Source organism: Prauserella endophytica (assembly GCF_005146945.1).
GTDB classification, from domain to species: Bacteria; Actinomycetota; Actinomycetes; order Mycobacteriales; family Pseudonocardiaceae; genus Prauserella_A; species Prauserella_A endophytica.
Map to the genome: position 1 here is coordinate 1 of NZ_SWMS01000023.1, position 105665 is coordinate 105665.

The following is a 105665-nucleotide window of genomic DNA, read 5'->3' on the forward strand; positions in this document are numbered from 1 at the left end:
GCCACATCCCATCCGGAGGTTCTCGCCCGTTCAACCAGGCTCGCCGCTACCAACGTCCTGGCCGGGTACACCTAGGCGCGGTCAGCCGCTACCGAGGGACCCATTCCGAACCTCGGCAATTGACCTTTCGGCCCCCCCGGCGTAGCGCCGAGGCATCCCTGTAGGGCCGGCAGCGATGGGTCCCCCGACTCGCTGACGTGTGCGATGGAACGCCAGCGGAGCCAACTCGTCCTCAACGGGACCGGGGTGGCGGCGAGTCGTCGCCTGTTGAGGTCGCTCCGATTTTGTCGAGTAGACGCATGAGGAGATCGGCGAGTAGCAGGATCTCCGCGGCCTCCGTGGAGTCGGTGTAGTCGACCCGGCGGTGGCTTGCCGGGTTTTTGAACAATCCGATGGCTCCCTTGAAGAGATCCATGAGCGCGACCGACTCGCCGGGGTCGATGTCGGGTCGCCAGAGCGGTCCCGCCTCTGAAGCTCGGTCGACATCGTCCTTGGGCGGCAGCCGGAAAGCGGCCTGCATGAGTTTCGTGCCGACGAGACTATCGGAGAGTTCGCTCAAGGCCCGTACTCGGATCTCGACCTCCTTCATGGCCATGAATGCCGCGGCTTCGAAATCGCCTCGAAGAAACTGCGGTCGGGCTTTGGCTTCGAGTTCCGGGACAAGTTGAAGGTCGAGGCGCTGAACTGCGCGGAGCCAAGGAAGGCCGCGCTCGAGAGCCTCATGTCCTTGACGGCTGATGACGAAAGCAGCGGGCGAAGACTGTTCAGGATCCCAGATCACGAGTCCGCGGTTGAGTAGCCAGGCCCAAGCTTCCGACAGGGCCCGGAGCGCTGATCTGTTCCCGGGGTAGGCGTGTTGGCGTGCCGAGTTGAGCCAGTTCTGCCAGTTCCACTCCTTGCTGTTGTGGGCATCCTTCAGGACGCGCAGAGCGAGGTCGTCGAGCGGCAATGACATGACGACGTCGGCGTGAAGGTCCCAGGGCGTGGGCTGCATAGTGCCTCCGTAGATCAAGCTGTCGTGCTTGATCATCAAGTCGTGGAGGACGACGTCGGTGTTTCGCTGGAGCCGCGTTCGGAAGCCGTGTCTTCGAGTCGTGCGCTTCGGGCGCCCTCGTACTGCGGCGTCGGAGCAGGGAGGGTCGGTTAAGCGGCCTAGCGGCAGCTGACAAGTGTGATGAGCAGGAGCAGGACAGCTCCGGCGAGGAAGGGGAGGGCGGCTGCCGTTACGCCCGTGATCCCGCACGAGATTGCCCTGCGCAGTCCGCCCGGCGGAACCGATCCGTGGCGCAGGCGCGCGAGCCGCAGGTCCACGGCTTCCTGCGCCATGGCCAGTGACGCGCTCGGAGCACCGTGGCTGGATACCTTCTGCAGCGCGGTCCGGACCGCGGCCGGTCCACAGTGGCGCACGGCGGCGGTATCGGCTGCCAACTCGGCCAGCTCGCGGATTGCGCGCGGAGCCTGGGTGAACAACGGCACGAACGGCAAGGCCGCGCGCAAGGCATCCGCGGTGGCGACCAGCAGATGGTGCCGGCCGGCGAGGTGTGCCTGCTCGTGCGTGAGGACGGCCGCGACCGCGTGATCATCTAGATGGCGGGTGAGGCCTTCAGTCGCCACGACGACGCCGGGGCGACCGGCCATGCTGAACGCCAATGGACGGTCATGTGCGAGCCACAGGGTGTCAGGTGGTCCGGTCTCTTTCCGGGCGGCCAGTCGTAGCAGTGAGAGGTTCTCCTGACGTTTACGGGCTCTGCGCCGGGCACCGCGGATGGAGACGACAACGAGTCGGACGGCGAAGGCGCCCAGTAGAGCGAGGCCCAACAGGCCCGCGAACTCCTCAACTCGGGGTGGTGAGCCGTGCTGGACGGCGGACCAGCACCGGTCGATCAACACCAACAGGGGGGCGCCCGCACCGTGGCCCGGCGTGAGTAACAGCAGGACCCCGGCGGCGGCGGCGAGCACGACACCTGCCATCGAGATCAGCCATGCCACGATCAGGAGCAGGGGGTCGCGGCGCCGCAGGTCCGCCCGCCGCAGGACACCGGGGACAAGCCATCCTACGGCGAGTGCGCCGGCGAGCAACGCCACGGCGATCGTCATCGGCGCCGGACTCGCTTCTTCCGCAGCGCGCTGCGGAGCAGGTCGGTTTCCTTATCGGATCCCGAGGCGATGAAGTGCATCAGAACCGCTTCGGGATCGCCGGAGGCCTCGAGCACGTCGCGCAACGACTGTGCGGCGGCTTCCTCCCGACTGAACGACGCTTCGTAGTAGTAGGCCTTGCCGTGGAGCTCCCGCTCTACCCACTCTTTGCGGTGCAGGTTGTCCAGCACGGTCATGACCGTGGTGTAGGCCAGTTGCTTGCCAGTGTCGAGCTGCTCCAGCACGTCGCGGACCTTCATCGGCTCGTCCGTCCGCCAGAGCACATCCATCACCGCAGCCTCGAGCTCGCCCAGACCGTGCATGGCACCTCCTTACGAAGCAACATCGTACGCGAGGAGCCCCCGTGCGGGGAGTAGCCATAGGCCGCTCCCCGCACAGAGCTCATGGTTCAGCTCATTGCTGGTCAAGCATCGCCTGCATCTCAGTGATCTCCGCTTCCTGGGCGTTGATGATCTGCTGTGCCAGCGCCTTGGCCTCGGCGTTGCTGCCGTTCTTCAGTTCGTCCTTGGCCATGTCGACGGCACCCTGATGATGTTTGATCATCATCTCCATCCACAGTCGATCGAAGTCGGCCCCCGATGCCTGCTCGAGTTGCCGCATCTCCTGATCGCTCATGCCGCCTTCCATGCCCTCCATGCCGGGCATGTCCATCCCGGGCATGCTCGACATGGTGGGCGTTGCCGGTGCGCCCCAGGTCTTCAGCATGTTGGTCATCTGCTGAATCTCCGGATCCTGTGCGCCCTGGATCCGTGAGGCGAGGTTCTTCACCTTGGGGTCGGTGGCGCGTTCGACGGCCATCTTGGCCATGTCCACCGCCTGCTGGTGGTGCGGGATCATCATCTGTGCGAACGCGACGTCATCGTCGTTGTGCCCGGCCTGCGTCGCGCTCGTGGCAGGGGCGGAGCTTCCGCTCTGGCCCATATCCATGCCCGACATGTCATCATCGTTGCCACCGCAGCCGGCGGCGAGTGCGAGGAGCGCTGCGGCGCCCGCGCCGATCAATGTCTTTTTCATGAGAGTTCAACCTTCTGTCTTCTTGACTCGTGAACATCCAGAACTTCCCTGCGTATCTACTTGAAGACGCTGGGTGACCATCTAGATGCGGAGAAGGCAGATGGAGGTGAGTAGCGATCGTCCAGTTCTAGGTGGTGACCTGCTTCCTGGGCATGGGAACGAGCGCGTCCGGGCATGGTGTATAAGCGTTCGAGCGTCGATCGTGACCGTCAGCCATGTGGCGAGCAGCATGAGGCCGGTGGCCGCGAGCAGCACGGCGAGGCAGAGATGGACCAGGTCGTGGTGGTCGACTCCTGGGTCTGGAGTGCCGGCAGAGGGGGTCTCCGGCAGCGCGGCAGGGCTGACCGGGGAATGTGGCATCTCGGTGCTTGCTGCCGGCTCGCCGTCTATCGTCGAGTGCGCTTTGAGAGAGGGCACGTGGTGCATGCTGAGCACGGCCAGAGCGAGGGTGCACAGTAGGAGCACGTGCTGTGCTCGGCGCGTGTTCGCTCGCATAGGTATCACGATAGCGACTGACCAGTGGGCGTCGACCGACGGGAACTAATGCCTCTGCTGCTCGGTAGTTCAACGCGAGGGTCGTGTTGTCAGCTGGGCCAGGACGAGGGTACGGGCATTGCTTATCGCCGGTCTTGTCTGGTGGGTGCAAGCTGGGCCGTGCGGTCCTGACCTGCGGCGATGCAACACTCGCGTGACCTTCCTCACTGAACTACTATCTAGCATAGTGGAACGTGGCTACTGTCGTGTGAAGTGGAGTCCGGCCATGGCAGTCCAATCCGGCCGTATTGCCGCACGGCGTGCTTCTGTCCGTCCGCCACCTAAGGGCTCGCGGCTGCTGTCGCTGCTGCGGACTACCGATCACAAGCAGATCGGCGTTCTCTACCTCACGACGTCGTTAGCGTTCTTCATGATCGGTGGAGCGCTGGCGTTACTGATGAGGGGTGAGCTCGCCAGGCCGGGTCTGCAGTTCCTGTCGCAGGAGCAGTATAATCAGCTGTTCACGATGCACGGCACGATCATGCTGCTGCTCTACGCGACACCGGTCGTATTTGCCTTTGCCAATCTCGTACTGCCATTGCAGATCGGGTCTCCAGACATGGCGTTTCCCCGGCTGAACGCGCTGTCGTACTGGTTGTTTCTTTTCGGTGGCACGATCGTGGTCGCGTCGTTCTTGACGCCCGGTGGCGGTGCTGATTTTGGCTGGACCGCTTATGCGCCGCTGTCGCGCGCCGAGTACTCGCCTGGCGTTGGCGGTGACCTGTGGATCTTCGGGCTCATTGTGTCTGGTCTCGGCACGATCCTCGGCGCCGTCAACATGATCACCACTGTCGCGTGCCTGCGCGGGCCGGGCATGACGATGTGGCGGATGCCGATCTTCACCTGGAACATCCTGTTCACCAGCGTGCTGATCCTCGCCGCGTTCCCCATCCTCACGGCTGCGCTGTTCGCGCTCGCCGCCGACCGGCATCTGGGCGCTCACGTGTTCGACCCCGCCAACGGCGGTGCGATCCTCTGGCAGCACCTGTTCTGGTTCTTCGGTCATCCCGAGGTCTACATCGTCGCGTTGCCGTTCTTCGGGATCATCACCGAGATCATCCCGGTGTTCAGCCGCAAACCGTTGTTCGGCTACCGGCTGATGGTGTTCGCGACGATGGGCATCACGGCGCTGTCGTTCGTCGTGTGGGCCCACCACATGTTCGCCACGGGCGCGGTGCTGCTGCCGTTCTTCTCGTTCCTGACGTTCATGATCGCCGTGCCCACCGGCATCAAGTTCTTCAACTGGATCGGCACGATGTGGAAGGGCCAGCTGACGTTCGAGACGCCGATGCTGTGGTCGGTGGGATTCTTGGTGACGTTCCTGCTCGGCGGGCTGACTGGAGTGTTACTGGCCGCTCCACCGTTGGACTTCCAGATCACGGACAGCTACTTCGTGGTGGCGCATTTCCACTACGTGCTGTTCGGCACCATCGTGTTCGCGACGTTCGCGGGCATCTACTTCTGGTTCCCGAAGATCACGGGACGGATGCTCAACGAGCCGCTGGGCAAGCTGCATTTCTGGCTGACGTTCGTGGGCTTCCACACCACGTTCCTCGTGCAGCACTGGCTCGGCGCCGAGGGCATGCCCCGCCGCTACGCCGACTACCTGCCCTCCGATGGGTTCACGCTGTTGAACACCGTCTCGACGATTGGCGCGTTCGTGCTGGGGCTGTCGATGCTGCCGTTCGTGTGGAACGTAGTGCGCAGCTATCGGTACGGCGATGCCGTCGACGTGGACGACCCCTGGGGCTACGGCAACTCACTGGAGTGGGCCACGTCTTGCCCGCCGCCTCGCCACAACTTCACCGAGCTGCCGAAGATCCGGTCGGAGCGGCCCGCGTTCGAGCTGCACTACCCGCACGTAGTCGAGCGGTTGCGCAGGGAAGGGCACATCACCTTCACCGGCAAGGTCAGACCGCACGGAACCGATCGGCAGCCCCTGTCGGTGCAGGCTTCGGAGGCGACGAAGGGTGATACCGGCTGACCGGCTCTAATACCACGAACAGGTCCGTGAGATACATGGCGAGCAGGCCACTAGCGAGCGATGCCGCCGGCTGTCGCGGGGGCTGCCGCTATCGTCTTAAAGCAACGATGCGATTGGGCGATGACCTGGGCGGTCACACCCACTCCGATCCCGAGCAGGAACGCGGAGAGCTCCGCGTTGTTCACCGCGGCATCGAGGCGAGCTCCCGCGATCGCGGGAGCCGCGGGTCAGGCGGCGGGCACCAGGGCCACACTGAGGGCTGACAACCAGATCAGCGCGGCCCGAGATGGGTTGTCCGGCGCCGTCGCCGGCCCGCAACGAGGGAATCGGCAGGGCATCGGCGAGCCCGGAAGTACCTGCGTTGACGAACCCGCCAGTCTGATGTTGATCGACCAGGACGCGGCCCTCACCGGAAACCCGCGGTCGACAACGAGCTGGGATGCGACATCGAACACCAGACTGGCGACCCAGCAGCCGATCGGGATGGCTGGCAGGAGGGGTGCAACCGACGCCGCGGCCGCGCTGTCATGGAGATCCTCTCATGACGCGATCGACTGCGGCCTGCACCTCGTCCGCATTGCGAAAGACGAGGGGGTCGGTGATGCGCTCGACTGAGCCGTCGGGCAGCACGAGGTAGTTGGCCGGCAGCACCGGAGGGACCCGCAGGGCTTTCAGCACGGCCTCGTTGCCATCGTAAAGAGAGGGGTAGGCCACGCCGAGATCCGCCATGAATTCCAGCCCGGCCGAGGCCTGCTCCTTCACGTTGACCCCAAGAACTGCGACCGAGCCAGGGCGCCCGGCGTAGCTGGCGAGTACGGGCATCTCCTCGCGGCAGGGCACGCACCATGAGGCCCAAAAGTTGAGGAGTGTCGACCTTCCGGCGAGGGTTGCACCGAGGTCGACCATGCCCGGCGTGCCGAGGCACGGGGCGCGGACATCGGCCAGTGGACCTCGTGGTGCTGGCGCGTCGGGGGAGCGGCTCGGACAGGGTTGCATGGCGGCGCGTTGCCGTAGTGGAGCGAGTGCGGCGTCGTCCTCCGGTGGTCCGGCTGCGGGCAGAGAGGAGATGGTGTTTAAGTCAACGGGCCCGCCGCCCTCGTCCTCGCCGCCTCTTGGCCAGAGCGCGACGATGCCCGCCACGGCCAGGACTACCACGACGATGGTCCATCGCCCCGCACTCGTCATCCGCCACCTCCATTGCTACTAACAATCATCGTAGATTTTAGATCGGTGGCCAGCCCAGACGGGCGTAGAGTGCGAGCATCCTGCCCATCAATGCGGTCCAGCCGCCGGTGAGTATGGCGACTCCCATCGCGATGAGCAGCACTCCACCGGCCACCTCGATCCGGCGCGCGTGACGGCGGAACCAGTCGGAGCCGGTCCTGCCGCGGGCGAGCCCAAGGGTCAGCAGCAGGAAGGGCAGCCCGAGTCCGAGCGAGTAGGCAAGCAGGAGCACTGCTCCGCGGCCGACGGTCGCGGTGCTCGCGGCGGTGGTCAGGATGGAGGCGAGTACCGGTCCCACGCACGGGGTCCAGCCGAACGCGAATGCCGCGCCCAGGGGAAGGGCGCCCCCCGGACCCCGGCCGAACCGCGTGAGGTCGAATCGAAGTTGGCGATGCAGCAGCGGGATCCTGATCAGGCCGGTCGTTACGAGGCCCATCACCACGATCAGTGCTCCGCCGACGATGTTGATCGTGCGCAGGTTGTTTGCGAGGAGGTAGCCCAGCGCTGACGAGGTTGCGCCGAGTGTCGTGAACACGGCGGAGAACCCCGCGATGAAAAGCAAAGCGCCGCTCAATGCCTTCCGGCGCTCTCGGGCAGGTAGCGGCTCGCCAGCGGCTACGGGTCCGGTGAGCCCGGAGACGTAGGACACGTAACCGGGCAGCAGTGGCAGTGTGCAGGGAGAAGTGAAGGAGACGAGTCCGGCTACCAGCGCCAGTGACGCCAGGGCGAAGAGCTCCATCCGTCTCACCTCCCTCTCAAGGCGCGTCGACCCGTTTGCGGAACAGCCGGGCTCAACCAGTAACCTACGACTTGAGATAGTAATCAGCGTGCGCGTCAGCGCTCATCCGGAGTCCGACTATGCCGAGCCCAGTGTCCGCTAGTGACAGCATCGTGACGTTGATGGACGTAGCGGTCGTCGTCGAACGCGTCCCAGTTTTGCGCGGCCTTACGCTTGGTGTCACGGCGGGAGAATCCGTCGGCGTGGTCGGTGCGAATGGGTCGGGCAAGAGCACCCTGCTGCGGGTGTTGGCGACGCTGCTGGCGCCGGTGCGCGGGCACGGCCGAGTGCTCGGCGCCGAGCTGGGCACGGACGAGAGTTTCGCGGTGCGTCCCGGCATTGCGTTGGTCGGGCACGTGCCTTCCCTATATCCGCGGCTGACGCTACGGGAGAACTTGCGCTTCCTGGCCAGGCTGACGGGACGTCGTGAGCAGGCTGCTGACGATGCGCTCGAATTAGTGGGGCTGGCGCCGGCGGGCGACCGGCGGGCGGAGGCGTGCTCGCAGGGAATGCTGCGGCGGGCGGAGCTGGCCCGTGTTCTGCTTGCGCAGCCCAGGTTGCTGCTGCTCGACGAGGCACACGCTGGGCTGGACGACGGGTCGATCGGTCTCGTGGAAGTCGTGATCCGGCGGGTCAGCGAACGTGGCGGCGCGAGTGTCATCGTTTCGCACGACCAGCCACGTCTTCGAGACCTCGCGGACCGCATGGTCGAAATAAGGAACGGGCAGGCTGTCCCTGCTGATGAGGAGGTGCCAGCATGAGGCAGGTGCCATCCGCAACACCTGGCCCGATCCGGCAGTGTGCCGAGTTGGCGCGCAAGGACCTGCGACTGGAGCTGCGCGCCGGCGAAGCGTTACTGGTCACAGCGCCGTTTGGGGCGGTGGCGCTGCTCCTTGTTCCGCTCGCGATCGGCAGCGACGCGCCGCTGCTGCGGCAGGTGGGCCCTGGCCTGTATTGGGTTGTAGTACTCCTGTTCGGGGTTTTAGTGACGCTGCGGCAGAGCGCTGTAGAGGGCCCGGCCCAACTCGCGATGCTCCGGCTGTGCGGCGTTCACCCCGCAGTCCGGCTGGCTGGTCGAACACTGGCAAACGCGGTGCTGCTCGTGGCGTTCGAGCTGCTGCTCACGCCGGTCGCGATCGCGCTCTACGACCCGGATCTTTCCGGCTGGCCGTGGCTACTCCCCCTGTTCCCGCTCATAGCGGTGGGCCTGGCAGTGCTCGGCACTCTGGCCAGCGCGCTGGCACACGGCCTGGCCGGACGGACCACGCTCGGGGCGTTACTCGTGGTGCCCTTGGCAGCGCCACTGGTGCTGGGCGCGACGCAGACCTTGGCGGCCGCACGGTACGCCCGCCAGCCGTGGGCATGGTTGTTCCTCGTGCTGGTGATCGACCTGCTGATCATCGTGGCTACGGCATTGGCCGCACGGCAACTGGAGGAGTCGGCATGACCAGGATTCTCTTCGGACGGCGACTGACAGTCGTGGGCGTGGTGGCGATGTCCGCGGGCCTGGTTGCGGCTATGGTCGCCCCTCCCGATCGCGTGCAGGGGGACGTCCAGCGCCTGATGTACATCCACGTACCGGCCGCCTGGCTCGCGTATCTGAGTTTCGCGGTCACGTTGGGCAGCAGCGTCGGCTGGCTGTGGCGGCGCACGGCGCGTTACGACCGCGTCGCCGCGGCCAGCGCCGAGGTAGGGGTGTTCTTCACCGGCCTTGCCATCGTGCTCGGGTCGATCTGGGGGAAGCCGACTTGGGGAGTGTGGTGGACGTGGGATCCACGGGTGGTCACCACCGCTGTGATGTTCTTCGTCTACCTCGGTTATCTCGCGTTGCGGCGCGCCACAGTTGACTCGGTGGCGCGGGCACGCCGCTCGGCGGTGTTCGGAGTAGTGGCGTTCGTCCAGGTGCCGATCGTGCACATGTCTGTGGTGTGGTGGCGGGCGCTGCACCAGCCTCCGACAGTGCTCAAGCCCGGCGATCCGAGCATCGACCACGTCATGCTCGCGACGTTGTTGCTCAACGTGCTGGCGTTCACGCTGCTGTACCTGCTGCTGCTTCGCGCTCGAATGAGGCTGGCGGTCGTTGAAGAGGAGTTGGAGAGGACGTCGCTGGGCGAGGGTCAGGAGCTCGCCGGCAACGCCGTGCTGGCTCCCCGTCTGGAGAGGTCGTAGGTACCGATGTCCCAATGGTCCTGGGTTTTGCTCGGGTACGGCGTTGCGCTCCTCGCGATCGCGGGGTACATGGTGACGCTCGTTCGCCGGTGGGTGGGAGCGAGGCGTCGGATGGGTGATCGGCGGTGAAGCGATACCGGCTGCTGGCGTTCTCCGGCGTCGGCGTGGTGGCGATCCTTGCCGGGGTGCTCTTGTTCGGGAACCTCAACGAGAACCTGGTGTATTACCTGACGCCGCAGGAGGCTCTGGCTCAGCGAGTCGAGTTCCCCGACGGGAGGCGTTTCCAGCTGGGGGGCTTCGTTGAGAAGGACACTGTGGTCCGCACTCAGGACGGGCTCCGGTTCGCGGTCGCGTCCGGCGTCGAGCCCGGCAGTCCCTCAATCACGGTGGAGCACCACGGCGCGCCGGCGCAACTGTTCCAGGCCGGGATCGGTGTGGTGCTCGAGGGTTCCTGGCAGGGCGACGAGTTCGTGTCCGACACGATGAAGGTCAAGCACGACGAGAACTATCAGCCTCCGGACACTGAAGGAGGCGCCCAGTGACCGTGTTGACACCCGCGATTGGCTGGGTGGGCACCCTACTCGGACTGGCCGGTTCGTTCGTGCTCAGCGTGTTCGGATTCCGCGCGCAGCGCCGGCCGAGCGCCGTACGCCGGAGTCAGCTGCGATTCGCCGTGTGGTGCATGGTGGGCGGTGCTGTGTTGGCCATGGCCGCCTTGGAAGTCGCGCTGCTTACCGACAACTTCGCGATGTCCTATGTTGCCGAGACGCATTCTCGTGCCACACCGTTGTTCTTCACGGTGACCAGCGCGTGGTCAGCGCTGGGCGGCAGCATCGTGCTGTGGGCGCTCGTTCTTGCCGGATATACCGCGGCGGTGATGCGGCAGGTGGGCAGCACCGACGACCGGTTGGGCACCGGTGCGCTCGCGGTCCTGGGCGTGGTGAGCGTCTTTTTCTTCGGGTTGGTGTCCACTGTGGCCAACCCGTTCAAGATCCTTCCGAACCCACCAGCCGACGGGCCTGGCCCGAACCCGATCTTGGCCGACCATGTCATGGTCGCCTTCCACCCGCCGCTGCTTTACCTCGGCTTCGTCGGGTTCACCGTGCCGTTCGCTTTCGCGATCTCCGCGCTGCTGCTGCGTAAGGGCGGGGTGGAGTGGCTGCGGCGGACCCGGCGCGCCAATCTGGTGGCGTGGAGTTTTCTCACCGCCGGCCTCGTGCTCGGCGCGTGGTGGTCGTATGAGGTACTCGGATGGGGTGGCTACTGGGCGTGGGATCCGGTGGAGAATGCCGCGCTGATCCCATGGCTGGTGGCGACCGCCTTTATCCACTCGGCCGTGGTTCAGGTCAAAAGAGGGATGCTGCAGGCGTGGAACTTCGTGCTGGTGATCGCCACGTTCGCGCTGACCATCTTGGGGACGTTCCTGACTCGCTCCGGTGTAGTTGCCTCGGTGCACTCCTTCACCGAATCCGGAGTGGGTCCGGCGTTCCTGGGATTCCTGATCCTCGTACTGGCTGGCGGGTTGACGCTGTTCGCGCTGCGCGGCGACCGCGTCGCCTCTCCAGCGCGTCCGGAGTCGCTCGCCAGTCGGGAGGGCGTGTTCCTGGTCAACAACCTGCTGTTGACGTTGTTCGCGTTCGTCGTACTCAGCGGCACCCTGTATCCGATCATCGTGGAGGCCCTCACCGGTAACCAGGTCTCCGTGGGACGGCCGTTCTTCGACCGGATGTCCGTGCCGCTGTCGTTTGCCCTGTTACTCGCGATGGGCGTAGGGCCGTTCACGCCCTACCGGCACGCCTCGGTGGCTGTCTTGTGGGCGCGGCTGAGGGTTCCCTCGCTCCTTGGGAGCGCTGCCGCGGCCGCGCTGGTGGTCCCGGGCGGTATCTCCTCGGCGGGGGTGGTCATTGTGGCCGGCATCGCCGTGGCCGTCGTCACGGCCAGCGTGCGGCAGCTCATCGTCACCGCGCCGAAGCCACGGCGCAAGGGTGTGCCGCGCGTGCTGCGCGGACAGAGGGCCTACTGGGGCGGGCAGCTTGCGCACATCGGCGTGGCCGTGGTGGCCGTGGTGATCGCGGTCTCCGGCGTGCTCGCCACGCGGGCCACGGTGACGGTCGACCGTGGAGAGTCTGTGGAGTTCGCCGGTTACACGTTGACGTTCGAGCATAGTGAGGAGCACACACAACCGGACCGGTCGACGCGCGATGCGCACATAGTCTTCCGCAGCGACGGTCAGGTGGCTTGGGTGGCCGAGCCACGGCTGAACAGCTTCAACAACCAGACCCAGGCGGTCGGTCAGCCGTCAGTGTGGAGCGGCCCGAGCCGAGACATCTACGTCGCGCTCGTGCAGCTCGGTGACGACCAGGTGTCGCTTAACCTGTACCGCTACCCGTTGATGGTTTGGATGTGGGTCGGCGGCGGCCTGATCGCGGCCGGAGGGTTCTGGGCCTTGAGCGGCCGGACTCGCCGCGCCACAGCCAACAACACCCCCGAGCCGGTGATGGCAGATGCGTAGCGGCAGGGTCTCCCAAGGTGGACTTGTGCTGGCCATCGTCGCTCTCGTAGGGCTCGCCGTCGGTGGCCTGCTCGCCGCGGGGCCGGGGACCCCGGACCGCGCGTACGAACTCGAGCAGCGGTTACGTTGCCCGGTGTGCAAGAGCGTGTCGATCGCGGAGTCGCCGGCCGAGACCGCCGAAGCGATGCGCGCCGTGGTGGCCGACCAGGTGGCCGCAGGGCGCGGCGATCAGGAGATCATCGACTACTTTCGCGCCCGCTACGGCGACTGGGTGCTGCTCGACCCGCCGGCGAGCGGATCAACCCTTGCGCTGTGGATGCTGCCGGTCGCTGCTGTCGTGGTCGGCGGTGTTGCGCTGGCCCTGCTGCGTAGACGGCCGGATGCAGTCGACGAGGTTACCAGCCAGGACCGCATCCGTGTGAGGCGGGCCGTTGACCAGGTGCGATCCAGAGGCGCTGATGGGGACATGCCATGAAGACTGATCGCGAACTGCTTGAACAGTGCCGTGACCAAGCACTCCGTGACATCGTCGATCTCGAACGTCAGGTAGCCGACAGGGAGATCCCGGAGGAAGCTGCCGAGAAGCTGCGCCGCCGCTACGAGGCGACCGCCGCACACGCGCTCGGTGCCTTGGCGTCGCTGCCATCCATCGAGCACCAGGAGGCTCCGAGACCCTCCCGCCGTTCCCGCGCCCGGATCGCCGCGTACGTCGCCGCAGCAGCTGTGGCGGTGTTCGCTGCCGTCCTCCTGCCCCAATACGTGGCAACCCGCCCCGACGGTGGGTTCGTCACGGGCAACGAGGTCGCCCAGACACAGGCTGGGCCGGCGCCCGCAAGCCGGGCACCGGCACCGCGCGATCTATCGACCGTCAGCGAGGCTGAGATGGAAGGCGTGGTGAAGGCCAACCCCACCGTTGTCGGGATGCGGCTCGCTCTGGCCGACCGCTACCTCGAAAAAGGCAACTACGACAAGGCCGCGGAGCATTACGGTGTGGCGCTGAAACAGGATCCACGCAACCCCGAGGTGCAGGCCGGCGCCGGGTGGCTGCTGTTCAAGATGGGTCAGACCGAGGCGGCGCTGCGCTTCGTCGACCAGGCACTGGCCATCGCTCCAACCATGCAGGATGCGCTGTGGTTCAAGGCGAATATCCTGCTCGGCGGTCGGAAGGACCCGACCGCTGCACTTGGCATCCTGCGCTCGCTCGCCCAGCGCGGCGATCTCGGCAGCGACCTCCGCGAGCAGGTGCGGCGGCTGATCACGGAAGCTGAACGGGCTGGTGGCCAATGACCATCCACGATGCTGCGACATCAGCGCGTGCGCGCTACTGGCGGCGTGTGCGGTGGATCGCCCTCGGGGTCGCGATCGTCGCGGTCGGTATCGGTGCGATCTTCGGCAGCCGACTCGGACAGGACCCCACTCTGGTCGACAGCCCTGTTATCGGAAAGCCCGCCCCGACCGCGACCCTGCCGAAGCTAGAGGGCGGCGGGGCCGTGTCACTTGCCGATATGCGGGGCCAGATCGTCGTCGTGAACTTCTGGGCCTCCTGGTGCGTGGCCTGCCGAGAAGAACATTCCGCGCTGGTGTCGGCGGCAAACAACTATCGCTCGGCGGGTGTCGTATTCGTGGGCGTCAACTACCAGGACCAGCGCGGTGCCGCAGTTGGCTTCCTCGATGAGCTGGGCCGCGGGGACCCGTCCGCGTACCGCTATGTCACAGACCCGGGTACGAAGCTGGCCTTGGAGTTCGGCGTATTCGGCGTGCCGGAGACCTTCTTCATCGACCGCGACGGGACCATCGTCGGCAAGATCGCCGGACCTTCGAATTACCAGTTGCTCTCCGCGGCGCTCGACCGGATCCTTGCCGGACGTGAACCACGATCCCGGACCGAAGGCTCGGTTCAGCCAGCGCCAGGTCAATGAGCTCGTGAGTACTGTGCCAGAGGGTTTCTGGGGTTTGCACACCTATCTACTAGCTAGAATAGTATGGGCTGGTTCCCGGGCTGGGGTGTGCCGTAGGTCTGTGCCAGTCGTCGTTGCCTGACGTCCGAACAACGAGGAGCGTTGTGCACAGGTACGAGCCGGCTGGTGAGCCCTCGCCGGTCACCCTGGCTGAATTCCCGCGTCACTCGGGCACACTCCCCATGACGGCGTCACGACCAGGCTCGGTGCGCAGAACGATTCGCGTCGTGGGTGAACTGTTGGTCACCATTGGCATCGTGGTCCTGCTATTCGTCGTGTACCAGGTTTACGTGACCGACTGGGTGTCGGCGGGCAAACAACGAGAGGCGAGCGCGGAACTGGACGATCGATGGTCGCGCGAGCGGGAGGTCCGCGCGACGCCGATCGATGGCAAGGCGTTCGCCCGGATATTCATCCCGTCCTTCGGCGCTGACTACGAGTTCACGATTCAGGAAGGAGTCGATCCTGCAACACTGGCTATCGGGCCTGGACACTACAAGGACACGGCGTTGCCCGGCGAACCGGGCAACTTCGCGGTCGCGGGCCACCGGGTTGGCAAGGGCGCCCCGTTCAACGACCTGGACCTGCTGAATTCCTGCGACGCGATTGTCATCGAGACCGCCGACCGGTACTTCGTCTACCGTGTGCTGCCGATGAAGGAGGAGATGGCGAGCTGGGAAGAACGTAAGCGGAGACGGCCTAAGTGCGCCAATGTGTCGACGCTTCGCGTCCCATCGGCGGCTGACGGAGGCCCGTATGGCGCGACATTCGGGCGCGTGATCGTCACACCGGACCGACGTGACGCAGTGGCTCCGGTGCCGTACCAGGCGCGAGCAGGGGTTCCCGTGACCTCGCGGGCACCCCTGCTCACGTTGACGACGTGTCACCCGAAGTTCTCCGCCCGCCTGCGGATGATCATCCATGCGGTCCTGACCGACGAGTTCCAGAAACGACCGAGCGCAGGTTACGCAGATCTGCTGGGCAGGATTGGCGAAGCCTGACCTGCTCGCGATGATGGCTCGTACCGGCTCGACGGTTGGTTCAGGCGGGAACGAGCCGTAAGAGGCCAGGTCAGCCGAGGGGGTATGGCCGCGTACGGGCCTGCGACCACCAGCGCCACGACGGCGGCCATCAGCAAGAGTCATCCGTCATTGCCGGGCGACGGGTGGTGTGGCAACCGGTCGACCGGTTGGCGCCCCGATCTCAGCCGATCAACGCTGACCGTGACGCGTCCTCGCTCGCCAGTCGGTACCGGCCCGGGGAGGTCGGTGCACCGCGACAACGAGAGCATCGTAAGCTACTACGTCAATTAGTAAGTCAAGGCGGACCGAACGACGTGGTGGAAATCAGGTGAGTGGTCTTACCGAATTTGTCATATCCGGACCGATCCTTCTCGCTGCCTTGATGGCGGTGGCCGCTGGGACGGTGTCGTTCGCCTCGCCGTGCTGCGTGCCGTTGGTCCCGGGATACCTGGCCTACCTAGCGGGTCTCGCGGGAGCCGGCGCGCCTTCCGTCCATGAGAGCGATGCCAGCCACCGCAGGGGCCGGTGGCGGGTCGCGGGTGCCGCGTTCATGTTCGTACTCGGCTTCACCGTGGTGTTCCTCGCCGCTGTGGTAGCGGTAGTGGGCGCGGCCGACTTCTTGCTGGACAACGAAGATCTGTTGCAGCGCATCGGCGGCGTCATCACGATCGGCATGGGCTTGGTGTTCCTCGGGTTGGTGCCGATGTTGCAACGCGACGTGCGCTTGCGCCGCTTGCCGCGTGGTGGCATCGCCGGCGCGCCCGTGATGGGCGCGGTTTACGGGCTTGGCTGGACACCCTGCCTGGGCCCGACCCTGACAGGTGTCATCGCACTGGCCAGCGGCACGCAGGTGGGCTCGACGACGGCCAGGGGCATTCTCTTGGTATTGGCCTACTGTCTGGGACTTGGGCTGCCGTTCATCCTTCTCGCCCTCGGCGCGCAGTGGGCGGTTCGTACGACGGGCTGGTTGCGGCTCCACAAACGCAAGGTCCAGCTCGTCGGCGGGGCAATGCTGGTGGTCGTGGGTCTGCTTCTGGTGACCGGGTTGTGGGGTGCATTAGTGGCCTGGCTGCGTGGCCCCATCGCGGGGTTCACCACGCCCATCTGAGTTCGTGAGATGAATCGAGATGCTGGAGTGTCCTCCACCCTGCCGAAGCCCGATCGTGGGCGCTGCCATTGTGACGCCCGGTGGAAGGCGGCACTGGCTCCGCGAGATGGATGTGCCCGACAACTGTCGACTACGAGCGTTGCCGGAACGCCTGTGGCATGCCGAGCAGGCAGGCTTGGGCTGAGACGGTCACACTCCCCGGTACCTGGAGGTGGACGATGATCGACATTCGGGGCTGGGGCGGAACCTTCGTCCGTGCCGGCGTTGCATCGATCATCATCTTGGCTACGCTGCTGGTCGGAGCGACCCGGGCCAGCGCGCATCCGACGCTGCTCTTCTCCGACCCGCCGGCGGGGACCGCGATACCTGACTCGCCAAGGGTCATCAACTTGATGTTCAACGAGCCTGTCACCGTGGGCAAGCGTGCCCTCGCTGTGACCGGTGAGGCTGGCGAGGTCGCGCTGTCCGCGGCGACCGTCACACAGGGCGGGCGGATGGTGACGGCTCGTGCCCAACAGCGGCTGGACCACGGCACCTACATCGTGCGATGGCGGGTAACCGGGGCGGACGGCGACCCGATGGAGGACGAGTACAGGTTCGCCGTCGGCACGGCGCTTTCTGGGGCGAGTGTGGCTCGTGGCGACGCCTCCGCGATTGCCTGGGCCGACGCGCTGCTGCGGTGGTTGCTGTTCGCCGGACTTGCCGTGGCGCTTGGGGGTATCGCGGCCGAGCGGTTCACGAACTCGGCGCGTGTTGAGAAACCCGCGCTGCGCGCGTTGAGGCCATGGACGATGCCGGGAATTCTCATCGGGCTGCTCGCCGCGGCGGGGCTGAGCGCCCGACTTGTCACCGACGCGGGCACGGCGAGCACGCTCTGGATCGATCGGATCGGCCAGCTTCTCGGGGTGGAGGCTGCGGCGTTCGCGTTGGCGCTCGTGCTTGTGGCTCTCGGGCGGCGGACGTGGACGGTTGCGCCCTTGCTCGTGGTGGCGGCCGCTGAGGGCCTGCGGTCGCACGCGAACGTCGCCGTCCCGGGATGGGGCGCACTGCTGACCGCCGTGCACGTGGCCGCCGTCGCGGTGTGGCTTGGGGCGCTGCTACACGTGAGCCGTGCCGCACATGCTTGGCGACGGGAGCGCGTCGCGATGCTCTGGGTCTTCCTCGGCTACATGCGGCTGGCGGCGTGGGTGTTCGTCCTGGTCGTCGGCACCGGCACCGTGTCGGCGCTCCTGCTGATCCCCCTCTCCTCTGTATTCAGTACCACCTACGGCCAGGTGTTGGTGGCCAAGCTCTGTCTCGTCGTCCTCGCGACCGGGGTAGCGCTCGCAGCCCGGGTGGCCGGGCGTCGCCCTGAGCGGTTGGCTCGTGCGGGCATGCTCGTGCGAGTGGAGAGCGCGGTACTCGTCGTGGTGATTGCGGTGAGTGCTGTGCTCGTGTCGGCTCCGCCGGTGGGCAATCGGATGGCGGCGGCGCCTCCGCCAGCTCGCGGCCTCGAGGTTCCGTTGGGGGCGTTGGCCGGTCAGGTAGGCGTAGTAGCCGCAGCGAGCGATGGCCAGCTGGTGGTGCGGTTGTCCACGCCCCGCGGCGGGGACTATTACGCGCCCGATGAGCAACAGCAATACAACCTGTCTGGTGCGGTCGCTGCCGGCGACGAGGACCGCGTACTGACGTTTCGCGCCTGCGGCGAAGGCTGTTTCACAACTCCAGTGGACTGGCGCGCCGGTGAAAACGTGGTGACGTTGCGGGCCGGAGCTGACGGTTGGCGTGGTGGTGTGGTGGCCCTGGTGGTGCCTTGGCCCGCGCAGCGCGCTGCCACGGAACTTGCGCGGGTCGTCAAGGTGATGCGGGCAATCGACGGCTTCACTGTTTACGAGGCTGTGACCAGCGACACCACGCAGCGACTACCAGCTCCGCAGCGCCTTGATCTCGCCGGAGAGTTCTTCATGGCTCAAGAGCCCTATGCCTCCGGCGTGGCGCCGCTCGCCGTCCGGATCGCTCGGGACGGCGAGCCCGTCCAGCTCGCGCTGGGGTTCCCCGCGGCATCCACCACCGTCCGGCTAACGCTCGACGATCAGGGACGGATCAGCGAGGAGACCCTCACCGACGGCAGCCACCTCATCCATCGCCGGTTCGTCTACCCGTAGCTGAGCGCGGAACAGTCACTAGCATGTACCAGCCATCATTTGGGTCATCACCGCGGCGCCGGAGGCCGCGAGCAACGCCGCGCCTAGTAGCGCGGCCAGGACGAGCCAGATCAGCATGGGCACGCGCCGAAGCGACATGGTTCTGGACGCCGGGGGATCCAGCGTGGGTAGGTCGCGCAGCAGCTCGTCGACCTCGCCGAGGGTGCGTGCGCGGTAGACGGACGCCGCCCGATCCGAGAACTCGTCCAGGGTCAGCCGTCCGTCCCCGACGTGCCGGCGCAGCGTTGTGACGACGCGGTCACGGTCGGCATCCGACGCTCGCATCCACGACTGCTCCATGAGAACCCCGCAAGCTCAGTCGTCGACCGGCGGCGTCCCGGGCCGGCCGCCGACCACCCGACCGCTGGCCAGGACGTCCTGCGCGCGCAGCACACGAACTTCTTCCCGTAGCTCAGCGATCTGCCGGTCAAGTTCGGGATCCTCGCGGGGAGTCGCGCAGTGGCCCTGGCCTCGTAATGTGGGTCGGATACAGAACATGTAGGCGAAAGTCATTGCGACGACCAGGACAATCGCGGTCAACCAGAGAGGCATCAGTACTCACTCCGTGCACGGTCGTTGGCGCGCTCAGCCTTGAGCTGGTCGATCTCCGCTCGCAATAGCGCGATCTGCTGCTCGTTGCCGGGCCTGGGGCCAAGGGTCTGACGGCGACCGCGCCCCATCAGCCACATCATGACGCCCATACCTACCGGGCAGGCCAAGACCGCGAGACCCAGCAGAAGCGATTCCATGATTCCTCCACCGACGACACCAATAATCTACTATCAACTTTAGTAGATGTTAGCACTGCTGGAACTCTGCTCGTCGCGGCGGATGCTGACGAGAAGAACTTTCCAGGAGGCTCGGCATGTCTACGAGACGTGTTCTTCAGTACTACGTCGTAGGAGCAGCGCTCGCAGTCGCCGGCCTGGTCGTGGTCGGCTGCGGAGGGCCCAATGGTGCGGACGGTGCCACGACGCCACCTGCCGGAGGTCAGGCGGAAGAAAAGCGCATTAGGGTTTCCCTGACGGACTTCCGCATCGGCATGTCGCAGCGGACCCTCGCCCCCGGGCGGTACACGTTCGTCGTGACCAACGATGGGCAGGCGCGGCATGCGCTGGACATCAAGGGCCCTGGTATCGAGGAGGAGCGTACTGAAACGCTTGACGCAGGCGAGTCGGCGAACCTCACCGTCACGCTGTCCGCCGATGTCTACGACGTCTACTGCCCTGTCGGCAATCATCGAGAACTAGGTATGGAGACCACCGTTGGCGGTCGAGCTGCCTCAACGACCGACGATGGAGCCGATGGCTATTAGCGGCGACGGCGCTGGCAGGCGCAGGGTGGGCTAAGCGAGCCCCATTCCGCAGTCGTACCCAACCTACTATGTTGAATAGTAGGATTGTTGGCATATGACTGGCGGAAGGATCGCGACCGTGGGGAAAAAGCCGCACAAGAAGGCGGCCGGCAACAGGTCGGCGCGCATGGGGACCAAGGTCACGACCGACCGCGCTGAACGGAAGCAGGGTGGTGCTGGCGTCCCGCCGGCGCTCGCGCGTAACGTCGCTTCCGTCGCGCCCGCGAGCGCGGTTCCGGCTCTTGCCGCCCTTCCGAAAAGCGCACCTGTACGGCGCGACGCGGCCAAGACTGTAGGTGGCGGTGCGGCGATCCTGCGTGTGGACGAGGAGCAGCCGGCCGCGAGGGGATGCCTGTCGGCTGCACTCGCGGGCGCCGAACCTCAGGGCCTGGCGGCGACGTACTCGTTCGAGGTACCCGAATCCGGCGGGCCGTACTCGGGGGCGATCCGGTTCGTCGGAACCCGCGTTCGGGTGCTGGGGAAGCCCGACCCTGGGGATCGGTTCGAGCGCATCGAGGGGTTCGACGGGCTCGAACCGGGTAGCGGTCGGGCGGCCATCACTACCCGCGCGCTGGGGATCAACCCCGGTGAGTGGAGAGTTACCGCTATGTCAGCTGAGAGGTCGGCGGCGCCAACGAGCATGCGCCTGCCCCGGCGTGTCATCTCAACGGCGACGACGTTCGGTCAGCTGGCGCAGGGACCTGCGGTGCGGCTGGCGTGGCCCACGCTGGTCGGAATGGGTGCGGTTGTCGCTGTCGTGTTCCAGGCGCTGCTGGCCGGCAGAGCGGGTATCGACGTCGCGGCCGTGCTCGTGATGTCGTTGATCGGCTGCATCCTGGGCTTCGTGGGCGGTAAGGCGTACTACCTCGTCTTGCATCACAAGCATCCGCGGCAGTTCCTCAGCGCCGGCGCCTGCATACAGGGTTTCCTCCTCGTCGCACTTGGGGTTATCGCGGTGGGGGCGGCGGCGCTAGGCATACCGATCGGCGTGCTGCTGGATACCACGGCGCCGGGGGTGTTCCTGGGCATGGCGGTGGGGCGCCCCGGATGCTGGCTCACCGGCTGCTGCGCGGGCCGCCCGACCAGTTCCCGCTGGGGTATGTGGTCCTCGGATCGTCGACTGGCTACTCGCCGATTTCCGGTGCAACTTCTCGAAGCTGCGGCGGCGTTGGTGATCGGCGCCGTCTCGCTGATCCTTGTGCTCACGACTCAGCCATCCATCGCCGGAGTGATCTTCGTCGGCGCGGTCGCGGCCTACACCTTCAGTAGGCAGTTACTTTTTCCCTTACGGACCGAGTCACGTACTCGGATCGGACGCTCGGTCACCATGGTCTTCTGTGGGGTCGTACTCGCTGCCACCGTGAGTCTTCCCATCCTCGCGTAAGTCCGGAAGGCATGACCGTCCCTGGTGGGGGTCTTGCTGAGTCTTGACGCGGCTGAGCAGTTGTACGACCGGCGCGAGTTCGAGGAGCTCACGACGGCAAAGGACGCATGTGTTGGCGTGCATGGCGAATGCGGCAGACTCCCACGAGCCGAGTGTTCCCAGTAGGAAACTGGCTGCGGAGATGGTGTATACACATCCGGAGGCTTCATGTCTGAGAATGGCCCCACTCCCTTGCGACCACGACAGCATAACCTACTATGCTTATACGTAGATTGGGAGGGCGGCGCTCAGATCGCGACGCCGTTGGCGCGAAGCCACACTAACGGATCGATCTTGTAGCCGTCCTTGTGCACCTCGAAGTGCAGGTGCGGGCCCGTGGACTGGCCGCGGTTGCCGACCGTGGCGATCTGCTCCCCGGCAGCGACGCGCTGGCCAACGTATACCAGTGTCTCGTTGATATGGCCATACACGGTGATGGTGCCGTTGTCATGACGGACGCGAACCCACAAACCGAAACCGCTCGCAGGGCCGGATGAGATGACCACTCCGTCCAGCACGGAGACAATCGGTGTGCCGATGCTATTGGCGATGTCCAGTCCGTAATGGATGCTTCCCCAGCGTGGCCCGTATGTGGAGGTGATTACGCCCGTAGTGGGTGCCACGACGCCGCTTTGGTTGGGGCGTGGGGGGTGACTGTGGGGCGCGGGTCGGGGTGCCGGCCGGCTCGACCTGGAGGGTGGATTCCGGGTGGATGCCGAAGCCTGCTCGGACGCCCGGTGGCGCTCCTGCCAGTCGCTGTACTCGTGCCGTTGGCCTTGAAGATCGGCGAAGGTGCGCTGCGCTTGCGTGAGCCGGGCCTGAAGGGCTTCCTTGCGCTCGAGGAGCTCGGTGCTGCGTCGCTGCGCGGCAGTCTCGCTTGCCACCGCGGTCTCATACGCTTGCGCCGCGGCGGTCTTGGCTTGTTCGGCCGCCTGTGCCTTGTCCTTGGCTTCCTGCGCGGCTGTCCGGGCAGCGGCATCGGCATTGGCCTTGGTGGACATGGCTTGCCGCACGACGTCGAGCGCGTTCAGTCGCGAGTCACCGACCGCGTTGAGCAGTGACGCACGGGCCAGTAGATCCTTTGGGCTGTCAGATCCCACATAGGCACTGAGCGATCCGATGGTGCTGCCTTGGCGAAAGCTGGCGGCGGCGAACTCGTCAAGCTGCTGTCTCGCCTGCTGGAGCTGGGTGATGGCCGCATTGACCTCGGTGCGAGCGTTGTCGGCGGCCACCTGGGCGGTGCGAGCCGCAGTACGGGTGGATTGCACTTCCTGTTGGGCAGCGGTGACCTCGTCGTAGCTTGCGGCGAGCTCGAGCTGCGCTGCGGTTAACGCCGTGCTAGCTTCGGCGACCTGGTTGGCCAGGCTGCCGACTTGCTCGGCGATTCCGCGCGCCTCCGCACTACTCGCCTGGAGTTCCTCATCGCTGGGGTTTGGCGGGGGCGGCATCGCGGCCGCTCCGGGAGGCGTCGCTAGGGCGAAGGCGGCGATCACACTGGCGAGGGCGCCACGGGCCGCGAACCTGCGTCCAGTCATGGCACCCTCCTCGGTAGAAACTATTTAACATAGTACTCACGGGTATACTGCGACAACATGGGTCTCTTTCGCAACACCAGTCACTCACGTAGGCAGTGACTGAGAGGTTGGCTATGGTCTGGAGGTGTCATTCCGCGGATTTCTTCTGCTCGCGATGGCGGCCGTAGCGCTGCTCGGCGTCGGCGGCTGTGCAGGGGGAGGCGAAACAGAGCCTTCCGTGGCGGCGCCTGTCTCGATCAGCCTGTTGGCTCCTGACGAGTTCGCCAAGGCGATCGCCGATCCCGCTCGCATCGTGATCAACGTCCACGTCCCCTTCGAGGGGGCACTGCCTGGCACGGACATGATGATTCCTTTCAACGAGATCGAGCGGCGACTTTCCGAGTTGCCGTCCGATCGGACGCTGCCCATCGCGGTCTATTGCATGAGCGGCCGGATGAGTGCCGACGCGGCGCGGGCCCTGAAGGGCCTCGGATTTGCGGACATCGTCGATCTCGACGGTGGTATGCGGGCATGGCAAGCCAGCGGCCGAACGCTTGCGCAGTCCGCGCCGGGCAGTTGACGGCTCCTGGTGAATTCGGCCTGGTGTCGCGCCGGCGGATCAGCTACTATCTGAGTTAGTAGCGGTTGGTGGCGTTCCCCCCTCGCGCCCCGCTGCTTGCGGGACCATGTTCCGGAGGTCGCCCTCCCAACATTGGCCCGCGTCTCGTTGCCGGGCGGAGCATGATCCCGAGAAATCCGTCCGGCAGCGAGGCACTATCTGGCACATCTCCGTGGTCCGCTGCCACGCACGTTGAGTGGGGAATTCACGTCGACGCGGGGCTTCCCAGGACCGCTCGTCGAAACCGGTGCATGCTGCTGACGGTCGGCTGTGCTCGGTCGCTCCGGGTGGTCGACCACACGTAGCCGTGCGGCGCTCTGAGTCCTGCAAGCCCAGCAGGGACGCCTGCTGTTTCTGGTTCCGGGCCCGCGGAGTGCCTGGGGGAGGCTTCGCAACCACGCCAGGTAAGGCCGGGCTCTAAGACAATCCTGAGGTCGCATCGTTGGCTGGGAGCGGACTCCTCTATGTCCGTGCTCACTGGTTGGCCCTTCAGCTGAATGACGAGCCTACCGAGCGGCCGCTCGGCCTCACCACATGCGGCAAGGGTGCGCCGGAAGCGCGCGGCACCCAACGTGACGTGCACTTCCGGCAACCGACCACAACCACTACTCACGTCGAGGTCTGAGTCACCAACGGCAGGCATCTCCGACCTCTATCAACACATGACGTTACTGATTCACCCAGTGCTGGAGCCGAGGATGCGATCAGCCAACCATGCGCCGGGCGCCGATCAGGTGTCCGTCGCCCTCCATCGATCGCACATCGACGAGTTGACCCTCGGTCGGCGCATCGACCATCTTGCCCTCACCGACGTACATGCCGACATGGTGGATGTTGCTAGGGTTGCCAGTGCCGTCATCGTAGAACAGCAGGTCGCCGGGAAGCAGTGCGTCGAGGGAGACCGGCTTGCCCGCCCCCCATTGCTGCCGGCTGGTGCGCGGGATGTTGATGCCCGCCTGCGCATACGACCACGAGGTGAGACCCGAGCAGTCGAACTCGTTCGGACCGGTAGCCCCCCACTCGTACTCGGAACCACGCCGGGACAACGCAGCCTGGAGTGCGTCGTTGGCCGCGCCCGGAGGGCCGAGGTAACTGCCGGAGTCCTGCACCGTTTGAAGCTCTGCCTGCTCGGCCGTGCTGAGGTCGTCGAGGGCGGCCTCAACCTGTTCGATCTGTTCGTCGAGTCTTGCCTTGCGCCCCTCGAGCGTGCTCACAGCACGCTCTGCTTCGACCGCGGCTTTGCCCGCCCGCTCCTGCGCTTCCGCAGCAGCGTTGCGGGCTGCATTGGCCTGATCCCTAATGCCGCTGAGCCGGTTCAAGACATCGGAGTTGTTGTTCGCGAGCACGCCCAGAGCCGACATCTGGTCCAGAAACTCCTGGCTGGAGTCGCTGGTAAGGATCGCCGACCACCGAGCGATACGGCCATTGCGGAAACTCGTGGACGCAAGGATGTCAACCTCGTCCCGGAATGACATCTCCGCACGCTGTGCCTGCTGCAGGGCTTGGTTCGCCCTGGCGAGTGCGCCGTTGGCATCGGCCAACTCCGCCTGCCGGCGCGTGAGCTGATCTTGGGCTTCGGACAGGTCTTCCTCGGCATCCGCCGCTTGTGCGCCCAGCTCTTGATAGCGCTCCATGGCGTCCGATGTGCCGTCCTGTGGCTGCGCGCTGGCAGGGAACGGAGTCAACGCGATCGTCAGCGCCACTGTGGCGACGGCGGTCTTGCTGATGGCGAAGCGGCGTGGGTACGCAGTCACGAGTGCTGGATCTCCTGGTGGTGTCGGCATTGCTCGCAGGACCGCCCCGCCGGTCCGAGGTCACAGTAGAGTAACGCCGCCGATCTTGTCCACTAGGAGACCTAGTACTAGGCGGGATCAGAGATTCAGCTCACCGTCACAGCGCGGGGTTCCAGCCGGTCGGAGCGATTGAGCACATGCACGCCGGCCGCGCACATCCCGCCGACTGCGACGAGTGCCGCCCAAGGTACCCATGGTATTCCGCTGCTTCGTGCGAGATCAAGGGCCGCACCGGTGGCGAGATTACCGACCGCAATGCCGATACCGCAGATCGTGTTGTAAAGCCCGTAGTGAGTCGCGACGAACCGATCACCTGCCAGCGTGACGATGGTATCCATCTCGAATGGGAACACCACCACCGTGCCCAGTGTGAGCAGTGCGACGGATAGGGCCAGCGGCAGGAACGTCCAGACTTGACCCGGCGGGCTCGCCGCCGTGAGCAGCGGGGCGGTAAAGGCCAGGCCCATCAGCGATAGCCCTACGGTGAGGCACCGGCCATGATCCCAACGTTGGCGGCACCACGCGGTGATTCGCAGCTGCCCCACGATGGCAAGTATTCCGGATATTCCGAAAAGGATTCCTACCTCGACGGTCCCCACGGTTTCCGAGCCGGCAAGCCTACGTGTCTCCAGCGGCAGCGCCAAGTACACCTGAAATGACAGCACGTAGGAACCGATCATGGCTGCCGAGAACGCCAGGAACCGGCGGTTGGCCAGCGCGACGCGCCAACCGGCAAGCAGTGAGTCATGCGCGTCGCGCGAGCGGCGTTCCGGCAATGATCGGATCTGCAGAACGGTCAGAACCAGGAACACGGCCGCGGCGACCAGACACGTGAGCTGGAACGCCACACCGGTCAAGGCGAGTCCGATCAAGGGGCCCAAGAGAATGCCCGACTGATAGAACACGTTGAACAATGCGAAGGCCTCGACGCGGCGATCTCCGGCATCTGCGGCGACATACGCCCGTACAGCGGGGTTGAACAGTGCCCCCGCGAACCCAGTAGCCACTGATGCCACTAGTAGAGCGGGGACAGAGTCGACCAGCCCGAGCATCGCGAAGCCCCCGGTCCGCAGGGCACAGCCGGCGACAATGAGCGGCTTGTAGCCGAAGCGGTCGGCCAGGCTGCCACCGAGCAGGAACATCCCCTGCTGGGAGAAGTTGCGGGCGCCGAGGATCAGACCCACCATCCAGCCAGCGAGCCCCAGGCCGAGCGACAGGTGTGCCGCCAGATACGGCATCAGCATGTAGAAGCCGATGTTGATCGTGAACTGGTTGAGCGCAAGGAGCTGGACCGGCCGGTCAAACGAGCGGAACTGGCGAAGAACGTCGGTCATCGATTGGCTCCAGGAGTGGCTGCGACTGGGTCGACCACGGTCGTGCAGCGAGTCCAACGCTGGACCTCGCGTTCGCGGGGATGCGCGATTGTGTCAGGCTCGGCTGGTGGCGGTGCGTCCAGCAATCGGTGTTCGGCGCAGAAGGTGTCGTTGTAGACGGTGTCGAAGTAGCGTTGTGGACCGTCGGGGAAGATCGCGGCGATCCGAACGTCTGGGGACTGGGTACGTGCGAGCCAGCCCGCCACGAGGGCGACAGCGCCGACGCTCCAGCCACCGGTCGCGTACTGGGCGGCCGCGAGCCTGCGACAGGTGATCACAGATTCGCCCGGACTTACCCAATGCACCTCGTTGAACGCCTCGTAATCGACGTTGCGTGGATAGATGCTTGACCCTAGACCCCGCATCAGACGGGCACGCGCGGGCTGGCCGAAGATTGTCGAGCCGACCGTGTCGACGCCGACGAGCTGCAGGTTCGGGTTGACGCGGCGCAACTCCCGCGCCACGCCGGCCGAGTGTCCACCAGTGCCCACCGAGCAGACCAGCACATCGATTCGATCGAGCTGCGCGGTGAGTTCGCTGGCAAGCGGCGCGTAGGCGTCCACGTTGTCCGGGTTGTTGTACTGGTCCGGGCAGAACGATCCGGGGTTCTCGGCCAGCAACTGCGAGACCCGATCGCGGCGCGCCTGTTGCCACCCCCCGGTGGGGTGGGGACGGTCCACGATGTCGACGCGTGCCCCATAGGCGAGCAGCAGGCGGTGCACGATCGGCTCCATGCCCGGATCAGCGACGAGCGCTACCGGATGTCCATACACGATCCCGGCGAGCGCCAATCCGAGGCCGAGCGTGCCGCTGGTCGACTCGACGATCAGTCCGTCGGGACGTAGCGCGCCACAAGCGCGGGCGCGAGCGACCATGTGCAGGGCGGGGCGGTCCTTCATCCCGCCAGGGTTCTGACCTTCGAGTTTGGCCCAGAAGCCCTTGCCGTCGTGATTGAACGGCTCGTCGATCCACACCACCGGCGTATTGCCTACCGTTTCCGCGCGGCGGGCGCGCGCCTGGGCAGGCCGGAGCAGGACAGGCGAAAGCATTGAGTTTCCGTTTCTGTGGAGTGCTGAGTTGAGCTGGACGAAGCAGGACGAAGCCTGCGATCAGCGCCTCAACACGCACAGCGCGTGCAACACACCGCGTCCCCAGCAACCCTCGGGCGCGCACGATCGTATTCCGCAGCGCGGTGTTCGCGAGATTCTGCCAGCGGTGCCGCTTCTGCTGAGCAGCACCAGCGGCAACGCGACCGACACGAGAAGCGAACCGTCATGTGAACGTGATGGAGCGAGATACTGCGGATGTGCTGAGTGTTCCGAGTGTTCCGGGTCGGTCTCGTGCTCGCAGTTGTTCGACGATTGCTGGTGACCGTGTGTTGTGACAGCAGCATGTGCTTGATCGGCATGCTCGTGACCATCGATACACGGTGAGGTATGAAGCGCCAGGCACGCGAAGAGCACACCGAGCGCCAACCCGAGATGGGCATACACGCGTGCACGCGTCGCGTTCTGCTGACGTCTCACAGTTTCCACAACCTACCGGTGAACGCGTCGGATCAAGGGAGCCGGACGCCCCGTTCACCCGGTCGTGGGTCGGACTCATGTCGTGTCACAGTGCAGGTTTTCCTTTGCTGGGTAACAGGTTTACCGCGAATGCATCGTCTACTAGGCGCGATCGTAAGATCATCCACATGGGGTGGGCGCCGACCATGCTAGGGACATGAGTCGGGCGCACGCGCAGGTATGTGGCGCAGCGCACCACGTAGTCAACGAGTGCCCGTCATGCCGGCCGGGTTGATCTTGACGGGCACACCTGATGGTGGCTGTGCAGAGTCGCCGTTCCCTCTGGAAGATGTAGCAGGCCAGTGCGCTGCGACCTGGCTCGCAGCTCTGGGGAGTGAGGTGCTTGGCGTTCACGATATGGATTGCCAGGCGGAGGAGTCGAGTCATGGCGCAACCGAGCCCCGGCTCGTCAGTCCCGGGCGGGGGAGTGGAAATCGGACGACGTGCCGTTGACGTGCTCGCCCCGTTACCCGGTCGAGGCCGTCCGGCTATGCCCTTCTGCGGAACAACAACCGGCAATTAAACATCTGGTGACACTTGCTCGCGAGGCGATCGAGTCGCCGTTTACTGACCCGCCGCGCCGAGCGGGCCCCAGCCCGGCGCGTCGTACGGCCAACAGGATCGCCCCGATGAACTCGGGCGCCTCGGAAGCCAGGGTCGCAACCTTCAACTTCGTGGCCGCGAACCGCAGGTGTGAGCGAACGTCCTCGTGACCTCATAGTGATCACGTCACAGGGGTTCTCTAGACCGCGGATGGTGGAGGCGGATGTTGACCAGCCGCTCCAACGGTCCCCGCCCTAACCGGCGATGCCACATCATCGAGACCGCGATCGTACCCGTCGACAGTGCGGCAAGCGGCCAGTTCGAGGTGGGAGACTGGACCGAATCGGGGCCCAGCAAGGCGATCACGACGATCTGGCCGCTGTAGGCGGTCAACGGCATAGTCCCCGCGGCCGCGAGCGGGTAGCTCGTGATCAGACCCCAATGCCAACGGGCCAGTAGCAGGCATAGACCCAGGATCGCGACGGCCACGCCGAGTGCACCACCCATGGCGAAGGGGGAAGTGGCGTGAGGCCGTATGGCCAGGAGCACGCCGGGCCATAGTCTGGTGTCCGCACCGGCTGAGGACGCGAGCGCCGCTCCGCTCCCGTAAGCCAACGCGGCCATACCGCAGCCGGCGAACACCAGTCCGGCTTGAACATCACGTCGCGGGAGGGGTAGTCGGCTCAGGGCAAGGCCGGCTAGAAGGTAGCCACAGTAAGCTACTGCGGGGTAGTAGCCGGTGACGAGCTCGCCCACCAGGTAAGTATCGATCGTGGGCCCCGTTTGGCTGGTGAGCACCTGTCTCAGAGACGCAACAACCAGCGTGCCGAAGAGTAGTGCTGCCGCAGTGCCTACCCAAAGCGTGCGGGTGCGTGACCACAACAACGGCAACGCGAGGACGAACAACATGCCATAGGTTGGCAAGATCACCGCGACCGGCGACCCGGCTGTCATTAACACCAGGCCTAGTGCGCAGACCAGAACGGCGCGCAACGCGATTTGGACCCGCAGTGTCCCGCGCGTGTGGTCGGGCGCATTGCCCGTCAGTAGGCCGAGACCGACCCCGGCCAGCACTGCGAACAGCACGGCAGATCTCCCGTCGAAAATCCACATCCAACGCGCGCTCGCGCTGGTGGTGTCCGTTTTGTCGGCACCGAGGTGCGCGACGAGCATGCCGATGACCGCAACCCCTCGGGCTACGTCGACGCCGACCAGCCGGGGGCGAGCGGCGGCTGGCGGCGCAGCCACGCCAGCGTGTTGGTCCATGCTCGCTCCTGTGGGAATTGACTTTGTGGCCGGTGGAGCGAGTTGCCGCACCCCAGGCAGTGAAACCCGTACGATTTACTATCGTAGATAGTAGCTATGCGGCTTCGGTCGATGTCCTGGGCCTGTGTGATCCGCTTGGGCTTCGTTCTCATCGCTAGCGGGCCGGAGTTTGCGCTCACCCTTCAGCCAGGTGCCGAGATATCCGGTCGTGATGCGCCATCTCCGAGCCCTGGTCCCAGGTCTGTGTGAGCCGGACAGCCAATGGCAGCTGGCCGAAGCAGGTGGCGAGGGCGTCGCTGACCGCAGCGGCCGCGTGGCGATCGGGCAGGCGGACGAGCCGGAGGTAGCGGCTGGTGCGACAGACCAGCGTGGCGATCGCTGAGCGGTTGCCACGGCCGACGATGAGGTCGCCTTCCCAATCTCCGATCCGGGTCCTGTCCGCGACGACGGCCGGGCGCCGGTCGATCGGTGTGCCCGGGATGGTGAACCGCGGTCGGCGTTGGTCAGGGCGTCGACGGCGTTTGCGCAGCGGCCGACCGGTGCGCAGCCGCTTGGTCAGCTCGCGGGTGAGCCCGCCACGCCCGCCGAGATAAAGCGCCTGGTAGATGGTCTCGTGGCAGATGTGCCAGGCTCTCCGGCCCGGAAACTCGGTGCGCAGTCAGGCCGCAATCTGTTCCGGGCTCCATTCAAGCTCCAGCTTGGCCTGCACGTGAGCCCGAAGGTCAGCGTTGGCCAGCAGCCGGCCGCGGCGTGGTCGGCGAGCTCGCTCGCGGGCGCGGGCATGGGCTATGTCGCCGTCGTAGGCGCGATCGTAGGAGGCGGTGTTGCGTCGCAGTTCCGGCTGATCGTGGACGGCGAACGGTCCAGCTGGGCTGCGATCGCGCACACACCGAGACCGTCACGGCGCAGCGCGGCGATCCGCTGCCGCTCCAGCAGGGATAGGTACCTGCCCGAGTGGGCTCGTTCGGGCAGCGTCAACGGGGGTAGTCCGCCGTTTTCCGCTCGCCATCGATAACCGGTCTTACGGCCAATGCCCAGCTGCCGACACGCCTCAACCGTGCCCACACCAGCGGCCAGCAGCTGCCAGTACTCCGACTCGATCTCCAGCCTGCGCTTGCGTCCACGCCTACCCATCAACACCCCGTATTTGATCATGGAGTGTTGCGACGAGATCTAGAACCCAAGAGACCACCCGGGTCAAGGTTCGCGAAGCGTTGACACGAGCTAGTCGAGTTGATGTTCAACCAGGCCGAGGTGCATGCCTTCTACGCGGCCATCCACGACCACGAGTTCGACGCCTCGGCCTACATCCACGCGTAACACACGGCACGACGACGCCCCCTCGACCGTCTTGGCGGAAGTCATGGGGCGTCGCTGCCTCTGAGGCCGGTATCGTCGCTCAAGCAGGCACGGTGTCTCGCCGAGTCGTCAGGTCTTCCCCGGCGTACGGTCGGCCTGGAGTCGCCGGTCCGTACCACATCCCTACCTTCTCTCGCGTGGATTTCCTCATGACCGCCGCTCGACGGCACATCCTTGATCGCGATGTAGTCGGCCTCCACCGAGGTCGAGAACAATTGTCCGGACACGCGTGAACTGTCATGCCAGGTACGTCCCGTTCGGATACCGGACGACCAGGGTGCCGCGCTCAACAAGAATGTTGACGGCTCTCGTCACCGTCTGGGTACTCACGCCGTACTCGCGGGCGAGTACTGTTCTGCTGGACAACTGATCTTGGAACTCGCCAGATCCAATACGCTCCGCCAGGTGGTCGAGAACCTGCTTGTAGTCGTAGTCGATTCTCGATGGGTCGAGTGGATAGGTCGGCTTGGGACGAATCGGCATGACGTTGCCGCTGCCGCTGCCGTCCTGTTCAGGGTTCACGGTCGCCTCGCTCGATCTCTTCTTCACGGTCATGGGCAACCATGAACATTTGGCCGGCGAGTGACACGAGCGAGCCCGCCACGCGCTCAAGCTCGCGGTACCCATATGGGCGTTCAGCGGCCTGCAGGCGCTCAAGGGTACTCACCATGAATTCGCACTGCCTCTGTATCCAGTCATCTTGGTACTTGTCGTGCGCCTCGAACATGGCCTGCAGGAGCTCTGGGTCGTGTCCTTCAGCAGGTACCGGCGGCATGGAGTCCAGCCAGTCAGTCTGAACGAGCGCCCCGAGATCACGTCGTGCTTTTGCGACCTTGGCTTCATCCTGACGGTTCTCCAGCGCTCGCCAAAGGATCCACCAGTCGTATGGGGTCATCGGGGCGAAGCTCCAACCGCCCGCTCCGTAGAAGGTGTTCGCGTGCATCGACATGAGCTACCTCCTCATCTATCTTTGCAGGTCAGGATAGCAGCTCATATGGGCGCATATGAGCCCATGTAGGCAAGTAGTCGCACATCTGGGCCCTAATGTGCGCCCTTGTGTGGGAAGACCGCAGCTCGCGTATCGACCATGAATCGCTGGAACAGCACCTGTGGGAGCAGGTAGCCGATGACTTACGCACCATGATCGGCTCCCGCAAACTGCCACCTGGCGCGAAGCTGCCGAACGAGCGCGAGCTGGCGGAGCTGTACGCGGTGAGCAGGCCGACTACTAGGCGGGCCGTCTTCGAGCTGCGGAAAGAGGGCTTGCTGATCGTGGTCACTGGCAAAGGGACGTTCGTGCGGCGCTGAACGCCCGTGAATCCTGACCAGGGCAAACGTGTGCCGACGATCTCCATTCGTGTGGATGGACGGCCATACAGGCGACTATCCGATGGGGCAATCCCGGTAGCGTCACGACCGACAAGACCTCGCGAAGCCGCGATGCGGGACGAGCTGGATCAGCGCGAGCCTCTAGTCCAGGCATCGCCGATGCACCGACCGGGCCTTCTGCTGGTAGGATTTAAGGCGGTCGTTCAGGCCGAGGGTGGTGCCGGTGAATGCCGTGACGGCGGACACTCTCCGGCCGAGCGGGGCTGTGTTAAACGCCTGTGCTTGGTCGCTAGGTCGCTCGACCCGACCGGCAAGGGCCAGGTCTTGGGGAGGTCAGCGATATCGCCGACCCTCGCCGTCGCGCACAATGGGCGCGATGAAGATCAACTGGGTATGCGTCGGCTGCGGGCCGCCGTGCGGGGACCGTTTTGCTAGCGGCCAGCGTCGGCGATAGTGATGGGCGCAATGCTAGACGCGCAATGTGTACCGGGTGCTCGTAGGTCCGCGAGGGGTATGCGGTGTCGAAGCCAATGCGCCGGACGAGGATCTTCGCCCGGTCGCGGCACGCCGAACTGGTGGTCGTGTCTTTCCGTCCGTTGGCGCGTGTACTCACGGTAGTCGGCTCGACTCGTCGCTTGACCACCTACGATACCGGCGCCAAGACCGTGGCCGATCTCGGCGCCCGCAACCAGCACGACTGACACCCCTGAAAGAGCCTAATCGAATCTGCCGCTGCACTCTACGCCCCTACGTGAGCGGATGATCTTGCTTCGGCACCATCTCGATCGCCGAACTCCGGCCAGTTTGTCAATTGGCCAAAATGGGGCCAGAACGCCTTCGCTCCATTGAGCGCCGGGAGCATCAACCGCCGCGCTGCGGCGAAACACACCAAAGGCCGATAATGGCCGGTGGATTTCCAGAACGGAAGGACAGATTCTGGAACGGGTGACGACCTGGCGGTAGATCTCCTCGAATCGGGAAAGCGTGCGGTTCTCATCGTGGGTGTCGGCGATCCCCCGGCTCGCGGCACCCATGCTGACACGCAGTTCGTCGGAGATCAGGATTCGGCGTAATGCGTCGGCGAGCCCGGCAATGTCGCCCGAGGTGAACAGGAACCCGTTCTCACCTGGTATGACCAGTTGCAGCAGTGCGACAGCGTTAGCTGCAACTACGGGCAGGCCTGATGCCATGGCCTCGAGCGTCGCGATGCTCTGCAGCTCCGCGACTCCTGGCATGGTGAACACGTCGGCGGCGGCGTAGACGGTCGGCAGCTGCTCGTCCGGCACGAAGCCGAGAAAGTGGACGTGCTCGCGCACCTGGAGTCGGGCCGCGAGGCGTTGGGCGCCCCATCTTCCTGAGTTGAATCAGCGCCCGGGCCGCACGGGCGGCGTTGACCTTGTCGCTGATTGCTGCGCCTCCTGGCCGGCGGGTCGCAGGAGAGCGCCGAACTCCGCGACCGCGCTAGCGAGCGCCTCGTCCTGATCGAGCACAACACCGGTGACGTCGTGGTTTCTCGCGGTCCAGTGGGCGGCGTCGGGCGTGGTGAAGAAGTTGATGTGGCCGCAGGTGCGGTCCACCGAGGGGCCGCAGGCATCACCGGTAGTGCCGGCGCAGACGACCGTGGTGTCGGGGTGCCAGCGTGCGGTGTCGTGGTCGACCTGAACGGTCACAGTGCGGTCGGTGCCGGGTTCCGTGCTGGTGACGGTAATCGGGATGCCAAGCATGGCGGAGATACCGAGGGCGTCGATGGCACACATCGCGTATACGGTGCTTTCTGCGCCGTCCCAGGTGACCCGGTGTCGGGTCGGGGCGTGCGAGAACGGGTAGGCGGCGCGGATTTCGCCCCGCTCGTCGACGGCGAGGACGCCACGGCCGGTCAGTACGATCAGTGCCTGGGTCGGTGAACTGCTCGGGGTCGCGGTTGGTTGCCGCCATACAGGTGATGATGTGCTGACCTTAGGGGGTGTGGTGGCCGCCGATGTCGAGGTCGGCGTGCGAATGCGCCGGGTCAGTTGTAACGGCACGTCGTCGCGGAGGGCCTCGTCGACCGTGTTCCCTGCGAGGGTGGGGTTGTCGCACAGCGCGGCCGACTGGTCCGGGTGGCGCGGCAGCGCGAGGGTGCTGTGGCCAAGGAGGTTGACGGCGGTTTCGTGGCCGGCGACGAAGCAGCCGCAAGTGTCGCGTTGATCCAGGTTTCGGTGAGCTGCTCGTCCAGTGTCTCTGCTGCGATGAGCGCGGAGATCAGGTCGTCGCCGGCTCGTGGCGACGACGGTCGATGAGCAGCTCGAAGAGCGTGGAGCGAGCCCAGTTGCCGCGAGCCCCCCGGCGATCAGTAACGACAGGCGGCAACACAGCGCGGGCGATAACCGAGTGCGCGGCCGGCCAGGGGCGTGCGCTTGCTCCCGTGATCGGGATCGGTGGACATCACGAAGCCGCATCCTTTCGCTCTGGCTCAGGCGCGGGGGTGATGCGCATGCAGGCGGCCAGGGCGGCGGCGTTGTCGGCGGCCAGCGAGCGGGCCAGCAGCACCAGTTCGGCCACCCGCAGGTCGGTCACTTTGTAGTGCGCGAACCGGCCCCGCCGGCGCACCTGCACATACCCGCAGTCCGACAAGCACCCCAGGTGGGTGGACACCCGTCCCTGCGACAGGCCAACCTGCGCCACGCACTCGGTGACCGTGTGCTCCTTGTGCAGCAGGAACTCCAGCAACCGCAGCCGCACCGGGTCGCCCAGGGCGCGGAAGAACTTGGCCACCATCTCCACCCCGTTCGGCTCGGTGGGCAGCAACGTGGCCGGGGGCTCCGGGACTGCAGCCATGGGTTTGCCGTCCTCACATCGGATATGCAACGTATGCGGATGAACGGATACCAGGCTAGCATCGTCGTATCCGCTAGGGCGAATACGTCCAGTGGTTGGCGATCGGACGACGAACGGAGAGGGGCACAGGGATGCCGTACGACCTGGCGGTGACCGGCTCGGGCGGGGGCGCGTTCGCAGCGGCGATCGCGGCCCGAAACAAGGGCCGCACGGTGGTGATGATCGAGCGCAACACCGTCGGCGGCACCTGCGTCAACACCGGATGCGTGCCGTCGAAGGCGCTGCTGGCCGCCGCCGAGGCCCGCCATATCAGCCTGGACGGCCGGTTCCCCGGCATCAGCGTCACCCCGTTCGGCGTCGACCTGCCCCGCCTGATCGACGCGAAGCGGGACTTGGTCGACTCGCTGCGGGCGGAGAAATACACCGACCTGGCCGCCGAGTACGGCTGGGACATCCTCGAGGGAACCGCCACCTTCGCCACCGACGAGCACGCCGACCCGGTGTTGCGGGTCGATCTCGCCGCCGGGGGCACGCAGGCCGTGGTGGCCGAGCACTACCTGATCGCCACCGGCTCGACCCCGTGGGCACCTCCGATCGACGGGCTCGCCGAAGCTGGCTATCTGACCTCCACCACCGCGATGGAAGTCGACACGCTACCCGCGTCGATGATCGTGATCGGGGGCAACGCGATCGGCCTGGAACAAGCCCAGCTGTGGAACCGGCTCGGCGTCCAGGTGATCGTCGTGGAGGCGTTGGATCGGCTGGCGCCGTTCGAGGAACCCGAGAACTCCGAGGTGATCGCCGAGGTGTTCGCCCGCGAAGGCATCGGCGTGGTCACCGGCGCTACCGTCACCCGCACCGACCGGGACGACACCGGCTACCGGGTGACGCTGACCGGCACCGACGGCCAGCCCACGCAGCTGCGGGCCGAGCAATTGCTGGTGGCCACAGGCCGCCGCCCGGCCACCGCCGGCCTCAACCTGGACGCGGTTGGGGTCAAGACCGGATCACGCGGTGAGGTTGTGGTCGACGAGCACCTGCGCACCGACAACCCCCGCATCTGGGCCGCCGGGGACGTCACCGGCCATCCGCAGTTCGTCTACGTCGCCGGAGCCCACGGCACCCTCGTGGCCGACAACGCCTTCGACCACGCCGGACGGACGCTGGACTACCACCACCTGCCGCGGGTCACGTTCACCAGCCCCGCGATCGCCTCGGCCGGGCTGACCGACGCCCAGGCAGTCGAGCAGGGCTACGCCTGCGAGTGCCGGGTCCTGCCGCTGGAGTACGTGCCGCGGGCACTGGTCAACCGCGACACCCACGGCCTGATCAAACTCGTCGCCGAACAAGGCACCGGCCGCCTGCTCGGCGCGCACGTGATCGCCGAAGGCGCCGGGGACGTGATCGCCACCGCCGTGTACGCCCTCGCCAATGACATGACCGTGCAGCAGATGGCCGACCTGTGGTGCCCGTACCTGACCATGGCCGAAGGCATCAAACTCGCCGCGCAAACCTTCACCCGCGATGTGTCAAAACTGTCCTGCTGCGCATCCTGACCGAACGATTCGCCCGCACCACGCCGGGTAGTCACTGCCTGAACGGACGCCACGCATCGGGGAGGAGTTCTCCTGACAAGCACAATCCGGGGCTTGGCCGACGATCTGGCCCTTGGGCCACTTCGGGGTATGCGGCGACGAAGGTGAAGGAACCAGTCAGCATGACGCTCTACCGGTGACGCCTTGTTTCTCGTATCCGGTGACCTGACCGGGTCGGACTTCTCGCGGACCGCGACCGCCGTGTGCTCGTCGGTGCATGGGCGGTCGCGCCACTGGCGGCCGAGTGGATCCACCAGGCCGCCCTGGCCGTCCGCGCCGCCGTTCCCGTCAGCGAGGGATGCTGCTCGTCGTAGCGCTGGACGGCGCGCCGCTGCAGCCACCGCAAGCACCGCAGGCAAACCCCGATCTCGCGATGCTGTCCCAGGCGAACCAGCTCCGCCTCGGGGTACTCGGTGCCGCAGCACCAGCACCCCGTCGCCGAAGCCCGTGCCTGTTCAGGCTGCGCCGACACCAGGATCACCTCCAGCCCCGCAATGATGTGCGCTGAGACCACCATCCCACTAGATGCGGCTATCCGGCTGCGGGTCTATGCTGTGCGAACGGACTGGCTCGGCGGTCGTGCCGCAGAGCTCCCGGACATCCTCTCTGCTTCGACGGCGAGCTCTGCGTGCCGCGCCTGCCGTCTACCAGTCGTCCGCCAGGAGACATCTGTTGACCAGCTACAGCGTTCTGCCCTCCGGTCCCCGCCCCACCGTCATCGCCACCTGGCCCGGCGAATGGTCCGACCACAGTGTCAAGGTCACCACCCTCGCCGACACTGACCAGGCCAGCGAACTCGCGCACGTCCTCACCCGCCTCTCGGAAGGGGCGTGGGACGCCGCCGCCTGGCTGGACACCTACTCCGCGATCGAGGCCGGCCTGACCACGCTCATCGACCAACTGCGCGCACCGGCGGACAAGATCAGTGAGATCCACCTGCCCGAAGGCGGTTACCGGCACACCGACCAGTGGAGCTTCACTGACGTCAAAGGACCTGCCAGCGGCCGAACCGCCCGCGTCCGTGAACGCGATGACCCGCGCCCAGCGGCTCACGATCGCCGACGAACTGTCCTCTGACGCCGCCAGCCGCACGCAGGCGTTGCGTCTCCTGCCGACCGGACAGGATCCCGCCGCGACCTCCCGTGCTTGGCAGATTTGCGAGGTCACCCGATCACTGCGCAACGGCCAAACCGGTCCGCTCCCCGAAGGTGCCGCCGCGTGGTTGGTCCGTGGCTGGGGACCGGATCGCTCACCGGCCGAGCGGTGGGCGGCCCGCGATCGGTTGGTGCGTATCGAGCAACTGGTCTCCGCGTGTCAGGCGCACGGCGGCCGGGCAGCGGCGGAAGACGACCCGATGCTCGCCCACCTTCGTGGTGCCCGTACGCCGTGGAAATGGTCGACGACGAGGTCTTCTATGTTTCCGTGCACGACGGACATCGCAACTCGTGGGATACCAGCCCATACGCACCGATGACCGTCACCCGTGCCGGTAATCGCAACCGTGAATCGGAGATCCTTCGGCGCGCTCGACCCGACCGACGACGACGGATTCGTCCGGACGCTCGGTGAGTGGACCCGGCTCGTGCCGTACCACCGCTGACCGGCCTGCCGCTTCAAACGATCAAGCCGCCAGCGTGCATGCGTCGGAGTCTCTCGGATTCGATCTCGTCCTCGGCCAACTCGACTGTCGCGTCCTCCCCAGCTTCAGAGCGCACAGACCCGCAAGCCGCCGTGCCCTCTCAGCGTCAATTCCAGTCACGTGCGCCGCGTGTCAGCGGAGATCGGCCTCGGGTCGATCGCCGGGTGCTCGGCCCGCCGCGCCTGTCCTACATACGCCGGTTGCCGGGGCTGTGGGAGGGACGTCATACTCGCGTTTGGACGAACTCGAATCCCCGGTGACGGACTTGCTGTGGTAAGCTGACCAGCCGTCAAGGTTGGTGCTGAGCCGGGAAAGCCAACCTCGCAATTGACATCGCCGGCAGCGGTGATGTGTCACTGACGCGGCCAGCTTGGATCCATCCCTCGATGGTCTCAATCCTGCTGGATGCCTGCGGCGATGGCATCTGCGTTGGCAAGCAGAGTCTTCACCGCGTTAGTTTGTGCTGCCTCGCGTCGGTAGGCAAGCTGTACGTCGAGCGACCACCGTGGCAACGTGAGCGACAACTCGACGATAGTTCCAGCCCGCAGTGAATCCACTGCCGCGAATTCAGGAATGATTGCCACATAATCCTGTTTGATCGCCAACTCGATCGCGACTGAGGGTAGTCCAAGAAGTTGGACCGGGCGTTCCGGCGGTCGTCGCGGATATTCGAAGATCTCGGCAAGTATATCCGCGTCTGGATTCCAGCGATAGACGGCAATCCGTGAGGTACTTAGCGCATCGATACTTACCGAAGGTTGCTCGGCCAACGGATGTCGGGGATGGCTCACGGTGAGCAGTCTGGAGCGGCACAAGTTGTGCGCCGTGATGCTTGCCGGAAAAGCCTGATTGATGACCAGTCCGATATCCGCTGTTCCATCCAGTAAAAGGTCGATTACTTCACGACTGTGGGCGACTCGGCAGTGCGCTTGTAACGACGAATCGCTCAAGATCTTGAGTACCGGTGGGAAGAGTTCCGTTCCCAGGCTGGCGGGCGCGGCAAGAATGAGCCGGCTGGATGCCTCGGTTCCCACTGCCTGGTGAGCCTCGCCGAGTAAGTCGAGACAGCGACGTGCGTAAGGCACCAGTCGTTCTCCGGCTGGGGTGAGCGTTGACCCGCGGGCTGTGCGTGCGAACAACTGCGTCGTCAGTTTGTGTTCCAGCGTGGCGATGCGTGCGCTCACGGAGGGCGTCGCGAGTCGCAGTTCCCTGGCCGCTGTGCCGAAGCTTCCGGCGCGGGCAACGGTGAGGAATACAACGAGATCGAATGTTTCCAGGCTCTCATGAGTAGCCATAGGCCCAGCCTAACACTGGCGACAGGGAGATGCCACCTACCGCGCTAGCGTACACGCTGCCATGCTGGCGAAACCCGCGCGAAGTCTATATAGGAGCACCTAACGGGCAGATCGGAGACTCCGATGGCAAAGCGTTCTCCTCGATTGAAAACACTGATGGCAGCGGCGCTATCGCTCGCGCTGGTCAGTACGTCCTGCGGGACCAATTCCGGGGCCGTTGGTTCGAACAATTCTGCGGGCCTGCCGACCACTTTGGTGGTCGCTACGGGTGACTACAAGGTTCCGACGAGCTTCTTGAACAAGAAGGGCGAGCTGGACGGGTTGAACGTGGACCTCACCAGGGCGTTGGGCCGTCGGCTCGGCGTCGAGATGAAGCTGGTGGCCGTTCCGTTCGACGCTGTGATTCCCGGTATACAATCCGGCCGGTTTGACACCGCTCTCTTCAATGTGAGCGATACGCCGGAGCGGCGCGCGGTCGTCGACCTTGTCGACTACGCGCCATCGGGCACTGTGATTGTGACACGAAAAAATGATCGTAAGGGGATCACGGCCAACCCACTTACCCTATGTGGCCGGACAGTCGCGGTGAAGGCGGGGCAGACCGAGTTTAATATCCTGAACAAGGACGTGTCGCCGAAATGCAAAGAGACGGGCGAACCTGCGATCAATTTCCAGACTTTCAAGGACGACAACGGCTTGGAATTCGCCGTGGAGACTGGGCGTGCCGACGCCTTCCTCGGGGGCACCACGGTGACGCCCTACTTCGTCAGCAGGAACTCTGACACGTTCGAGATCGTGGGCAAACTGCCGATTGCGCTGGATCCGCTGGGTATGCCCTTCGCGAAGGGGCGCGATGACCTGGTGGGTGCCGTGCTCGCTGCATGGAAGGAGATATGGCAGAGCGGTGAGTACGAGCGGATCGCGAAGAAGTGGTCACTGCAATCAATTGTTCCAAAGGATATCTCGTTGTTCACCGTGAACGGGGGCGACAAGTCATGACATCGCTTACCGAAAGCCGGGAGACGTCGCTCGACCGCGATCGGGCTACCGCCGAGGACTTCGAGGTCAAACCGGGCCTGCATATCGTGCGGTGGGTCGTGGCGGGCGTGGTTCTCCTCTTTGCTGCGCAACTGGTATACGGCGCGGCGACCAATCCTCGGCTGTCCTGGGACATCGTGGCCGACTACTTCTTTGACCCGCAGATACTTGATGGCCTGCTCGTCACCTTGGGATTGACGATGGTCTCACAGGTGCTTGCAACTGTCATCGGGCTCACCGTGGCGCTCATGGCGCTGTCACACAATCCGGTGCTCGTGGCGGTCGCTCGCATCTACGTCGCTGTGTTTCGGACAGTTCCCACGATGGTGCAGATGTTGTTCTGGTACTACCTTGCGGCCGTCGTACCAGTCTTGTCGATTGGCATCCCATTTGGTCCGGACCTTGTCACACTCGACACAAACTCGGTAATGACTCAGTTCGCAGCGGCATTGCTCGGTCTCGCACTTGGCGAGGCAGCGTTCTTGGCGGAGTACTTCCGTGGTGGAATCATCTCGGTACCGCGTGGGCAGATCGACGCAGCTGCGGCTTGTGGACTGACACCGGCGTGCACATTCCGCCGCATCGTGCTTCCGCAGGCGCTCAGGGTGATCCTGCCTGCCTATGGCAATGCCATGATTATTAACATCAAGAACACCTCGCTAGTCTTCGTAATCGGGGCCGGCGACTTGATGACGCGCGCCCAGCTCATCTACTCCCAGAACTTCCAGCAGATTCCGCTCTTGATTGTTGTCAGCGGCTGGTACATGGTGATCGTCTTGCTGCTCACCTGGCTGCAACGTCGTATCGAGGTTCGATATTCACGGGGTTATGGAGACCGACCGGCGCCCGGAAGAGTGTGGTCCTGGCTCCGTGAGAACCTGAGTACGCGGCCGAGGAGCGTGCGATGAGTGGAAGTATTGTGGTTCGGGCCGTTGGTGTTCATAAATGGTACGGCGATGTGCACGCGCTACGCGGCGTCGATCTCGATGTCCCCCGAGGAAGCGTGGTCTGCCTCCTCGGGCCCTCAGGCTCAGGTAAGAGCACCCTTTTGCGTTGTATCAATCGACTTGAAGTACCGACTTCCGGCGGTGTAGAAATCGAAGACGATTGTATCGGCTACAAGCGGGAGCCGGGACGTCTCCGTCCGTGCAGTTCACGGCGTCTTGCGGCGCAACGTCGCTGCACCGGGATGGTCTTCCAGCAGTTCAACCTGTTTGCGCATATGACGGTTCTGCAGAACGTGATGGAGGGCCAGACAAGCGGTCTGGGTACGCCGAAGGCGCAAGCCCGTGAGCGCGCGTTCGAACTGCTGGACGGCGTTGGTCTTGTGGACAAGGCCGACCATTACCCAGGGCATATCTCCGGAGGTCAGCAACAGAGAGTTGCGATCGCGCGTGCCCTCGCATCGAATCCCAAGGTGCTGCTGTTCGACGAGCCGACCTCGGCGCTTGATCCTGAACTCGTGGGCGAGGTCCTCGCAGTGATGCGATCGCTCGCGCAGGAGGACGTGACGATGATCGTGGTGACCCACGAGATCGAATTTGCGGCAGAGGTCGCGACGGAAGTGCATTTCATGTGCGATGGCTCAATTGTTGAGAGCGGAAACCCGCGCCAGGTGATCGACGCGCCACAGCAGGAGCGCACACAGTACTTCCTCGCTCATATGAGGAAACGTCGCAGTGCGGACACAAAAGCATAGAACTTATCGTGAGTAAATACCACGACAGAAGGGGCTGGAAGCAGTTGACCATTTCAGATCTGGCGAGTTGGAGTGTTGCGAATTCCAGAGCGCGACGTTGCAAACGGTGGTCGCTATATCCGGCAGAAATCATCGACCTGACCGTTGCCGAGATGGACCTGCCGGTGGCGGAACCGATCATGGCTGCCGTACGCGACGCGGTTGATCGCCAGGCCTTCGGGTATCCGCTTCCCGGGCACGACAGCGAGTTGCCGGCCGCCGCAGCGGAATGGCTAACCGCACAAGGTCTGGCGGTACAACCCGAACACGTCAACCTCATTTCGGATGTCATCAAAGGGATGGTGCTTGGCCTCAGACATTTCGCTCCTCCGCATACTCCTGTCGTGGTTATCACGCCTACGTACAGTCGTTTTCTGGACGCGGTCGAGGCCGCGCAACGACAGGTGATAGAGGTGCCGATGCTACTCGGTGAGAACGGCTACAGCCTGGATGTTCCGGAGATCGAAAAGGCTCTTCGGCAGGGCGCGCGGACCGTGCTGCTGTGCAATCCGAGTAATCCTGTGGGCCGGGTCTTCAACCATAGCGAGCTAGCTGAGCTCAGCGTGCTCGTAGAGCGGTTCGGCGCACGCGTCATCAGCGACGAGGTCCATTCGCCGCTTCGGTACGGGACGAAGTTCGTGCCTTACGCGAGCGTAAGTTCGGCGGCGGCGGAGCATTCGATAACACTGACAAGTGCTAGCAAGGCGTGGAACATCCCAGGACTACGCTGTGCGATCATGGTGCTAACGAATCCGGCGGATCAGCTCACCTGGGACGTACTGCCGCGCGCGTCAAAGGGGGGCATCTCGCCTCTCGGGATCGAGGCCTCTACCGCTGCCTTCAAACAAGGGCAGCCATGGTTGAACGAAGCGATCAAACTGCTTGACGTCAACCGGCTGGCAGTCGGCGACTATCTGAAAAGGGCCGGGTTGGGGGGGGTCATGTGTATGCCGGAGGCGACCTACCTCGCCTGGTTTGACCTACGCGAGTTCGGCCATCCGGACCCCCAGCGCTACCTGATGGAGAACGCCGGTGTGGCTACCACTAGCGGTGACGAGCACGGCGTCGGCGGCGCTGGATTCGTCAGGGTGAACTTCGCGACTCCCCAGAGCGTTCTGCTGGACGCCTTGGAACGGATGACAAGTGCGCTACGTAGGTCGCCGACCCGGAACTCGTCCTGATTGCCCGCAGATTGACGATTGACCTCATCCTGGGCCGAGTGTTGTCGGCCGTAGCAACGTCGCGTACCTGTCGGCCGGGCTTTGGTGAGTGGCTGGCCCCTGCGCCGGAGCGGTGATGAACAGAGATGAAGACTCCGATGGAAGGAAAAGTGTCGTTGTGGAATCAAATTTTGCCAAATCGGTAATCGGCGATGTGCGGGTGCATCTCGTGCGATTGCCGGGTATGACGAACGTCTTCCGAGAGGAAGCAGCGATTGTCGAAGTGCAGACAGAAGACGGCGTCAGCGGTTGGGCAGAGGCGAATGGCCTGCTGCTTGCGCTCAAGGCGCACGTAGAGGCGGACCGTCCGCATCCACGCGATCGCGGCCCGCGGGCCGCGCTGGTGGGCCAGCAGTTCGCTGATGTCCATGCTGCGGTGGAGGCGCTCCGCAGCAACACAACGTTGTCTGGACGTTCCGGGCTCGGTCGTGTAGCCAATGGTGCGATTGAGACGGCGCTGTTCGATCTCGCCGGTCGACTCGACGGCGTGCCCGCCTGGCACCTACTTCTAGGGTCGGCCGAAGGTCCCGAGCAGCACGTCATTACTCCCTACATCACGATCTTCAATCGTGGCAGCTACCCCGATGTGGTTGCCAAGGCGAAGGAAGATATCGACCGTGCCAGGAGCTTCGGGTACCGACATTTCAAGATCGAAGCAACCAGTTACAACACCGACGAACGTCAGGCGGTGACGATTGTCGATGAGGTGCGCTCTCACGTCGGTGACTCCGTGACGTTGTTCGTCGATAATGTTTACCGGTGGGCCGAGTATACCGCCGGCGCGGAGGCCGCGAAGGCGTACAAGTCATTGGGCGCCGAGTTTCTCGAGGACCCTTTTCTGCCGGAGCAGTGGGAATGGTGGCGGCGCCTTCGAGACGAGGTCGGTCTGCCGCTCGCGACGGGCGGCGGTATGGAAACGCTGGAACGTTTCTTAGCGCAGATGGAGTTCGCGAACACGGACATCTTGCAACCAGGCGCGCATGTGGCCGGCTTGCTGGGGGCGCACGAGGTAGCGCAGGCGGCTGCGAAGCGGGTCAGGAGTATCACGCCGTTTGGCGTATCGGCAACGACACTCGCAACAGGCGGTGCGCTCCACTTGGCCGCCGCAAATCCGAACGTGAAATACATTGAGTACGCTCCAGCGAATCTGTTTAGGGTATTGCGTCTGAGGTCGGACGTAACACCCGACGAGCCGGAATTGCGGCCCGACGGCACGTTCCTGGCGCCCACAACCCCGGGTATCGGAGTCGACTGCGACACGGACGCCATCGACAAGTACCGGGTGTCGGGGTAGCCAGCTGGCGGACGCTAGCTGGGTGACTAGCCGCAGGGTCGCCGGGTGTGTCGGCACCTGGCGGCCTTTGCGTGCGTACGCCGGGCTACCTGACCGGATCTGCGCCGGACATGGTGCCCGCGCGAATCTCAGGAGAGGTCGGGCGTCCGTCGTAGTCGCAGCAATGGCCCTCAGCCTCGACCCTGTGTGTCAACAAGGGGCGGAAAGGGGAGGACGGCCGTCCCATTCCTACATCCCGGCGACCACGTTGGCGGTGATCCCGGAGGCTGGTTCGTAGCGCCGGTTGGAGATGGTCCGCCGTTGACGTGTGCGGCCAGCCACCAGGGTCAGTGAACCCTTGAACGCGCAGTCCGCCCAGCGTGGCGCGGCACAATAGGCTCGAGTTCGTGGCAACGGCTGTCGGACAGCTCCGGGAGAGACCGAACGGCTACCCGCATGTCTGGGGTCTAGGGCGGTATCCCTCCCAGATGACGAGTTGACCGAGGGGCTCACGCTGCGGGCAGACCGCAATCCGCCTGCGGCCCGGCGTCGTCGCCGAGCTGCACTACGACAACAGTCTGGTACGTGCTTGGGCGTTGGATGAGCGAACCGGCTCCCCAACCGGGCGCCTTCACCGCCGATCTGGACGCGGCGACGAGATCGCCCTCGGCGCTGTCGCCACGTCGCTCGTTGCGGCTGAACTGCTCCACGGCAGGCCGTTGCGCTCGGTCGACTCGAACGTCACCGTGGTGGACTTGTGCGCGGCCCCATCCTTCGCCCGTGTCGCGGCTGTGAGTGCGGCGCGGGCTCCGGCTGCCGACTGCGACCGTCGAGATGAACCGGCCCCTGTCTAGCTCGCCGTTGACGCCCATCCTCGTAGCGTTGATCTGATACACCTCATCGGCCAGTACCCGGAAGGAGCGGGATGGTGGGGAAACCGTGCGAGTGAGTGGCGCGGGTAGCCTTGGATCTACGACCTGTGTACCAATCAACATTTCACACTCAAGCAGAACCCACTGCGCCGTCAACACCTGGACGATTTCGTCGAGCGCTACGCGTCCGAAACGCCACGCTCCGAGCGGATCGAGTCCGAACGATTCAGGCCGTTCATCTATGACGCCCTTCTCGCGCGCGACAAGGTCAACCTCGACATCACGTGGCTCCGTGATGAGTCACTCGAAGACACCGACAACCTTCCAGCCCCACACCTCATCGCCCGCGAGATCATCGAGGACCTCACCGCCGCACTGGTCGAACTCGAAGTCGTCGCTGCGGCGCTCGAACTGTCATCCGGCGGAATGTCCGACTGAAGAATGACTCGGACATCGAGAGTCCTCCGGTCAATGCTTGTCAGGGGGACTGTTTCACGGACGGTGTTTCCGACCGACACGCCGGGCGTGAGTTCGGCGGGACGGACACTGTGAGTGATGACATCTGATGCTGTGAGCGCATCGAGGAAGACCAACAAGCAGGAGCAACAGCTGTCGGCGGAGCAGGCGGGCCGCGGCCGAGCTGGTGGCGCAGGCGCGCGAGCGTGGGCTGGAGCTGACCGGGCCGGACGCGCTGTTGAAGATGTTCACCAAGAATGTGCTGGAAACGGCGCTGAACGAGGAAATGACTGAGCATCTCGGTCACGAGAAGAACCATGCCGAGTTTGGACGGGACTCGTCGAATGTGCGTAATGGTACGCGGTCGAAGACGGTGATCTCGGACGCCGTGGGCGAGGTGGAGGTCGAGGTTCCGCGTGGTCGGGAATCGACGTTCGAGCCGAAGATTGTGAAGAAGCGTCAGCGTCGATTGACCGATGTCGATGAGATCGTGTTGTCGCTGTATGCGAAAGGTCTCACCAGGGGGAGATTTCTGCGCATTTCGCTGAAATCTATGGCGCCTCGGTGTCGAAGGAAACCGTCTCACGGATCACCGACAAGGTGGTCGCCGAGATGCAGGAGCGGGCCAGCCGTCCGCTCGATTCCGTGTACGCCGCGGTGTTCATTGACGCGATCGTGGTCAAGGTGCGTGATGGGCAGGTGACCGACCGGCCGTTCTACGCCGCTGTCGGCGTCACCACGGACGGCTGCAAGGAGGTCCTGGGCCTGTGGGCCGGCAGCGGCGGCGAGGGCGCCAAATTCTGGATGAGTGTTCTCGTGGACCTGAAAACCGGGGTGTTAAAGACGTTTTCTTTCTCGTCTGCGACGGGCTGAAAGGACTGCCCGAGGTCGTGGAGAACGTCTGGCCGAGCACGATCGTCCAGAACTGCATCATCCACTTGATTCGCAACTCATTCCGGCTCACCTCGAAGAAGTACGTGAAAGATTCACATGCCGTTGACAACTCGGCCGAGTGAATCGTGCCGCTGCTGAAGTCGTGCTCAGGTGCAGTGCCGCCTCATGGATGCCTCGCGAGCGCCGTGTTGTCCGCTCTGGTTCAGATCTTGATGTCGCCGGTCTAATCGCCCGCACCAACCCGGCCGACTTCGGGCAACGGAGACGTCCCACCGGCCCGCGTCGACCAGGTGTACAGCAGGTCAGGCTCATGATGACGAGCCGGGCGGGGGAACGTCACGGTGATGGCGACGCAAAAGGGTGCGTGCGGCCTCAACACGCTAGTTGATCGTGACGCGCCATCGCTGTTCCGCATCTACGACTACCTACTCAGCGGCGGGCACAATTTGGCCGCCGACCGGCTCGTGGCCGACAAGATCGCAGCTCTGGTGCCCGAATGTGGCGTGCCATCGCTGGGCCCACCTCGCCGCGCATCCTCGGCGCGACCTCGCGCTTCTGATCACCGGCCTGCGCCACCATCCCGCCAAGGCTTCATCCGGCGCCTTGGATTCGCACGAGCTGCCTGTCGGAGGAGTGCTGCAGATGAGCGACGAGGACCTCGACGTCACCACCGCCCGGCTGTACCGCGGCCTGGTTGAGCAGCCCGGCGCCGAGTTCACCGCCAACCCGCTGGCCGCCGGCCTGGAAGTCCCGGTGACCGAGGTCGAGCGAGTACTCGGACGGTTGCTGGAGGCCAACCTCGTCACCGAGACCGGTGACGAGCGCTACCGGCTGTACGACCTGGTGCGCGACCACGTGACGCCCCTGACCGACCAGGACGACGAGGCCCGCGCGCCTCGCGGTACGTCGTCGGATGATCGAGTGGTACCTGCGGCGCACCGCGGCGGCCGACAAGGTCATCAACCCGTTCCCCCGTCGGTTCAGCCCCGTCTACTTTAGCCTCGACACCCGGGATGTTCCCCGACGCCAAGGCCGCCCTGGACTGGGTCGAGACCGAACGAGGCAACCTCCTGGCCGCACAACAGGTTGCCGCCGACAGCGGCTGGGACGAGCTGGTGTACCAGTTCGCCGACGCCCTGTGGAGCCCCCTGCGCCCCAACTACACCGCAAGCGAACTGGTGTGGTCCCAGTTCCTCGGAGCCAACGCAGCCGCCGACGCCGGACACATCCTGGAGATCGTCTGCCGTACCCGGCAGGGCTTCGGTGAAACCAACCTCGAACTCCACGAGGCCGCGATCGCCATCTGCGCCATCGCCGTACAGCGTGCCACCGAGGTGTGCGATCCGTGGCTGAAATCCGGCGCATTGGCCACTCTCCCGCGCGCACCTCAAGGCCGACGAATTCCCACGCCGCCCGCCCGGACCTGGAACGGGCGCTGGAGATCGCCGAGGACCCCAAGATCGCCGACGCCAAGCTCGCGGTACACCACCTACGGCTCGCGGCGAGCATGTTCGCTGGCATCAGCGACCACATCGGCCACGCCCGCACCGTCATGCACCTGGCGCGAGCCTCACCCTGAACGGGCAGGCCGCCGAGGCGCTGACCGAACTGACCGCGATCGAGCAAGCCGTGCACGACTACGGCTTGGTTGGCTACCTCGCCGACCTATACACCGTGCTGGGCGAAGTCCACGCCGCGCTAGGCAACACCGCCGAGGCCCGCCACCACTTCGGCAGGTCATCGACTGCTACACCGTAGCCGGCCCACTCCGGCTACGGCGACAAGCGGACTCTTGAGCCTGTTCTGAAGCTGATACGGAATGCCGCAGCGGTAACGGCGACGGATTGATGTGCGAGGTCAGGCAACGCCTGGCTCGCTATGTCCGGGCGACGAACGTTCCCCGGCCGAAGCGCGTGACGACTAAGCCGTCCTCCTTCAGCTTCAACAGCGCACGGCCGATCGTCCCGCGGGCTACGCCGTAAATCGAGGCCAGGGCCGACTCGCTCGGCAACCGCACACCTGGCGCCAACGCGCCGCTCTCGATGTCTGCGCGCAGGTCAGCAGCCACCTGTTCCCAGACGAAGTCCGGCCCGTCGTGATCAATGCGGTCTGCGCGATTGTCCCAGCTCACCTGCAGGAAAATACGCACTCCTATGCGCCTACCTTGCCATAGCGACGTCCATAGACGGACACGGACTCCTACAGACGTCCATAGGAGCCTATATTTTACCTGCAATAACGTGAGGAGGTAGAGTCATGAGAGAACCACAAGCGACGCCGCCACCCGCGCGTACCCACCGCGCGGCTCGGGAGGGGTTCACCGTGTCGCCCACCGATGAACAGTGCCTCCGGATCGCCGACGCACTGCTGGATGACAACGTGGCACAAGCTGAGGTATACCTCTGGGCTGCGTGGCACCCCACCGCCGAGTTTCCCGACGAGGATTACTCTTCCGAAGAAAGGGCCTGGGCCACCGCCATCCGTACCCTTCGCCAGCCTGCTGCGCAGGACCTGGAGAGCGCGCTGGTACGGCTGGACCAGGCGATCTGCGCCGAAACGACACACCTTCTGCAGCACGACGACAGCGCCGCGCGCGACACACTGCGTTCCGTCGGCACCCACCTTCTCGCGCGGGGCCACACGATCCTCACCGTCACGGAGTCCCAGCCATGATCGTGCGACGACTCCGCCGATACGCCAGCCTCACCCGACGGCAATGGGAGGACATGATCGACGTTCTCTGCGAGATCACCATTGCCAGTCACGGCGCGCTCGAACACCTGCAACACCGGGGGCGCGGCATCCTCGAAATCGCCCGCCGACGGCGGCGCCCCCTACCACGAGCGCATGCCCTCGGCGCCGCCGAAACACTCTTCCGCCGCGAAGTACACGAAGCGATCGGCCTGCTGGCCACCTACATCGAGGACAGTGAGATTGACGAACACTACCTCAACGAAGTCGGCGCCGAAGTTCGCATCATCGCCGAACGCATGGAATGCTTTCCCCGCGAACCACTCCCGCCGCCACCATCCAACGACATCAGCGTCCAACTCACGCGCATCAACCACGCCGTCGACGCCGAAGCAGCCATGATCTACCAACTCAAAGACACCGGCCAACCCTCCGCCACGACCTACCTCCGGCGCAGGGGCCTCCACCTCCTCGAGCTCGGCATGCTCGAAACCGAACAAGCCGGCATCGACATCACCGCCATCCGCTCAGCCATCTCCACCGCCTTCAACATCCCCAACCAAACAAATAGCGAAAGTCGCGGCCTGTGCAGATGACCTGGATTTCGCAGGAAGTCACGGGCTGCTTCTTCGGCTAGCAAAGCGCGAACTTGCCTTCCGCGCCCCCATCGGACGCGCATCACAAGTCTGCGTCGTCGAGTCGGATATCAGCTGCCCAGGCCCGGCGGATCGATAACGCACGAGCGCGGGATTGCGAACACAGTTCGGTCCAAGGGCACGGTGATCGTCTCGATTGGCAACTCAGGCACCTCCTGACCTCAGCAGTGGCGCGGTCAGCTCGTGCAGCGGTGTGATCAGCGCCGGGTGGTCGCCGAGTTTTGTGGCCCGGTGCAGCAGCCGTGCCGCCACCCACAACAGGGCCCGCTGGCCGTCGTCGGTGTCCAGCACCGTGCCGAAGGTCCGCCAGACGCGGCGCGCCACGTCGGGGACGAGCAGGCTGTAGCAGTACAGCGAGGCCGCGTCGGTGCCCGCTGGGCCGCGCCCCCAGAATTCCCAATCGAGGATGCCGAGTTCGGGTGCCAGCAGGTTGTTCCAGTGGAGATCGTTGTGGATGGTCTCCCAGCGGCGAATGTGCAGGTCAACGCCGAGCGTGTCACGCACTCGCCGTGTGTCGATGCCGCGCGTGGCGTAGCGAGATGTCGACACTTGGCGCAAACGGTCCAGGCTGTGCGCAGGGACTCCCACCAATCATCCGACAGATCCAGCGGAGCCTGGAGAACATCTGTGGGCGAGCACGGATGCCCGCCTAGGACGGTCATGACGTCGGCGCGGACGCGTCGGTGCTGGTCAGCCGCCTCCCACTGGGTGGTGTCGAGCACGCGCGGTTTCGGTACCCCACGGATGATGTTGGCGTCGAGGTTGCCAGTCCAGAAGTCGCTGCCGTGATCCAGCCATCGGGTTTGCTCAGAGCCCACCCGCAACCAGCAGAGGCCGCCGGCGCCACGGGCGACGGCGACGACGGACCGCAGCCGCCAGCCGAAGGTCGGTAGCTCGACGAGGGTCAGCCCGAAGTGGGCGGCGGCGTGGTCGAGGTTGTCGCGCATCCACGCGCGAAACGCCTCGTCGGAACGCTCAACCTCGGTCATGGAGTGATATGCCGCAGGTAGAACGCGGGCTCGGCGAGGAACCGCCGCCACTGCGCCGTGAGGTCCAGGCCGTCCCACTTCGCCCGGCGTGTCCCGTGGTCGCCGATCTCGATGATGTCGGCACCTGCGCGCCGGAGTGTCCGAGGTCGTGCATGAGCGCCACGAGCTGGAGACACGAGGTGAACGACAGCGCCGCCTCGGGCTCGTCCATGAGATAGAGCCCGCCACCTTGGAACATTTCGGCGAACACGGTCAAAAAGCCCTCGCCGTGACTCATCTCGCTCGTGTCAGCCTCCCAGTGCCCGCTCATCCCGGACACGGCATTCATCAGCCCGAACGCGGTCTCGGCGCGCAGGAAGAACCCCTTCCGTTTGGTGCGCGGGCCTGACCGCATCCGGGCACCTTCGGGTGTGGTTTCGAGTTGCACGACCTCGCCGAGGGGTGTGCGAGGGCGGTCGTTGCCGTACTTGCGGCCGGCGCGCCCGCCGTAGGCGTCGAGTTTGAACGCCTCGGCAATGGCTTCCACGACAGTGGATTTCCCGGAGCCGTTCTCGCCGACCAGCATTGTCACCGGAGCGGTGAATTCGAGCCCATTGTCGGCCAGTTCAGCCACGCACGGCACCGTGTAGGGCCACGAGGTCAGGGCAGCGGGTCGCAGCCCCTCGGGGATGAACGCGCGTCGGACAGCATCCGCCTCTCCCTAATCCCTGTTCGTCAGCCATAGTCCGGTGCGCAAGCCCCAACCGGTCGGCAGTTGCCTGCTGGTCGGCACGCCGGGCTGCACGAGGGTCCGCATTGAGGGTCGCACATGGTCGGCACGCACATCGTCGCCGGCCGATCGGCGAACGCGGTGCGGAGCTCGTTGCTGACGTGGGCGGCTTTTTCGCTGGTCAACGCGGCGGCGAGGCTGCTCTCGCGCACATTGCCGATCGGAAGCCAGCGTGAGAACACGCACGGCCACACGATGCCGTCCGCCGCGACAGCGGCCGAGCCGCGACCGCATTGTCCGCAGAGCTGACCGACCGTGCCCGGCTGCCCGCGGCCGCCGCGCCCGACGTGCCGGAGCCGATCGCGGCCGATCTCAGGTACGCCGAGGTTCACCAGCTCCGCTGCCGCTTCGTTCACTCGCTGATTGTCGGCGAGGTCGATCAGCCCGGCGCGCAGCGGAATTCCGCTGCGCAGCGCCTTGCTGATGTTGGCACGTGTGCGGGCGAGCGAGGGGCGGCCAGTGATGGCAGCGTGCCGGTCAGGGTCGTCGGAGTAGTAGGAGGTCGCGAGGCTGACGCCAGGGCGGGAGAACACATGCCACAGCTCGTCGCTGATATGCACGAGGTTGGTGAACACCTCCACTTGCACATCATGGGCGAGCGCATGGTGCACCAACTCTGGCAACGCCGGGTGCAATGTGGGCTCGCCGCCGATCAACTGCACGGTCGTGACGCCCAGCTCCGCAGCTTGGTCGAGCACACCACGCCAGCCATCGGGCGTCATCGTGCCGTGGGTGCCCATCGGCGAGCTGCCTGCGTAACAGTGAGTGCACTCAAGCTGACAGCGGCCCGTGATCTCCAGCCACAGGAACGTCAACAGGTGACGGTCGCAGGTGACAGCGGTCAGCGCGGCATGGGCGTCATCGGCGTCAAGCACGTTCCAGCTAGCGGCATGCCGCGGAGAGGGTTGCGAACCGCGGACGACCAGTCGCCAAAGAGGTGCCACCTCGCCGCGACCCCTGCCAACGCCGCTGTGGCTGATTCTGCTCCGCAGTCGTGTGTAGAGAGATCGAGCGACGCGGCGAGCGCGCACGTCGGAGAGGCGGTAACAGATTCGAGGTCGCGTGCGGTCTCCAAGCCACCCATGACGGAGACGGCCTTCAGGTCATCTGTCATTCCGCTGATGACCACGCAAAGTGATACGGCTACGACAATGTGGTGAACTCGCGGGACAATGTGGCCTCGTGGCGTGTGCTCCGGCTTATCGTGGACGATCTGGATGCGACGGTCAAAGCGGTACGCGCGGGCTACGCCAATGGGGAGGTGAGTAGGCCCGGTCGTGACGACGTCGTCGTCACTCGGGCGGCCCAGCCAGGCTCGTCGATGCGAGCGGCTCGTCCCCAGGGTCAGTGGCCGAGGACGAGCCAGGCGAGCTGGGTGAGTCGATGCCTTCACAGGTCCTTGTTGCGCATGGCGAGCCTCCTCCCACAGATGGCGGACGGCCGAGTCTGGTAGCCCGAGCCGTCGCGAGCGGGCGCGGAACGAAAGCGGGACCAGTATGACGGCACATGCAACGGGTCGGCACGAGCAGTCGGCTGGCGATCAGCGCGCGGCATCGCGTTTACTACCGCTGCGATTCACGCTGTACTTTGTCGCAACCGTGTTGGCAGCTGGCGCGATCTGGGCGGTGGCAGCGTTAACTGAAACAATCCACGGTGCAGATGGCACTACGTTCGGCGTGCTCGTGGTGTCCGGCCTGGTGGCGGGCGAGCTCGCTGGGCAGATCGAGCGTCGGCGTCGGCGCTTCTCCGACACGCCACACGTGAATTTCAGCTCGGTATGGACGCTGGCTGCCGCGTTGCTGCTGCCCCTGGACTTGGTCTCGCTGGTCGCCGTGGTGCTGTATGCGCATCTCTGGGTACGAAGCTGGCGTGGCGTGACGGGCGTGCGTGCCTACCGCGTCGTGTTCAGCGTGGCCAACGTGATCGTGTCCTGCCAGGTGGCCCAGTGGTTCGCACGAGAGTTGGGCCTGTTCCCGCTCGGGTCGGAGCTGGCACTGACCGGAGTGCTGGCTCTGGCGGTGGTGGTCCTGGCGTATTTCGCGACCAACTCGATCATCGTCGGGATCGCGATCGCGCTGCTGCATCCTGGGCGTTCGCTGGCTGGTTTGACCGGGCCTGCGAGTGAGAACGTGCTCGAGCTGGCTACCTTGTGCTTCGGGACGGTGGCGGCGGTGCTGGTGAGCACCGAGCCGTGGCTGGTGGGGTTGCTGGTGCTGCCGCTGTACGCGTTGCACCGCAGCGTGCTGGTCACCCAGTTGGAGCGCGCGGCGACGCGGGACGGCAAGACCGGTCTGCTGAACGCGGCGAGTTGGCGCGCCCAAGCGGATGCCGAACTCGATCGCGCCAGACGCCACGACAGGGCCGTGGGCCTGCTCATGATCGATATCGACCGCTTCCGCACGATCAACGAGCGCTACGACCGGGGTATCGGCGACGAGGTGCTGGGCGCGGTGGGCGCGACGTTGCGCAAGGGCACCCGGCAGGAGGATCTGTGCGGCCGGCTGGGTGGCGAGGAGTTCGTGATCATGTTGCCCGGGGTGGCCGGGCAGGACCTGGTGCGCGTCGCCGACCGCCTCCGGCGCCGCATTGCGGAGACCACGATTGCCACTGGCGCGCCCCTGCCGCTGCAGGTGAGCGTGTCCATGGGGGCGGCGAGCTATCCGCGGGCCGGCTCGTCGGTGGAGGAGTTGCTGCTGGCGGCGGACAACGGGCTGTTCGCGGCCAAGGACGGGGGACGCAACCGGGTTGTGCTGGCCGGCTGACCCCGGAGTACGTGGTTAGGGTGGCGGTGCTCGGTATTCGCGTGCCCAGTCGACCAGGGATCGCAGGGCGCGGAGCAGGCTGCGTCCAGCCGGGGTGAGCCGGTACCAGACGGCGCCGAATCGGTCTCCTTCCGCTCGACGCTCGACGAGTCCCTCATCGTGCAGTCGTTGCAGGGTGGTCGTCAGGACCTTTTCGCTGAGGGGACGCGTGTGGGAGGCCCAGCCGATGCGTTCCTCGACCTCGTTCACCTCGGCCCGAAGCTCGCCGAACCGTCGTTCTCCCGGCGCCAGGGCAGCCAGTACGGCGACGGTCCAGTCGCCGTTGAGCACGGCGAGGGTGTCGCGCACCTGCTGGCGGTATGGCATGTCCCAATCGGCCACCCCGGTTGCGTATCACGATCAACACCGCGGGTTGACGACCCCCGGCGACCCGATCGGGTGGTGTACCGCAAGACCGTTTTCGAGGGCTGACCTGGTGTAGGTCGAACGGGTGAAGATTGCCCGACTAACCCTGGGGTAAGTCGGTACTTACCTTGCACTCAGTCGAGGTCCGCGCGCTACACGTAGATCAATCCGCCGCCGCGGATGGCGACAGAGGCGCGCAGAGGGGGGACTTGGCCATGGTTCATCGTCGACCGTTGATGACCGCACCCGATCCCGCTGCCGGGGTAGCGAGATGCATCTTCTATGGGTGTGGCGATGCCGGACGAGATGCTGGCGTCTGGGGAGGCGCAGCGGGCTGTGCTCAAGCTCTGATAGGCGCGTTGCTGAGCATGCCTGGCCGCTCAGTGATTCAGGTCTTTGCGTTTGCCTGGCCGCTACGCCGTGGCCAGGTGGCTCCCGGCAGGGATGACGGCGATGAGTGCACCCGCGACGAGGACAGGGCTCAATGCGAGAGTGCTGCGCTGGCGTGGCTGCCGAGCGGCTCGCCAGGTCAGGGTGATGTCGGCTGTGGAGAGTCATGTCAGGGCCGAGGCCCCGTGGTCGCGGGTGGCGACGGGGGCACCGGTGAGTCGGGTGCCGGTGCGCCGGTCTGGTGGTCGCGGCGTTGGTCACCGGCGTGCCGCGCGGGGGGTGTGTGGGATGTCGACGATGTTGTGGCTTATTGGGGTCGGAGTGCTGCTTGGTCCCGGGCTGGTCGCCGTTGCCGAACGCAGCCTGGGCTCTCGTCAGGGACCATGCAGTTCATGTGTGGTGGTGCTGGTTGCGGCGTCGGTGGGGTGTGCGGTGTTGTTCGCCGTGGGGTGGGCGCGGTTTGGACCGGGCCCGGTGGCAGTGGCGTGGTGCTGGGCGTGTGCGATGAGCTGCGTGCTGACGATCACCGACGTACGGTCTGGGCGTTTGCCGTTTCCGATCGTGGCCGCGATGACAGCCGGAGGCTTGGCGTGCTTGACGATGGCTGCGGCCGCCGAGAATCGCTGGACGAACTTGGGCTTCGCCTGCGGGGCGGCGCTAGGGGTGTTGGCCATGGCGGCAGCGGTGCAGGCGGTGGCACCGGAGCACACCGGCGGCGGGGACACCGCTCTGTACGGGGCGGTCGCGCTGTATCTGGGCTGGTTCGGCTGGAATGTCCTGGCGACCGGACTGCTGCTGGCTGCCGGCCTAACCGCGGTAGTCGCCATCGCGGTCGCGGTGGTCACGCACCAAGCGCGCGCCCGTTTTCCCGCCGGTCCTTCCGTGCTGGCTGGCGCCCTGCTGGGGATGTTGTTCGCGTAGCGAACCGATCGACGCTGAGCGTCGGCTCGCGCGGAGCGGACGGCTCTGCGAGTTCGACAGCGTGGGGGAATGCGTGATGGCTTGCTCGATCTGGCGCTCGTCGGCCTGGGGTGTCATCGTGGCGGTGGCGCTCGGCGCTTCGTTGCTGGTGTCCGGGTGCAGCGGCGAGAGGCCGTCCGCGCCACCGCCACTGGATTCGTCTGCGCCATCCCAGGGATCGCTGGCTCCGTCGGCGTCGCTGGATGCGGCGGCCGCGGTAGAGGCCGCGTACACCCAGTTCTGGCCGCGTTCGGCTCAGACGCCGCACAAGCCCGAGGACACCTGGCGTGACGCGATCGCCGCGATCGCCATTGAGCCGCAGCTGAGCGTCACGTTAGAGGCAATGCGCCGCAACAAGGCGGCCGGGTTCACCACCTACGGTGAGGTTGTCGTGCGTATCACTTCGGTCGAGGTGAGCGGCGACACGGCCAAGGTGGTCGACTGTCAGGACGCCTCCCGTGCGGGCCAGGCCGACGCGCGCACCGGTGACCCGAAGACCGTTGGCGTGCCTCGAATGCCGGTCACGGCGACGATGAAGCGCGATCAAGCTTCCGGGCAGTGGAAGGTGGCTCGACTGCGCTTTCCTGGGGGTGCGTGCTGATGCATCGTGGACTGCTCGCCATCCCCGCGTGTCTGGCTGCGGCCACGGGTGTGCTGGCGGCCAGCCCGTCGGCGGCGGCTGACGAACCTCACGATGATGGCCAGGTCGTCGTGACGCCGGTGGACCCGTATGGTCAGTACACGCCACCGCGGGTGGATCTGCGGGCGTTGTACTCGCGCGGCGAGGCGCCGATCCGCCGCGGCGGACCGCAGGCGACGTCGTCGCCCGGGAGCCTAGCGGGCACCGACGGGACCGGGACGGCCGACGCGTCGAGTGGTCTGCCGCCGGGCTGCTTCCTGGGTGGGTTCCCCGTTGGTGACGGCCCGGGAGGTATCCGGTCGGGCGGCAATGCGGTGGGGCTGCGGTGTCTGCCGTCCGTGCCGGCGGATGCCCCGCCGGGGGCGCAGGCTCCCGGCCCACCACCCTTGCCGACTCCGGCAGAGCTGGCCGCGAGAGCGTTCGAGCAGCTTCGTCTTCCTTTGCCGGTGCCGCGGCATTCGCCGGATGTGCGGTTGCCGGATGGGCGGGACGCCACGATCGTTGGGGAGAACACCTGGGTGTGGACCGACCGGAGCGTGTGGCATCCGGCGGTGCAGCGGGTGCAGGTGGGTCCCGTCTGGGCGGAGGTGACCGCGACGCCTGTGGCGATGTTGTTCAACTCCGGCACCGGCGGCTCGATGTCGTGTGCGGGTCCGGGCACGCCGTATGACCGGTCGTACGGGCTGCACGCTGCCAGCCCCGATTGCGGTTTTGTGTACACCCGCTCGTCGGTCGGGCAGCCGAACGACCAGGCCACGGCGGAGTGGGCGATCCAGTGGTCGGTGAGCTGGGTCGGCTCGGACGGCACCACGGAGGTCGGCGGGGACTTCCCGCAGATGAGTTCGCGGGCCGCGGCCACGTTCGCGGTGGCCGAGGTGCAGGCCCTGCGCGCGAACTGACGGACAGGACTTTGACAACCGCATTCTGCGACAGATTCGTTTCTCGCATTCTGCGGAAATAAAGGCAACAACATTTTTGGAATGGGGAAGGAGTTACCCCAGTGGGTACTGCTGTGTCTTTTTCCCGGCCGCCACAGCCGCGCAGCGGCGACTCGGGGCTCACCGGCCAGGGCGAGGAGGGCGATGGCCCGCGGGTGCCCCGGCGGCGCCGCTGGTGGCTGCTGGGCGTCGCGGTCGTGCTGGCCGCGGTGGTCGCGTACGGCAACCACGCGCTGATCGCGGGGCAGGACGAGCGGGTCGACGTGTTGGTGCTGACCCGCGACGTCGGGTGGGGCCAGCGGATCGGCGAAGGCGATCTCGGCGTAGCCAAGGCGGTCCCGGACCAGCGGCTGGCCTCCATCCCCGCCAGCGACCGAGCCGGGGTGGTCGGCCAGGTCGCGCGCTCGACGCTGCCTGCGGGCACCGTGCTCGCCCCCGGCCAGCTGTCCGCGCAGCCGGTTCCCGGGCCGGGCGAGCGCCTCGTCGGGCTGCCGGTGAAACCGGGGCACCTGCCCGCCCGCGGGTTGGCACCCGGCGACCTGGTCCAGGTGACCCCGGTCGCGGGAGGCACCGGAACCGATGCGAGCCAATCCACGGCGAGCACGGCCGGGCCGTTTCGCGCGCGGGTGCTCGGGGTTGGCCCGCCGGACTCCACCGGCGCGGTCACGGTCGATGTCCTGGTCGGCGCGGACACCGCGCAGGCCGCAAGCAGCGCCGCCGCGGGCCAGGTGGTCCTGGTCCAGCTCGGTCCCGGCGCCTAAAAGACGACTGCTGTCTGGAAGGGCGGTGAGGGTGTTGGCAATGATCACGATCGTCTCGGGCAAGGGGGCACCCGGCGCGACCACGACGTTGGCCGCGCTGGCGGCGGCCTGGCCCGTACCGGTGGTGTTGGCCGACTGCGACCCAGCCGGGGGCGACCTCGCAGCGGGCTGGCTGGGCCAGTGGGTCGTGGACGGCACGATCCGCACTGACCTCGGCGTGTTGTCGCACGCCACGGCGACCCGGCACGCGACGGCGGGCGACCCGGCCACGCTGCTCGACCACGTACAGCAGGTTCCTCCGGCCCGGCACGTCGGGCTGCTGGCCGGGTTGAGCGCGCCGGGCCAGCACGCCGCCGTCGGCACCGCCGGGTGGACGCGCCTGACCGCGGCGCTGGCCGCGTTCAAGACCACGTCCGGGCACCCGGCCGACGCGCTGGTCGACATCGGCCGCTACAGCACGCTCACCCCATGGCCGCTGCTGCTGGCCGCCGACCTCGTGCTGGTAGCGGTACGCCCGACCCAGCGGCACATCCTGGCCGCACGCCCGCTGCTGGCCGAGCTCGCCGAGCGGATCGTCCCGCACCGGCTCGGGTTGGCGGTCTGCGCGACGACTCCGGCGGGCAGCCGGGAAGTCCGCGCGGCGCTGGGCCGGGAGGCGGGCGTGCAGGTCGCTGCGGATGCGCGGGCGGCGGCGGTGTTCTCCGACGGCGCCGACGGCGGCACGCTGCCACGCCGGTCGCCGTTGCTGCGCAGCGTGCGCCGCGCGGCGCGCCGCCTGCACGGCACCTACCACCAGGACACCCCGGCGGAACTGCGCACACCGGCCGCACCGGGCTCGCCGGGCGTGCTCACCGGAGGAGCCCGATGACGTTGCCGCACAACGGGTACCGCCCCACCACCGGCCCCACGGCCCCGCGTCGCCCGCCCGACCTGTCGGCACCGTTCGCTGGTGCCCTGGGAACCGGGCCAGCAGCGCCGCCAGCGCCCACAGCACCGCCGGACGGGGCGACGGGCGGCTACCTGGACCCGCAGGCCGTGCGGGCGATCCGGGAGTCGGTCGCCGCCCGCCTGGAACAGGTCGCCGCCGGGGAAGCACATTTGGACTCGCCGCTGTCGGTCGAGGAGCAGCAAGCCCGGATGCGCGCCTACGTGGCCGAGGAAGTCACGGCCTGGGTACAACGTCGCGCCGCCGCGGGCCAGGCGCCGCTGCCAGTCGACGACGAACGGCGGCTCGTGCGCGCGGTGGTGGCCGCGCTGTCCGGGCTCGGCGCGTTGGAGGAGCTGCTGGAGCGCGAGGACGTGGAGAACATCCACGTCCACGGCTGCGACCACGTCTTCCTCGAACTCGCGGACGGCTCGATCGAACGGTGGCCGCATCCGGTCGCCGACACCGACGCCGAGCTGGTCGAGATGCTCGCGGCGATGTTCGCCCGCCAGGGCCAAACCAGCCGGGAGTTCAACGCCGGTCGCCCGATGGGGAACTTGCGGATTCCTGCCGGTGGCCCGCTCGGGGCGCGGGTGGCGGCGGTGATGGAGGTGTCCGACCGGCCGCGGGTGGCGATCCGCCGCCACCGCCTGGTCAACGTCGGCCTGGACGACCTGGTCGCGAACGGCACCCTCGACCCGCTGCTCGCCTCCTTCCTGCGTGCAGCCGTGCGCGCGGGCTGCAACACGGTCGTCTCCGGTGGCCCCGCTGCCGGGAAGACCACCATGTTGCGCGCGTTGTGCCGCGAGATCCCCGCCTTCGAGCACGTGGTCACCGTCGAGGAGGAGTACGAACTCGGCCTGCACATCGGCCCCCGGCCGTTGGTCACTCCGCTGGAAGCGCGCCCAGCGAACTCCGAGGGCATCGGCGAGATCACCCTAGACGACCTGCTCAAGCAGACGCTGCGGCACTCGCCGAGCCGCGTGATCGTCGGCGAAGTTCGCGCCGGAGAAGTCACCGCCATGCTCCGCGCGCTCGGGAACGGGGCGACCGGGGGCATGTGCACCCTGCACGCGATCTCCGCGTCGGCGGTGTTCGACCGGATCGGCGCGCTCGGGCAACTCGCCGATCCACCCCTGGCCATCGACGCAGCGCACCAATGGACCGCCTCGGCGATCGACCTCGTCGTGCACGTCGCCCGCACCGACCATCCCGGGCGCCGGGAGCGGTTCATTGCCGAAGTGATCGAGGTCGGCCCGGTCGGCGATTCCGGCCGCCCGGACACCACCCGGATCTTCGGCCCCCGCCCGGTGGACGGGCGCGCCGTGCCTGCCTACGCACCCAGCCGCGACCTGCTGGAGCGGCTGGAACGCCACGGCTTCGACCGCGCCGCGCTCGACGCCGCCGGTTCCGGCACCTGGCACACCGCTGGTTTCCCAGATGCAGGTCTGCGATGACGACCGTGTGGCCGTGGCTGCTCGGCCTGGCGGCGGTGCTGGCGGTGGCCTGCGCCGTGGCCGCGTTCCTGCCGCTCGCCGCGCGGCAGCCCGACGAGTCCGCTCGAGCAACCACGCCATGGGGGTTGCTTGCTTGGCGAGCAGTCGTCGCACGGGTTCCGCTGCGCCGGGTGTTGCTGGCCGTGGCCGCAGGCGCTGTGGTGTGGTGGGCCACCGGCTGGCCGGTCGCCGCGATCATCGCCGCCGCCGGAGTGATCACGGTGCCGATCCTGGCCCGCGGACACGACGCGCAGCGGCTCATTACCCGGCTCGACGCGTTGGCAAGCTGGGTGCGGCGCCTGGCCGACGTACTCGCCTCCGGCGCCGGTGGCCTGGAGCAGGCGATCGCCAGCTCCGCGCGCACCGCACCCGAGGCGCTCGCCACGGAAGTGGAGACCCTGGCGGTGCGGCTGCGCACCCGCGGCCTGGAGCAGGCGTTGCGCGCGTTCGCCGAGGACGTCGGTGACGAGGCCGCTGACGAGGTGGTCCTTGCGCTGATCTTGCGCTCGCGGGCGGGCGGGCGTGGCCTGGTCGACATCCTCGACGCCAAAGCCACCGCTCTGGAACGGGAAGTGGTGGCGCGCCGGGACATCGAAGCCGACCGCGCCAAACCCCGCACCGACGTTCGCGCGATCCTCGGCATCACCGCCGTCCTGTTGGCCGGGCTGGTGTTCTTCGCCCACGAGTTCCTCACCCCGTTCAACGATGTGCTGGGTCAGCTGGTGATGGCCGGGATCGGCGGACTCCTGGGCGCGGCCGGGTGGTGGATGCACCTCCTGACCCGAACTCGCCGCCCGGCGCGGCTGCTCGGCGCGGCCTCGCGCACCCCGGTGGGGGCACCGAAACCGACGCGGAAGGCGGCCGTGGTCGCCCCGGCCGGGGAGGGGGTGCCGCGATGAGCCCCGGCTTCACCGCTGCGGTGCTGGGCGCGCTCGCAGGGCTCGCGGTCGTGTGCGTGATCCTGGCTCTGGTACGCCCGGCCCCGGTCAACCTGGCCGCCGCGGTCGCCGAGCTGGACGACCGCACCGCTCGCCGCGCCGACGGCGCTCCGCCAAGGGGCCGGTGGGCGACGCGGCTGGAGCACCTCGCCGGCTACTCGGCTCGGTCATCGAGCCGCTGGTGGGGCATCCCCACCGCCGACCTCGACGTACTCGACCACACGCCCGAACGCTATGTCGCCCGCCGCCTGGCCTGGGCCGCAGGCGCCACCGCGGCCGTTCTCACGGTGACGGGGCTGGCGTGGTTCGCCCGGCTCGGCTTTCCCACCACCGTGGTGGTGCTGGCCGCCGTGATCGCAGCCGTGGCGGGATCGGTGGTGCCGGTCCTGGCCGTGCGCGAGGACGCCACCCGGGCACGGGAGGAGTTCCGCCGCGCGACTGCGGCCTACCTCGACCTCGTGGCCCAGGAACGAGCCACCGGCCGTGCGCCGAGTCAAGCGCTAGGCGAAGCCGCCGCGGTCGGCGATTCCTGGGTGTTCGCCCGGATCAGCCGCACGCTCGGCCGCGCGATGCGCGCCGGGCACACCCCCTGGGTTGCCTTGTCCCGGTTGGGAAAGCGGATGGGCGTGGTCGAACTCGCCGACCTGGCCGACATCCTCGCCACCGCCGCCGACGGCGCCGCCATCTACAGCACGCTGATCGCCAAAGCGAGCGCGCTGCGCTCCGCAGCCCTGGCCGCGGACAAGGCCGACGCCAACGCCCGCTCCCAACGCCTCGCGCTTCCGGTGGCGCTGCTGCTGGTCGCGTTCCTCCTGCTGGTCATGTACCCGGCCATGATCCGGTTGATTGCCGGAGGCGCCTAACAAAACCTCTGGGTTCAAAACCGCTGCGGGACAACAGAACCGCAGGTGACGTGAAGGGAGTTGAACACCGATGCCGAAGACAGTCCGCAGCATCCACACCAGAGTCCGGTGGCGCTACGGGCAGCTCGTTGGGGTCCTCACCGGTCTGGCGGTGGCGCTGGTCACCACCGTGGAGAACCGGTGGGCACAGGCACGGGCGTCCGGTGATCGCGGTTCGGAGTCGGTGGAAAAGGCCGTGCTCGTCGCTATCGGTCTGGCCGTGGTGCTCGGGCTCGCGTTCGCCATCCGCGCCGTGGTGCAGAAATACCAAGGCCAGCTCCAGTGATCAGCGCGACCGGACTGCGCTGCGCCGGTGGCTGGCGTGCAGGAGTCAACGAAGGGAGCGACCAGGATGGCGACGACCGAAGAGATCGAACGCCGGGTTGAACAGGCCGACGCCGCTCGTAGCGCGAAACGCTCAGCCGTCGCGAAACGGGTCGGGGAACTCGCCCAGCAAAGGGCCTCGATCGCGGAACAGCTCAGCGACATCGAGCGTGAGCTCGGGGACGTGCTTGCCGAATCCACGGACGTCATGGAGATCGCCGAGCTGGCGCGCTTCACCGACATCCCGGCGGCTGACCTCAACCGGTGGCTGGGCAGTCGGAAGGCGACTCGCTCCAAGCGGAAGAAGCCTGCCGGGCGCGCGTCGAGCACGAAGAGCGCCGCGACCCCGGCATCGTCCACACGAGACACACCAGCGGCGGACGCGCCATCCACCCGACGCAAACCTCCCGCGCCGGGCGACGACACGGCGAACGCGTCCGACCCGGTGACCACGGAGGTCGGCTGATGCTATCCCGCGGCCTGGGCAACGACACCGGCTCGGAGTCGGTGGGACTGGCCTTGCTGTTCCCAGTCGTGCTGCTGCTGATCCTGTCGGCGGTGCAGGGCGGGTTATGGTGGTACGCGCACGCCGTCGCCAGCCAGGCAGCCCAAGCCGGAGTCGACGCTGGTCGTCCGGTCGGCGCCACGAACACCACGGCGGTCCAGTCGGCGCGTTCGTTCGCTGCCCGAGCGGGAAGTGGCGTGCTTGCCGCCCCCGAGGCGCAGGCCGTAGTCACCGCGGACAACGTGCAGGTCACTGTGTCGGGGTCTGCTCCACGTTTGCTGCCCATGCCGGGCCTAGACATCGAGATCTCCGCCACCGCGCGGGCCGTGAAGGAGCGCTTCACCGTGCCCCTGGCCGCCGGAGGTGGCTCATGAGCCGCAACACCCGACTCCGTCGACATGGTCTGCGGTCGCGGTGGTGGGGTGATGCGGGTTCGGTCAGCGTCGAGGCCGCGGTGCTCGTGCCTGCCGTGCTCTTCGTCGGGCTGCTGATCGTCGCAGGTGCCCGCACCTCCTCGGCGCAGCAGGCGGTCGACAATGCCGCCACCGCCGCGGCGCGGGCCGCCTCGATCGCCCGCGGCCCGGCTGCGGCGCAACAGGCCGGGGCGGCGGTGGCCCGGGAACGGTTGGCGCGCGAGGGCATCACCTGCCGCGAGTCCAGCGTGGCGATCGACGCCAGCCAGATCACGGTCGGCCGCGCCGGGTACGTCCGAGCCAGCGTCACGTGTCGCGTTCCGCTCGGCGATCTTGCTTTGCCCGTCCCGAACGGAACCCGAACGATCACCGGTGCCTTCACCAGCCCGGTCGACCCGTATCGAGGCATCCCATGACCTCCCGAGCAACGACGGCACCAACACCGCCGCGGGATGCCGGGTCCGTGAGCGTGATGGTCGCCGTCCTGGTGCCCGCGCTGCTGCTCGTGCTCGCCTTAGTCGTAGACGGCTCCGCGCGGCTGCGGGCGATCGCCCGCGCCGACGCGCTGGCCGCCGAAGCCGCCCGCGCGGCCAACACCGCGGTGGACACCCGCAGCCCCGCGGTCAGCATCGACACGACGACCGCAGCGCGCACTGCCGCCGACTACCTCGCTCGTGCCGGGTATCCCGGTCAGGTCAGCGTCGCCGGACCGCGCGCGGTCCGCGTGACCGTCACCGTCGTCGAGCCCACCCCCATCGGGTTGCTCGGCGGTACCGCCGAGGCGACGGGCACCGCGTTGGCCGAACTCGGCGTCGGCACCCGGACCGGTGACCTGCCATGACCGCCGCACCAGCACAGCGGATTCGCGGGGCACTCGCCGCGCTGGCCTTGCTTGCCTTCATTGCCGGGATACCGTGCGGACTTCTCGCGCTTGGCGCCGACCCGGCCCGCCTGTTTCCCGACCATTGGCCCGACCCGGCTCCGATCGGTCAATGGCCCGAACGGATCTGGAACGCGTTGCGGTGGGCGTGGCTGACCGGCGACCTCGTGCTCTGGCTGGTCGTGGCGGTGGCGTGGGCCGGCTGGTTCTTGCTGACTCTTTCCGTCGTGGTCGAGGTGATTCGCCAGACGGGGCACGGTGTCCGTACCGCCCGCGGTCTGCTGCGCCGGGTGCCGCGTGGCCGATGGATCGCCGGACTGGTGGCCGCCGTTCTCGTGGCCACCTCCGCCGGTACCGCAGGGGCATCGACAGCCCCGGCAACACCGGTTGCGGCCACCGCGCCGCCATGGCCCCACGAACATCCCGTCACGGCAGCCCGGGTCTCCGCAACGGACACCGCGACCGACCAGACTGCGGTGACGGTCGGCGCCCCAAGCACGTCGTCTCCCGCAGCGGCGGGAACAGACGACGCCGTGCCCTACACGGTGGTCCACGGCGACACCTTGTGGGACTTGGCCGAACGCCACCTCGGCCGTGGCACCCGCTACCACGAGATCGTGCGGCTCAACCCCGGCCTGCTCGCCGACAGCCCCGGCGACCTGGAACCGGGATGGACGCTGCTGTTGCCACCGGACGCCGTCGCCTTGCCCCATCCCGCGGACATCGCCACAGCGAGCGGGCGCACCGTCACCGTCGAGCCCACCGACACGCTCTCGGCCATCGCGGAACGCGAACTCGGCGACCCAGACGCCTGGCGCGCGATCTTCGACCTCAACGCCGGCCGCACCCAACCCGACGGCCGCGCGCTGCGCCACCCCGACCAGATCCTACCCGGCTGGCACCTCGTCCTGCCCGCCCAAGCGGCACCACCACCCGCGCAGCCACCAGAGCAGCCCGCGACGCCACCGAACAGCCCGGCACCCGCTCACGCCCCAGAAGGCCCGGCTACCTCCGCCGAGCAGCCCGCCCCGCCGCACGCACCTCGAGGAGAACAGCCGGACATGCCCGAGGCACAACCCGGAACCGGTATCGCACTGCCGACCGGTGCGTTCGTCGGCCTCGGACTGGCTGCCCTGATCACCCTCGCGATGATCACCGTCCGACTCCGGCGCCGCCGCTGGTACCACCCCGGCGCACGCGACGACGCTGACCCTGCCGGCCTCCCGGTCGTCCGCGCACTGCGCATCGCCCACGACACCACCGCGCCCCAGCCGGTCGACGACAACCCGGCCGCTGCGCCCGCACCACCTGGACATCCACGACCGGCCGACATCCACGCCCGCGACCGAGCCCAGGCCACGGTCCGTGCTGTGCTCCCGGCACCCCAGGACACCTCGCTCGGCGTACGCGACGGGCACGCCATCGCGCTCGACCTCGCCAGCACGCGAGGACTGGGACTCACCGGTCCCGGTGCCCACGCCGCCGCACGGGCCTTGATCACGACCCTGCTCGCGCAGGCCACCAGCGATGACCTCGACGCCATGATCGTGATGCCCGCCGACGACGCCCGCGCGCTCTTCGGACACGACCTGCCGGATCCCGTCCCGGACCGGCTCCTCGTCGTTGACGACCTGCCCGCAGCGCTGGCGACGTTGGAGGCCGAACTGGTCGCCCGCACCGACACCGGCGACCTCGCGCGGGACGACCCACCAGCGAACACAGCGTTTTCGAGCGGCGACACCGGACCTGCCGTGGTGGTAGCCACGCCCACCGCGGACACGAACCGGCGTGCGCACGCCGTCCTCGACAACGGCGCGCACCTCGGTCTGGCTGGCGTGTTCCTCGGCCCCTGGCACCCCGGCGGCACCGTGCGCGTGCGCGACGACGGCACCGTCGAAGCGACCAGCCCCACCCTGAGCGATGACTTGGCCGGCACCCGACTGTTCACCTTGCCGGACGCCGACGCCCGTGACCTGCTCGCACTCCTGCACGCGGCCGAGCCCGGCAGCGACGACCCGATCCGAGACCGCACCGGCGCCAGCAGCGCCGTGGAAACGGGCACACAGCGGCAAAGCCGGGCCGAGAACACGACGGCGAGTCCCGAGCCACCCGTCTTCGAGTACGAGTTCGCTACCGAACCCGACGCCGCAGCCGTGACCCCACCGACGGAGACCGCCAGCGACAACCGCGGCGAGCACCCCACGACCGGACCGTCCGGACCGGCTGAATCAGAAACGACCGAGCCATCCCCGACGGAGGTCAGCAACCACCCACGCCCCTCGGCCGCCCGGCGCGACGACAACCCAACGACCGAGCCGCGCCCGGCCACAGAACCAGCCCCGGCCCCGCCACTGCACCTGCAGGTGCTCGGCCGGCTGCACCTGACCAGAGCGTATCCCGAACCCCGTGACCTCATCGACGTCCTCGCTCCGCGGCAACGCGAGATCCTGGTCTACCTGGCGCTACACCGTGACGGGTGCCGACGCGAAACCCTCAGCGCCGCGCTCTGGCCGGACGCGCCCGGCGAACGTCCCTACAACAGCTTCCACGCGACCCTGTCCCAGCTACGCCGCGGCCTTCGCCGGGCAAGCAACGACGACACCCTCGACATCATCGTCAACCAGGACAGCCACTACCGGCTCGACCAGACGATCCTGACCGCCGACCTCTGGCGGCTCCAGGACGCCATCACCGCCAGCCGCCAAGCCCCGGCAACAGAGGCTGTCGCGGCGGCGAATCGCGTCACCGAGCTGTACCGCGGAGACCTCGCCGAAGGCATCACCGCGGACTGGATCGACGGGCCCCGCGAAGCCCTCCGCCGCGATGTCCTCGACGCGCTCAGCACCCTGATCCGCAAGATCAGAACCGACAGCCCCGAACAGGCACTCGCTCTGCTGGAACAAGCCCGCCACCTTGACCCCTACAACGAGGCGATCTACCGCGACCTCATGCGTCTGCAGGCGCGCCTGGGCCAGCACGACAGCATCCCACGCACCCTGCACCTGCTCACCACATCGCTGGCCGATCTCGACCAACGCCCCGCCCCGAGCACCCTCAGCCTCGCGGACGCCCTACAACAGCCGAGAAATCACATATCCAACCGGCAGGCCAGCTAAACGAACCCAGCGCCTAACGCAGGAAGTAGACGCGAATCTCATAGCGATCCGCCAGTTTCCTGAGGCTGTCCAACACGAGCCAACGTCGTTATACTGGGTTAATTCCTCGCGGATACGTTGAACGCCGGGATGTGAACTTATTCGCGTGATTCCGGGAAGCGGCGGTGGCGGCCCGCGGAGGCGAGCTGCAGCACGGCCCGAGGCCAGTACTCTGCCGCGTGTACAACCGGCATGGAGTCGGCGGCGAGCCCGTAGACCTCTCGCCCGTCCACCTTCCTCTCGACCTTCCTTTCCGTCTTCCTTTCCGGGCTCCCACTAGAGAGGAAGGGGCGCGTCAAAGCCTTGTTGCAGGCCAACGCTGGGCAACCCCTTCCTCCGTGTTCCCCGACTTCGGTGCCGGCAGGCACGTGAACAGTCGGCTTGGGTGGTGTGTTGGCTATCTGATGCTCGCACTGCCTTCCGTCCGCAAGTCCCGTTCTGCTGTAGCCAGCTTCTTCTTCATTCTCCTTCGCCACAGCTTCCCTTCCATTCTTTCTTCTTTTTGATCCTAAGTGACTGCATGGCTCTTTCCGCCTTCTCCTTGCCCGCAAGATAAAACCTAACGATACAGAAACATGACTCATAGATGTTGACAACCATATAAACGGCGTGGCTGCAAGTGGTGTGATTCAAAAACCGCAAGATATCCAAAGAGAAATTCGTACTGAATCCAAGCTGTGCGGGTCGCGGGCGCGGGCGCTGGCTGCCGCTGTGCGGGTCGCGGGCGCGGGCGCTGGCTGCCGCTGTGCGGGTCGCGGGCGCGGGCGCTGGCTGCCGCTGTGCGGGTCGCGGGCGCGGGCGCTGGCTGCCGCTGGGCGCGGGCGCTGGCTGCCGCTGTGCGGGTCGCGGGCGCGGGCGCTGGCTGCCGCTGTGCGGGTCGCGGGCGCGGGCGCTGGCTGCCGCTGTGCGGGTCGCGGGCGCGGGCGCTGGCTGCCGCTGTGCGGGTCGGTCTCTTCCTCTGCGTCTTCCCAGCTCAAGGGCCCAACCGGCCCTGAGCGGCGAGGTCGACGCCGAAGGTAACGGCGAGATAACGGAACCCGGCTGGAGCTTGAAAGTGTCTAGGCAGTGTGTCAACCTAGACATGTAACCGAGACAGACCGGAGGGGATGAGACAGAGAAGGGCGTGAGGACCGGGACACGGCGTCCCGCGAGCGATCTCCTTCCTTTCTTCTCCTCAAAGGATTGGCCGTTACGAACCATAAGACCCGCATAGCGCGGGCAGCGGCTTGGGCCGCGCGGACAGCAGCGAAACCGTGCAGGGCAGTAGTGGGGAACGACGCGTAGCCAAACGCGCATTTCTAGTCTGAGATGCGTAGTAACTGCGCTTGCAGCCCCGTTATGTGAATCCCTTGCTATAGAGCGGAGTAGCGCGCATAAAGGCATGCCTGCCACAGGTGTGTCCCCAAGATAACTACATGGTGGTCTAGCACCGAAAAACGTCACAACGTGTGGGCGTCCGGATTGTGTAAAGCGGTTGCCGACATTGAACGACACTCTCTCAAGCGCGTCGCGCCTTTTCTGTTCATAGCACGCTATGTCTTACGGGCATGGTTCCCTGCGTTGTGCACTAGACATAACGGCTTCCCTTTTAGGGAGGTTCAGGGAATGCGCTACCGGCCGACCGGGCGCTATCGCTTGCGTTTACGCATCGCACGGACATAGAAGATGATCCCCTTTGCGTGAATCGCACCCGACGCGTCCACATTTCGGCCCGTACCAGTTCGCAACTGGCCTGAACCGCCAAACGACACGCAACTACAACATCATTGGAGGTTCTGTCATGACGCGTAAAGACTTCAAAGAAATTGCCGATTCCGTACGTCGGGAAGTTGTCGCCGACGACGAACGAAAAGCGCTCGCCGACGCCTTGTGCACGTACTTCAAATCGGTAAACCCCCGATTCGACCGCGACCGTTTCTTTGCCGCATGCGGTCTGTGACTCGCACTAATCCGCACCCGCTGGGAGTGTCAATCATGAACAACCCTGAAATTTCGTTTTCCGAAGATGCGCACTTGTTCTTCAGGCAGAATTTCCGTTACGGGACATGGGACGGTGAAGACTGCGCCCGAGATAATGACTGGTCCGGATTCGGGTTCGTGCTCGGATCGGGCGGTGACCCGCTGCCAATTCCCGGCGATTACCTCACCGGGCACCAGTGCGCCCACCTGGCGGACGTGTCCAACGGGCACGCGGCGGTGCGGCTCATGGAGGAAGCGGCACCCGGCAAAGCGGCCGAGTGGAACGGCCTTCTCGCCTACGACTACGGCGATTCCGCCGCACGTGAGGCCGCCGACCGTATCGGTGCCGCTCTCGCCGGATACCCGCTGCTCGACGACGAAGACCTGTCAGAGCGGGAATCCGAGAACGCCGCGCGCGTGCTGGTCGACTGCTACGACGTGCCCGAGGAAATCGCGGCGGACGTCGTTTCGGCGCTGAGCGATGACGGACAGACCTTGTGCACCGACTGTCACGGCTGGGATATCGACCACATCATGCCCGAGCTGGGATATCGGCAATGCGTCGAGTGTGACAAGTGGCTCGAAAGCGCTTGTGATGAGCCGCTGCATTACGACTGCGCCGAATACTACGCAGAAGACGACTGCGAATGCGTTTCGGCCATGGTCGACGGATACCGACACGGCAATCACACCGTAACCATGTCGGACGTTCGCGAAACATTGCGTGGCTGCGAACACTGTTACCCCGTTGTCTACCCCTACGGCAAAAACGTGGCGTAACGAACGCGGCCCGTCAAACGGCACTAGGAAAAGGAGTCACCGTGGATACCAACAACCCGGTTGCCGGAAGCGAGCAGGACCGGCAATACGCGATCTTTCGTGACTACGCCGACCAGCACGGAGCCCGGCGCGCGTACCAAGCATTATCCACCATGGGTGTCCACCATGAACTATTAGTGAGCCTGGTCGTGCGTTATCTCGCCGAATCGGGCCCACAAGGGAATGACCGGCCCGACGACGAAACCGTATTCGCCTACGGCACCGAGCACGGACACGTGCGCGTGATCCTTCGGTGGCGCGGATTGTGGCGCGGGTTGGCGTTCTGCTCGGTTGAGCCCGACGAAACCGAGCAATGGCACCGGCATTTCAGCGATGCCGAACGGTGGCTTTCGCAACGTGCCGCACTAAGCCGGGCAGAAGAATCCATGCGATCTCACTACCGCAACTAGCCGCACCGCGTTGTGCCGTTTCGGTGCCGCGCGCGTTCGCGTGCGGACGCCGTGACCGCACAACGGTTTCCGTATCACATCCGATAACGAAAGTGGGTCTGTCATGTCCAAAGAAACCAGCGAATGGCTCAACAACAATGTGTTGATTGGGTTCACCGACAAGCGCGGGCACGCGTGGCACTACCGGGCATCGGCGCAAGGCAGCGAGCCGAACCACTACGCCGGAGCAATCCCGGTCGCCGATGTGCAGCGGCGCTTGTTCCACTGGACCGCCGAACCGGAACCGGGGCTTGTGGCGGGCAAGTTCGGCCTTCGCCGCGTGCCCAACAAGCAAGCCATCACCGCATCGGATACCGGTGACGTCCTCGGGATCTTCGCCGACGGGTACACCGTGCACCAGTACCAGGAATGGCTACTGGACAAGGTCGGCACGATCCTGGACGACGGTCTGTCGATCGGTTCCGCGGGCCTGCTGCGCGACCGCCGACAGGCCTGGGTGAGCGTGGAAGTGCCCGAGAACATCACCACCCCGGAAGGCGTGGAGTTCCGGCCGAACCTGGTCGCCTGCACCAGCCACGACGGCAGCCTTGCCACCACCTACAAGCGCACCGTGACCAACGTGGTGTGCGACAACACGATGTCGGCAGGGCTGCGCGAGTACGGCCAGCAGTTCAAGGTCAAGCACTCCAAGAACGGCAAGTTCCGCATCGTGGAGGCCCGTGACGCGCTCGCGATGGTCCACACGGTGGCCGAGGAATTCGCCGCCGAGGTCAAGGCCCTGTGCGAAACGACCGTGACCGACCAGGCATGGCGCGCCTTCCTGGACGCACACACTCCGGTGCCCGAGGAAAAGGGACGCGCCCGCACTACCGCGACGAACGAACGGGCCGCGCTCAACCGGTTGTGGAACACCGACAACCGGGTCAGCCCCTGGCGCGGTACCGCGTGGGGAGTGGTGCAGGCCATCAACACCTACACCCACCACGAAGCGATCGTGCGCAACGCCTCCCGCGCCGAACGCAACATGTCCCGCGCGGTGGACGGAAAAGCCGACGCGCTCGACCAGGACACCGTGACCACGCTCGGCAAGGTGCTGGCCTCGGTCTGAAAAGGACTGTCGCCGCTTCGGTGCCCGCGCGGCCATGCGCCGCGCGGGTGCCGTGGCCGCGAGATGGCCACAGCCGACGCCCGAACCAATTCCGGCGCACACAAATCCGCGACACAGGAAGGAAAACGAACCCATGGACATGCAGGCATTTGCGGTAGCGATGGCGGAAGCGCTCGACGGGACGTGGACGGTCGAACCGGGCTACCACGGTCACCGCGACCGGGTCCTGATCGGCCCAGATGGTGAAGACGTTCACGTGTGCTACTCCGACTGGGAGAAGGCACCACGGCTCAGGCTTTCCGCCAGCCTCCCGGCCGAACTAGCGACTATCCGGAACCGCCACGGAAACCCAGCGCCATTACACGAAATTACGGTGTCCCCGGCCAAGACACCCGAAACCGTCGCCGCCGAGACTGCCCGGCGGCTGCTGCCCGGCTACCGGGCCACCCTCGCGGAAACCCGCGAGCTGAAACAACGAATCGATGACCAGGCCGCCGCACGCGACCGGCTCGCGCACGCCATCGCGGACCCGCTCGGCGCGACCGTCCAACCGCCCGGACTCAGCCCGCTCGGCTGCGACCCGCAGGAAGCAATCGTGCGCTACCAGGGGCCGCTGGCCGGCACCGCCACGGTGCCCCGCAACTGCAAGCACGTGGCGTTCGCCTTCTCGGTCGCGTCGGACGACGCCGCCAAAGTCGCCGCGTTCCTCGCGACATTCCCGCACACCGACCACCCGACCAAGTCCGAACCGGAAAGGAAACCGACGGACCAGGAGATGCCGCACTTCACTCGAGACCAGGTTTCCCGCGCCGTCAACGACGGTGCCGACCTCGTGATCGACGAAGTGGCCACGCGCGACCGTGACGACGACCTGATCAATCTCGTTGTGAACGCCGCGCTCACCCGCCTCGACAACCCCACCGCTGACCTGGACCAGGTCATCACCGAGTGCTACGACACCGAGCCCTCCGAGGTCCGCAGCTGGTGGAGCGACTGGTCCTGACCACCCAGCCCACGAACTCAATCCAGAGAGGACAGAGGGACCATGAGCAAAGGCACCATGAGCGGCGAGTGCGGAACCCCAGGGTGCGACAACATCGGCATGGGGATTTCCATTGCCGTGTCACACCCCAGCGTCTACCGGTGCAGCACGTGCCTGGACTGCATCAACGCGCTGGCCCCGCGCTGGACACCCGGTATGACCGACCGCGACGCCTACGACGCCCGTACTGACGCGATCGGCGAGATGGACGCCGACACCCTCCGCAGCGAAGCGGCACCTATCCTCACGCGACTCACCACGGCCCGTGACGCGTACGCCCGGCTGGCCGACCTGATCGGGGCCACCGCCGCACGGGACCTGGTGAGCGCTATCGTCGATGCGGGAGACCGCGTCATTGACGTCACGGTGACCAACTGGTGGGCCGCGTACCGCTGGCCCGCACACCACCGGACCACCGCCCCCGAGCAGGAGCGGTTCGCCTTTACCCACGCATGGCCCATCACGGTCAACGGACTCGGCATCGGCACCGTCCGCCGCATCACCGAAGGGGACCGCGAGCGCTACACCGCCCGCGACCTCACCGGCGGCAGCATCCGGCCCGACCTTCCCGCCGCCGAGGAACCCACCTACGGCACACCGCACGAGGCCGCGCGCGCACTCGCCGCCTGGGCCGCCCGCATGGGATGGGACCAGGACCACTGACCCGCCCGCGTTTGTCACCCGCCCGCTCGCCGCCTCGCCGCCACCGACGGCGGGGCGGCGAGCCCTGCCCACAGGAGCACCACCGATGAATCACCAGACCGACCACGACCCGCTCGCCGAGGCCCGCGCCGAGGCCGACCGGAACCGTGCCCGCGCCGACGCGGCGGAAGGGCTCGCGGCACTGCGCGCTGCCAGCCTCGCCGAACTCGCCGCCTACGCCGAAGAGCTGCGCTGCCAGGTCGCCGACCTCACCGACGACGCGCACACCCTGTTCAAGGCCACGCCCTACCCACCGGACGGGCTGCGCTACGTCACCGCGCGCATGAACCGCCTCGCCGACACCATGGCACGCGCCGCCGCCGGATACACCGGAGTCCGCGCCAAAGACATGGCCTACCCCCGCATTCTCGACGACCTCGCCGCGCACGGATGGGCCGCCCGCCCCGATCACGAACTCGACGGCACCCTGCCGCCGATCCCGTCCGCCGAATTGGGCGAGCGGCGCGGTTACCGGCGCGGCTGGGTCCGGGACGGGCACACGCTCACGTTGTGGTTCACCGGGCCGCACGGGCTGGCCTACGCCGATTCCAGTGAGCGCGGACGCCTGTTCGAGACCACCGAGGTTCGCGCTGTGATCACCGGCGAATCCGGTGCAACCGACCGTGCGCCCGTCACCCCGGGGCAACCACTCGACGCGAGCTATGCCCAGGTCGCCGAGTTCTTGCACGGGATGGGGTGGACCGGCCCCGCGGACACCTACGCCTGCGATGAGCACGGCATCCGGTGCACCACCGGGCCCGGCGTTCACGCCACCTGGACACGCCCCAGCAATCCGCAGGTCGAGCTGTCCGTGTGGGGCATCGGCGACGAGCCCGCCCACGCCCGCTACTGGGCCGGGCCCATCACCTCACTCGTCCAGCTCGCCCGCATCACCCGCCACCGCTGACCACCTCGCGCCCCAAGAGCAGCCGCGCAGGTGGGACCGCGTCGCGCAGAAGCACAGGAAAGCCAAGCAACGCAGGAGAAACAGCCATGACCGCATCAACAGAAAGTGACCCCGTACTAGACATTCTCGGCGACATCACAAAAATTTTCGGCTCACTGTTCGACCAGATGGACTGGGCCGAGGAGGAAATCGCACGAGCGATCACCACTAATCCAGCTGAGGCGGACACGCTCTACCACGGTTTTTCGCTGCTCACGCCCACGCATGAGCGCATGTCCCGCGAATTCGTGTTCCGGCCGCACTGCCGCGAAATCCTGAATCGGGTCGTCAACGGCGCAGACACCAGACCGGGCACGGCAGTCGAAGTGTGCTGCGCCTGCAGCGAAGTCAGCACGATTGCCCCGATGCGATCCGCTGCCGCCGGACTGTACGCCCGCATGTGGGCCGCTGCCTTCCCCGATGCTCGCGTGTTCGGTGAGCGGCAGTTGCACCACGAAGCGCTGGAAGGCTCGACCATCGACGACCTCGAAGCCGATGCCCGCCGCCGACTCGCGGTCAAAGATCGCATACTCGGCACCATCGAATGCGCCGGACGTCACCACGGCGAAATCGTTCAATGCAAATACGCCGGAGCTTGACCGCCACCCGTGCAACGCGCCGCCATGCGCGCGGATTCGTATCTACCTAATTCCATTACTGAAAGGGCATCGTCATGGCCACTGGAGCCGTCGTCAACGCGGCAACTCGACTCGATTGCGGACATGTTTCGGTGCCCGACGGAATCGGCACCGGATTCGCGACCGACTCCGCTACCGGCGCGACCATCTGCTACGCCTGCGCCACCGAACGACAGCGCGACGCACTCAACCACGCGACCCGTTTCGCCGCCTACGTCGCCTGCGACAGCGTGACACTCACGACCTGGTCAGGCGGGCATCTCGCCACCATCGACCCGGCCGACCGGCACCAGGCCGGCGAACGAGCCACCACGCCAACCGGGCACCGCTGGACCCGCTTTACGTGGCACGCCACCGACGGCGACGGCGGCCGATGGTTCGGCGTCAATGGCGGACCGGGCCTCGTGGTCTTCCTCCGCCGCCTCCGGGTGTGCGCCTGGCAAACCGAATTCGGCGACGGTCGCCCGCCGCGCTACTGCCATCGGCGCGCAACCCAACAGGTCAGCAGCGCACCGCACACCCTCTGCTGCCGCCAGCACGCCCGCATGGCGCGCGATCTCTATGCCTGGACCACCCAGCCGATCACCACCACCCGATAACGCCTCTGTGCAAGGAAAGGATCTGCCATGTTCACACCGAATCTCACCGCGACAGACGGCGACGTGTACGTCGCCCTCGCCGACACCACACAGACGTTCCCAGCAACCATCGAAAACGAGCGTTGGAACGGATTTGCTGTGCCCCGGTTCCGGCGCACTGTCGCCGAGGCCATTGCCTTGTGGCTCAACACCATGCACGACCACGACCCCGACGAATGGCCCGACACCGCCACTTTCGACGGTGACGTGCTGACGGTCCTCGAAACCGAGGAGCACAGGCCGGACCGGATCGAGCCGGACGAGAACAACCGCTACGCGATCGGCTATCGCGGGTGGTGCTGGGAACTCACCGCTCCGCCAACCGATCCGCAGGCTGATGCCGGTCTGCTGGCCGACTCCGCCCAGCTCGTGCCCGAGGACGACGAAATCCTGGTCACGATCAACATCGACGGTACGGACCCCGCCTTTCCTGCGCTCGCCTCGGAGATCCATGGGTGGAGCAGGGCTGGATGCCCCCGCTTCCGGCGCACCGTGGCCGAGGTGGTCGTCGCCTGGATCAGCGACACCGCCCGCAAATACCCGGGAAGGATCTGACCTCGCCTACTGGGACGGCGACACGATCGTCATGGTCGACCACCAGGCCATCGGCGAAGACGGATACCTGCCTGACCGGATCACCGCCGCCGAAGACGGCCGCTTCTCGATTGGTGCCAACTTCGAGTGGGAGCGCGCGGACTGACCGGGCCGGTAGCCGACCGCGAAGCGGGGCCCGGCCATCGCGGTCAGGAGGGGCCGTCCCTGACGGCCCCTCCGCTTTTCGCAGCCATGCCTTCAACCGGCGGCTGTGCCGCGCAGATGACAGATCGAACGACAGCGGACACAGAGGAAAGCCATGCATGCCAAGTCAAATCGCGTACGTCCACTCGGGCCTGTCGCTATCGACAAACTAGACCCGACGATGTTCGCAGGTGACGGCGAGCCCCGGGACACCGCCAACCAGGACGACATCATTCACGACAACACCCGCAAGGCCGGATTCGCTGCAACTGCCATCAACGCCTATGCCGCGCAGGTCGGCGGCGGCTACGAGACCTTCCACGCCCTCATGAGCGACTTCTTCGCAGACCTGCACCACCTTGCCGACGCCCTCGACATCGATCTCGCCGCCGCCATCAACGACGGCCGGGACGACTACCTCGCCGAGATCGGCTGCGATCGATAGCCGCCGAGCAGCGACAGGCCCGGCGGAAACGGAAGAAAGAAAGGAAAACAGCAATGACCGAAGTGAAACTGACCAAACTCACCAACGATAATGTTCGGGCGCTCAGGGAAACGATGAGCAGCGAGCAGGCGGCGAAAGTCCGGCAGGCCCGGCCCCCCGCCGTCGCGGCCGACCGAGACGCCCCGCCAGCATCCCACGTAAGAACCACGAAGCCGCATCCTGGCCCGTCGGCCGCACGTCGCTCCCGGCCACATCAATGACGAACAAAATCCGCCTGTGGGGACGGCATCCGATGTCATCCCCACAGGCCCGCTGTCCTGATTGGAGATCCGTATGAGCGCCCAAGAATTCCGTATCTCGTGGACATTCATGCAGAAGTTCGCGATGACACTCACGGTGGACGAAGCCCGCGCCGTCTTCACGCCCGATCCGTCAGCCGTAAACCAAGACGCGGACCGCGCCCGCCAGCAGCTCGCAGTGAGTGCGACGATCGAAGAGCTGCGGGACCTGCTGCAGAAGAACCCGACTGTTCTCTACGACGCGATGTGTTCTGTGGAGGACGACGAGGTCGAGCACGTGCGCCGCCTCGACAGCATCGAGATCGTCGGGTGAACGCGCATGGGCCACCACGACTGTCACGAAAAGACGGATGATCCGGACCTGGCTCGCTACGACATCATTCTGGTGAATTCCAGTGGCGGCAAGGATTCCCAAGCGATGCTCGACGTCGTCTGCCGCCGCGCGGCTGACGCGGGAGTTCTGGACCGGATCACGGTCCTGCACTGCGCGCTGGGGCGCGTCGAATGGCCAGGAACCGCGGACCTCGCTAGGCGGCAAGCCCTGCACTACGGCGTCCGATACGAGGAGCGCCACCCAGAGCAGGGAGACCTGCTGACCCAAGCCCGCCAGCGCGGGCGCTGGCCGTCGGCCACAGCTCGCTACTGCGCCTCTGACCAGAAGCGCGGCCCAGCAAGGAAACTCGTCACGCAGTTAGTCAACGAGCTAGGCACGATCAACCGGCCCGCTCAGGTGCTCAACTGCATGGGCCTGCGTGCCCAGGAGTCTCGCGCACGTTTGAAGAAGTTCCAGCAATGTTGCGCTGGCTGCATCACGGGTCCGGCGGGATTTGCCTGTGAGGTGGCGCGTGGCCGGTTCGCGCGACGACCGAGTTCTATCACGTGCCCGCCGTGTTGATCGAGGCGTGGTCCGGAACATCGTTTGAGATGGTGTAGCCTGCGCGCTATTGGTGCGTTCGGTGCATCATAGGGGGGCGATCTGGGACGACCTTGGTTGCGGAGGGTGACGATTGGTCGATGGGGGACGGACTGCGGGCCTCCGCCGTTCCGGCGTGTCGTCTGTTGTGCCTGGGGTTGCCACGTTGCATGTGGTGCCGGGTGTGTCGATGCTGCGGCCTGCGGAGGCGGTGTTCGAGAAGACCCTGCAAGGGTTCGCTGATCACCAGCGGGCTCGGCGGTTGACGAAGGACACGGTGCGCCAGCGGTTGCGGATGGCTCGGCAGGTGCAGGGGGTGGCGGACGGCTATCCGTGGGAGCCGGTGTGGAACCGGGGTCTGTTCGATCGGTGGTCGGCGATGCTGGCCGACAGCGTGGCCACGTCCACGATGCGCAAGTACCAGAACGATCTCGCGCTGTATCTGGCGTATCTGAGTGATCCGGCCTACGAGTGGCCGCAGGTGTGTCAGGGGTTGTTCGGCAGGTTCAACTCGTTCGCGCTGCGGGATCTGAACGCGGTCCGTCATGCGCAGGAGTACATCGGCAAGCCCAGCGGGAATCGGCCGCTGGCCCGCGAGGAGATCAAGCGCCTGTTCGGTTCCATGGAACCGGAGATCCGGCGGCTGCGGGCGGAGGGGCACAAGGGCGCGCTGACTGCGGCTCGTGACCTGGCGCTGTTGACCACGCTGTACGGCTGGGGCCTGCGGCGACGGGAGGCGGCGCGGCTGGAGACGCACGACTGGCGGAGGCAGGCGAAGCTGCCCGAGTTCGGCGACCTGGCGGCGCTGGCGGTGCGGTGGGGCAAGCCCAGCGCCGGGCAGCCGCCTCGGCGGCGGATGGTGATCTCGGTGTGGCCGTGGGCAGTGCAGACGGTGCAGGTCTACCTGGAGAACGTCCGCCCGCTGTTCTATGTCGACCGCGAGGACGACGGCGTGATGTTCCCGACCGAGCGCGACGAGATGATCTCGGAACGGGCCGTCAACCAGCGCTTCCAGCACTGGCGCGAACTGGCGGGCCTGCCGGATCATCTGGGCCCGCACTGCCTGCGGCACACGTACGTGACCAGGCTGATCGAGTCCGGCTACGACGGGCAGTTCGTCACCGACCAGGTCGGTCACTCCCACTCGGCGACCACGGCGATCTACACGGCGGTCAGCAGCGATTTCAAGAACCTGAAGGTCCGTGAGCACCTGGACGCGGCGGAGGAAGCCGCGTTGCAACGTGCCTTCGCGATGGCCGAGACGGAGGCGGAGATGGACGACGACTTCAGCGATCACGCGTCAGGTGAGCCTGCTGGCCGCCGGAGGAGGGTGCGATGAACGCGGTGTCCCGGCCAGGGCCGGACGAGCAGAACGACGACGTGCAGGCTCGGCAGCCACGCTACGAGTGGCGACTGCGGGAGCTGATGGCGGTCCGCAAGAACTGGTACACCACCACGAAGCTGATCCCGGAGTTGCGCAAGTACGGCTTCGAGTTCGACCGCAGCTCGATCTATCGCCTCGTCAGCACCGAGCGTCCGCCGAAGATGCCGATCGAGTTGATCCTGGCCCTGTGCAAGATCCTCGATTGCCGGTTCGAGGACCTGGCGGTGGAGATCGAGCCGCACCCAGCCGTCGAGGAGCCACCGCGCCGCGGCCCGCGGCCGGCCGTGCCGGACATGCCGTTGTTGTCCGCGGACTTCTTCGACGCCGAGAGCTGACCGAACACGGGTAACGCACGTGGGGAAAGGGCGAGGTGTCTGCGCCGGCTGCGGACGCGACCGCTCGCTGGTCACCAGCGGGCTGTGCCATACCTGCTACCACGCCCGCCGGGACAAGGAGACCTGTGTCGGGTGCGGCCGACTGACCGTCCCGATTGGACGCACAACCGAAGGGGCGTGGTGCCAGAACTGCAACGGAAAGCGCCGCGCCGAACCGTGCTCGCTGTGTGGCCGGTCCGGGCGGGTGGCCGCGCGGCGCGACGGGCAACCGGTGTGTCGGCGGTGCTGGCAGCGCGAGCGGCGCGTCCCTCAACCATGCTCGGTGTGCGGGCGGACGATGAAAGCCACGAAGAACACCGCTCAGGGCCGGGTCTGCTACACCTGCCACCGCAAGACGCTTCCCCGCGAGCCGTGCTGGGTGTGCGGCAAGGTCGTGCTGGCCACCGCCCACACCGAACAGGGAGCGTGGTGCGAGCGGTGCCGCCGGACGCATCTGGCTGAGCCCTGTTCACGGTGCGGTCAGACAGCACCGGTCACGTCCGCGACGACGAGGAACGGCCGGTGTGCCGGCGGTGCTGGCAGCGCGAGCATCAGCGGCCTCTGCACCGGTGCGTCGACTGCGGCGAGGACAAGCCGGCGGCGCGGCTCACCGACGAGGGCTCGCTGTGCGAGAAGTGCGACAACCGGCGTGCGCCAAAGCTGCTGTGCCCGCGCTGCGGGAAGACCCGCAAGATCGGGATCCTGAGCACCGGTGTCTGCCGGGTCTGCGCCCGGCAAGCCATTCCGCGGCGGCCGTGCCGCACCTGCGGCCAGACCCGGTTGGTGGCCTACCGCGACGCCGACGGTGAACCATGGTGTGACCGCTGCCGCCGCCAAGCGCAGGCGGAACCGTGCTCGGGCTGCGGCGCCCGCAAAGTGGTCTGCGCCCGTGACCACAATGGACCGTGGTGCAAGGCGTGCTGGGAAGCGGTGCGGCCTGGCCCGCCGTGCACCGACTGCGGGCAACGACCGTCGATGCCTGTGCCCGGTGTGGACGGCGTGGCCAGGTGCGTGCCGTGCTACCTGGCCGCCCAGGTGCCGTGCGCGCGATGCGGAACCACCGCCCGCGCCGAACGGCATTGGCCGGAAGGCCCGGTCTGCCTGTCCTGTGTGGACGCCGTACGGCTCACGCACGAGCACTGTCACCGCTGCGGTCAGCTTGCCGGGGCGTTCCGCCGCGAGCCCGCCGGGCCACTGTGCCCGGACTGCGCGGGCGTCACCTTCTCCTACCGCTGCCCGACCTGCGGGGCCATGGGCCGTCTGCTGCGCGGCCAGTGCCTGCCCTGCACCGCGCGTCAGGACCTGATCGAGGTGTTCACCCAACCCGACGGGCAATCGGCAGCCTGGTTGGCGCCGCTGGCCGAGCTGCTGGAGAACTACGACAACCCGTACTCGCTGTGCCTGTATCTGCGCCGGCCCGGCGGACAACTCATCCGCCGGATGGTGACCGGCGAACTGGCCTGTTCGCACGAGGCACTCGACGAGCTCCGGCAGACCACCGCGGTGCAGCACCTGCGCGGCCTGCTGGTGCTCGCCGAGATCCTCGAACCCCGCGAGGAAGAACTCGCCCAGCTCACCCGCGACGTCCAGACCCTGCTGGCGCGGGTGACCGCCCCGCAGGACAAGACCATCCTGGCTCGCTACGTCCGGTGGCACCTGATGCCCTTGGCCCACCAGCGCGCCGAACAGGACACCAATTTCACGTACTACCAGCGCGAACACCTCGGGCGGAAGCTGGATGCTGCCCGGCTGCTGCTGAGCTACCTCCGCACCCGCGGGATCAGCCTGGCCGCCCTGACCCAACCCGTGGTGGACCGCTGGCTGATCCGCAACCGGCCCCGCCAGCGCTACGCGCGCCCGTTCCTGCTGTGGGCCGCCACCAACGGCCTGGCCCCGGCCCACGTCGCGATCGGCACCTCGGCCCACACCGGCAACCGGGAGATCATGAGCGAGACCGACCGCGTCCTGCTCGCCGTCACGCTGGAGACCGACGACACGCTGGCGCTCACCGATCGGGTCGCCGGCTGCCTGGTCCTGCAGTACGGACAAAGCTGCTGGCGGCTGGTCAACCTCACCGTCGACGATGTCCTCGCACACCCCGACGAACCCGGCATCCTCGGCCTGCAACTCGGCCGCGACCCCTTGTGGCTCCGGCCCCGGCTGTCCGCACTCCTGCACCAGCTCGTCACCCACCGCCGCCCGCTCGCCGGCGCGCTGAGGCACCGCCCAACGCCCTACCTGTTCCCAGGGCTGCGCCACGACCGGCCAATGGCCTCGGCCACGCTTCAGACCCGGCTGCGCAAGCTGGGCGTCCCCAGCGCCCGCACCGCCCGCAACGGCGCCTGGCTGTCACTGGTCGGCTCGGTCCACTGGAAGATGCTCGCCGACCTGCTCGGCGTCGCCGACACCACCGCCAGCACCTGGCACCGGGAGAACGGCGGCGACCGCGCCAGCTACGTCGCCAGCCGCCTGCGCCAAGGGCAGAGCATGGCAGGCCCCGAATAACCGGCGGCCCGGTGCGCCCAGGTGGGCCCGGACGACACCGGGGGAAACCGGCGCGAAGTGGCCCCATGTGGTCGGTTTAGACGCCGGATTCGTGGATAGCGGCTTGACCTTGCCCCGCGGGCAAGCCCCTACGTTCGGTGGCGTCGCGGGTCGGGCGCGCCCCGAGCGGGCGCTGCTCGGTCCGGCACGACAGGCAGATGTTGCGGAACCGAAGGAGGTTGGTGATGGCGGTCGCGACCGTGGACGAGACGAACAAGAGCACACGGGCCCGCGTCGCGCCGGACACCGCCTGACCCGCAACCGGGTCAGGCGGTGTCGGCGGTCTCGATGATGCGGCAGACGACGGCGTCCTCGCCGCGGCGTTGGCTGTCACGGGCAGCGCGGCGGGCCTCGACCAGGGTCCGGCGCATCGCGCGCAGATCGGAGAGTTTGCGGTCGATCTCGGCGATGTGGGCGTCGAGCAGGGTGGTGACCCGCCCGCAGGGGGCGGCGCCGCAGCGCTGCAGGTCCAGGATGTCTTTGATCTCGCCCAGGGTGAGGTCCAGTGCCTTGGCTTGGCGGATGAACCGCAACACGTCCACGTCGTCCCGGCTGAACGTGCGGTACCCGGCGTCGGTGCGTTGGGCGGGCGGCAGCAGGCCCTTGGACTCCCACAACCGCACTGCCTTGGCGCTGACTCCGGCCGCCTCCGCGGCGGCCCCGACAGTCATCTCCATCACATGGCTCCCTTCCGACGCACTCCAGTCTTGACCTTACCCCTCGGGCAAGGTTCTAGCGTGATGTCAGCGAGAGAAAGAGCAGCTCAGAAGCGTGGAGGAGTCCCGTGATGGAGTCGTGGGTGTTGCAGGTTGAGGGGATGTCGTGCAGCGGGTGCGAGCAGCGGATCGGCGCCGTGCTGCGCCGGGTCGACGGCGTGTCCGGCGTCGTGGCCGACCACACGTGCGGGCGGGTCGAGGTCCGCGTCGACCCGGCGGTCACCGACCGCACCGTGTTGGTGGAGCGGATCGAGGCCGCCGGCTACCACGTCGCCGAGGAGGTCTCGCGATGAGCCTCGTGACCGAAGACCGCCCGCAATTGTGGGCGTCGGAGCCCAGCGCGACGCCGGGCCACGAGCGGATCCGGGCCCGGATCGCCGGGCTGCACTGCTCGCTGTGCACCGGCACGATCGAGAAGGCCCTGGGCCGGATGGACGGCGTGGACACGGTGGCGGTGAGTCTGACCCACGAACAGGCCCTGGTCGACTACGACCCGCAGCGTGTCTCGCCGGAGCAGATCCTCGGCACGCTGCGGGATGTCGGCTACGAGCTGTATGACCCGCGCAAGCTGCGCCCGTTCGAGGAGGAGGAACGCGACCTCGTCCGCGAGGGCGCCAGGTTGCTGGCGGCGATCGCGGCGAGCCTGACTGCGATCGGGTTGATCGCCACCGTGACCGGGATCTGGTCGGTGCTGGTGCCCGCGTCGGTGGTGGCGTTGATGGTGCCGTTGTCGTTCGCGTTGCTGCGCCCCGCCGGGAACCTCAAGGCCCTGGCCGGGGCGGTGGCCATCGTGACGCCCGGCGTGGCGGCGCTGGTGCTGCGGGCGACCGGGGTGCTGGCCGAGCCGCTGATCGGGTGGCTGGCCGGGGTGTTGGCGGTCGGGGTGGTGGTCGGGGTGGCGCCGCACATCCTGCGGATGGCGTATCAGTCCGCCCGCCGGGGCATCCTCAACCAGCACGTGCTGCTGGAGGTGGGCGCGTTCGCCGGCATCGCCGGCGGCGTCATCGGCCTCACTGGGGTGCTGCCGGGGTATCCGACGGCGGCGTTCTTCGCGGTGTCGGTGCTGGTGGCGAACTATCACATCTTCTCGGAGTGGTTGTCGCTGCTGGTCAAGACCCGCTCCAGCCAGTCGGTCAAGAAGCTGCTCGATCTGCAACCCGACCTGGCCCGCGTCGTCGACACCGACGGCGGCGAATCCGAGGTTCCGGTCGAGGACGTGGCGCTCGGACAAGTGGTGCGGGTGCGGCCCGGCGAGCGCATCCCGCTGGACGGGCGGATCCGGTCCGGGGCCTCCGCGATCGACCTGTCCCTGGTCACCGGCGAACCAATCCCCGCCGAACGTGGACCTGGCGAGGAGGTCGTCGGTGGGTCGATCAATGGCACCGGCAGCCTGCTGATCGAGGTCACCGCCAGCCACACCGAAGGCTTCCTCGCTCAGGTCGTCCGGCACGTCGAAGACGCCCGCGCCCTCAAACCCGGCATCCTGCACCTGGTCGACCGGGTGCTGCGCGTCTACACCCCCACCGTGCTCACCATCGCCGCGCTGGCCCTGTTCGGCTGGCTGGCCGGCAGCTGGGCGCTGGCCGGGGAGCCGGATGTGCGGCGCGCGGTGTTCGCCGCGCTGTCGGTGCTGGTGATGGGCTACCCCTGCGCTGTGGGCATCGCCGCGCCGCTGGCCATCGTGCGCGGCACCGGCGCCGCCGCCGACCGCGGGATCGTGATGCGCACCGGGGAGGCGTTCCAAACCTTCAGGCTCGTCACGCGGATCGTGCTGGACAAGACCGGCACCCTCACCCAAGGTCGCCCCACTGTCCGCACGGTCGATGCCCTCGACGGCGACACCGATGGGCTGCTGGCCGTGGCTGCCGGGGCGGAGGGCCCGTCGGAGCACCCGCTCGCCCGTGCGGTGGTGACCGCCGCCCGCGAGCGCGGGCTGATCGTGCCCACGGCCGAGGAGTTCGCCTCGGTCACCGGCTCCGGTGTCCGCGCCACAGTGCACGGCCGGGAAGTGCTGGTTGGCCAGCCCGCGTTCCTCACCGACAACGGCCTTGATCTCACCGCCGTGACCGGGCGGGTCGACCAGTTGCAGGCCGCCGGGCACACCGTGATCGTGGTCGCCGTGGCAGGCACGGTTGAGGGGTTGATCGCGTTGGGCGACGAGGTGCGCGCCGATGCCGCCGAGGCCGTGGCGCGCATGCGGGCTGTCGGAATGGACCCGGTCCTGGTGACCGGGGACAACGAACGCGCCGCGCGGCGGGTCGCCGACCAGCTCGGCATCAGCCAGGTGCGGGCGGGGGTGCGCCCGGAAGGCAAGGCCGAGATCGTGCGCGAGTTGCAGGCCGACGGCACTCGCGTGGCGATGGTCGGTGACGGCATCAACGACGCCCCCGCCCTGATGCAGGCCGACGTCGGCGTCGCCGCCGGTGGTGGCACCGACATCGCTGTGGAATCCGCCGACATCGTGCTGCTGCGCGACGAGGTCACCGCGGTGCTCGACGCCCGCGAGATCAGCGACCGCTCCTACCGCCGCACCCGCACCAACGTGGGGCTGGCGTTCACCCTCAACGGTATCGGTGTCCCGCTGGCCACCACCGGCCTGGTGTATCCGGTGTGGGCGATGATCGCGATGGCCGCCTCGGTCACCGCCATCTTCCTCAACTCCATCGGCACCCGACCCTCCCTACTGGTCCAGGCCATCAGCAGCGTCGGTCGGCAAGGACGTCAACACGACGCCGAACAGGCCGAAACAGAACACCAGCGGGCAGCCGCCTAGCGACTACGCGTCGACGGGCGGGTAGGTCCAGCCGGCCTCCCGCCCGCCATGCACGCCCTGACAGCGAAGGAGCGAGTCATGTCCTCGTTTCCGATCCTCGCCCACGGCGACATTGCGGCGGCGCTGAACCGGCCCGACTTGGTGCTGCTGGACTTCTGGCAAGCCTCCTGCGCACCCTGCCGAGCGCTGGAGCCCAGGCTGGACGAGTTCGCACGCGTCCACCCCGGCGAGTTCAGCGGCTACCGCGTCGATGTCGACACCAACCAGGCCACCCCGGCACAGTTCGGAGTGCAGTCCATCCCCACCCTGGTGCTTTTCCGCGACGGCCGGGAAGTGGCACGGCTGGACGGACTCATCCGTGTGGCCGACCTGGAACAAGCCCTGCGGGATGCACAGACCGGCAACCAGTGAGGACGGCCAGCCGCACACCTGGATGCTGGCCCGCTACCTCGTCGCCGGCACACACGATCGGCGCTGGGCCACCGTGGTTCGCGAATCGCACTGTCGGTTCGACCCGCGTGGGGTGAACGGCCAACCCGCGAGTTGACCTTCCCCCGGGGGCAAGCTTCTACGGTCAGCTCGGCAGACACAGCACGGTCAGCGTCACGGCAACCGGGAGCGGCTCCAGCGGCCGATGCGGTGGCGTGGCGTTGTCGTGGTGGGGAAACAGCAAACGTGCGTAGGGAGAGAACGCGTGGATCGGATTCGGATGAAACCAGCGCCGCGCGGCGCGGTGGCGAGCATCGTCGGGGTGACGTCGGTGGCGACATTCCTGTCCAATCTGAGTTCCACCGGCACCTATTTGGCGGCACCGGAGATCACGCGGGCCTTGGGGGTGGCTCAGCCCGCCGCGATCGTGACCGTGATCGCCTATCTGGTGCCCTTTGCCGTCGTGATGCCGGTCATCGCCAAGCTCGGCGATGCCTTCGGGCACAAGCGGCTGCTGCTGGCCGGGCTCGGCCTGTAGCGGCCGGGTCGCTGGCGACCCCCGCGGTCCCGCAGTTCTCCGCGTTCCTCGCGCTGCGGCTGGTGCAGGGGCTCGGCGGCGGCATCATGCTGGTGTCGATGGTGTTCATCGCCCGTCAGCTCGCCGACCGGCAACGGGAAACCGGGTTGGGGATCTGGCGGGCGGCGCTGTTGGCCGGCACCGTCGCCGGCCCGCCGATCGGGGGCTACCTCGCCAGCCTGCTGGGCTGGCAGGCGATCTTCTGGGTCACCGGGCTGGCCGGCGCCGCCACACTGGGCTGGGCGGCCGTCACGTTGACGGAACTGCCCCGGCAGCGGCGCCGCCGGTTCGACTGGGTCGGCGCCACCGCGTTCACCGTCAGCTTCTCCGCCCTGGTTGTCGGGCTGGCCGCGGCCGGGTTCCTGCGCACCATGGGCGGCGGTGCCACCACCGGCCCGGTGGCCGCCCTCAGCTCGCTCGCCCCCGTCTTCCTGGGGATCTTCGTGGTAGGGCTGGCGGTGCTGGTCATCAATCAGCGGGTCAACGCGCAGCCGTTGTTCGCGTCGTCGCTGTGGCGCAACCGGCAGTTCCTGCTGGGCAACGCGGGCACCTTCCTGGTGTGCGTGGGGATGTTCTCGGCGATGATGTTCACCTCGCTGATGCTGCGCAACGTGTTCGACCTTCCGGCGGTGCAGGCATCCAACGCGCTGCTGCTCATGACCGTGGGGGCGGTGGTCTTCGGCGTGTGGGGCGGGGCCCTGGCCGGCCGGTTCGGACCGGGGTTGCCCTGGGCGAGCGGGTTCGTGCTCACCGCAGCCACATTCGTCGCGCTGGCGGTGCTGGTGTCCCCGGTGGCCTCGGCGGTGTGGCTGTTCGTACTCGCGCCGCTGTCCGGCGCCGGGCAGGGCCTGCCGCTGGGCCCCACCGCGTCGGTCGCGCTCCGCGACGTGCCCGACGAGGACACCGCGGAGGCCACGGGCTGGTTCGACTTCTCCCACAACATCGGCCGCGCCGTAGCCATCGGCGGCCTGGGTGCGCTGTTCGTGCCCGGTGACGCGGCCAGCTACACCCTCATCTTCTGGGTCAGCGCCACACTCACCGCGCTCGGGGCGGCCCTGGTGCTGGGCATCAAGCGCCCCGCATCCGCTACCCAGGCACAGCCCGCTGCTGCGACCTGACCCGGCCCGCTTCCGCACCGGTGTTTGCCCCGGCGTGCCGCGCGCGGCGGCGCCGTTGGCTAGGGCAGGCGTGCTGTACAGGACAATCAACGCAAAGGAGTGCAGATGTCTGATGAGGTGGTCTCGCCCGCTGCTCCGCGGGGCATGCTGGCGCTGCTGACCACTGCCGCGTTTCTGATCTTCGCGCAGATCTTCATGGTCGCGCCGATCCTGCCGCGGCTGGCGGAGGTGTTCGACACCGCGCCGGGGTTCGTCGGGCTGGCGGTGCCGGCCTATCTGGTGCCCTACGGGGCGATGACGCTGGTGTGGGGACCGCTGTCCGACCGCGTCGGTCGGCGCCCGGTCATCCTCGGCTCGCTTGTGGCGTTCATTGCGCTGACCGCCGCGACCGCGCTGGTCGACAGCGCCGGGGCGTTCATCGCGATGCGGCTGGCCACCGCGATCGGGGCCAGCGGTGTCGTCCCGATCGCGCTGGCCCTCATCGGTGACCTCGTCCCGTTCCACCGCCGCGGGTACGCCCTGGGCTGGCTCTTCGGCGGCATGGCCGGCGGGATGGCGGCAGGCGCCGCTGGCGGTGCACTCGGCGCACCCCTCCTCGGCTGGCACGGGCTGTTCCTGACCGCCAGCGTCAGCGGGCTCATGCTGCTGACCGTAGCGCTCGCGGTACTGCCCGCGACTCCCCGGCCGACCACGGTGCCGCCGCTGCGGGCGGTGGCGGCCGGCTATGTGGCGCTGTTGCGCCACGCGCGGGGACAACGCACCTACGGCTACGTGCTGATCAACGCCGTGCTGCACTCCGGCATCTACACCTGGCTCGGTGTCTACCTGCACCAGCGGTTCGGTCTCGGCGAGTTGGGCATCGGCCTCACCCTCCTCGGCTACGGCATCCCTGGGCTGCTGCTCGGCCCCGTCATCGGACGCCTCGCCGACCGCTACGGCCGCGCCCGCATCATCCCCGCTGGGCTCGCTGTCGGCGCCGTCTGCGCCCTACTGCTGGCCATCCCCCTCCCGCTGCTGGCCGTGCAGGCCAGCATCATCACCCTGTCCCTGGGCTATGACATGACCCAGCCACCCCTCGGTGGCATCGTCACCGATCTACCCGGCCACCGGGGGCAGGCCATGGGCCTCAACGTCTTCACCCTGTTCACCGGCATGGGGTTCGGCAGCCTCGCTTTCGAAGCGGTGTTACTGCCCGGCGGATTCCCCACCGCCCTGCTTGTGTTCGGCGTGGCCGCGGCACTGGGCGCCGCACTCGCCGTCCCCCTCTTCCACACCGAACAACCCCGTGCCGCTGTCGAGTAGGTAATTGTCCCGGCACCACCCAGGCGCAGTGAGCCCAGCCTCGGTGGCGGCAACGCCGGGCTGATGGCCGCCCACCGCGTGCCTGCAGCCGGCCGCGAGGTCATGGCGAGGCGGGATGAACCGCCGCTCAGGCAAACGCCCTCGACCGTCGCGTTAAGACTCGCGGTCCTCATGGTCGTGGCAGTGCTACGCGGGCGCGTTACTACTGAGGATCCCGGCCAGAGGCTGACCGCCTCTGTACTTGCGCCCGCAAGCAGAACCCCGAGCGGACCACACGCACGTGACCAGGAGTCACCGCAGGGTTGGAGCATTCGGCGCGGACGAGCATTGCTCGTTGCCAGCAGGCGAAGCTGAGTCCGGATCACACCGCGAGCAACGGCCGACGCGAAGTCAGCACGTGGCTGCCCATCCACGAGTGGACCGAAACGGAGGTATGGCAACACATTCGCGCTAGCGGTGTGCCCTACCACCCCGCTTACGACGCCGGAATGACCCGGTTGTCGTGCTCTCTGTGCATTCTCGGGAGCCGCGCGGATCTCCTGCGCGCCGCACGCCTTCGGCCAGACCTTGCGGCCGAGTACGCACGGATCGAGGACGAGATCGGGCATCGGTTCCGCAACGACATGTCGATGGCGGAGATCATCACCGCCGCAAATCCTTAGTGGACAGTTCCTGTTCTGAGTCCTCCCGAGTTCCGATAGTCCGCTGTTCGTATCACGAACGCTGAGAACGATTGAGGTTCGCCATGCCTGCATCCGATGACATCTCCGCGCACGACTTTTCTTGATGCGCGCGACTGAGCCACCCACGCAATCCGTCGGCGCCTACGCCGCAGTCCACGGCCCAGTGGAGGCCGCCGACCGCATCCGCGCCGGTTGTGCACCCCCGGCGGTGCTCGCCGAGGTCGCACAGCCTGAACCCGATCTACGCGACGACCTCGCCGCACTCGAGGCGGGGCATGCCAGGCTGCTCACCCCCGAGGACGACGACTGGCCGAACGCGGCGGCGCACGACCTGGCCGCCTCCGGCACGGGAGCGCCGCTGGGCCTGTGGGTGTGCGGTGACCCGCAGCTCGGAGTCCTCACCGCTGGACCGGTGGCCGTGGTCGGCTCGCTGGCTGCCAGCCCGTATGGCGAGTACGTCGCTGCGGAACTCGGGCAAGGCGTCGCCGATCGGGACATCGCCATTGCCAACGGTGCCGGGTTCGGGGTCGAAGCGCACGCGCTGCGGGGTGCCCTGAGCACCTCCGGACGCGGCCGGTGCCTTGTCGTGCTGGCGTGCGGTATCGATGTCGGCTACCCCGCCGACCACGGTCCGCTCTTGCGGGAGATCACCGACTCCGGCGGAGTGCTGGTCACCGAGTACCCCCTTGGCACGAAACCTCGCCGCACTCGTGGCTACGCACGGCAACGCCTGGTCGCCGCGCTGAGCGAGGCCACGGTGATCGTCGAGGCCGGCCGACGCAGCCCGGCCCTGGCTGTAGCGCGTACGGCGTCGAGGCTCGGCCGCCGCGTCTACGCGGTCCCCGGACCGGTCACCTCGGCGACGTCGGCTGTTGACCGGACTACTGAGCGACACGCCGACCAGGCGTACACGTGGCTGATCTCTAGCCGGTAGAACACGTGCAGCTTATGAAGGAGGCTGCGTGAGTCCGGTGGATGGAGCTGAGCGCGATTTGGGGTCGCTTCGTTTACCTCGGTGGGGGCGGGTCGTCGCTGTCGAAGGCGTGGTGCCGTGGTTGCTGCTGGATCCGAGCGGCACGGCGGTGGAGCCCGTCGAGCGGTTCCTGCGGGATTTCGCGACGCGTAACCGGCCTGCGTCGGTGCGTAGCTATGCCTATGACCTGCTTCGCTGGTGGCGTTGGTTACAGGTCGTGGACGTCGCGTGGAACCAAGCCACTCCCGCCGAGGTGCGGGACTTGGTGCTGTGGATGAAGCAAGCCGCGAAGCCTCGCCGATCACCGAGGACGGTGTCGGCATCGATCGCGGGCACGGTCAACCCCATCACGCGCAAGCGATATCTCGGCGATCAGTACGAACCGACCACGGTCCGGCACTCGAATGCCGTGCTGCGCAGCTTCTACGATTTCTGGTTAGACGTCGGCGAAGGACCGTTGATCAACCCGGTGCCACTTCACCGCGCGCCTGGTCGCCGCCCGCACGAGCATCACAATCCGCTGAAACCATTCCGCCCCGAAGGTCGGTTGCGTTACAACCCGAGTCTGGCCAAGCGCAAGCCGCGAGCGATGCCTGACGGTCAGTGGAACGAACTGTTTGCCGGACTGCGGTCCAATCGGGACCGCGCGATCGTGGCGTTGGCGATCAGCAACGGGGCCCGCGCTGCCGAACTCCTCGGCGTTCGAGGAGTCGACCTCGACTGGGGCGACCAGCTGATCCGAGTGGTTCGCAAAGGGACTCACGTCGAGCAGTGGCTGCCGGCCAGCCCGGAGGCGTTCGTCTGGCTCCGCCTCTATCTCGCTGACCTCGGCGTTGCGCTGGAGCCGAACGAACCGATATGGCGGACACTGCGTCGCCGTGACCACGGTGATGGGCTACGCAGGCAGCCGCTGAATTATGAGGCGCTGCGGGCGGTGTTCCGGCGACTCAATGTCCTGCTGGGAACTAACTGGTCGATGCACGATCTGCGGCACACCGCAGCGATCCGGATGAGCCGCGACGGTTCGTTGTCCATGCGAGACGTGCAGATCATTCTCGGTCACGCTCACCTGTCGACCACCGCCGACGTGTATCTGATCGAGGACGAGGATCAGGTGATCAGCCGCGTCGCGCAACACCTGGCAACCCGCGATCATCGCGAACCGCCAGCGCCGGTGACGACCGGCTACGCCGACGCAGATCTGTCCGTGTTGTTCGGGAGGTCATTGTGACCACAGCCACGAACGCGACGCACACGTCCGCCAGCCCGCTCGGCCGGCATCGCATGCACGACTACCAGCATCTGCTCACCCGCCATCGCGTCGGGCCGCTGGATCGCTTGCCAGCACACGAGATCCTCGCTCAGCTTCCCGAGACACCCGCCTGGTCTTCGCTGCGGCGCAACCGCAGGCTCGAAGCGATCCGGGGCGCTTCGACCGTCTTGGACTGGCTGCATACGCACGACGGCGGCGGCTGGCAGGACCGATGGGTGAACTCCGGCGCCGACAACAACACGGCGTGGATCGCCACACTGGGCCTTCAGGACACGCGAGCCACGGACACCAAACGTGCCGAGCACCTGCGTGGCCTGACCATGCTGCTGCTCTGCCGTGCGGTGCTGCCGAGCTACGATTTTCTCCTCAGCTATCACTCGACCCGGCTGCTCGATCGGGTCCGCGAGTTCATGCGGCCAGACGTGTTCACCCGTGTCGAGCGAGCAGCGATCGAGCGTGGCCTCAGCAGTCACCAGACCCGCGAGACACTGGGTGCGCTGAGCAAAATCGTGCTGCACACCGGCCAGGAGATCGACCAGCTGTCAGCCGACGACCTGCTGGAAGCGCATGTCTGGAGCCTGCGGATCCGCGTCGGGTTCGGCAAGTTCCCCGGACTGCACGCCGCCTGGGACCTGCTGGCCGCGATCGGTGTCTTGCCGGCCGGGTCCAGCCTGAGCAGCGTGGGCCTACGCCGTGGTCCTCGACCGACCGCGGAACTGGTCGACGACTACGGGGTCGTCTGTCGCCCTGTCCGTGATCTGTTGGTTCGCTATCTCGACGAACGTCGCCCAGCCCTGGACTACAGCACTTTCCGCGGCCTGGTCGCGATCCTGGTCGAGCGCTTCTGGGGTGACATCGAGCGGCACCATCCCGGCATCGAGACGCTGCAGCTGCCCGACGATGTCGCGCGCGAGTGGAAGAACCGGCTGCGAACGGTCACCGGAGCTGACGGAACGATCCGGGAACGCAAGAACTTCCACCAGATCCTGATGCGCATTAGGGCGTTCTATCTGGACATCCAGCAGTGGGCCTTGGAGGACGCCAGGTGGGCACCTTGGGCCGTGCCCAGCCCGGTTCGACGGATCGAGATCCAGGGACTGAACAAGGCGCATAAGAGGACGCAGGCGGCCATGCACCAGCGGGTACGCCAGCGGCTGCCGCACCTGCCGTTGCTGGTCGACACCGCAGATCGATGCCGCGCCGAGATGACCGCATTGCTGGCCGCAGCCGAGCGATGCCGCCCCGGGCAAGTATTCGACCATGCCGGCGTCCGCTACCGTCGCGTCGCGCCGAAGACCGCGAAACAGGGGCAACCTTGGCAGCAGAGGAACTACGCCACGCAAGTGGAAAATCTCGTCAGCGGCGAGGTGTTCAACGTGACACAACGGGAGGATGAGTTCTTCTGGGCTTGGGCCGTCATTGAGACGCTGCGACACACTGGTGTCCGCTTGGAGGAACTGCTCGAGATCACGCACCTCGCCTTGGTATCCTATCGGCTTGCCGACAGCGGCGAAGTCGTTCCGCTATTGCAGATCGTTCCCTCCAAAGGGAACGAAGAGCGCCTGTTGCTAGTCAGTCCCGAGTTGGCCAGCGTTCTCGCCACGATGATTAGCCGCCTGCGTCGCGCCAACCACGACAAGGTTCCACTTGTTCGCCGCTACGATGCCCACGAGCGCGTCACCGGTCCGGCGTTGCCGCACCTATTTCAACGCCGGACGGGCACCCGCAATGGCGTGATCAGCCCTGCCACCCTGCACAAGCTGATCAATCTCGTGCTCGCCGCATCTGGGCTGACGGACGCCGCTGACGAGCCACTTGCTTACACCCCGCACGACTTCCGAAAAATTTTCACCTCGGAAGCCGTCGCCAGCGGTTTGCCGGTCCACATTGCCGCCCGGCTACTCGGTCATCACCACATCTCCACGACCGAGTCGTACTTGGCTGTGTTCCAGGAAGACTTGATCCGTTCCTACCGCGCATTTCTCGACAAACGCCGGGCCGTCAGGCCCCCGGAAGAATACCGGGAGCCCACTGACCAAGAGTGGCAGGAATTTCAGCAACACTTCCAATTGCGCAAAGTCGCACTAGGAGACTGCGGGAGACCATACGGATCCAGCTGCCAGCACGAACACAGCTGCGTGAGATGCCCCATGCTCCGGGTCTCACCCACCCAGAGGCCCCGGCTCATCGAGATCATTCACAACCTCAACGCCCGAATCAACGAGGCAAAGATGAACAACTGGCTCGGCGAGGCAGAGGGCCTGCAGACCAGCCTCACCAAGGCCACAGAGAAACTCGTCAGTCTCGACCGCGCCATAGACCGCGCCCACAGCACGACGACTAAACAGGGAACCACTGACCTCGGCATGCCTGTCATCAACCCTCGATGAGGCCCATCGCCCGTCTAGTCCAGAGAACCGGCGGGACCAACGAGCTGCTCCGTACCGGGATGGCCATGGCCGTCACCTGCGCCGACGAAGTCACCGCCACCCGCGGACTCCGATGACGCGCCGGAACCGTGGGACCAGGTCAGCAGGGGTGTGTCGCGACCAGGAATCGCTGGTCACGACACACCCCTGCTGACCGCAGGCTGTCTCGGTAAGGTGTCTAGGGCGACACGGCGACGAACAGATGGTCAGCTACGCCCAGAGGCCGGCCAACCCCCGGGCCACGCGAGAGAGGGCCGCAGATGGACAAGGACGAGCACATCGCGCAGCTGCGCGCCCGCCGACAGCGCATCGAAGCGATCGAAACCGCCCTGGAGAGCATCCGAGACGTGGAAAGCTCTCTGCAGGAGATGCGGGAGATCCTGCTCCAGCAGAGGAAGGTCGAACGAACGGAGCGGCTCACCGATATCCGCGAAGCGGACAAGGCCGGTGTGCCAAAGACCAAAATCTCCAAGGAGGTCGGCCTCAGCCGCGCGAACCTCTACAACCACCTCAAAGGCACCCCGCCGGACGAGTAGCCGGACTCACGCGGCTGGACGATCATCGGAGAACCAGAGCCATGCGCCGGAACGCTCCGGAAATGTCACGGAGGCTCTTCCCTGCGACGCGGCGGATGCGCACCTATCGGCAGAGCTGGCCTCCTCGCTGCCGGTAGAACTCCACCGGGTCGACGGCTTGGCCGTTGGCCTCAATCTGCAGGTGCAGGTGCGCTCCGGTGGACGCTCCCCGATTTCCGACCGCGGCGATGGGCTGGCCGGCTTGAACGGATTGCCCTTCGCGGACCAGATTGTGGTCGTTGTGGCCGTAGATCGTCACGATCCCGTCCCCGTGCTGGATGCGGACCCACAGCCCGTAGCCGGACGCCGGGCCTGAGCTGATCACCGTGCCGGAGTTGGCTGCCAGGATCGGAGTACCGATGGGCGCACCGATGTCGAGTCCTTTGTGGAATTCGCTGCCGCGATAACCGAATGCGGAGGTGCAGGTGCCGCTCGTGGGTGTCGTCCAGCCGCCGGTCGTCGCACTGGTCGTACAGGTGGCACCTTGGACAGCCCCGACGATCTGGCGCGCTGCTGGCTCGAATTTCCCGTAGCGGTCAGGAAAGCCTGATCGCTGCACGGTCTGGGCGGCCACGGTGACCGGCATGTTCTGCCAGTTCGGCAGCGCCAGCAGATGCCGGTAGAACTGCTCGCTGCTGTAGGTGGGGTCCATGATCTGCGTGACACTTCCCCAGCCTTGGGACGGCCTCTGTTGGAACAAGCCGACGCTGTCGCGATCGCCGTAGTTCAGGTTCTTCAGTTGCGACTCGGTGAGCGCCGTGGCGACCGCGACGACCCAGCCTTGCTCGGGCACGTTCATCCGTTTGCCGACAGCGACGATCGTCGCTGCGTTGCTCATCTCCTGCGGTCCGTACCCCGCTGCCGAGGTCGCGCTCGCCCCGGCGGGGGCACAGTTCATGCCCCCGCCGGAACTGCTGGAACTGCCGAATACGGCTTGAACCACAGCGATGGCGCCGCCACCGATGAAGAGCATGATCACGACGACGAACCCGGCACCGGCGGCGGCCACCTTGCCCATGGCGCATCACCTCCACGGATGCGCGGGGTCGGGCGGGGGCATCGGGGAGGGCGGGGCCACCTCCGGACGTGCGGTGGCGGGCGTGGCGGCGGCCGTCGGACGCTGCCCACCGCTGGGGGCCGAGGCGCGCAAGTTCGGCCAGAGGGTGGGCAGGTCAGCCAGCGCCACCCGACCGGCGGTGCCGGACTCGTCGAGCCGTCGCCAGCGCGGCGCGGCCATATCGAGCGGGTCCGCCGCGGCCTCGCCGCTGCTGGTCGCCACGGGTACGCGTGCAGGCCGGTCGAGACCGCGCAGCGCCTCGGTCATCACCCTGCGTGCGTTGACCTCGCGCCTGGCACTGGGCAGCCACACCAGCACGGGTGTGGTGATGCCCGTGACCTCGGCCAGCCGTTCGTAGCGGGCGAGCTTGCCCGCCAGGCGGGACAGTTGCTCGGTGCCGAAGTCGAACTCGATGAACCACTCGACGTCCCGGCCAGTCTCACGCCAGCGTCCGTAGCCGTCCGGGGTGACGATGTCGCCCCAGTGCCGGCCGCACCGGGCGGCCGACCACCACGCCGCGAGCACACCAGCGGCACCGGGTTGACGCGCTCGGCGGATCAGGGTGGTGAACAGTCCGTTGCAGCCCACGGTGTGCGCCAGCTGTAGCGAGAATGCGCGTCCGATCTCGCGTTCACGGCTGTAGCCCAGTTCCTTGTGGTCGATGCCGTCTTCGCGAGCGAGGGCGACAGCTCCGGCGGTGTCGAGGACGTAGTACATCGGGTGCGATCCGCGGTCGCGGTGCGGCTGGAACCGGTGCAGTACGCCCCACTGGTAGAGGTTGCGCAGGCGCAGGTTCGCCCCGCGGCGACCGGTGAAGGCGATATCGATGATTTGGGTGCTGGTGAGCACGTGGTGCTCGAACAGCATCCGGCACAGCCACCGGTCGCGATCGGTGAGATGCCGGGCCAGCCACGCGTGATGCTCGGCCGAGTTGAGCACCCGCGCAACAGGTCGTTCCGGCCGATGTGCACGCAATTGTCGTTGCTGGGTGGGATTGCTCACCATCGTGCCGTGCACCTCCAAGGACGGCAGGACGCGAGAACGCCCTGCGGGCAAACGGAAAAAGCTGAAGGGTCAGGCCGCGCGGCGCGGATCGAACGCCACCGGCTGGACGTGCTCGGCCGGATCGGGCGTGCTTCGAGGCTCGGTGTTCACGAGCGCGAGCCGACGGATCTCCTTGGCCCGACCGGGAATCGCGGGCTGAAGCTTCTCGGTGACCGCGGTGAACGGGGGAGCTTCCTCGCTGTCGAGCACCAGCCGCGCGGCGATGTGGAATCGGCCCAGATTGGCGAGGTCGTGCTCGGAGAGCCGGGGCGCGGTATGCCGGGCCAAGTCTCTGGCGTCTTCGGGCGACGCCGAGAAAATGATCTTCGAGCGGGCGTTGGTGCTGATGCCTTCCTCCAGTTCGCGCGGTAGCTGCCGCAGGTACTGGTGCGCGAGCGTCATCGACATCCGGTAGCCCCGGGCTTCGGCGAGCATGTCTTCCATCGGGTACGCCAGATTGAGGAAGTTGTGGCACTCGTCGATGTAGAGCGAGGCATCGTGCCGGTCGCGCTGCGGTATCCGGGCTCGCCGGGTGGCGGCCTGCCAGGTGCGGGCCACGACGATCGAGCCGATCAGGCGTGCGGTGTCCATCCCGAGCGCGTCCTTGCCCAAACGCACCAGGCAGATTCCGCCGTCGAGTACCGCGTCCATGTCCACTGTGGATTCGCCACCGGCGAGGGATGCCCGCACGAACGGGCGCAGCAGCAGGCCGCGGAGCTTGTTCATCAGCGGCGCGACGACCTGTGCCCGGCTGGCGTCGGACAGATCGTCGTACCAGTGCCAGAACCCGGTCAGGACGTCGTCGGAGATCTGTTCGAGCGCACGCTGCCGGAATGCGGGCACCGTCAACAGTTTCGGCAGATCGGTCAGCGTGGGTGTGCCGGGCAGCTCGCGCAGGGTCAGCAGACCGGAGCGCAGGATGTCCTCGGTACGCGGCCCCCAGCTGGAGGCGTAGACGTGGGAGAAGATCGACACCAGGTTGTCCACGGTGCGGGCGGTGTCGTCGCCTTCGAGCGGGTTGAGCACGGGCGGGCGGGAGCGGCTGTCGGCGTCGAAGAGCACCACTTTCTCCCCGAGCCGCGAGGGCAGCCGCATCAGGGTGTCCGCGACCAGGTCTCCCTTGGGATCGATCACGACCAGGCCGCGGCCGGCGTTGGCGTCGTCGAGGATCATCCGCGCCATCAGCTCGCTTTTGCCTGACCCGGTCGCACCCAGGATGTGCAGGTGATGACGCGCGTCGGCGACGCGTAGCCCCACCGGCCGGGAGTGGCCGGAGTCGGTGATCCCGATCGGTTTCACTCCGGCGCCCGCGGTGGCGATTCCCGGTGGCGGCGGCACCGCCTTCGCTCCGGCGCGCTGCAAGCCGGGCACGGCCTCGTCGGTCGGGACGTGCGCGAGCGCGGCCAGTTCGGTGATCGAGAGCAGATCACCGGAGGTGAGGCGTCGTTCGGCCACGGACTGGACCGGGTGCGCGAGCCGGACGCGACGGTAGTAGTTATGTTCGCTGTAAGCCGCGAACGCGCTGGCGATGGCATGCCCGCGTCCGCGCAGGTGCTCCCGCACCGGAACCCGCTCCGCGCCGGTCGCGTGCTCGTCGACCAAGGTGGCCACGGCGTACCGGATGCGGGTCTCGTACTGGGAGCTGCGCTGCTTGGCCACGATGACCCGGTCCTGCGCCGAGGTTTCCAGCGAGGTCTGGTGATCGACGACCGGCCGCTTCGTGGTCGCGTGGGGTTTGCGCGATCCGGTGTGCGGGGTGATCAGGTCCAGGAGGCGCCCGGCCAGCCGGACCGAGCTGCCCGTGCGGACCCGGCGGGCGGCTCGGCGGGCTTTGCGGACACGCGCGCCGGTGACCGGGCGCGCAAGGATCTGCACCACGGCACGTTCATGAGTGGCCATGCCGACCGGAGCGCCCAGCAAGGCACGGACCGGATCAGTGGGGAAGTCCGACCGGATGGGCAGTGCCTCGCTGCGGGCCAGGCGCAGTTCGCCGCCCACGGCCTCGACCGCTTTGCCTGGCGGGTTGGCCAAGGGGATCGGCGGCTTGGCCGGGGCTGTGCGGGTGTGCGCGCCGGGCCAGGCAGCCTCGATGGCGCGTTCGGCCATGCCGGGCGGCACGACGCCCGGCAGCCACAGCCGCAAGGCGACTCCGGCATGGGAAAACACGTACTCCCACACGATGTGCGGCTGGCCGTGCATCCGCCGTTTCCAGCCGGACCGCAACAGCCCGACCAGGTTGGAATATAGAGCCGCCGCGCCGTCCGGATCGACCGTGGGCGGAGCCAGCACTGTGACCACCCGGGCGTCGGCGGCCATTCGGTCATGGCACCGGCGCGTCCACCACCGTCGCCCGACCACGACGCCAGCCACCGCAAGCGCGACGGCCGGCCCGACCAGTGGCCCCCAGGTCAGTGCGAATTCCCGCAGTGCCGTAACAACAGCGCGCATTGCGGCACCGGGATCGCGCAGGTAGTCCTGCAACGGTGAGGCAAGCGTCCTCGATGACGCGACAACAGATTGAGTGGATGACATCAGAAATCCCCTCTCTCGCAAGGAAAAGTCGACAGGACGCGGATTCAGGCCGCGTGTCGCTCGGCGTCGTCCTCGCTCGGTTGGCCTTCCGGCATCGAGGTAGGTGCGGACGGGTCGTTGGGCACGAGTCGCAGATGACGGCGCCGCTTGTGTGTTCGTTCGGCGTCGATCTCGGCCTGCCACTCCGACAGCCGCCGCCCGCCCATGCGCTTGAGGAACTGCGGGATGCGGTTTGCGGGCACCCCGACCAATCGCGGGCCGAGCACGGCGAGCAGATCCGAGGCTTCCTGCGACGACCACCCGGCCTCGGTGATGGCGTCCTCGTCGGGAAACACGTCGGCGACCCGGTCACGGTCGGGGTCAATGAAGGAGTCTTCGCGACCGCCGTAGCTGTACACCCACAGGAAGTTCTCGGGCGGGTCAGGTTCGATCAGCCTTTTGAATCGGCGAACTTCCTTTGTGTAGCAATAGAAAGTCACCTGTGGGCAGGCTCGCATCACGCGACACCACGCCAACGTGTAGGCATCGCTGAAAAAATCGCCTGCGTCGTGAACCCTGACAAATTTCCCGACCAGGCGCGGTGCCGACAGTTCGCGGATCATTGCCTCTGTCCAACCGGGAAGATCGTCCATAACGAACGCGAGATTGGCTGTATGCTTGGCGTTGACCGCAGGGAAGAGATAAGTTCCGTTGCGCGCGTAGCAGATCCGAGTGCACGCGCTTGCCGCCGGGCAGGTCACCTGCGTCCGTCCGTCGGGCAACCGGGCGGCCAGTGCAGGCAGAGTCCAGTTCCAGACACCGATTGCGCGCATCTCCCGGTTCTGTGTCAGCAACCGGGCTGGCCGCGCCGGAACCGTAGTTATGTGGGCGGAAGAAGACATGCGACACCTCGCAAAGGCAGTCAGTCGGGGTGCAAGAAACGAGCAGAAACGTTGTGGTTGAAGGGATCGATCCGTCGCGGTGGGGCGGGTTACGCAGCGCTGCCGAGGTCGACGTGACCGTCAGCGTCCGCATCAAGCGTCAGCTCGGTGTCGTCGACGCCGAGATCGACAAACGTGCCGCCGTCGTCCGTGCTAGATTCGTGTTCCGCGTACTGCGCCAACTCGGCCGGATCTGTTGTGATGAGCGCGTTTTCCTGCGGCGAAGCCAGCGACTGGAACGCGACTCTCTGCGTCCCGGTCGAGAGCAAACCTTGTCCCTTGTCCGCGGAAATCAGGAACTGCTTCTCGCCCTCGGACAGGTTGAAGGTCGCCACGATCTCGTCGATCGCCTGCGGCGCTTGACGTAGAAGGATCTGCGTAGCCGCGTTCGCGATGATCGCCTTACCCAAGTCTGTCCCGAGGACATCGCCGACATCTTGGGTCGCGATCGTCAAGCCCGCCCAGTGTTTCCGGGCTGCTTTGGCCATCCGGTGCAGAAAACGCGCCCCGGCAGGGTCCTGCATGAGCAGCCACGCTTCGTCGACGGTGATCAGTCGTGGCCGCCGGATGGCCGGGTTGGACACCCGCCGCCACACCGTGTCCAGCGTGAGCAGCGTGCCGATCGGCCGGAGTTCGTCGGGCAGGTCACGCAGGCTGAACACGGTCAGGTGCCCCTCGGGCCGCGTGGTGGCCGGCCCGGAGAACATCGCCGAGAACGCGCCCTCGACGAACGGATGCAACCTGGAGCCGAGATCCGTGGCGACCGGATCGCCGGTGGCGGTGAGGATTGCGGCGAGATCCGCCAGCAACGGCGCCTGCCTGCCCCAGGTCCGCGGGTCGCTGGTGATCCCGGCTTGCTGGTAGGTGGCCATGATCGCCCGGTCGAGCACGGCGCGCTGCTGCGCAGACAGTTCGGTGCCGAGCAGCACTCCGATGACGGTGTGCAGGAACAGCGCCCGGCGCGTCAGGGCGTCCTTGGGGGCGGTGCGGCGACCGTCCGGGCGTACCGCGATCGGCAGGTCGAACGGGTTGATGCGGACATCGGCGTCGCCGAGGTGGATGTAGGTACCGCCGATGGCCTCGCACAGCCGCCGGTACTCGTCCTCCGGGTCGATGATCGCGACCTCGACCCCGCGGTAGAGGCTGCGCAGGGTTTCCAGCTTCACCAGGTAGGACTTGCCCGCACCGGAGCGCCCGAGCACCACCGCGTTGTAGTTGTCCGCAGAAAAACGGTCCCAATGCACCAAACCCTGCGATCCGACGTTGAACCCGTACAGCACACCGGCCGGTGCGGCGACGCTGGTCGGGTCAGCGGGCGGCAGATCGGGGCTGGTGAAGGGAAACGCGGCGGCCAGCGCACTGGTGTCGAAGGTGCGGCGCATCCCGATGAGATCGAGCGCCAGCGGCAGGGTGGACACCCAGCCTTGCAGCGACCGGTAGGTGGTCGGCTGCGCGTTCATCAGCAGCGACGCCGCGAGCGCCCGCACCGCGGCCACCTGCTCGCCGAGATCGGCTTCGCTGGTGGCGTGCACGGTCAGATACAGGCCGAGCCGATACAGCTTCCCTTCGCCGCGGGCGACGCGGGCCGAGAGGTCGTAGGCGTCCTCGGTGGCGGCCTCGACCATCGGGTCCAGCAAGCGTCCCTTCTCGCTGGTGTGTCGCCGTCCCGATTCCAGCTTGGACAGCTGGCGCTTGAGCCGGTTGGCGGCGGTGACCGGGTCGATCGGCTCGATGTGCAGGGACACGTCGACGCGGCCGGGGTAGGACAGCAGTGGCTGCAGCCACCCCGCATGCACCTCGCGCGGGTAGCCGGTGATCGCGAAGGAGGAGACCCATTCGCCGCCGATCTCCAGGTGCCGGGGTGCGACTGACAGCGAATCCGGCGTGAACGCACTGGCCCTGCCCAACGGTGCATTCGTGTGCGGCTTCCCACGGCCTCGAATACGGCCGAACTTGCTGCTCATAGGTCCCCGCCCTCCCATTCATCCAGGGCCGACGGCTCCGGCGCAGCGCTGTCGCGCCTGTCCCAGCTGGCCGTGCTTCGGTGATGGACTGGTGGCTCGTCGTCGGGGTCTGCAGCGGCGGTGGTGATCACCTCGTCCGCGCCGGCCAGACCCGCCGAGGGCGGGATCAGGCTGTCCGGGTTGCATGCGGTGGCCAGCACGGCGGTGGCCTGCCCGGCGTCCAGAGGCGTGATCGTGATCCCGGCCGGGGAGAGCAGTTCGGTGGCTTCGCCCAGCCTCCGCACGAGCCGGGTCTCCGCCGAGCGCCGCGCGGTCTCGGTGACCTCGCCGTCCCGGCTGCGGGCGCGTCGTGCCCGCAGCGCGGCGAGCGGGGACGCGCCGCCGAGCCCGTCGGTCGGCCCCGTGGCGCGGATCGGCTCGCGTAGCACCAGCAGTACCTGGCGGCGCAGCAGATCGGTGGAGCGGCGCAACTGGTCGAGGTAGGTCGCGTGCTCGGCCGCGGCGGCTTCGAGCATCGGATGCGGCAACCCGGGGGCGGCCTCGCGCAGGTCGCTGATCTGACGGCTCAGGTCCAGCCGTTCGGCTCGGATGAGCACCTGTACCGGCGCGGAGATCGAATGCAGATACCGGCCGAAGCTGGCGACTAGAGCTTCCTGCTCACCGGGCGTGCGGAGCGCGAAGTTGACGGTGCTGGCCACCGCGACCATCGCGACCCCGTCGGGGCCGAGGTCGACGACACCGGCCTCGGTGACTCCTTCCGCGGGCAGCCGCAGCGCCGCCGGAGATACCTCCGATGTGCTCGCAGCACCGGTGGCATCGGTCGCGGTGATACTGCTGGTCAGCCACTCGGGTGCGGCCCGCACCCCTTCGGGAGCGGCGACCCGGTGCCGAGGTTGCAGCCGCTGGCGGACCGCGGCGAGCAGCAGCCGGTCCAGGCTCATGCCATCGCGCTGCCCCAACGCCAGGACCGCGGCACTGACCCCGAGAGGAACAGCGACGATCAGGAAGACCGGCAGCGGCACCACACCGCGGGCCAGCGTCCAGGCGCCGTAGAGCACGATCCCGGTCACCGTGAGGATCGCCAGCTGGCGAGCGGTGAGGTTGGCCAGGACGCGATCCTCGCGATCGACGTCGGACGGGATGCGTACGGGCTGGGTCACTAGTGCACCCTCTTCCGTGCGGGCCCCTGGATGGGGCTTGTGGTAGGAACTAGGCGGAAGTCGG

General features: G+C 66.9%; 104 protein-coding genes and 2 pseudogenes. 71 read left to right on the forward strand and 35 right to left on the reverse strand.

Annotation, left to right across the window (positions count from 1 at the left end):
* Window positions 1-232: 232 nt before the first annotated feature.
* The 4 genes from FCN18_RS29915 to FCN18_RS29930 all read right to left on the reverse strand — a co-directional run bounded on the left by FCN18_RS29915 (window position 233) and on the right by FCN18_RS29930 (window position 3171).
* The gene (locus FCN18_RS29915) at window positions 233-1030 is read right to left on the reverse strand and encodes a TIGR02391 family protein (protein WP_110343941.1); all 798 of its coding nucleotides are present in this window, start codon (window positions 1028-1030) and stop codon (window positions 233-235) included.
* A gap of 122 nt (window positions 1031-1152) precedes the next feature.
* On the reverse strand, window positions 1153-2097 hold the full coding sequence (locus FCN18_RS29920; RefSeq protein WP_110343942.1) for a M56 family metallopeptidase: 945 nt from the start codon (window positions 2095-2097) through the stop codon (window positions 1153-1155).
* On the reverse strand, window positions 2094-2459 hold the full coding sequence (locus FCN18_RS29925; RefSeq protein ID WP_110343943.1) for a BlaI/MecI/CopY family transcriptional regulator: 366 nt from the start codon (window positions 2457-2459) through the stop codon (window positions 2094-2096). The genes FCN18_RS29920 and FCN18_RS29925 overlap by 4 nt, the downstream gene beginning before the upstream one ends.
* A 91-nt stretch (window positions 2460-2550) precedes the next feature.
* Entirely contained in the window at window positions 2551-3171 is a 621-nt protein-coding gene (locus FCN18_RS29930) for a DUF305 domain-containing protein (RefSeq protein WP_110343944.1), read from the reverse strand.
* 760 nt (window positions 3172-3931) lie between these two features.
* On the opposite strand from FCN18_RS29930, the gene ctaD reads away from it, so the two are divergent.
* Window positions 3932-5689, forward strand: a complete 1758-nt coding sequence (gene ctaD, locus FCN18_RS29935; protein WP_110343945.1) for an aa3-type cytochrome oxidase subunit I — start codon at window positions 3932-3934, stop codon at window positions 5687-5689.
* Between the two features lie 525 nt (window positions 5690-6214).
* Here ctaD and FCN18_RS29940 read toward each other — a convergent pair.
* On the reverse strand, window positions 6215-6874 hold the full coding sequence (locus tag FCN18_RS29940; RefSeq protein ID WP_110343946.1) for a TlpA family protein disulfide reductase: 660 nt from the start codon (window positions 6872-6874) through the stop codon (window positions 6215-6217).
* Window positions 6875-6911: 37 nt separating this feature from the next.
* The gene (locus FCN18_RS29945) at window positions 6912-7652 is read right to left on the reverse strand and encodes a cytochrome c biogenesis CcdA family protein (protein WP_110343947.1); all 741 of its coding nucleotides are present in this window, start codon (window positions 7650-7652) and stop codon (window positions 6912-6914) included.
* 161 nt (window positions 7653-7813) lie between these two features.
* On the opposite strand from FCN18_RS29945, the gene FCN18_RS29950 reads away from it, so the two are divergent.
* The 11 genes from FCN18_RS29950 to FCN18_RS30000 all read left to right on the forward strand — a co-directional run bounded on the left by FCN18_RS29950 (window position 7814) and on the right by FCN18_RS30000 (window position 18604).
* Complete coding sequence (locus FCN18_RS29950; RefSeq protein WP_228714210.1) at window positions 7814-8452, forward strand: ABC transporter ATP-binding protein; 639 nt, start codon at window positions 7814-7816, stop codon at window positions 8450-8452.
* Entirely contained in the window at window positions 8449-9138 is a 690-nt protein-coding gene (locus FCN18_RS29955) for a heme exporter protein CcmB (RefSeq protein ID WP_110343949.1), read from the forward strand. Before FCN18_RS29950 ends, FCN18_RS29955 begins: the two co-directional genes overlap by 4 nt.
* On the forward strand, window positions 9135-9860 hold the full coding sequence (gene ccsA / locus FCN18_RS29960) for a cytochrome c biogenesis protein CcsA (protein ID WP_228714194.1): 726 nt from the start codon (window positions 9135-9137) through the stop codon (window positions 9858-9860). The genes FCN18_RS29955 and ccsA overlap by 4 nt, the downstream gene beginning before the upstream one ends.
* A 125-nt stretch (window positions 9861-9985) precedes the next feature.
* The gene (locus FCN18_RS29965) at window positions 9986-10402 is read left to right on the forward strand and encodes a cytochrome c maturation protein CcmE (protein WP_110343950.1); all 417 of its coding nucleotides are present in this window, start codon (window positions 9986-9988) and stop codon (window positions 10400-10402) included.
* The gene (locus FCN18_RS29970; protein ID WP_137096679.1) at window positions 10399-12372 is read left to right on the forward strand and encodes a heme lyase CcmF/NrfE family subunit; all 1974 of its coding nucleotides are present in this window, start codon (window positions 10399-10401) and stop codon (window positions 12370-12372) included. The genes FCN18_RS29965 and FCN18_RS29970 overlap by 4 nt, the downstream gene beginning before the upstream one ends.
* A gap of 25 nt (window positions 12373-12397) precedes the next feature.
* Complete coding sequence (locus tag FCN18_RS29975; protein WP_228714195.1) at window positions 12398-12847, forward strand: cytochrome c-type biogenesis protein; 450 nt, start codon at window positions 12398-12400, stop codon at window positions 12845-12847.
* Window positions 12844-13659 carry a tetratricopeptide repeat protein gene (locus tag FCN18_RS29980; RefSeq protein WP_110343953.1) on the forward strand — a complete coding sequence of 272 codons (816 nt, stop codon included), beginning with the start codon at window positions 12844-12846 and terminating at the stop codon, window positions 13657-13659. Before FCN18_RS29975 ends, FCN18_RS29980 begins: the two co-directional genes overlap by 4 nt.
* Window positions 13656-14291 carry a TlpA family protein disulfide reductase gene (locus FCN18_RS29985; RefSeq protein ID WP_110343954.1) on the forward strand — a complete coding sequence of 212 codons (636 nt, stop codon included), beginning with the start codon at window positions 13656-13658 and terminating at the stop codon, window positions 14289-14291. Before FCN18_RS29980 ends, FCN18_RS29985 begins: the two co-directional genes overlap by 4 nt.
* Window positions 14292-14557: 266 nt before the next feature.
* Window positions 14558-15331 carry a class E sortase gene (locus FCN18_RS29990; RefSeq protein WP_391356941.1) on the forward strand — a complete coding sequence of 258 codons (774 nt, stop codon included), beginning with the start codon at window positions 14558-14560 and terminating at the stop codon, window positions 15329-15331.
* 349 nt (window positions 15332-15680) lie between these two features.
* Window positions 15681-16460: a cytochrome c biogenesis CcdA family protein gene (locus tag FCN18_RS29995; RefSeq protein ID WP_110343955.1), complete on the forward strand. Its 780-nt coding sequence runs from the start codon at window positions 15681-15683 to the stop codon at window positions 16458-16460.
* 218 nt (window positions 16461-16678) lie between these two features.
* The gene (locus tag FCN18_RS30000; RefSeq protein WP_112276258.1) at window positions 16679-18604 is read left to right on the forward strand and encodes a copper resistance protein CopC; all 1926 of its coding nucleotides are present in this window, start codon (window positions 16679-16681) and stop codon (window positions 18602-18604) included.
* A gap of 18 nt (window positions 18605-18622) precedes the next feature.
* Here the strand turns inward: FCN18_RS30000 and FCN18_RS30005 are convergent, their stop codons facing one another.
* From FCN18_RS30005 to FCN18_RS30015, 3 genes are read right to left on the reverse strand one after another with little or no spacing between them, the layout of a single operon-like run.
* On the reverse strand, window positions 18623-18928 hold the full coding sequence (locus tag FCN18_RS30005; RefSeq protein ID WP_206078008.1) for a DUF1707 SHOCT-like domain-containing protein: 306 nt from the start codon (window positions 18926-18928) through the stop codon (window positions 18623-18625).
* 30 nt (window positions 18929-18958) lie between these two features.
* On the reverse strand, window positions 18959-19195 hold the full coding sequence (locus FCN18_RS30010) for a hypothetical protein (protein ID WP_110343957.1): 237 nt from the start codon (window positions 19193-19195) through the stop codon (window positions 18959-18961).
* A complete protein-coding gene (locus FCN18_RS30015) occupies window positions 19195-19392 on the reverse strand; it encodes a hypothetical protein (RefSeq protein ID WP_110343958.1) in 198 nt (65 codons plus the stop codon). Before FCN18_RS30015 ends, FCN18_RS30010 begins: the two co-directional genes overlap by 1 nt.
* A gap of 116 nt (window positions 19393-19508) precedes the next feature.
* On the opposite strand from FCN18_RS30015, the gene FCN18_RS30020 reads away from it, so the two are divergent.
* The gene (locus FCN18_RS30020; RefSeq protein ID WP_137096680.1) at window positions 19509-19958 is read left to right on the forward strand and encodes a cupredoxin domain-containing protein; all 450 of its coding nucleotides are present in this window, start codon (window positions 19509-19511) and stop codon (window positions 19956-19958) included.
* 118 nt (window positions 19959-20076) lie between these two features.
* The gene (locus tag FCN18_RS39865; RefSeq protein WP_206078009.1) at window positions 20077-21381 is read left to right on the forward strand and encodes a prolipoprotein diacylglyceryl transferase family protein; all 1305 of its coding nucleotides are present in this window, start codon (window positions 20077-20079) and stop codon (window positions 21379-21381) included.
* Window positions 21382-21668: 287 nt separating this feature from the next.
* Here FCN18_RS39865 and FCN18_RS40335 read toward each other — a convergent pair whose 3' ends face one another.
* Window positions 21669-22955, reverse strand: coding sequence for a M23 family metallopeptidase (locus FCN18_RS40335; protein WP_228714196.1), 1287 nt, complete (start codon window positions 22953-22955; stop codon window positions 21669-21671).
* 124 nt (window positions 22956-23079) lie between these two features.
* Here FCN18_RS40335 and FCN18_RS30035 point away from each other — a divergent pair, with 124 nt between their 5' ends.
* On the forward strand, window positions 23080-23514 hold the full coding sequence (locus FCN18_RS30035) for a rhodanese-like domain-containing protein (protein ID WP_228714197.1): 435 nt from the start codon (window positions 23080-23082) through the stop codon (window positions 23512-23514).
* Between the two features lie 743 nt (window positions 23515-24257).
* Here the strand turns inward: FCN18_RS30035 and FCN18_RS30040 are convergent.
* The 8 genes from FCN18_RS30040 to FCN18_RS30075 form a co-directional block, all read right to left on the reverse strand.
* Window positions 24258-25307, reverse strand: coding sequence for a C40 family peptidase (locus FCN18_RS30040; RefSeq protein ID WP_228714198.1), 1050 nt, complete (start codon window positions 25305-25307; stop codon window positions 24258-24260).
* A gap of 125 nt (window positions 25308-25432) precedes the next feature.
* Complete coding sequence (locus tag FCN18_RS30045; protein WP_110343962.1) at window positions 25433-26680, reverse strand: MDR family MFS transporter; 1248 nt, start codon at window positions 26678-26680, stop codon at window positions 25433-25435.
* Complete coding sequence (locus FCN18_RS30050; RefSeq protein ID WP_110343963.1) at window positions 26677-27768, reverse strand: PLP-dependent cysteine synthase family protein; 1092 nt, start codon at window positions 27766-27768, stop codon at window positions 26677-26679. Before FCN18_RS30050 ends, FCN18_RS30045 begins: the two co-directional genes overlap by 4 nt.
* Before the next feature lie 1245 nt (window positions 27769-29013).
* On the reverse strand, window positions 29014-30093 hold the full coding sequence (locus tag FCN18_RS30055; RefSeq protein ID WP_110343964.1) for a heparan-alpha-glucosaminide N-acetyltransferase domain-containing protein: 1080 nt from the start codon (window positions 30091-30093) through the stop codon (window positions 29014-29016).
* A 175-nt stretch (window positions 30094-30268) separates the two neighbouring features.
* A complete protein-coding gene (locus tag FCN18_RS40900; RefSeq protein ID WP_110343965.1) occupies window positions 30269-30751 on the reverse strand; it encodes an IS30 family transposase in 483 nt (160 codons plus the stop codon).
* A gap of 128 nt (window positions 30752-30879) precedes the next feature.
* On the reverse strand, window positions 30880-31227 hold the full coding sequence (locus FCN18_RS30065) for a helix-turn-helix domain-containing protein (protein ID WP_206078010.1): 348 nt from the start codon (window positions 31225-31227) through the stop codon (window positions 30880-30882).
* A 462-nt stretch (window positions 31228-31689) separates the two neighbouring features.
* The gene (locus FCN18_RS30070; protein ID WP_228714199.1) at window positions 31690-32007 is read right to left on the reverse strand and encodes a GntR family transcriptional regulator; all 318 of its coding nucleotides are present in this window, start codon (window positions 32005-32007) and stop codon (window positions 31690-31692) included.
* Window positions 31964-32401: a hypothetical protein gene (locus tag FCN18_RS30075; protein WP_110343967.1), complete on the reverse strand. Its 438-nt coding sequence runs from the start codon at window positions 32399-32401 to the stop codon at window positions 31964-31966. Before FCN18_RS30075 ends, FCN18_RS30070 begins: the two co-directional genes overlap by 44 nt.
* A 95-nt stretch (window positions 32402-32496) precedes the next feature.
* Between FCN18_RS30075 and FCN18_RS30080 the strand changes: the two genes are divergently transcribed.
* Both FCN18_RS30080 and FCN18_RS30085 read left to right on the forward strand, forming a co-directional pair.
* Window positions 32497-32760 (forward strand): winged helix-turn-helix domain-containing protein, encoded by a 264-nt coding sequence (locus FCN18_RS30080; protein WP_110343876.1) that lies wholly within the window; start codon window positions 32497-32499, stop codon window positions 32758-32760.
* 539 nt (window positions 32761-33299) lie between these two features.
* Window positions 33300-33482: a hypothetical protein gene (locus FCN18_RS30085; protein WP_137096681.1), complete on the forward strand. Its 183-nt coding sequence runs from the start codon at window positions 33300-33302 to the stop codon at window positions 33480-33482.
* A 15-nt stretch (window positions 33483-33497) separates the two neighbouring features.
* Here FCN18_RS30085 and FCN18_RS30090 read toward each other — a convergent pair.
* The 3 genes and pseudogenes from FCN18_RS30090 to FCN18_RS30100 form a co-directional block, all read right to left on the reverse strand.
* Window positions 33498-34109: pseudogene (locus FCN18_RS30090) on the reverse strand (glycosyltransferase); the annotation flags it as partial.
* A gap of 36 nt (window positions 34110-34145) precedes the next feature.
* Window positions 34146-34805: an alkylmercury lyase family protein gene (locus FCN18_RS30095; protein WP_206078011.1), complete on the reverse strand. Its 660-nt coding sequence runs from the start codon at window positions 34803-34805 to the stop codon at window positions 34146-34148.
* Window positions 34806-35205: 400 nt separating this feature from the next.
* Window positions 35206-35598: an ArsR/SmtB family transcription factor gene (locus FCN18_RS30100; protein WP_110343879.1), complete on the reverse strand. Its 393-nt coding sequence runs from the start codon at window positions 35596-35598 to the stop codon at window positions 35206-35208.
* 131 nt (window positions 35599-35729) lie between these two features.
* Between FCN18_RS30100 and merA the strand changes: the two genes are divergently transcribed.
* Both merA and FCN18_RS30115 read left to right on the forward strand, forming a co-directional pair.
* Window positions 35730-37154 carry a mercury(II) reductase gene (gene merA / locus FCN18_RS30105; protein ID WP_110343880.1) on the forward strand — a complete coding sequence of 475 codons (1425 nt, stop codon included), beginning with the start codon at window positions 35730-35732 and terminating at the stop codon, window positions 37152-37154.
* A 711-nt stretch (window positions 37155-37865) separates the two neighbouring features.
* Window positions 37866-38270: a hypothetical protein gene (locus tag FCN18_RS30115; RefSeq protein WP_110343881.1), complete on the forward strand. Its 405-nt coding sequence runs from the start codon at window positions 37866-37868 to the stop codon at window positions 38268-38270.
* A 954-nt stretch (window positions 38271-39224) separates the two neighbouring features.
* Here FCN18_RS30115 and FCN18_RS30120 read toward each other — a convergent pair.
* On the reverse strand, window positions 39225-40127 hold the full coding sequence (locus tag FCN18_RS30120) for a LysR family transcriptional regulator (RefSeq protein ID WP_110343882.1): 903 nt from the start codon (window positions 40125-40127) through the stop codon (window positions 39225-39227).
* 123 nt (window positions 40128-40250) lie between these two features.
* Here FCN18_RS30120 and FCN18_RS30125 point away from each other — a divergent pair, with 123 nt between their 5' ends.
* The 8 genes and pseudogenes from FCN18_RS30125 (at window position 40251) to FCN18_RS30170 (ending at window position 49197) form a co-directional block, all read left to right on the forward strand.
* Complete coding sequence (locus FCN18_RS30125; protein ID WP_110343883.1) at window positions 40251-41126, forward strand: ABC transporter substrate-binding protein; 876 nt, start codon at window positions 40251-40253, stop codon at window positions 41124-41126.
* A complete protein-coding gene (locus FCN18_RS30130) occupies window positions 41123-42073 on the forward strand; it encodes an amino acid ABC transporter permease (RefSeq protein ID WP_110343884.1) in 951 nt (316 codons plus the stop codon). Before FCN18_RS30125 ends, FCN18_RS30130 begins: the two co-directional genes overlap by 4 nt.
* On the forward strand, window positions 42070-42864 hold the full coding sequence (locus FCN18_RS30135; protein ID WP_110343885.1) for an amino acid ABC transporter ATP-binding protein: 795 nt from the start codon (window positions 42070-42072) through the stop codon (window positions 42862-42864). The genes FCN18_RS30130 and FCN18_RS30135 overlap by 4 nt, the downstream gene beginning before the upstream one ends.
* Window positions 42865-42872: 8 nt before the next feature.
* A complete protein-coding gene (locus tag FCN18_RS30140) occupies window positions 42873-44084 on the forward strand; it encodes a MalY/PatB family protein (protein ID WP_137096682.1) in 1212 nt (403 codons plus the stop codon).
* A gap of 115 nt (window positions 44085-44199) precedes the next feature.
* Entirely contained in the window at window positions 44200-45417 is a 1218-nt protein-coding gene (locus FCN18_RS30145) for an enolase C-terminal domain-like protein (protein WP_110343887.1), read from the forward strand.
* Between the two features lie 1491 nt (window positions 45418-46908).
* Window positions 46909-47698 (forward strand): annotated as a pseudogene (locus tag FCN18_RS30155) (IS256 family transposase); the annotation flags it as partial.
* A gap of 562 nt (window positions 47699-48260) precedes the next feature.
* Window positions 48261-48617, forward strand: coding sequence for a hypothetical protein (locus tag FCN18_RS30165; RefSeq protein WP_110343890.1), 357 nt, complete (start codon window positions 48261-48263; stop codon window positions 48615-48617).
* Window positions 48618-48963: 346 nt separating this feature from the next.
* Complete coding sequence (locus FCN18_RS30170; RefSeq protein WP_110343891.1) at window positions 48964-49197, forward strand: hypothetical protein; 234 nt, start codon at window positions 48964-48966, stop codon at window positions 49195-49197.
* A 297-nt stretch (window positions 49198-49494) separates the two neighbouring features.
* Here FCN18_RS30170 and FCN18_RS30175 read toward each other — a convergent pair whose 3' ends face one another.
* Window positions 49495-49767: a GntR family transcriptional regulator gene (locus tag FCN18_RS30175; protein ID WP_158303191.1), complete on the reverse strand. Its 273-nt coding sequence runs from the start codon at window positions 49765-49767 to the stop codon at window positions 49495-49497.
* Window positions 49768-49940: 173 nt separating this feature from the next.
* On the opposite strand from FCN18_RS30175, the gene FCN18_RS30180 reads away from it, so the two are divergent.
* Together FCN18_RS30180 and FCN18_RS30185 are read left to right on the forward strand one after the other, a co-directional pair.
* Window positions 49941-50291, forward strand: coding sequence for a hypothetical protein (locus FCN18_RS30180; protein ID WP_137096685.1), 351 nt, complete (start codon window positions 49941-49943; stop codon window positions 50289-50291).
* 53 nt (window positions 50292-50344) lie between these two features.
* Window positions 50345-50905, forward strand: a complete 561-nt coding sequence (locus FCN18_RS30185; protein WP_110343894.1) for a hypothetical protein — start codon at window positions 50345-50347, stop codon at window positions 50903-50905.
* A gap of 204 nt (window positions 50906-51109) precedes the next feature.
* Here FCN18_RS30185 and FCN18_RS40340 read toward each other — a convergent pair whose 3' ends face one another.
* The 3 genes from FCN18_RS40340 to FCN18_RS30200 form a co-directional block, all read right to left on the reverse strand.
* Entirely contained in the window at window positions 51110-51469 is a 360-nt protein-coding gene (locus tag FCN18_RS40340) for a phosphotransferase (RefSeq protein ID WP_245960223.1), read from the reverse strand.
* A 471-nt stretch (window positions 51470-51940) separates the two neighbouring features.
* Window positions 51941-52567 (reverse strand): AAA family ATPase, encoded by a 627-nt coding sequence (locus FCN18_RS30195; RefSeq protein ID WP_228714202.1) that lies wholly within the window; start codon window positions 52565-52567, stop codon window positions 51941-51943.
* Window positions 52568-52668: 101 nt separating this feature from the next.
* Entirely contained in the window at window positions 52669-53598 is a 930-nt protein-coding gene (locus tag FCN18_RS30200) for a radical SAM/SPASM domain-containing protein (RefSeq protein WP_228714203.1), read from the reverse strand.
* Window positions 53599-54219: 621 nt separating this feature from the next.
* Between FCN18_RS30200 and FCN18_RS30205 the strand changes: the two genes are divergently transcribed.
* Window positions 54220-55485, forward strand: a complete 1266-nt coding sequence (locus FCN18_RS30205; protein ID WP_110343895.1) for a GGDEF domain-containing protein — start codon at window positions 54220-54222, stop codon at window positions 55483-55485.
* 15 nt (window positions 55486-55500) lie between these two features.
* Here the strand turns inward: FCN18_RS30205 and FCN18_RS30210 are convergent, their stop codons facing one another.
* A complete protein-coding gene (locus FCN18_RS30210) occupies window positions 55501-55866 on the reverse strand; it encodes a winged helix-turn-helix transcriptional regulator (protein ID WP_137096686.1) in 366 nt (121 codons plus the stop codon).
* A 788-nt stretch (window positions 55867-56654) separates the two neighbouring features.
* Complete coding sequence (locus tag FCN18_RS40345; RefSeq protein WP_228714204.1) at window positions 56655-56954, reverse strand: hypothetical protein; 300 nt, start codon at window positions 56952-56954, stop codon at window positions 56655-56657.
* Between FCN18_RS40345 and FCN18_RS40350 the strand changes: the two genes are divergently transcribed.
* The 30 genes from FCN18_RS40350 (at window position 56953) to FCN18_RS30355 (ending at window position 84037) form a co-directional block, all read left to right on the forward strand.
* The gene (locus tag FCN18_RS40350; RefSeq protein WP_228714205.1) at window positions 56953-57201 is read left to right on the forward strand and encodes a hypothetical protein; all 249 of its coding nucleotides are present in this window, start codon (window positions 56953-56955) and stop codon (window positions 57199-57201) included. The genes FCN18_RS40345 and FCN18_RS40350 overlap by 2 nt on opposite strands.
* A 118-nt stretch (window positions 57202-57319) precedes the next feature.
* A complete protein-coding gene (locus tag FCN18_RS30220) occupies window positions 57320-57841 on the forward strand; it encodes a hypothetical protein (RefSeq protein WP_137096687.1) in 522 nt (173 codons plus the stop codon).
* Complete coding sequence (locus tag FCN18_RS40355) at window positions 57799-58779, forward strand: hypothetical protein (RefSeq protein ID WP_228714206.1); 981 nt, start codon at window positions 57799-57801, stop codon at window positions 58777-58779. Before FCN18_RS30220 ends, FCN18_RS40355 begins: the two co-directional genes overlap by 43 nt.
* Before the next feature lie 101 nt (window positions 58780-58880).
* Window positions 58881-59579 carry an SAF domain-containing protein gene (locus FCN18_RS30230; RefSeq protein ID WP_110343899.1) on the forward strand — a complete coding sequence of 233 codons (699 nt, stop codon included), beginning with the start codon at window positions 58881-58883 and terminating at the stop codon, window positions 59577-59579.
* A gap of 40 nt (window positions 59580-59619) precedes the next feature.
* Entirely contained in the window at window positions 59620-60447 is an 828-nt protein-coding gene (locus FCN18_RS30235) for a hypothetical protein (RefSeq protein ID WP_110343900.1), read from the forward strand.
* Window positions 60444-61961, forward strand: a complete 1518-nt coding sequence (locus FCN18_RS30240) for a CpaF family protein (protein ID WP_110343901.1) — start codon at window positions 60444-60446, stop codon at window positions 61959-61961. The genes FCN18_RS30235 and FCN18_RS30240 overlap by 4 nt, the downstream gene beginning before the upstream one ends.
* Window positions 61958-62899 (forward strand): type II secretion system F family protein, encoded by a 942-nt coding sequence (locus FCN18_RS30245; protein ID WP_110343902.1) that lies wholly within the window; start codon window positions 61958-61960, stop codon window positions 62897-62899. The genes FCN18_RS30240 and FCN18_RS30245 overlap by 4 nt, the downstream gene beginning before the upstream one ends.
* Window positions 62896-63801, forward strand: a complete 906-nt coding sequence (locus FCN18_RS30250; RefSeq protein WP_110343903.1) for a type II secretion system F family protein — start codon at window positions 62896-62898, stop codon at window positions 63799-63801. The genes FCN18_RS30245 and FCN18_RS30250 overlap by 4 nt, the downstream gene beginning before the upstream one ends.
* 70 nt (window positions 63802-63871) lie before the next feature.
* The gene (locus FCN18_RS30255) at window positions 63872-64126 is read left to right on the forward strand and encodes a hypothetical protein (protein ID WP_110343904.1); all 255 of its coding nucleotides are present in this window, start codon (window positions 63872-63874) and stop codon (window positions 64124-64126) included.
* A gap of 66 nt (window positions 64127-64192) precedes the next feature.
* A complete protein-coding gene (locus FCN18_RS30260) occupies window positions 64193-64630 on the forward strand; it encodes a hypothetical protein (protein ID WP_110343905.1) in 438 nt (145 codons plus the stop codon).
* A complete protein-coding gene (locus FCN18_RS30265; RefSeq protein ID WP_110343906.1) occupies window positions 64630-65043 on the forward strand; it encodes a TadE/TadG family type IV pilus assembly protein in 414 nt (137 codons plus the stop codon). Before FCN18_RS30260 ends, FCN18_RS30265 begins: the two co-directional genes overlap by 1 nt.
* The gene (locus FCN18_RS30270) at window positions 65040-65498 is read left to right on the forward strand and encodes a TadE family protein (RefSeq protein WP_110343907.1); all 459 of its coding nucleotides are present in this window, start codon (window positions 65040-65042) and stop codon (window positions 65496-65498) included. Before FCN18_RS30265 ends, FCN18_RS30270 begins: the two co-directional genes overlap by 4 nt.
* A 56-nt stretch (window positions 65499-65554) precedes the next feature.
* Window positions 65555-65923, forward strand: a complete 369-nt coding sequence (locus FCN18_RS30275; RefSeq protein ID WP_228714211.1) for a hypothetical protein — start codon at window positions 65555-65557, stop codon at window positions 65921-65923.
* Window positions 65920-69078, forward strand: coding sequence for a BTAD domain-containing putative transcriptional regulator (locus FCN18_RS30280; protein ID WP_110343909.1), 3159 nt, complete (start codon window positions 65920-65922; stop codon window positions 69076-69078). Before FCN18_RS30275 ends, FCN18_RS30280 begins: the two co-directional genes overlap by 4 nt.
* Window positions 69079-70897: 1819 nt before the next feature.
* Window positions 70898-71056, forward strand: coding sequence for a hypothetical protein (locus FCN18_RS39260; protein WP_158303192.1), 159 nt, complete (start codon window positions 70898-70900; stop codon window positions 71054-71056).
* Window positions 71057-71091: 35 nt separating this feature from the next.
* Window positions 71092-71856: a hypothetical protein gene (locus FCN18_RS30285; protein ID WP_137096688.1), complete on the forward strand. Its 765-nt coding sequence runs from the start codon at window positions 71092-71094 to the stop codon at window positions 71854-71856.
* Between the two features lie 41 nt (window positions 71857-71897).
* Entirely contained in the window at window positions 71898-72305 is a 408-nt protein-coding gene (locus FCN18_RS30290) for a hypothetical protein (RefSeq protein WP_137096689.1), read from the forward strand.
* 103 nt (window positions 72306-72408) lie between these two features.
* Window positions 72409-73413 (forward strand): DUF932 domain-containing protein, encoded by a 1005-nt coding sequence (locus tag FCN18_RS30295; RefSeq protein WP_137096690.1) that lies wholly within the window; start codon window positions 72409-72411, stop codon window positions 73411-73413.
* Window positions 73414-73546: 133 nt separating this feature from the next.
* Window positions 73547-74416: a hypothetical protein gene (locus FCN18_RS30300; protein WP_137096691.1), complete on the forward strand. Its 870-nt coding sequence runs from the start codon at window positions 73547-73549 to the stop codon at window positions 74414-74416.
* Window positions 74417-74458: 42 nt separating this feature from the next.
* The gene (locus tag FCN18_RS30305; protein ID WP_137096692.1) at window positions 74459-75118 is read left to right on the forward strand and encodes a hypothetical protein; all 660 of its coding nucleotides are present in this window, start codon (window positions 74459-74461) and stop codon (window positions 75116-75118) included.
* Window positions 75119-75203: 85 nt separating this feature from the next.
* Window positions 75204-76064 (forward strand): hypothetical protein, encoded by an 861-nt coding sequence (locus tag FCN18_RS30310; protein WP_110343914.1) that lies wholly within the window; start codon window positions 75204-75206, stop codon window positions 76062-76064.
* An 86-nt stretch (window positions 76065-76150) separates the two neighbouring features.
* A complete protein-coding gene (locus tag FCN18_RS30315; protein WP_112276238.1) occupies window positions 76151-76702 on the forward strand; it encodes a hypothetical protein in 552 nt (183 codons plus the stop codon).
* Between the two features lie 74 nt (window positions 76703-76776).
* On the forward strand, window positions 76777-77340 hold the full coding sequence (locus FCN18_RS30320) for a hypothetical protein (protein WP_110343915.1): 564 nt from the start codon (window positions 76777-76779) through the stop codon (window positions 77338-77340).
* A gap of 63 nt (window positions 77341-77403) precedes the next feature.
* Complete coding sequence (locus tag FCN18_RS30325) at window positions 77404-77934, forward strand: hypothetical protein (RefSeq protein WP_137096693.1); 531 nt, start codon at window positions 77404-77406, stop codon at window positions 77932-77934.
* 364 nt (window positions 77935-78298) lie between these two features.
* Entirely contained in the window at window positions 78299-78562 is a 264-nt protein-coding gene (locus FCN18_RS30330; RefSeq protein ID WP_110343917.1) for a hypothetical protein, read from the forward strand.
* A gap of 333 nt (window positions 78563-78895) precedes the next feature.
* Window positions 78896-79174, forward strand: coding sequence for a hypothetical protein (locus FCN18_RS30335; protein WP_110343918.1), 279 nt, complete (start codon window positions 78896-78898; stop codon window positions 79172-79174).
* Window positions 79175-79180: 6 nt separating this feature from the next.
* A complete protein-coding gene (locus FCN18_RS30340; protein ID WP_206078012.1) occupies window positions 79181-79756 on the forward strand; it encodes an adenine nucleotide alpha hydrolase family protein in 576 nt (191 codons plus the stop codon).
* 208 nt (window positions 79757-79964) lie between these two features.
* On the forward strand, window positions 79965-81113 hold the full coding sequence (locus tag FCN18_RS30345; RefSeq protein WP_137096694.1) for a tyrosine-type recombinase/integrase: 1149 nt from the start codon (window positions 79965-79967) through the stop codon (window positions 81111-81113).
* The gene (locus FCN18_RS30350) at window positions 81110-81493 is read left to right on the forward strand and encodes a helix-turn-helix domain-containing protein (RefSeq protein ID WP_112276242.1); all 384 of its coding nucleotides are present in this window, start codon (window positions 81110-81112) and stop codon (window positions 81491-81493) included. Before FCN18_RS30345 ends, FCN18_RS30350 begins: the two co-directional genes overlap by 4 nt.
* 513 nt (window positions 81494-82006) lie before the next feature.
* Window positions 82007-84037: a hypothetical protein gene (locus FCN18_RS30355; protein WP_137096695.1), complete on the forward strand. Its 2031-nt coding sequence runs from the start codon at window positions 82007-82009 to the stop codon at window positions 84035-84037.
* Between the two features lie 305 nt (window positions 84038-84342).
* Here the strand turns inward: FCN18_RS30355 and FCN18_RS30360 are convergent, their stop codons facing one another.
* On the reverse strand, window positions 84343-84753 hold the full coding sequence (locus tag FCN18_RS30360) for a MerR family transcriptional regulator (RefSeq protein WP_110343923.1): 411 nt from the start codon (window positions 84751-84753) through the stop codon (window positions 84343-84345).
* Between the two features lie 122 nt (window positions 84754-84875).
* On the opposite strand from FCN18_RS30360, the gene FCN18_RS30365 reads away from it, so the two are divergent.
* The 11 genes from FCN18_RS30365 to FCN18_RS30410 all read left to right on the forward strand — a co-directional run bounded on the left by FCN18_RS30365 (window position 84876) and on the right by FCN18_RS30410 (window position 96885).
* Window positions 84876-85085, forward strand: a complete 210-nt coding sequence (locus FCN18_RS30365) for a heavy-metal-associated domain-containing protein (protein ID WP_228714207.1) — start codon at window positions 84876-84878, stop codon at window positions 85083-85085.
* Window positions 85082-87565: a heavy metal translocating P-type ATPase gene (locus tag FCN18_RS30370; protein ID WP_110343925.1), complete on the forward strand. Its 2484-nt coding sequence runs from the start codon at window positions 85082-85084 to the stop codon at window positions 87563-87565. Before FCN18_RS30365 ends, FCN18_RS30370 begins: the two co-directional genes overlap by 4 nt.
* Window positions 87566-87643: 78 nt before the next feature.
* A complete protein-coding gene (locus FCN18_RS30375; RefSeq protein WP_158303193.1) occupies window positions 87644-87976 on the forward strand; it encodes a thioredoxin family protein in 333 nt (110 codons plus the stop codon).
* Window positions 87977-88259: 283 nt separating this feature from the next.
* Window positions 88260-88532, forward strand: a complete 273-nt coding sequence (locus FCN18_RS40360; protein WP_228714213.1) for a hypothetical protein — start codon at window positions 88260-88262, stop codon at window positions 88530-88532.
* An 11-nt stretch (window positions 88533-88543) separates the two neighbouring features.
* On the forward strand, window positions 88544-89689 hold the full coding sequence (locus tag FCN18_RS30380; RefSeq protein WP_228714212.1) for an MFS transporter: 1146 nt from the start codon (window positions 88544-88546) through the stop codon (window positions 89687-89689).
* A gap of 105 nt (window positions 89690-89794) precedes the next feature.
* Complete coding sequence (locus tag FCN18_RS30385) at window positions 89795-90991, forward strand: MFS transporter (RefSeq protein WP_228714208.1); 1197 nt, start codon at window positions 89795-89797, stop codon at window positions 90989-90991.
* Between the two features lie 302 nt (window positions 90992-91293).
* Window positions 91294-91653, forward strand: coding sequence for a phosphoadenosine phosphosulfate reductase domain-containing protein (locus FCN18_RS30390; protein WP_228714209.1), 360 nt, complete (start codon window positions 91294-91296; stop codon window positions 91651-91653).
* Between the two features lie 124 nt (window positions 91654-91777).
* Complete coding sequence (locus FCN18_RS30395) at window positions 91778-92608, forward strand: DNA-processing protein DprA (protein ID WP_110343929.1); 831 nt, start codon at window positions 91778-91780, stop codon at window positions 92606-92608.
* A gap of 28 nt (window positions 92609-92636) precedes the next feature.
* Window positions 92637-93878, forward strand: a complete 1242-nt coding sequence (locus tag FCN18_RS30400; RefSeq protein WP_206078013.1) for a tyrosine-type recombinase/integrase — start codon at window positions 92637-92639, stop codon at window positions 93876-93878.
* Window positions 93875-96310 (forward strand): site-specific integrase, encoded by a 2436-nt coding sequence (locus tag FCN18_RS30405; protein ID WP_110343930.1) that lies wholly within the window; start codon window positions 93875-93877, stop codon window positions 96308-96310. The genes FCN18_RS30400 and FCN18_RS30405 overlap by 4 nt, the downstream gene beginning before the upstream one ends.
* Before the next feature lie 299 nt (window positions 96311-96609).
* Complete coding sequence (locus FCN18_RS30410; RefSeq protein WP_110343931.1) at window positions 96610-96885, forward strand: hypothetical protein; 276 nt, start codon at window positions 96610-96612, stop codon at window positions 96883-96885.
* Between the two features lie 103 nt (window positions 96886-96988).
* Here the strand turns inward: FCN18_RS30410 and FCN18_RS30415 are convergent, their stop codons facing one another.
* The 6 genes from FCN18_RS30415 to FCN18_RS30440 form a co-directional block, all read right to left on the reverse strand.
* On the reverse strand, window positions 96989-97942 hold the full coding sequence (locus FCN18_RS30415) for a M23 family metallopeptidase (protein ID WP_110343932.1): 954 nt from the start codon (window positions 97940-97942) through the stop codon (window positions 96989-96991).
* A 6-nt stretch (window positions 97943-97948) separates the two neighbouring features.
* On the reverse strand, window positions 97949-98986 hold the full coding sequence (locus tag FCN18_RS30420; protein WP_110343933.1) for a replication-relaxation family protein: 1038 nt from the start codon (window positions 98984-98986) through the stop codon (window positions 97949-97951).
* Window positions 98987-99055: 69 nt separating this feature from the next.
* Complete coding sequence (locus FCN18_RS30425; protein WP_112276254.1) at window positions 99056-101557, reverse strand: type IV secretory system conjugative DNA transfer family protein; 2502 nt, start codon at window positions 101555-101557, stop codon at window positions 99056-99058.
* A gap of 44 nt (window positions 101558-101601) precedes the next feature.
* Window positions 101602-102438: a GP88 family protein gene (locus tag FCN18_RS30430; RefSeq protein WP_110343935.1), complete on the reverse strand. Its 837-nt coding sequence runs from the start codon at window positions 102436-102438 to the stop codon at window positions 101602-101604.
* A gap of 89 nt (window positions 102439-102527) precedes the next feature.
* Window positions 102528-104441, reverse strand: coding sequence for a VirB4 family type IV secretion system protein (locus FCN18_RS30435; RefSeq protein WP_110343936.1), 1914 nt, complete (start codon window positions 104439-104441; stop codon window positions 102528-102530).
* Window positions 104438-105601, reverse strand: a complete 1164-nt coding sequence (locus tag FCN18_RS30440; protein WP_112276256.1) for a PrgI family protein — start codon at window positions 105599-105601, stop codon at window positions 104438-104440. The genes FCN18_RS30435 and FCN18_RS30440 overlap by 4 nt, the downstream gene beginning before the upstream one ends.
* Window positions 105602-105665 lie beyond the last annotated feature (64 nt).

What these genes read in the sequence shown, in the direction of transcription:
- FCN18_RS29915 (WP_110343941.1), bottom strand. Translation starts at nt 1,030, where the DNA reads ATGATCAAGCACGACAGCTTGATCTACGGAGGCACTATGCAGCCCACG.
- FCN18_RS29920 (WP_110343942.1), bottom strand. Translation starts at nt 2,097, where the DNA reads ATGACGATCGCCGTGGCGTTGCTCGCCGGCGCACTCGCCGTAGGATGG.
- FCN18_RS29925 (WP_110343943.1), bottom strand. Translation starts at nt 2,459, where the DNA reads ATGCACGGTCTGGGCGAGCTCGAGGCTGCGGTGATGGATGTGCTCTGG.
- FCN18_RS29930 (WP_110343944.1), bottom strand. Translation starts at nt 3,171, where the DNA reads ATGAAAAAGACATTGATCGGCGCGGGCGCCGCAGCGCTCCTCGCACTC.
- ctaD (WP_110343945.1), top strand. Translation starts at nt 3,932, where the DNA reads ATGGCAGTCCAATCCGGCCGTATTGCCGCACGGCGTGCTTCTGTCCGT.
- FCN18_RS29940 (WP_110343946.1), bottom strand. Translation starts at nt 6,874, where the DNA reads ATGACGAGTGCGGGGCGATGGACCATCGTCGTGGTAGTCCTGGCCGTG.
- FCN18_RS29945 (WP_110343947.1), bottom strand. Translation starts at nt 7,652, where the DNA reads ATGGAGCTCTTCGCCCTGGCGTCACTGGCGCTGGTAGCCGGACTCGTC.
- FCN18_RS29950 (WP_228714210.1), top strand. Translation starts at nt 7,814, where the DNA reads ATGGACGTAGCGGTCGTCGTCGAACGCGTCCCAGTTTTGCGCGGCCTT.
- FCN18_RS29955 (WP_110343949.1), top strand. Translation starts at nt 8,449, where the DNA reads ATGAGGCAGGTGCCATCCGCAACACCTGGCCCGATCCGGCAGTGTGCC.
- ccsA (WP_228714194.1), top strand. Translation starts at nt 9,135, where the DNA reads ATGACCAGGATTCTCTTCGGACGGCGACTGACAGTCGTGGGCGTGGTG.
- FCN18_RS29980 (WP_110343953.1), top strand. Translation starts at nt 12,844, where the DNA reads ATGAAGACTGATCGCGAACTGCTTGAACAGTGCCGTGACCAAGCACTC.
- FCN18_RS29985 (WP_110343954.1), top strand. Translation starts at nt 13,656, where the DNA reads ATGACCATCCACGATGCTGCGACATCAGCGCGTGCGCGCTACTGGCGG.
- FCN18_RS30000 (WP_112276258.1), top strand. Translation starts at nt 16,679, where the DNA reads ATGATCGACATTCGGGGCTGGGGCGGAACCTTCGTCCGTGCCGGCGTT.
- FCN18_RS30005 (WP_206078008.1), bottom strand. Translation starts at nt 18,928, where the DNA reads ATGCGAGCGTCGGATGCCGACCGTGACCGCGTCGTCACAACGCTGCGC.
- FCN18_RS30010 (WP_110343957.1), bottom strand. Translation starts at nt 19,195, where the DNA reads ATGCCTCTCTGGTTGACCGCGATTGTCCTGGTCGTCGCAATGACTTTC.
- FCN18_RS30015 (WP_110343958.1), bottom strand. Translation starts at nt 19,392, where the DNA reads ATGGAATCGCTTCTGCTGGGTCTCGCGGTCTTGGCCTGCCCGGTAGGT.
- FCN18_RS30020 (WP_137096680.1), top strand. Translation starts at nt 19,509, where the DNA reads ATGTCTACGAGACGTGTTCTTCAGTACTACGTCGTAGGAGCAGCGCTC.
- FCN18_RS40335 (WP_228714196.1), bottom strand. Translation starts at nt 22,955, where the DNA reads ATGACTGGACGCAGGTTCGCGGCCCGTGGCGCCCTCGCCAGTGTGATC.
- FCN18_RS30045 (WP_110343962.1), bottom strand. Translation starts at nt 26,680, where the DNA reads ATGACCGACGTTCTTCGCCAGTTCCGCTCGTTTGACCGGCCGGTCCAG.
- FCN18_RS30050 (WP_110343963.1), bottom strand. Translation starts at nt 27,768, where the DNA reads ATGCTTTCGCCTGTCCTGCTCCGGCCTGCCCAGGCGCGCGCCCGCCGC.
- FCN18_RS30055 (WP_110343964.1), bottom strand. Translation starts at nt 30,093, where the DNA reads ATGGACCAACACGCTGGCGTGGCTGCGCCGCCAGCCGCCGCTCGCCCC.
- FCN18_RS30065 (WP_206078010.1), bottom strand. Translation starts at nt 31,227, where the DNA reads ATGGGTAGGCGTGGACGCAAGCGCAGGCTGGAGATCGAGTCGGAGTAC.
- FCN18_RS30070 (WP_228714199.1), bottom strand. Translation starts at nt 32,007, where the DNA reads ATGACCGTGAAGAAGAGATCGAGCGAGGCGACCGTGAACCCTGAACAG.
- FCN18_RS30075 (WP_110343967.1), bottom strand. Translation starts at nt 32,401, where the DNA reads ATGTCGATGCACGCGAACACCTTCTACGGAGCGGGCGGTTGGAGCTTC.
- FCN18_RS30080 (WP_110343876.1), top strand. Translation starts at nt 32,497, where the DNA reads ATGTGCGCCCTTGTGTGGGAAGACCGCAGCTCGCGTATCGACCATGAA.
- FCN18_RS30100 (WP_110343879.1), bottom strand. Translation starts at nt 35,598, where the DNA reads ATGGCTGCAGTCCCGGAGCCCCCGGCCACGTTGCTGCCCACCGAGCCG.
- merA (WP_110343880.1), top strand. Translation starts at nt 35,730, where the DNA reads ATGCCGTACGACCTGGCGGTGACCGGCTCGGGCGGGGGCGCGTTCGCA.
- FCN18_RS30120 (WP_110343882.1), bottom strand. Translation starts at nt 40,127, where the DNA reads ATGGCTACTCATGAGAGCCTGGAAACATTCGATCTCGTTGTATTCCTC.
- FCN18_RS30125 (WP_110343883.1), top strand. Translation starts at nt 40,251, where the DNA reads ATGGCAAAGCGTTCTCCTCGATTGAAAACACTGATGGCAGCGGCGCTA.
- FCN18_RS30130 (WP_110343884.1), top strand. Translation starts at nt 41,123, where the DNA reads ATGACATCGCTTACCGAAAGCCGGGAGACGTCGCTCGACCGCGATCGG.
- FCN18_RS30135 (WP_110343885.1), top strand. Translation starts at nt 42,070, where the DNA reads ATGAGTGGAAGTATTGTGGTTCGGGCCGTTGGTGTTCATAAATGGTAC.
- FCN18_RS30145 (WP_110343887.1), top strand. Translation starts at nt 44,200, where the DNA reads ATGAACAGAGATGAAGACTCCGATGGAAGGAAAAGTGTCGTTGTGGAA.
- FCN18_RS30165 (WP_110343890.1), top strand. Translation starts at nt 48,261, where the DNA reads ATGAGCGACGAGGACCTCGACGTCACCACCGCCCGGCTGTACCGCGGC.
- FCN18_RS30185 (WP_110343894.1), top strand. Translation starts at nt 50,345, where the DNA reads ATGATCGACGTTCTCTGCGAGATCACCATTGCCAGTCACGGCGCGCTC.
- FCN18_RS30205 (WP_110343895.1), top strand. Translation starts at nt 54,220, where the DNA reads ATGACGGCACATGCAACGGGTCGGCACGAGCAGTCGGCTGGCGATCAG.
- FCN18_RS40350 (WP_228714205.1), top strand. Translation starts at nt 56,953, where the DNA reads ATGGCGGCAGCGGTGCAGGCGGTGGCACCGGAGCACACCGGCGGCGGG.
- FCN18_RS40345 (WP_228714204.1), bottom strand. Translation starts at nt 56,954, where the DNA reads ATGGCCAACACCCCTAGCGCCGCCCCGCAGGCGAAGCCCAAGTTCGTC.
- FCN18_RS30235 (WP_110343900.1), top strand. Translation starts at nt 59,620, where the DNA reads ATGATCACGATCGTCTCGGGCAAGGGGGCACCCGGCGCGACCACGACG.
- FCN18_RS30240 (WP_110343901.1), top strand. Translation starts at nt 60,444, where the DNA reads ATGACGTTGCCGCACAACGGGTACCGCCCCACCACCGGCCCCACGGCC.
- FCN18_RS30245 (WP_110343902.1), top strand. Translation starts at nt 61,958, where the DNA reads ATGACGACCGTGTGGCCGTGGCTGCTCGGCCTGGCGGCGGTGCTGGCG.
- FCN18_RS30250 (WP_110343903.1), top strand. Translation starts at nt 62,896, where the DNA reads ATGAGCCCCGGCTTCACCGCTGCGGTGCTGGGCGCGCTCGCAGGGCTC.
- FCN18_RS30255 (WP_110343904.1), top strand. Translation starts at nt 63,872, where the DNA reads ATGCCGAAGACAGTCCGCAGCATCCACACCAGAGTCCGGTGGCGCTAC.
- FCN18_RS30260 (WP_110343905.1), top strand. Translation starts at nt 64,193, where the DNA reads ATGGCGACGACCGAAGAGATCGAACGCCGGGTTGAACAGGCCGACGCC.
- FCN18_RS30265 (WP_110343906.1), top strand. Translation starts at nt 64,630, where the DNA reads ATGCTATCCCGCGGCCTGGGCAACGACACCGGCTCGGAGTCGGTGGGA.
- FCN18_RS30270 (WP_110343907.1), top strand. Translation starts at nt 65,040, where the DNA reads ATGAGCCGCAACACCCGACTCCGTCGACATGGTCTGCGGTCGCGGTGG.
- FCN18_RS30275 (WP_228714211.1), top strand. Translation starts at nt 65,555, where the DNA reads ATGGTCGCCGTCCTGGTGCCCGCGCTGCTGCTCGTGCTCGCCTTAGTC.
- FCN18_RS30280 (WP_110343909.1), top strand. Translation starts at nt 65,920, where the DNA reads ATGACCGCCGCACCAGCACAGCGGATTCGCGGGGCACTCGCCGCGCTG.
- FCN18_RS39260 (WP_158303192.1), top strand. Translation starts at nt 70,898, where the DNA reads ATGACGCGTAAAGACTTCAAAGAAATTGCCGATTCCGTACGTCGGGAA.
- FCN18_RS30285 (WP_137096688.1), top strand. Translation starts at nt 71,092, where the DNA reads ATGAACAACCCTGAAATTTCGTTTTCCGAAGATGCGCACTTGTTCTTC.
- FCN18_RS30295 (WP_137096690.1), top strand. Translation starts at nt 72,409, where the DNA reads ATGTCCAAAGAAACCAGCGAATGGCTCAACAACAATGTGTTGATTGGG.
- FCN18_RS30300 (WP_137096691.1), top strand. Translation starts at nt 73,547, where the DNA reads ATGGACATGCAGGCATTTGCGGTAGCGATGGCGGAAGCGCTCGACGGG.
- FCN18_RS30305 (WP_137096692.1), top strand. Translation starts at nt 74,459, where the DNA reads ATGAGCAAAGGCACCATGAGCGGCGAGTGCGGAACCCCAGGGTGCGAC.
- FCN18_RS30310 (WP_110343914.1), top strand. Translation starts at nt 75,204, where the DNA reads ATGAATCACCAGACCGACCACGACCCGCTCGCCGAGGCCCGCGCCGAG.
- FCN18_RS30315 (WP_112276238.1), top strand. Translation starts at nt 76,151, where the DNA reads ATGACCGCATCAACAGAAAGTGACCCCGTACTAGACATTCTCGGCGAC.
- FCN18_RS30320 (WP_110343915.1), top strand. Translation starts at nt 76,777, where the DNA reads ATGGCCACTGGAGCCGTCGTCAACGCGGCAACTCGACTCGATTGCGGA.
- FCN18_RS30330 (WP_110343917.1), top strand. Translation starts at nt 78,299, where the DNA reads ATGTTCGCAGGTGACGGCGAGCCCCGGGACACCGCCAACCAGGACGAC.
- FCN18_RS30335 (WP_110343918.1), top strand. Translation starts at nt 78,896, where the DNA reads ATGAGCGCCCAAGAATTCCGTATCTCGTGGACATTCATGCAGAAGTTC.
- FCN18_RS30340 (WP_206078012.1), top strand. Translation starts at nt 79,181, where the DNA reads ATGGGCCACCACGACTGTCACGAAAAGACGGATGATCCGGACCTGGCT.
- FCN18_RS30345 (WP_137096694.1), top strand. Translation starts at nt 79,965, where the DNA reads ATGCTGCGGCCTGCGGAGGCGGTGTTCGAGAAGACCCTGCAAGGGTTC.
- FCN18_RS30350 (WP_112276242.1), top strand. Translation starts at nt 81,110, where the DNA reads ATGAACGCGGTGTCCCGGCCAGGGCCGGACGAGCAGAACGACGACGTG.
- FCN18_RS30360 (WP_110343923.1), bottom strand. Translation starts at nt 84,753, where the DNA reads ATGGAGATGACTGTCGGGGCCGCCGCGGAGGCGGCCGGAGTCAGCGCC.
- FCN18_RS30370 (WP_110343925.1), top strand. Translation starts at nt 85,082, where the DNA reads ATGAGCCTCGTGACCGAAGACCGCCCGCAATTGTGGGCGTCGGAGCCC.
- FCN18_RS30375 (WP_158303193.1), top strand. Translation starts at nt 87,644, where the DNA reads ATGTCCTCGTTTCCGATCCTCGCCCACGGCGACATTGCGGCGGCGCTG.
- FCN18_RS30385 (WP_228714208.1), top strand. Translation starts at nt 89,795, where the DNA reads ATGTCTGATGAGGTGGTCTCGCCCGCTGCTCCGCGGGGCATGCTGGCG.
- FCN18_RS30395 (WP_110343929.1), top strand. Translation starts at nt 91,778, where the DNA reads ATGCGCGCGACTGAGCCACCCACGCAATCCGTCGGCGCCTACGCCGCA.
- FCN18_RS30410 (WP_110343931.1), top strand. Translation starts at nt 96,610, where the DNA reads ATGGACAAGGACGAGCACATCGCGCAGCTGCGCGCCCGCCGACAGCGC.
- FCN18_RS30415 (WP_110343932.1), bottom strand. Translation starts at nt 97,942, where the DNA reads ATGGGCAAGGTGGCCGCCGCCGGTGCCGGGTTCGTCGTCGTGATCATG.
- FCN18_RS30420 (WP_110343933.1), bottom strand. Translation starts at nt 98,986, where the DNA reads ATGGTGAGCAATCCCACCCAGCAACGACAATTGCGTGCACATCGGCCG.
- FCN18_RS30425 (WP_112276254.1), bottom strand. Translation starts at nt 101,557, where the DNA reads ATGTCATCCACTCAATCTGTTGTCGCGTCATCGAGGACGCTTGCCTCA.
- FCN18_RS30430 (WP_110343935.1), bottom strand. Translation starts at nt 102,438, where the DNA reads ATGTCTTCTTCCGCCCACATAACTACGGTTCCGGCGCGGCCAGCCCGG.
- FCN18_RS30435 (WP_110343936.1), bottom strand. Translation starts at nt 104,441, where the DNA reads ATGAGCAGCAAGTTCGGCCGTATTCGAGGCCGTGGGAAGCCGCACACG.